This is a genomic window from Burkholderia cenocepacia, from assembly GCF_014211915.1.
GTDB lineage: Bacteria > Pseudomonadota > Gammaproteobacteria > Burkholderiales > Burkholderiaceae > Burkholderia > Burkholderia orbicola.
The window spans coordinates 2,681,808-2,795,847 of the sequence record NZ_CP060039.1 but is presented as its reverse complement, the minus strand read 5'-3'; the positions used below and the strand labels follow the sequence as shown (position 1 = coordinate 2,795,847).

The 114,040-nt window shown below is 67.2% G+C and carries 100 protein-coding genes, 3 tRNA genes and 5 pseudogenes (2 of these 108 only partly in view); 60 read left to right on the top strand and 48 right to left on the bottom strand.

Annotated features, from left to right (window positions below; genetic code table 11):
* The 3 genes and pseudogenes from SY91_RS13270 to map all read right to left on the bottom strand — a co-directional run.
* Positions 1-1,852, bottom strand: a pseudogene (locus SY91_RS13270) (pseudouridine synthase) (it extends 25 nt beyond the left edge of the window).
* 16 nt (positions 1,853-1,868) lie between these two features.
* Positions 1,869-4,445 (bottom strand): [protein-PII] uridylyltransferase, encoded by a 2,577-nt coding sequence (locus SY91_RS13265; protein WP_006478486.1) that lies wholly within the window; start codon positions 4,443-4,445, stop codon positions 1,869-1,871.
* Between the two features lie 45 nt (positions 4,446-4,490).
* Positions 4,491-5,306, bottom strand: a complete 816-nt coding sequence (map, locus tag SY91_RS13260; protein WP_006478487.1) for a type I methionyl aminopeptidase — start codon at positions 5,304-5,306, stop codon at positions 4,491-4,493.
* 379 nt (positions 5,307-5,685) lie between these two features.
* Between map and rpsB the strand changes: the two genes are divergently transcribed.
* The 16 genes and pseudogenes from rpsB to SY91_RS13180 all read left to right on the top strand — a co-directional run bounded on the left by rpsB (position 5,686) and on the right by SY91_RS13180 (position 21,310).
* Positions 5,686-6,426, top strand: a complete 741-nt coding sequence (gene rpsB / locus SY91_RS13255; protein WP_011352461.1) for a 30S ribosomal protein S2 — start codon at positions 5,686-5,688, stop codon at positions 6,424-6,426.
* Between the two features lie 162 nt (positions 6,427-6,588).
* Positions 6,589-7,470 (top strand): translation elongation factor Ts, encoded by an 882-nt coding sequence (tsf, locus tag SY91_RS13250; protein ID WP_011549541.1) that lies wholly within the window; start codon positions 6,589-6,591, stop codon positions 7,468-7,470.
* Between the two features lie 156 nt (positions 7,471-7,626).
* Positions 7,627-8,340 (top strand): UMP kinase, encoded by a 714-nt coding sequence (gene pyrH / locus SY91_RS13245; RefSeq protein WP_006402648.1) that lies wholly within the window; start codon positions 7,627-7,629, stop codon positions 8,338-8,340.
* 91 nt (positions 8,341-8,431) lie between these two features.
* Positions 8,432-8,992, top strand: a complete 561-nt coding sequence (frr, locus tag SY91_RS13240; protein WP_006478492.1) for a ribosome recycling factor — start codon at positions 8,432-8,434, stop codon at positions 8,990-8,992.
* 49 nt (positions 8,993-9,041) lie between these two features.
* Positions 9,042-9,824 (top strand): polyprenyl diphosphate synthase, encoded by a 783-nt coding sequence (gene uppS / locus SY91_RS13235; RefSeq protein ID WP_006478494.1) that lies wholly within the window; start codon positions 9,042-9,044, stop codon positions 9,822-9,824.
* Positions 9,818-10,639 (top strand): phosphatidate cytidylyltransferase, encoded by an 822-nt coding sequence (locus tag SY91_RS13230; RefSeq protein ID WP_043888492.1) that lies wholly within the window; start codon positions 9,818-9,820, stop codon positions 10,637-10,639. Before uppS ends, SY91_RS13230 begins: the two co-directional genes overlap by 7 nt.
* 15 nt (positions 10,640-10,654) lie before the next feature.
* Entirely contained in the window at positions 10,655-11,851 is a 1,197-nt protein-coding gene (locus tag SY91_RS13225) for a 1-deoxy-D-xylulose-5-phosphate reductoisomerase (RefSeq protein ID WP_006478497.1), read from the top strand.
* 11 nt (positions 11,852-11,862) lie between these two features.
* A pseudogene (gene rseP, locus SY91_RS13220) lies at positions 11,863-13,235 on the top strand (RIP metalloprotease RseP).
* Positions 13,236-13,296: 61 nt separating this feature from the next.
* The gene (bamA, locus tag SY91_RS13215; RefSeq protein WP_006478499.1) at positions 13,297-15,606 is read left to right on the top strand and encodes an outer membrane protein assembly factor BamA; all 2,310 of its coding nucleotides are present in this window, start codon (positions 13,297-13,299) and stop codon (positions 15,604-15,606) included.
* A gap of 64 nt (positions 15,607-15,670) precedes the next feature.
* Complete coding sequence (locus SY91_RS13210) at positions 15,671-16,168, top strand: OmpH family outer membrane protein (RefSeq protein ID WP_011549544.1); 498 nt, start codon at positions 15,671-15,673, stop codon at positions 16,166-16,168.
* 16 nt (positions 16,169-16,184) lie between these two features.
* Complete coding sequence (gene lpxD / locus SY91_RS13205; RefSeq protein WP_023477532.1) at positions 16,185-17,264, top strand: UDP-3-O-(3-hydroxymyristoyl)glucosamine N-acyltransferase; 1,080 nt, start codon at positions 16,185-16,187, stop codon at positions 17,262-17,264.
* Between the two features lie 129 nt (positions 17,265-17,393).
* Positions 17,394-17,861 (top strand): 3-hydroxyacyl-ACP dehydratase FabZ, encoded by a 468-nt coding sequence (fabZ, locus tag SY91_RS13200; protein WP_006495559.1) that lies wholly within the window; start codon positions 17,394-17,396, stop codon positions 17,859-17,861.
* Between the two features lie 67 nt (positions 17,862-17,928).
* Positions 17,929-18,717: an acyl-ACP--UDP-N-acetylglucosamine O-acyltransferase gene (gene lpxA, locus SY91_RS13195; RefSeq protein ID WP_023477531.1), complete on the top strand. Its 789-nt coding sequence runs from the start codon at positions 17,929-17,931 to the stop codon at positions 18,715-18,717.
* A gap of 3 nt (positions 18,718-18,720) precedes the next feature.
* Positions 18,721-19,890 carry a lipid-A-disaccharide synthase gene (gene lpxB / locus SY91_RS13190; protein WP_043888491.1) on the top strand — a complete coding sequence of 390 codons (1,170 nt, stop codon included), beginning with the start codon at positions 18,721-18,723 and terminating at the stop codon, positions 19,888-19,890.
* Complete coding sequence (rnhB, locus tag SY91_RS13185; protein WP_006478505.1) at positions 19,887-20,531, top strand: ribonuclease HII; 645 nt, start codon at positions 19,887-19,889, stop codon at positions 20,529-20,531. The genes lpxB and rnhB overlap by 4 nt, the downstream gene beginning before the upstream one ends.
* On the top strand, positions 20,528-21,310 hold the full coding sequence (locus SY91_RS13180; protein WP_006478506.1) for a TrmH family RNA methyltransferase: 783 nt from the start codon (positions 20,528-20,530) through the stop codon (positions 21,308-21,310). Before rnhB ends, SY91_RS13180 begins: the two co-directional genes overlap by 4 nt.
* Positions 21,311-21,410: 100 nt before the next feature.
* Here the strand turns inward: SY91_RS13180 and SY91_RS13175 are convergent, their stop codons facing one another.
* Positions 21,411-22,226 carry a pyruvate, water dikinase regulatory protein gene (locus SY91_RS13175; protein ID WP_011549549.1) on the bottom strand — a complete coding sequence of 272 codons (816 nt, stop codon included), beginning with the start codon at positions 22,224-22,226 and terminating at the stop codon, positions 21,411-21,413.
* A gap of 376 nt (positions 22,227-22,602) precedes the next feature.
* On the opposite strand from SY91_RS13175, the gene ppsA reads away from it, so the two are divergent.
* From ppsA to SY91_RS13160, 3 genes are all read left to right on the top strand, one after another.
* Entirely contained in the window at positions 22,603-25,005 is a 2,403-nt protein-coding gene (gene ppsA / locus SY91_RS13170; protein WP_006478508.1) for a phosphoenolpyruvate synthase, read from the top strand.
* A 289-nt stretch (positions 25,006-25,294) separates the two neighbouring features.
* A complete protein-coding gene (locus tag SY91_RS13165; protein ID WP_043888490.1) occupies positions 25,295-25,729 on the top strand; it encodes an NfeD family protein in 435 nt (144 codons plus the stop codon).
* 36 nt (positions 25,730-25,765) lie between these two features.
* Positions 25,766-26,701: an SPFH domain-containing protein gene (locus SY91_RS13160; RefSeq protein ID WP_023477526.1), complete on the top strand. Its 936-nt coding sequence runs from the start codon at positions 25,766-25,768 to the stop codon at positions 26,699-26,701.
* Positions 26,702-26,850: 149 nt separating this feature from the next.
* On the opposite strand, the gene smpB is transcribed toward SY91_RS13160, so the two are convergent.
* Positions 26,851-27,297, bottom strand: coding sequence for an SsrA-binding protein SmpB (gene smpB / locus SY91_RS13155; protein ID WP_006478511.1), 447 nt, complete (start codon positions 27,295-27,297; stop codon positions 26,851-26,853).
* Between the two features lie 99 nt (positions 27,298-27,396).
* Between smpB and SY91_RS13150 the strand changes: the two genes are divergently transcribed.
* Positions 27,397-27,834 carry a type II toxin-antitoxin system RatA family toxin gene (locus tag SY91_RS13150; protein WP_006478512.1) on the top strand — a complete coding sequence of 146 codons (438 nt, stop codon included), beginning with the start codon at positions 27,397-27,399 and terminating at the stop codon, positions 27,832-27,834.
* A gap of 4 nt (positions 27,835-27,838) precedes the next feature.
* Positions 27,839-28,162: an RnfH family protein gene (locus SY91_RS13145; RefSeq protein ID WP_006478513.1), complete on the top strand. Its 324-nt coding sequence runs from the start codon at positions 27,839-27,841 to the stop codon at positions 28,160-28,162.
* Between the two features lie 42 nt (positions 28,163-28,204).
* Here the strand turns inward: SY91_RS13145 and SY91_RS13140 are convergent, their stop codons facing one another.
* The 3 genes from SY91_RS13140 to SY91_RS13130 form a co-directional block, all read right to left on the bottom strand.
* Positions 28,205-29,170, bottom strand: coding sequence for a DMT family transporter (locus SY91_RS13140; RefSeq protein WP_043888489.1), 966 nt, complete (start codon positions 29,168-29,170; stop codon positions 28,205-28,207).
* 121 nt (positions 29,171-29,291) lie between these two features.
* Complete coding sequence (locus tag SY91_RS13135; protein WP_043888494.1) at positions 29,292-29,978, bottom strand: glutaminyl-peptide cyclotransferase; 687 nt, start codon at positions 29,976-29,978, stop codon at positions 29,292-29,294.
* Between the two features lie 31 nt (positions 29,979-30,009).
* Positions 30,010-31,230, bottom strand: a complete 1,221-nt coding sequence (locus SY91_RS13130) for a helix-turn-helix domain-containing protein (RefSeq protein ID WP_105797727.1) — start codon at positions 31,228-31,230, stop codon at positions 30,010-30,012.
* Positions 31,231-31,344: 114 nt separating this feature from the next.
* Here SY91_RS13130 and SY91_RS13125 point away from each other — a divergent pair, with 114 nt between their 5' ends.
* The 5 genes from SY91_RS13125 (at position 31,345) to guaA (ending at position 37,054) form a co-directional block, all read left to right on the top strand.
* Positions 31,345-32,109: a DUF899 domain-containing protein gene (locus tag SY91_RS13125; RefSeq protein ID WP_023478168.1), complete on the top strand. Its 765-nt coding sequence runs from the start codon at positions 31,345-31,347 to the stop codon at positions 32,107-32,109.
* A gap of 28 nt (positions 32,110-32,137) precedes the next feature.
* Positions 32,138-32,971, top strand: a complete 834-nt coding sequence (locus SY91_RS13120; protein WP_043888745.1) for a DUF2182 domain-containing protein — start codon at positions 32,138-32,140, stop codon at positions 32,969-32,971.
* Between the two features lie 280 nt (positions 32,972-33,251).
* On the top strand, positions 33,252-34,712 hold the full coding sequence (guaB, locus tag SY91_RS13115; protein WP_006478519.1) for an IMP dehydrogenase: 1,461 nt from the start codon (positions 33,252-33,254) through the stop codon (positions 34,710-34,712).
* Between the two features lie 6 nt (positions 34,713-34,718).
* Positions 34,719-35,327 carry a hypothetical protein gene (locus SY91_RS13110; RefSeq protein WP_023478026.1) on the top strand — a complete coding sequence of 203 codons (609 nt, stop codon included), beginning with the start codon at positions 34,719-34,721 and terminating at the stop codon, positions 35,325-35,327.
* 107 nt (positions 35,328-35,434) lie between these two features.
* Positions 35,435-37,054, top strand: coding sequence for a glutamine-hydrolyzing GMP synthase (gene guaA, locus SY91_RS13105; protein ID WP_023478025.1), 1,620 nt, complete (start codon positions 35,435-35,437; stop codon positions 37,052-37,054).
* Positions 37,055-37,261: 207 nt separating this feature from the next.
* On the opposite strand, the gene SY91_RS13100 is transcribed toward guaA, so the two are convergent.
* A complete protein-coding gene (locus tag SY91_RS13100; RefSeq protein ID WP_023478024.1) occupies positions 37,262-37,879 on the bottom strand; it encodes a PolC-type DNA polymerase III in 618 nt (205 codons plus the stop codon).
* 124 nt (positions 37,880-38,003) lie between these two features.
* Here SY91_RS13100 and SY91_RS13095 point away from each other — a divergent pair, with 124 nt between their 5' ends.
* A complete protein-coding gene (locus SY91_RS13095; protein WP_023478023.1) occupies positions 38,004-38,627 on the top strand; it encodes a 2'-5' RNA ligase family protein in 624 nt (207 codons plus the stop codon).
* A gap of 81 nt (positions 38,628-38,708) precedes the next feature.
* Here the strand turns inward: SY91_RS13095 and SY91_RS13090 are convergent, their stop codons facing one another.
* The 11 genes from SY91_RS13090 to SY91_RS13040 form a co-directional block, all read right to left on the bottom strand.
* Positions 38,709-39,158 (bottom strand): acetyltransferase, encoded by a 450-nt coding sequence (locus SY91_RS13090; protein ID WP_006478524.1) that lies wholly within the window; start codon positions 39,156-39,158, stop codon positions 38,709-38,711.
* A 91-nt stretch (positions 39,159-39,249) separates the two neighbouring features.
* The gene (locus SY91_RS13085; protein WP_006478525.1) at positions 39,250-39,738 is read right to left on the bottom strand and encodes an NUDIX hydrolase; all 489 of its coding nucleotides are present in this window, start codon (positions 39,736-39,738) and stop codon (positions 39,250-39,252) included.
* Positions 39,739-39,790: 52 nt separating this feature from the next.
* The gene (locus SY91_RS13080) at positions 39,791-40,702 is read right to left on the bottom strand and encodes an NAD(P)-dependent oxidoreductase (RefSeq protein WP_343206893.1); all 912 of its coding nucleotides are present in this window, start codon (positions 40,700-40,702) and stop codon (positions 39,791-39,793) included.
* Positions 40,703-40,781: 79 nt separating this feature from the next.
* The gene (locus tag SY91_RS13075) at positions 40,782-41,060 is read right to left on the bottom strand and encodes a gamma-butyrobetaine hydroxylase-like domain-containing protein (protein ID WP_023478022.1); all 279 of its coding nucleotides are present in this window, start codon (positions 41,058-41,060) and stop codon (positions 40,782-40,784) included.
* Positions 41,057-42,061, bottom strand: a complete 1,005-nt coding sequence (locus tag SY91_RS13070; RefSeq protein ID WP_034174530.1) for a HEAT repeat domain-containing protein — start codon at positions 42,059-42,061, stop codon at positions 41,057-41,059. Before SY91_RS13070 ends, SY91_RS13075 begins: the two co-directional genes overlap by 4 nt.
* Positions 42,062-42,100: 39 nt before the next feature.
* The gene (locus SY91_RS13065) at positions 42,101-42,889 is read right to left on the bottom strand and encodes an ABC transporter ATP-binding protein (RefSeq protein WP_034174700.1); all 789 of its coding nucleotides are present in this window, start codon (positions 42,887-42,889) and stop codon (positions 42,101-42,103) included.
* Positions 42,886-43,761: an ABC transporter permease gene (locus tag SY91_RS13060; protein ID WP_006478530.1), complete on the bottom strand. Its 876-nt coding sequence runs from the start codon at positions 43,759-43,761 to the stop codon at positions 42,886-42,888. Before SY91_RS13060 ends, SY91_RS13065 begins: the two co-directional genes overlap by 4 nt.
* A 46-nt stretch (positions 43,762-43,807) precedes the next feature.
* Entirely contained in the window at positions 43,808-45,232 is a 1,425-nt protein-coding gene (locus SY91_RS13055) for an ABC transporter substrate-binding protein (RefSeq protein WP_124478263.1), read from the bottom strand.
* 121 nt (positions 45,233-45,353) lie between these two features.
* On the bottom strand, positions 45,354-45,599 hold the full coding sequence (locus tag SY91_RS13050; RefSeq protein WP_006478532.1) for a ferredoxin family protein: 246 nt from the start codon (positions 45,597-45,599) through the stop codon (positions 45,354-45,356).
* Between the two features lie 11 nt (positions 45,600-45,610).
* Positions 45,611-47,350 carry a fumarate reductase/succinate dehydrogenase flavoprotein subunit gene (locus tag SY91_RS13045; protein ID WP_124478262.1) on the bottom strand — a complete coding sequence of 580 codons (1,740 nt, stop codon included), beginning with the start codon at positions 47,348-47,350 and terminating at the stop codon, positions 45,611-45,613.
* A complete protein-coding gene (locus SY91_RS13040; RefSeq protein WP_124478261.1) occupies positions 47,347-48,117 on the bottom strand; it encodes a GntR family transcriptional regulator in 771 nt (256 codons plus the stop codon). Before SY91_RS13040 ends, SY91_RS13045 begins: the two co-directional genes overlap by 4 nt.
* A 306-nt stretch (positions 48,118-48,423) precedes the next feature.
* Between SY91_RS13040 and SY91_RS13035 the strand changes: the two genes are divergently transcribed.
* The 11 genes from SY91_RS13035 (at position 48,424) to SY91_RS12985 (ending at position 58,692) form a co-directional block, all read left to right on the top strand.
* Positions 48,424-49,647: an MFS transporter gene (locus SY91_RS13035; RefSeq protein ID WP_124478272.1), complete on the top strand. Its 1,224-nt coding sequence runs from the start codon at positions 48,424-48,426 to the stop codon at positions 49,645-49,647.
* A gap of 279 nt (positions 49,648-49,926) precedes the next feature.
* On the top strand, positions 49,927-50,328 hold the full coding sequence (locus SY91_RS13030) for a DnaJ family domain-containing protein (RefSeq protein ID WP_006478536.1): 402 nt from the start codon (positions 49,927-49,929) through the stop codon (positions 50,326-50,328).
* A complete protein-coding gene (gene tadA, locus SY91_RS13025) occupies positions 50,325-50,921 on the top strand; it encodes a tRNA adenosine(34) deaminase TadA (RefSeq protein WP_034174531.1) in 597 nt (198 codons plus the stop codon). Before SY91_RS13030 ends, tadA begins: the two co-directional genes overlap by 4 nt.
* 103 nt (positions 50,922-51,024) lie before the next feature.
* Positions 51,025-51,963: a muramoyltetrapeptide carboxypeptidase gene (gene ldcA / locus SY91_RS13020; RefSeq protein ID WP_185920949.1), complete on the top strand. Its 939-nt coding sequence runs from the start codon at positions 51,025-51,027 to the stop codon at positions 51,961-51,963.
* A gap of 320 nt (positions 51,964-52,283) precedes the next feature.
* A complete protein-coding gene (locus SY91_RS13015; protein WP_012328729.1) occupies positions 52,284-52,988 on the top strand; it encodes a GntR family transcriptional regulator in 705 nt (234 codons plus the stop codon).
* Positions 52,989-53,137: 149 nt separating this feature from the next.
* A complete protein-coding gene (locus tag SY91_RS13010) occupies positions 53,138-54,622 on the top strand; it encodes an NCS1 family nucleobase:cation symporter-1 (RefSeq protein WP_006478540.1) in 1,485 nt (494 codons plus the stop codon).
* 10 nt (positions 54,623-54,632) lie between these two features.
* Positions 54,633-55,424: an aspartate/glutamate racemase family protein gene (locus SY91_RS13005; RefSeq protein WP_185920948.1), complete on the top strand. Its 792-nt coding sequence runs from the start codon at positions 54,633-54,635 to the stop codon at positions 55,422-55,424.
* A gap of 185 nt (positions 55,425-55,609) precedes the next feature.
* Positions 55,610-56,563 (top strand): allantoinase PuuE, encoded by a 954-nt coding sequence (puuE, locus tag SY91_RS13000; protein ID WP_006478542.1) that lies wholly within the window; start codon positions 55,610-55,612, stop codon positions 56,561-56,563.
* Complete coding sequence (uraD, locus tag SY91_RS12995) at positions 56,560-57,081, top strand: 2-oxo-4-hydroxy-4-carboxy-5-ureidoimidazoline decarboxylase (protein ID WP_185920947.1); 522 nt, start codon at positions 56,560-56,562, stop codon at positions 57,079-57,081. Before puuE ends, uraD begins: the two co-directional genes overlap by 4 nt.
* Positions 57,082-57,169: 88 nt before the next feature.
* Positions 57,170-58,183, top strand: a complete 1,014-nt coding sequence (alc, locus tag SY91_RS12990) for an allantoicase (protein ID WP_006478544.1) — start codon at positions 57,170-57,172, stop codon at positions 58,181-58,183.
* On the top strand, positions 58,180-58,692 hold the full coding sequence (locus tag SY91_RS12985) for an ureidoglycolate lyase (RefSeq protein ID WP_006490209.1): 513 nt from the start codon (positions 58,180-58,182) through the stop codon (positions 58,690-58,692). The genes alc and SY91_RS12985 overlap by 4 nt, the downstream gene beginning before the upstream one ends.
* An 81-nt stretch (positions 58,693-58,773) precedes the next feature.
* Here the strand turns inward: SY91_RS12985 and SY91_RS12980 are convergent.
* Positions 58,774-58,985 (bottom strand): annotated as a pseudogene (locus SY91_RS12980) (LysR family transcriptional regulator); the annotation flags it as partial.
* Between the two features lie 58 nt (positions 58,986-59,043).
* On the opposite strand from SY91_RS12980, the gene SY91_RS12975 reads away from it, so the two are divergent.
* Complete coding sequence (locus SY91_RS12975) at positions 59,044-59,454, top strand: ACT domain-containing protein (RefSeq protein ID WP_043887129.1); 411 nt, start codon at positions 59,044-59,046, stop codon at positions 59,452-59,454.
* A 103-nt stretch (positions 59,455-59,557) separates the two neighbouring features.
* Here the strand turns inward: SY91_RS12975 and SY91_RS12970 are convergent, their stop codons facing one another.
* Complete coding sequence (locus SY91_RS12970; protein WP_023475579.1) at positions 59,558-60,751, bottom strand: urate hydroxylase PuuD; 1,194 nt, start codon at positions 60,749-60,751, stop codon at positions 59,558-59,560.
* A 53-nt stretch (positions 60,752-60,804) separates the two neighbouring features.
* The gene (gene uraH, locus SY91_RS12965; RefSeq protein ID WP_011549584.1) at positions 60,805-61,158 is read right to left on the bottom strand and encodes a hydroxyisourate hydrolase; all 354 of its coding nucleotides are present in this window, start codon (positions 61,156-61,158) and stop codon (positions 60,805-60,807) included.
* Between the two features lie 506 nt (positions 61,159-61,664).
* On the opposite strand from uraH, the gene SY91_RS12960 reads away from it, so the two are divergent.
* A complete protein-coding gene (locus tag SY91_RS12960; protein ID WP_023475580.1) occupies positions 61,665-63,077 on the top strand; it encodes an 8-oxoguanine deaminase in 1,413 nt (470 codons plus the stop codon).
* A gap of 130 nt (positions 63,078-63,207) precedes the next feature.
* On the opposite strand, the gene SY91_RS12955 is transcribed toward SY91_RS12960, so the two are convergent.
* A complete protein-coding gene (locus tag SY91_RS12955) occupies positions 63,208-64,137 on the bottom strand; it encodes a LysR substrate-binding domain-containing protein (protein WP_006478550.1) in 930 nt (309 codons plus the stop codon).
* A gap of 219 nt (positions 64,138-64,356) precedes the next feature.
* A complete protein-coding gene (locus tag SY91_RS12950; RefSeq protein WP_006478551.1) occupies positions 64,357-64,566 on the bottom strand; it encodes a dodecin in 210 nt (69 codons plus the stop codon).
* Between the two features lie 145 nt (positions 64,567-64,711).
* On the opposite strand from SY91_RS12950, the gene SY91_RS12945 reads away from it, so the two are divergent.
* Positions 64,712-65,605, top strand: a complete 894-nt coding sequence (locus SY91_RS12945) for an NAD(P)-dependent oxidoreductase (RefSeq protein WP_023475581.1) — start codon at positions 64,712-64,714, stop codon at positions 65,603-65,605.
* Between the two features lie 66 nt (positions 65,606-65,671).
* Here SY91_RS12945 and SY91_RS12940 read toward each other — a convergent pair whose 3' ends face one another.
* The 4 genes from SY91_RS12940 to SY91_RS12925 form a co-directional block, all read right to left on the bottom strand.
* Entirely contained in the window at positions 65,672-66,118 is a 447-nt protein-coding gene (locus SY91_RS12940) for a hypothetical protein (RefSeq protein ID WP_006488003.1), read from the bottom strand.
* Between the two features lie 333 nt (positions 66,119-66,451).
* Entirely contained in the window at positions 66,452-66,883 is a 432-nt protein-coding gene (gene mscL, locus SY91_RS12935) for a large conductance mechanosensitive channel protein MscL (protein ID WP_006478553.1), read from the bottom strand.
* 240 nt (positions 66,884-67,123) lie between these two features.
* On the bottom strand, positions 67,124-68,302 hold the full coding sequence (locus SY91_RS12930) for a tetratricopeptide repeat protein (RefSeq protein ID WP_023475582.1): 1,179 nt from the start codon (positions 68,300-68,302) through the stop codon (positions 67,124-67,126).
* 88 nt (positions 68,303-68,390) lie between these two features.
* Positions 68,391-69,071, bottom strand: coding sequence for a PspA/IM30 family protein (locus tag SY91_RS12925; protein ID WP_006478555.1), 681 nt, complete (start codon positions 69,069-69,071; stop codon positions 68,391-68,393).
* 443 nt (positions 69,072-69,514) lie between these two features.
* Here SY91_RS12925 and SY91_RS12920 point away from each other — a divergent pair, with 443 nt between their 5' ends.
* Positions 69,515-72,034: a penicillin-binding protein 1A gene (locus SY91_RS12920; RefSeq protein WP_185920946.1), complete on the top strand. Its 2,520-nt coding sequence runs from the start codon at positions 69,515-69,517 to the stop codon at positions 72,032-72,034.
* A gap of 83 nt (positions 72,035-72,117) precedes the next feature.
* Here the strand turns inward: SY91_RS12920 and SY91_RS12915 are convergent, their stop codons facing one another.
* The 4 genes from SY91_RS12915 to mfd form a co-directional block, all read right to left on the bottom strand.
* Positions 72,118-72,552 (bottom strand): DUF3574 domain-containing protein, encoded by a 435-nt coding sequence (locus SY91_RS12915; RefSeq protein WP_023475585.1) that lies wholly within the window; start codon positions 72,550-72,552, stop codon positions 72,118-72,120.
* A gap of 145 nt (positions 72,553-72,697) precedes the next feature.
* Positions 72,698-73,717, bottom strand: coding sequence for a pyridoxal-phosphate dependent enzyme (locus SY91_RS12910; RefSeq protein WP_023475586.1), 1,020 nt, complete (start codon positions 73,715-73,717; stop codon positions 72,698-72,700).
* Positions 73,718-73,777: 60 nt separating this feature from the next.
* Complete coding sequence (gene argE / locus SY91_RS12905; RefSeq protein WP_006478558.1) at positions 73,778-74,998, bottom strand: acetylornithine deacetylase; 1,221 nt, start codon at positions 74,996-74,998, stop codon at positions 73,778-73,780.
* A 104-nt stretch (positions 74,999-75,102) separates the two neighbouring features.
* Positions 75,103-78,573, bottom strand: a complete 3,471-nt coding sequence (gene mfd / locus SY91_RS12900; RefSeq protein WP_023475587.1) for a transcription-repair coupling factor — start codon at positions 78,571-78,573, stop codon at positions 75,103-75,105.
* A 107-nt stretch (positions 78,574-78,680) separates the two neighbouring features.
* Between mfd and ispD the strand changes: the two genes are divergently transcribed.
* The gene (ispD, locus tag SY91_RS12895) at positions 78,681-79,391 is read left to right on the top strand and encodes a 2-C-methyl-D-erythritol 4-phosphate cytidylyltransferase (protein ID WP_034201609.1); all 711 of its coding nucleotides are present in this window, start codon (positions 78,681-78,683) and stop codon (positions 79,389-79,391) included.
* 29 nt (positions 79,392-79,420) lie between these two features.
* Entirely contained in the window at positions 79,421-79,906 is a 486-nt protein-coding gene (ispF, locus tag SY91_RS12890) for a 2-C-methyl-D-erythritol 2,4-cyclodiphosphate synthase (protein ID WP_006478561.1), read from the top strand.
* Positions 79,907-80,036: 130 nt separating this feature from the next.
* On the opposite strand, the gene SY91_RS12885 is transcribed toward ispF, so the two are convergent.
* The 4 genes from SY91_RS12885 to ompR form a co-directional block, all read right to left on the bottom strand.
* The gene (locus SY91_RS12885; RefSeq protein ID WP_006478562.1) at positions 80,037-80,564 is read right to left on the bottom strand and encodes a carboxymuconolactone decarboxylase family protein; all 528 of its coding nucleotides are present in this window, start codon (positions 80,562-80,564) and stop codon (positions 80,037-80,039) included.
* A gap of 76 nt (positions 80,565-80,640) precedes the next feature.
* Positions 80,641-81,189, bottom strand: a complete 549-nt coding sequence (locus SY91_RS12880) for a peroxiredoxin (protein ID WP_006478563.1) — start codon at positions 81,187-81,189, stop codon at positions 80,641-80,643.
* Between the two features lie 189 nt (positions 81,190-81,378).
* The gene (locus tag SY91_RS12875) at positions 81,379-82,740 is read right to left on the bottom strand and encodes an ATP-binding protein (protein ID WP_011549598.1); all 1,362 of its coding nucleotides are present in this window, start codon (positions 82,738-82,740) and stop codon (positions 81,379-81,381) included.
* Between the two features lie 41 nt (positions 82,741-82,781).
* Positions 82,782-83,516: a two-component system response regulator OmpR gene (gene ompR, locus SY91_RS12870; protein WP_006478565.1), complete on the bottom strand. Its 735-nt coding sequence runs from the start codon at positions 83,514-83,516 to the stop codon at positions 82,782-82,784.
* Positions 83,517-83,774: 258 nt separating this feature from the next.
* Between ompR and SY91_RS12865 the strand changes: the two genes are divergently transcribed.
* The 3 genes from SY91_RS12865 to SY91_RS12855 all read left to right on the top strand — a co-directional run bounded on the left by SY91_RS12865 (position 83,775) and on the right by SY91_RS12855 (position 86,978).
* A complete protein-coding gene (locus SY91_RS12865) occupies positions 83,775-84,053 on the top strand; it encodes a hypothetical protein (RefSeq protein ID WP_006478566.1) in 279 nt (92 codons plus the stop codon).
* Positions 84,054-84,187: 134 nt separating this feature from the next.
* Entirely contained in the window at positions 84,188-85,690 is a 1,503-nt protein-coding gene (locus SY91_RS12860; RefSeq protein WP_043887175.1) for a DUF1800 family protein, read from the top strand.
* Between the two features lie 67 nt (positions 85,691-85,757).
* The gene (locus tag SY91_RS12855) at positions 85,758-86,978 is read left to right on the top strand and encodes a DUF1501 domain-containing protein (RefSeq protein ID WP_006478567.1); all 1,221 of its coding nucleotides are present in this window, start codon (positions 85,758-85,760) and stop codon (positions 86,976-86,978) included.
* Between the two features lie 10 nt (positions 86,979-86,988).
* Here the strand turns inward: SY91_RS12855 and hpnD are convergent, their stop codons facing one another.
* Positions 86,989-87,822, bottom strand: coding sequence for a presqualene diphosphate synthase HpnD (hpnD, locus tag SY91_RS12850; RefSeq protein ID WP_023475590.1), 834 nt, complete (start codon positions 87,820-87,822; stop codon positions 86,989-86,991).
* 234 nt (positions 87,823-88,056) lie between these two features.
* On the opposite strand from hpnD, the gene SY91_RS12845 reads away from it, so the two are divergent.
* Positions 88,057-88,143 (top strand) — tRNA-Leu (locus SY91_RS12845).
* 184 nt (positions 88,144-88,327) lie between these two features.
* Positions 88,328-88,624 (top strand): hypothetical protein, encoded by a 297-nt coding sequence (locus SY91_RS12840; RefSeq protein ID WP_023475591.1) that lies wholly within the window; start codon positions 88,328-88,330, stop codon positions 88,622-88,624.
* A gap of 104 nt (positions 88,625-88,728) precedes the next feature.
* Here SY91_RS12840 and SY91_RS12835 read toward each other — a convergent pair whose 3' ends face one another.
* The 4 genes from SY91_RS12835 to SY91_RS12820 all read right to left on the bottom strand — a co-directional run bounded on the left by SY91_RS12835 (position 88,729) and on the right by SY91_RS12820 (position 92,468).
* Positions 88,729-88,956, bottom strand: a complete 228-nt coding sequence (locus tag SY91_RS12835; protein WP_006478569.1) for a hypothetical protein — start codon at positions 88,954-88,956, stop codon at positions 88,729-88,731.
* Between the two features lie 111 nt (positions 88,957-89,067).
* Positions 89,068-90,177 (bottom strand): class II histone deacetylase, encoded by a 1,110-nt coding sequence (locus SY91_RS12830; protein ID WP_023475592.1) that lies wholly within the window; start codon positions 90,175-90,177, stop codon positions 89,068-89,070.
* A 14-nt stretch (positions 90,178-90,191) separates the two neighbouring features.
* Positions 90,192-91,400: an MFS transporter gene (locus SY91_RS12825; RefSeq protein ID WP_006478570.1), complete on the bottom strand. Its 1,209-nt coding sequence runs from the start codon at positions 91,398-91,400 to the stop codon at positions 90,192-90,194.
* Between the two features lie 21 nt (positions 91,401-91,421).
* Complete coding sequence (locus tag SY91_RS12820; protein ID WP_023475593.1) at positions 91,422-92,468, bottom strand: porin; 1,047 nt, start codon at positions 92,466-92,468, stop codon at positions 91,422-91,424.
* Positions 92,469-92,770: 302 nt separating this feature from the next.
* Here SY91_RS12820 and SY91_RS12815 point away from each other — a divergent pair, with 302 nt between their 5' ends.
* Together SY91_RS12815 and SY91_RS12810 are read left to right on the top strand one after the other, a co-directional pair.
* Positions 92,771-93,916, top strand: a complete 1,146-nt coding sequence (locus SY91_RS12815; protein WP_023475595.1) for a helix-turn-helix transcriptional regulator — start codon at positions 92,771-92,773, stop codon at positions 93,914-93,916.
* Positions 93,917-94,029: 113 nt separating this feature from the next.
* A complete protein-coding gene (locus SY91_RS12810; RefSeq protein ID WP_006478573.1) occupies positions 94,030-95,028 on the top strand; it encodes a 2-dehydropantoate 2-reductase in 999 nt (332 codons plus the stop codon).
* A 188-nt stretch (positions 95,029-95,216) separates the two neighbouring features.
* Here SY91_RS12810 and SY91_RS12805 read toward each other — a convergent pair whose 3' ends face one another.
* Positions 95,217-95,666: a MarR family winged helix-turn-helix transcriptional regulator gene (locus SY91_RS12805; protein ID WP_006478574.1), complete on the bottom strand. Its 450-nt coding sequence runs from the start codon at positions 95,664-95,666 to the stop codon at positions 95,217-95,219.
* 62 nt (positions 95,667-95,728) lie between these two features.
* Positions 95,729-96,874 carry a glycerate kinase gene (locus SY91_RS12800; protein WP_023475596.1) on the bottom strand — a complete coding sequence of 382 codons (1,146 nt, stop codon included), beginning with the start codon at positions 96,872-96,874 and terminating at the stop codon, positions 95,729-95,731.
* Between the two features lie 391 nt (positions 96,875-97,265).
* On the opposite strand from SY91_RS12800, the gene tig reads away from it, so the two are divergent.
* The 7 genes and pseudogenes from tig (at position 97,266) to SY91_RS12765 (ending at position 105,945) form a co-directional block, all read left to right on the top strand.
* Positions 97,266-98,612 (top strand): trigger factor, encoded by a 1,347-nt coding sequence (gene tig, locus SY91_RS12795; RefSeq protein WP_027809630.1) that lies wholly within the window; start codon positions 97,266-97,268, stop codon positions 98,610-98,612.
* 140 nt (positions 98,613-98,752) lie between these two features.
* The gene (gene clpP, locus SY91_RS12790) at positions 98,753-99,406 is read left to right on the top strand and encodes an ATP-dependent Clp endopeptidase proteolytic subunit ClpP (RefSeq protein ID WP_006496351.1); all 654 of its coding nucleotides are present in this window, start codon (positions 98,753-98,755) and stop codon (positions 99,404-99,406) included.
* A gap of 164 nt (positions 99,407-99,570) precedes the next feature.
* A pseudogene (gene clpX, locus SY91_RS12785) lies at positions 99,571-100,841 on the top strand (ATP-dependent Clp protease ATP-binding subunit ClpX).
* Positions 100,842-101,038: 197 nt separating this feature from the next.
* Positions 101,039-103,461, top strand: a pseudogene (gene lon / locus SY91_RS12780) (endopeptidase La).
* A 207-nt stretch (positions 103,462-103,668) separates the two neighbouring features.
* A tRNA-Val gene (locus tag SY91_RS12775) sits at positions 103,669-103,744 on the top strand.
* Positions 103,745-103,767: 23 nt separating this feature from the next.
* Positions 103,768-103,844: transfer RNA gene (locus SY91_RS12770), tRNA-Asp, on the top strand.
* 163 nt (positions 103,845-104,007) lie between these two features.
* Complete coding sequence (locus SY91_RS12765) at positions 104,008-105,945, top strand: SurA N-terminal domain-containing protein (protein WP_006478579.1); 1,938 nt, start codon at positions 104,008-104,010, stop codon at positions 105,943-105,945.
* 74 nt (positions 105,946-106,019) lie between these two features.
* Here the strand turns inward: SY91_RS12765 and SY91_RS12760 are convergent, their stop codons facing one another.
* Entirely contained in the window at positions 106,020-106,688 is a 669-nt protein-coding gene (locus SY91_RS12760) for an arylesterase (RefSeq protein WP_023475600.1), read from the bottom strand.
* Here SY91_RS12760 and SY91_RS12755 point away from each other — a divergent pair.
* Positions 106,687-107,400 (top strand): ABC transporter ATP-binding protein, encoded by a 714-nt coding sequence (locus SY91_RS12755; protein ID WP_023475601.1) that lies wholly within the window; start codon positions 106,687-106,689, stop codon positions 107,398-107,400. The two genes, SY91_RS12760 and SY91_RS12755, sit on opposite strands and share 2 nt — an antisense overlap.
* A gap of 68 nt (positions 107,401-107,468) precedes the next feature.
* Here the strand turns inward: SY91_RS12755 and pgi are convergent, their stop codons facing one another.
* From pgi to SY91_RS12740, 3 genes are all read right to left on the bottom strand, one after another.
* The gene (gene pgi, locus SY91_RS12750) at positions 107,469-109,091 is read right to left on the bottom strand and encodes a glucose-6-phosphate isomerase (RefSeq protein ID WP_012328695.1); all 1,623 of its coding nucleotides are present in this window, start codon (positions 109,089-109,091) and stop codon (positions 107,469-107,471) included.
* 111 nt (positions 109,092-109,202) lie between these two features.
* A complete protein-coding gene (locus SY91_RS12745; RefSeq protein ID WP_023475602.1) occupies positions 109,203-110,747 on the bottom strand; it encodes an NAD(P)H-hydrate dehydratase in 1,545 nt (514 codons plus the stop codon).
* Between the two features lie 52 nt (positions 110,748-110,799).
* The gene (locus SY91_RS12740; protein ID WP_023475603.1) at positions 110,800-112,101 is read right to left on the bottom strand and encodes an FAD-dependent oxidoreductase; all 1,302 of its coding nucleotides are present in this window, start codon (positions 112,099-112,101) and stop codon (positions 110,800-110,802) included.
* Positions 112,102-112,428: 327 nt separating this feature from the next.
* On the opposite strand from SY91_RS12740, the gene purL reads away from it, so the two are divergent.
* Positions 112,429-114,040, top strand: partial view of a phosphoribosylformylglycinamidine synthase gene (gene purL, locus SY91_RS12735; RefSeq protein ID WP_023475604.1) — the beginning only. It continues 2,453 nt past the right edge of the window; the window shows 1,612 of its 4,065 coding nt (coding positions 1-1,612); it begins with the start codon at positions 112,429-112,431; its stop codon lies off the right edge, out of view.

Sequence of the window (114,040 nt, the reverse complement as noted above, 5' to 3'; positions counted from 1 at the left end):
TAGCGCCATTGGCCTTGCGGCAGCGCGCCGAGCATCACGCGACCCATGCGCACGCGTTTCAGGCCGATCACGTCGAGGCCGACCAGTTCGCACATGCGGCGGATCTGGCGCTTCTTGCCTTCGCGCAACACGAAGCGCAACTGCTCGCCGTTCTGCCAGCTCACCAGCGCGGGCTTCAGCGCGACGCCGTCGAGCTCAAGGCCGTGGCGCAGCTTCGCGAGCGATTCCGCCGGGAAGTGCTGGTCGATGTCGATCAGTCGCTCGCCGAAGCGCACGCGCACCAGGTATTCCTTGTCGATGTCTGACTGTTCGCCGATCAACTGCTTCGCGATCACGCCGTTTTGCGTCAGCACGAGCAGGCCGGTGGAGTCGATGTCGAGACGGCCGGCCGGTGCGAGTGCATGCAGGTGTTGCGGGGAGAAGCGCACCGGCGAATGGTCGCCGCTCCAGCGGTTCGCGCGCGTGATCAGCACGGCCGCCGGCTCGTAGCCGTCTTCCGCTTGGCCCGATACGTAGCCGACCGGCTTGTGCAGGAGGATCGTCACTTGCGCGGCCTGCGCGGCGCTCGCACGCTCGTCGATCTCGATCTTCTGGTCGGCGCGCACCTTGGTGCCGAGCGTGTCGATGCGTTCGCCGTCGACGAGCACCCAGCCCTTTTCGATCCATTCGTCGGCTTCGCGGCGCGAGCACATGCCGAGTTCGGACATCCGCTTCGACAGGCGCAGCAGGCCCGTTTCGTCGCCGTAGTCGACGTCGGCCGCCGCGCGCTTGACGGGTTGCGCGGTCTTCACCGCGCCGAACGAACGGCGCTCGCCATCGCGCGCGGGGCGGGCCGGACGGTCGCCGAAGCTGCGCTTCGCGCCATCGCCGGCGGGCTTGTCGCGGTAGGACGGGCGCTTGCCTTCGTCGGCACCGGCACGACGCGGCCGCGCATCGTCATCATTGCGGCGCGGGGGCGATCAGACGACGTGCGGCGGTCGCCGAAGCTGCGCTTCGCCCCTTCGCCAGCGGGCTTGTCGCGGTAGGACGGGCGCTTGCTGTCGTCGCCACCTGCTGCACGGCGCGGACGCGTGTCGTCATCACGGCGGGGCGGGCGATCGGACGACGGACGGCGGTCGCCATAGCTGCGTTTCGCGCCTTCGCCAGCCGCGTTGTCGCGATAGGACGGGCGCTTGCCTTCGTCGGCGCCTGCGCGGCGCGGACGTGCATCGTCATCACGGCGCGGCGGACGATCGGACGACGTGCGGCGGTCGCCGAAGCTGCGTTTTGCGCCTTCGCCGGATGCGTTGTCGCGATAGGACGGGCGCTTGCCTTCGTCGGCGCCTGCGCGGCGCGGACGTGCATCGTCATCACGGCGCGGCGGACGATCGGACGACGTGCGGCGGTCGCCGAAGCTGCGCTTCGCGCCTTCGCCGGATGCGTTATCGCGATAGGGCGCGCGTGTGCTGCCTTCGCCACCCGCGCGACGCGGCCGCGCATCGTCATCGCCACGGCGAGGCGGCCGATCGGACGACGTGCGGCGATCGCCGAAACTGCGCTTCGCACCTTCACCGGCCGCATTGTCGCGATACGGCGCGCGCGCGCCACGCTCGGCGCCGCCGTCACGCGGGGCGCGCTTGGCCGGTGCGCGATCCGCGCCCGGACGCTCGGCGCCGGCCGCACCACGCGGCTTGAACGAGCGCTCGCCGGTGGCGGCGGCCGCAGCGGGCGCCTTCTTCGGGCGGGCCGGCTTATCCCCTGCGGGCGGCGCGGCGGGGCGCACCGGCTTGCGGGCGACGAGGCTGCCGGAGCGGACAGGGGCGCGAGTCGGCGACGCCGGCTTCGGATTCTTGACGGTTAATTTGGTGCGCATAAACGCTGGGATTCATTCAGACTGCGATCGCACGCAGCAATTCGGTTTCGAGCTGGATCTGCAGGCGGTTGTCGGACAGGCCGGCGCCCGCGAGCAGGAAGATGTCTTCGACGCGCTCGCCGAGCGTATTGATCCGCGCCGCATGGACGCCGATCCGATGTTCGGCGAGTACGCGCGCGATCGAATAGAGAAGGCCCGGCCGGTCGTTGGCGGACACGGACAGGATGTAGTACTGACCACGCTCGTCGGCCCGCAGGTCGACGCGCGGCGTGATCGGAAACGTCCGGGACAGCCTCGACAGGCGGCCCTTTGACGGTTCCGGCAGCGATGCGGTTTCGGCGAGCCGCGTCGCGAGCTGCTGCTCGACGAGATTCGCGATGTCGCGGTAACGCACGTCGCGTTCGGTCTGCGTGACGATGAAGTTGTCGAGCGCGTAGCCGTGCCGCGTCGTGCTGACGCGCGCATCGAGCACCGACAGCCCGTTGCGGTCGAAATACGCGCAGATGCCCGCGAACAGGTCGGGGCGATCCTTCACGTACACGAGCACCTGCAGCGCGTCGCCGATCGGCGACGGCCGCGCGCGGACGATCGCGGTTTCGGCGTTCACGTGCCGGTACAGCACGCGCGTCTGCCACGCGATGTCGGCCGCGTCGTGACGCAGGAAGAAGCCGACGTCGAGCTGATCCCACAGCGCGCGGTGCGCGTCGTCGGGCACGGTTTCCAGGCGCAGCAGCGCGAGCGCCTGCTCCTGTCGCGACTTCAGCTCCGAATGCGCGTCGGGGTTCGCGCCGCCGAGCACCGCGAGCGTGATGCGGTACAGATCCTCGAGCAGCTTGCCCTTCCAGGTGTTCCACACCTTCGGGCTCGTGCCGCGGATATCGGCGACGGTCAGCAGGTAGAGCGCGGTGAGATACCGCTCGTTGCCGACGACTTCGGCGAAGCGCTTGATGACCTCGGGGTCGCTCGTGTCCTGTTTCTGCGCGACCTGGCTCATCGTCAGGTGATGCTGGACGAGCCACACGATCAGCGCCGCGTCGTCGCCGGCGATGCCGTGCTCACGGCAGAAGCGTCGCGCGTCGGCCATCCCGAGCGTCGAGTGATCGCCGCCGCGGCCCTTCGCGATGTCGTGGAACAGCGCCGCGACGTACAGCACCCACGGGCGCTCGAAGTTGCCGATCAGCTGGCTGCAGAACGGGTATTCGTGCGCATGCTCGGCCACCGCGAAGCGGCGGATGTTGCGCAGCACCATCAGGATGTGCTGATCGACCGTGTACACGTGGTACAGGTCGTGCTGCATCTGGCCGACGATACGGCGGAAATTCAGCAGATAGCGGCCGAGCACGCTCGTCTGGTTCATCAGCCGGAACGCGTGCGTGATGCCTTCGGGCTGCTGCAGGATCCGCATGAACGTGGCGCGGTTCTGCGGATCGCGGCGCCACGCGTTGTTCATGATCTCGCGCGAGTTGTACAGCGCGCGCAGCGTGCGGGCGGACAGGCCTTTCACGCCGCGGGTCGTTTCGTACAGCAGGAACGCTTCGAGGATCGCGTCGGGATGGCGCTCGAACACGCCGTCGTCGACGATCTCGAGCATCCCCTGTTTCTCGACGAAGCGATCGGCCGACAGCACGCGCGTGATGCCGCTCGTCGCGGGGAACAGCTGCGCCTCGATATTCTGGATCAGGATCGTCGCGAGCTGCGTGACGGCTTTCGCGGCCCAGTAGTAGCGGCGCATCAACTGCTCGCTCGCGCGCTTGGCCTGCGTCGGCTGATAGCCGAAGCTCTCGGCGGCCTGCGTCTGCAGGTCGAACACGAGCATGTCCTGGCGGCGCCCGGCGATCACGTGCAGCCGCGCGCGCAGCGTCTTCAGGAAGCCTTCGTTGCGGCGCAGCTCGCGCGCTTCGCGGTCGGTGATGAGGCCGCGCGTGTCGAGTTCGCGCCAGCTGCTGCCGAAGCCGGCCGCGCGTGCGATCCACAGGATCGTCTGCAGGTCGCGCAGCCCGCCGGGGCTTTCCTTCACGTTCGGTTCGAGGCTGTACGGCGTGTCCTGGAACTTCGCGTGGCGCTGGCGCATCTCGAGCACCTTCGCGGTGAAGAACGCGCGGGCGTCGAGCGCTTCGTGGTAGCGCACGGTGAAGCGCTCGAACAGCGCGGTGCTGCCGACGATGCGGCGCGCTTCCAGCAGTGAGGTCTGCACCGTGACGTCCTGCGACGCCTCCTCGATGCACTGCGCGACCGTGCGCACGCTGCTGCCGATCTCGAGGCCGAGATCCCACGCCATCCCGATGAACCGCTCGATGCGCGCGTCGAGCGCCGCGTCGTGCGCATCCGGCAGCAGCACGAGAATGTCGACGTCGGAATAGGGCGCGAGCTCGCCGCGCCCGTAGCCGCCGACGGCGACGAGCGCGAGCGTCGCGGGCAGCCCGCATTCGTCCCACACGCGCTTCAATGCATCGTCGGTGAGTTTCGACAGCGCGTGCATCAGCGACGCGACGTTCGCCGCGTGACGAAAGCGCTCCAGCATCTCCGTCTTGGCGGCCTTGAATTCGGCGCGCCGCGACAGCGCTTCGGGCGAGGGGGCAGCGTGAGCGCTCATGGGCGGCCGTTCAGGTGCGGGTGGGGAGGGCTGGCGCGACGGCGCTCAGACGGCGGCGGCCGGTTGCGCGAATACGGGGCGCGCCGGCGAGCCGGCCGACACGGTCAGCACTTCGTAACCGGTTTCGGTGACGAGCACCGTGTGCTCCCACTGCGCGGACAGGCTGCGGTCGCGCGTCTTGACCGTCCACTGGTCGGGCATCGTGCGGATGTCGCGTTTGCCGGCGTTGATCATCGGCTCGATCGTGAAGATCATCCCGGCCTTCAGTTCGATGCCGGTGCCCGGGCGACCGTAGTGGACGACCTGCGGGTCCTCGTGGAACACCGTGCCGATGCCGTGGCCGCAGTATTCGCGCACGACGCTGTAGCCCTGTGCCTCCGCGTGCTTCTGGATCGCGTAGCCGATGTCGCCGAGGTGCGCGCCGGGCTTGACCTGGTCGATGCCGAGCCACATGCATTCGTAGGTGGTCTGCACGAGGCGCTTCGCGAGGATCGAACCCTCGCCGACGATGAACATCCGGCTGGTGTCGCCGAAGTAGCCGTTCTTGATCACGGTGATGTCGATGTTCAGCGCGTCGCCGTTCTTGATCACCTTCTCGCCGGGAATGCCGTGGCAGATCACGTCGTTGACCGAAATGCAGGTGGCCTTCGGGTACGGCGGATAGCCGGGCGGCTGGTAGTTCAGCGGCGCGGGGATCGTGCCTTGCTCGTTGAGCATGAACTCGTGGCAGAGGCGGTCGAGTTCGGCGGTCGTGACGCCCGCGACGACGTGCGGCGTGATGAAGTCGAGCACTTCGCTCGCGAGACGGCAGGCGACGCGCATCTCCGCGATATCGTGTTCGTTTTTGAGCGTAATAGCCATCGAGGTATGCCTGGAATGCGGTGAATTGACGGATTATCGCACCTTATGGCGGGCCTCGCAGCCCCTGCCGGCCGCGCGGATGCGGGTTTTCGCGGATTGTCCGGCCAGCTGCCGCGCGGCAAGCGGAAGTGCCGCGCGACTTGAGAGCGGACAAATCCGCGTGCTATACTCTTTGGCTAAGTCGATATCCAAATTTGCCGTTGTGCCCCATCTTGGGGCGGCATCGCGGTGAAAGGCTTACGGCACGGGCGTTTCGCACGTGCCGAATCGCAAGCCGGCGCAACCAGGGTGCCGTCCGTGCGGAATCCACGTCCTTCGAGGCGGGGTCGCGCGGCGGTACGGCAGCCGGCTTAAGACCCAACCCTCGTGGAGAATTTACATGGCAGTTACGATGCGCCAAATGCTGGAAGCGGGTGTCCACTTCGGTCACCAGACGCGCTTCTGGAACCCGAAGATGGCTCCGTTCATTTTCGGTCACCGCAACAAGATTCACATCATCAACCTCGAAAAGACGCTGCCGATGTTCACGGACGCACAGAAGTACGTGCGCCAGCTGGCAGCGAACCGCGGCACGATCCTGTTCGTCGGCACGAAGCGCCAGTCGCGTGACACGATCGCCCAGGAAGCGCAACGTGCGGGCATGCCGTACGTCAACGCACGCTGGCTCGGCGGCATGATGACCAACTTCAAGACGCTGAAGGTATCGATCAAGCGCCTGAAGGACATGGAAGCGGCCGTCGAATCGGGCGAAACCGAGAAGATGAGCAAGAAGGAAGCGCTGCTGTTCGAACGCGAAATCGCCAAGCTGCAGAAGTCGATCGGCGGCGTGAAGGACATGGGCGGCATTCCGGACGCAATTTTCGTCGTCGACGTCGGCTACCACAAGATCGCCGTCACGGAAGCGAACAAGCTGGGCGTGCCGGTCATCGCCGTGGTCGATACGAACCACTCGCCGGAAGGTGTGGATTACGTGATCCCGGGTAACGACGACTCGAGCAAGGCAGTCGCGCTGTACGCCGAAGGCGTGGCCGACGCGATCCTCGAAGGCCGCGCGAACGCGGTCAACGAAGTGGTCCAGGCCGCACGCGGCGACGACGAGTACGTCGAGGAAAACGCGTAACTGGCCCCGAGCCGGCGCAAAAAGGGGGCTCTCAACAGGCCCCCTTTTTTTAAGCTTGTGCGCCGGACCTGATCGCGCCGAATCGGCGCGGGTCCGGAAACGAATCTCGGCCGTTCGCGTCCAAGCGGGCGGCGTTGTGAATACAGACTCAAGGAGCGAATGATGGCGGCAATTACCGCAAGCATGGTGGCAGAACTGCGCGCGAAGACCGACGCACCGATGATGGAGTGCAAGAAGGCGCTGACGGAAGCCGACGGCGATCTGGCCAAGGCTGAAGAACTGCTGCGCGTCAAGCTCGGCAACAAGGCGAGCAAGGCCGCATCGCGCGTGACGGCAGAAGGCGTCGTCGCATCGTTCGTCGGCGGCAACGCAGGCGCGCTGGTCGAACTGAACTGCGAAACCGACTTCGTCGCGAAGAACGACGACTTCCTCGCGTTCTCGAAGACGGTCGCGGAACTCGTCGCGACGCAGAACCCGGCCGACGTGGCCGCGCTGTCGGCGCTGCCGCTCGAAGGCTCGACCGTCGACGCAGTGCGTCTGGCGCTGATCGGCAAGATCGGCGAGAACGTGTCGATCCGCCGTTTCGTCCGTTTCGAAACCGCGAACAAGATCGCCACGTACCTGCACGGCGCGCGTATCGGCGTGATCGTCGAGTACACGGGTGCGGAAGAGCAGGTCGGCAAGGACGTCGCGATGCACATCGCCGCGATGAAGCCGGTCGCGCTGTCGTCGGCCGACGTGCCGGCTGAACTGATCGACACGGAACGCCGCGTCGCCGAGCAGAAGGCCGCGGAATCGGGCAAGCCGGCCGAAATCGTCGCCAAGATGGTCGACGGCAGCGTCCAGAAGTACCTGAAGGAAGTGTCGCTGCTGAACCAGACGTTCGTGAAGAACGACAAGCAGACGATCGAGCAGATGCTGAAGGCAGCGAATGCGACGGTGCAGAAGTTCGCGCTGTTCGTCGTCGGCGAAGGCATCGAGAAGCGCCAGGACGACTTCGCCGCCGAAGTGGCCGCGCAAGTCGCAGCAGCAAAGCAGCAGTAAGCAGTCAGGCAGCATCCGCGGCGGGCGTCCGCTCCGCCGCGGCCGGCGGCGCCGCCGGCCGGCCGGGAACCCCGGTCCGGTCGTCGGCGCTTGCCCGAATCAGTATTTCGCCCCTACAGTTCGTGGTTGTCATCCTCTCGTCGCTCGGAAGCCCCTATGTCCAATGCCTATAAACGCGTCCTCCTCAAACTCTCCGGCGAAGCGCTGATGGGCGACGATGCCTTCGGCATCAATCGCGCGACGATCGAACGGATGGTGGCCGATATCGCCGAAGTCGTGCGTCTCGGGACGCAGCTCGCGGTCGTGATCGGTGGCGGTAATATTTTCCGTGGTGTCGCGGGCGGCGCGGCCGGCATGGACCGCGCGACGGCCGACTACATGGGGATGCTGGCGACGATGATGAACGCGCTGGCGCTGCAGGACGCGATGCGCCACGCCGGCATCGAGGCGCGCGTGCAGTCCGCGCTGCGCATGGACCAGGTCGTCGAGCCGTACATCCGGCCCCGCGCGATCCGCCAGCTCGAGGAAGGCCGCGTCGTGATCTTCGCGGCCGGCACCGGCAACCCGTTCTTCACGACGGATACCGCCGCCGCGCTGCGCGGTTCGGAAGTGGGCGCCGAAGTCGTGCTGAAGGCGACCAAGGTCGATGGCGTATATTCTGCCGATCCGAAGAAGGATCCGTCGGCCACGCGTTACACGACGATCAGCTTCGACGAGGCGATCAGCCGCAACCTGCAGGTGATGGACGCGACGGCGTTTGCGCTGTGCCGCGACCAGAAGCTGCCGATTCGCGTGTTTTCGATCAACAAGCCGGGCGCGCTCAAGCGCATCGTGCTGGGCGAGGACGAAGGTACGCTCGTCCACGTGTAAACTCCCGCGGATGCGGGCGACCGGCCGCGGCGCGCGACATGCGCCGGGCGGGGCCCGCGTTCTTTGAAGGTTTGAAGGTTCGGAGGTTGAAATGAGTGTCGCTGATGTCAAGAAGGGCGTCGAGCAAAAGATGCAGCGCTCGATCGAAGCGTTCAAGAACGATCTGGCCAAGATCCGTACGGGCCGTGCACACACCGGTCTGCTCGATCACGTGCAGGTCGACTACTACGGCTCGATGGTGCCGATCTCGCAGGTCGCGAACCTGACGCTCGTCGACGCGCGCACGATCGGCGTGCAGCCGTGGGAAAAGAACATGGTCGCGAAGGTCGAGAAGGCCATCCGCGAAGCCGATCTGGGCCTGAATCCGGCAACGACCGGCGACCTGATCCGCGTGCCGATGCCCGCGCTGACGGAAGAGCGCCGCCGCGAGCTGACCAAGGTCGTGAAGAGCGAAGGCGAAACGGCCAAGGTCGCGATCCGCAACCTGCGCCGCGACGCGAACGAAGCGCTGAAGAAGCTCGTGAAGGACAAGGAAATCTCGGAAGACGACGAGCGCCGCGCGAGCGACGACGTGCAGAAGCTGACCGACAAGCACGTTGCCGAAATCGACAAGCTCGTGCAGACCAAGGAAGCCGAGATCATGACGGTCTGACGACCGTCCTCGCGCGCCGCCTTCTTCCCGCATTACTGTCTCAACGGCCATGACCTATACCAGCTCTACCGTTCGCGTGCCTGACGTCGGTGTCGTGCCGCGTCACATCGCGATCATCATGGACGGCAATGGCCGTTGGGCGACCGAACGCCGCTTGCCGCGCGTCGCGGGGCACACCCGCGGCGTCGATGCCGTGCGGGCGGTGGTCGAGGGCTGCGCGCGCGCCGGCGTCGAATACCTGACGCTGTTCGCGTTCAGTTCGGAAAACTGGCGCCGGCCGAACGACGAAGTGTCGTTCCTGATGCGGCTGTTCATCACCGCGCTCGAGCGCGAAGTGGGCAAGCTGCATGCGAACGGGATCCGCCTGCGCGTCGTCGGCGATCTCGACCGTTTCGAGCCGCGCATCCGCGAGCTGATTCGCCGTGCCGAAACCAAGACGGCGCGCAATACCCGTCTGACGCTCACCATCGCGGCCAACTACGGTGGCCGTTGGGACATCCTGCAGGCGACGAAGAAGCTCGTCGAGCAGGCCGTGCGCGAAGGCCGCGAGGTCGAGGTGACCGAGGACGCATTCGCGCCGCACCTGGCGATGGCCTACGCGCCGGAGCCCGATCTCTTCATCCGCACCGGCGGCGAGCAACGCGTCAGCAACTTCCTGCTGTGGCAGCTCGCGTACGCCGAATTCTATTTCACCGACAAGTACTGGCCGGATTTCGACGGCGCGGCACTGGCCGACGCGATGGCGTCGTATACCGAGCGCGAGCGCCGTTTCGGGCGCACGAGTGCGCAGCTCGAACCGCAATCGCAGAACGCCGACTCCCTTTCATGCTGAAAACCCGTGTGATCACGGCGATCGTGATGCTGGCAGTGCTGCTGCCGGTGACGCTGTTCGCGCCGCTCGCCGGGTTCGGCGCGCTGATCGGCGTCGTGCTGGTGTTCGCCGCGTGGGAATGGGCGCGCCTGCTGAAGCTCGGCGGCGCCGGTCCGATCGTCTATGCGCTCGTCGCGGCGCTCGCGCTCGCAGCCACCGCGCCGCTCGGCGTCGATGCGGCTGCGTCCCGTCCCCTTTTCATGGCGGCCGGCGTGTTCTGGCTGCTGGTCGGCCCGTTCGCGCTGCGGCGCAAGCCCGCACTCGCGGGCGGCGTCTGGCGGCCGTTCCTGCTGGCTGCGGGCCTCGTCGTGTTTGCCGCCTGCTGGCACGCGCTCGTGGCAGCCCGCGCGCTGGGCGTGCCGTTCGTGCTGTCGCTACTTCTCGTCGTCTGGCTGGCCGATATCGGCGCATACTTCGCGGGCAAGGCCTTCGGAAAGCGTAAACTGGCCATCACGATCAGCCCCGGCAAGAGCTGGGAAGGCGCGATCGGCGGCTGGTTCGCGGTGATGGTCGTCGCCGGTGTCGCGATGGCCGTGCACGCATTCGAACCGACCCTGTTTTCTGCATTTGCCGCGCGCTACGGGATGCCCGGTGCGTGGGCCGCGCTGACGCTGCTGGTTGCCTACAGCGTGATCGGCGACCTGTTCGAGTCGCTGCTGAAGCGGCAGGCGGGCGTGAAGGATTCGAGCGGACTGCTGCCGGGCCACGGCGGCGTGCTCGATCGTGTCGACGCGCTGCTGCCGGTGCTGCCGCTCGCGATGCTGCTGCTTGGTTAAACCATTATTCCTGTTATGCAAAAACGTCTGACATTGCTCGGTTCCACGGGCTCGATCGGAGACAGCACGCTCGACGTGGTCGCGCGCCATCCCGAGCGCTTCTCGGTCTACGCGCTGACCGCGCACCGCAACGGCGACAAGCTCGTCGAGCAGTGTCTGCGCTTCGCGCCTGAGGTGGCGGTGGTCGGCGATGCCGCAACCGCCGCGCACGTCGACGCGAAACTGCGCGCGGCGGGCAGCAAGACGGTCGTGCTGCACGGGCCGCAGGCGCTCGTCGACGTGTCGAAGAGCGACGGCTGCGACACGGTGGTCGCGGCGATCGTCGGCGCGGCCGGCCTCGCGCCGAGCCTGGCGGCCGCACGCGCCGGCAAGCGGATCCTGCTCGCGAACAAGGAAGCGCTCGTGATGTCGGGCGCGATCTTCATGGACGCCGTGCGCGACCATGGCGCGATCCTGCTGCCGGTCGACAGCGAACACAACGCGATCTTCCAGTGCATGCCGCGCGACGCGGCCGAGCACGGCGGGATCTCGAAGATCATCCTGACCGCGTCGGGCGGGCCGTTCCGCACGCGCGAGCCGGCCACGCTCGTCGACGTGACGCCGGACGAGGCATGCAAGCACCCGAACTGGGTGATGGGCCGCAAGATCTCGGTCGATTCCGCGACGATGATGAACAAGGGCCTCGAGGTGATCGAGGCCCACTGGATCTTCGGGTTGCCGGGTGACCGGATCGACGTGCTGATCCATCCGCAGAGCGTGATCCATTCGCTCGTGTCGTACCGCGACGGCTCGGTGCTTGCGCAGCTCGGCAACCCCGACATGCGCACGCCGATCGCCCACGCGCTCGCATTCCCCGAGCGCGTCGACGCGGGCGTCGACCAGCTCGACCTCGCGCAGATCGCCCAGCTGTCGTTCGAGAGGCCCGATTACGCGCGCTTCCCGTGCCTCGCGCTCGCGCTGAAGGCACTCGAGGAAGGCGGTATCGCGAGCGCCGCATTGAACGCGGCGAACGAAGTGGCGGTCGAAGCATTTCTCGAGCGCCGGATCGGCTTCATGGCGATCGCGGCGACGGTCGACGCCGTGCTCAACACGCTGCCGAACCGCGCGCCCGACGGGCTCGACGACGTCCTCGCGGCGGATGCCGAGGCTCGCCGCCTCGCCGCCGCGATCATTGCGAAAGCGCCTGCGCCACGCGTGGAGCGTACTGTCTGAATGGGGTGCTCATGAACGTGCTGGTCGAACTGGTCGCGTTTGCGGTGGCGATCGGGGTACTGGTCGTCGTGCATGAGTGCGGACATTATCGCGTCGCGCGCTGGTGCGGCGTGAAGGTGCTGCGTTTCTCGATCGGCTTCGGCCAGCCCATCGCGCGCTGGGTCAGCCGCAGGACGGGCACCGAGTGGACGCTGTCCGTGCTGCCGCTCGGCGGCTACGTGAAGATGCTCGACGAGCGCGATCCGGGCCCGGGAGGCATTCCGCCCGAAGAGCTTGGTCAGGCATTCAATCGCCAGTCGGTCTACAAGCGCATCGCGATCGTCGCGGCCGGGCCGATTGCAAACTTCCTGCTGGCAATCGCACTGTTTTCCCTCGTATTCGCCACCGGCGTGACCGAGCCGACCGCGATCGTCGCGCCGCCGGCCGCCGGCACCGCAGCGGCCCGCGCGGGCTTCGACGGCAGCGAGACGGTCGTGTCGATCCGCAACGCGCAGGGCGGCGAGTCCGAGCCGGTGCGATCGTGGTCGGACCTGCGCTGGAAGCTGCTGTCGGCCGCGTTCGACCATCGCGAGGTCGTGCTCGGCGCGCGTGACGGCAACGCGACGTTCGACTTCCGTGTCGACCTCCGCAACGTGCCCGACAGCCAGCTCGACGACGACTTCATGGCCCATCTGGGCTTCGAGGCCGGCGGCGGCACGTTGTCGGTCGCGTCGGTGCAGCCGGGCAGCGCGGCGGAGCAGGCCGGCCTGAAGGTCGGCGACAAGCTGGTCGCGCTCGACGGCAAGCCGATCGGCGGCGCGGCGCGTTTCATCGATACGGTGAAGCACCATGCGGGCCAGCCGCTCGAGCTGCGGATCGAGCGCAATGGCGCCGCACAGACGGTGTCGATCGTGCCGCAGATGCAGCGTGACGACGAATCGGGGCAGCAGATCGGCCGTATCGGCGCGGCGCTGTCGATGCACGCGCCATCGGTGGACGTGCGCTACGGGCCGATCGAGAGCCTGCGGCTCGGCGCGCACCGCACGTGGGACATTTCCGTGTATTCGCTGAAGATGTTCGGGCGAATGATCACGGGCAACGCGTCGCTGAAGAACCTGTCCGGCCCGGTGACGATCGCCGACTACGCAGGCAAGAGCGCGCGGCTCGGTCCGTCGGCGTTCCTGTCGTTCCTCGCCCTTGTCAGCATTAGCCTTGGCGTCCTGAACTTGTTGCCGATTCCCGTTTTGGACGGGGGCATCTGTTATATTATGCGGTTGAAGCCGCGACCGGGAAAGCCGTCTCGGAGCGCTGGCAGCTGATTCTGCAAAGAGCCGGGTTGATCTGCATCGTCGCGTTGTCGGCGATCGCGCTGTTCAACGATCTGGCTCGGTTAATCCATTTCTGAAGCGTCAGGCGGCGGCCGCTGGCCAGCCGCCCGATTTGATGCAGCTAAATATTGGGGATGCATGTTGTTCAAACCTCATCGCTTTGTACCTAAGACAGTTGCAGCGGCCGCGCTCGCCGCGCACGGCCTCGCGGCGCATGCAGCGGCACCGTTCGTGGTGCAAGACATCAAGATCGAGGGGCTGCAGCGCGTCGAAGCGGGTTCGGTGTTCGCCTATCTGCCGATCAAGCAGGGCGATACCTTCACGGACGACAAGGCATCCGAAGCAATCCGCGCGTTGTACGCGACGGGCTTTTTCAACGACGTGCGTATCGCCACGCAGGGCAACGTCGTGATCGTGCAGGTGCAGGAGCGTCCGGCCATCGCGTCGATCGACTTCACCGGCACGAAGGAATTCGACAAGGACAACCTGACGAAGGCGCTGCGCGCGGTCGGCCTCGCCGATGGCCGCTACTACGACAAGGCGCTCGTCGACAAGGCGGAGCAGGAGCTCAAGCGCCAGTACCTGACGCGCGGCTTCTATGCGGCCGAGGTCAAGACGACGATCACGCCGGTCGACGCGAACCGCGTGTCGATCCTGTTCGCGGTGGCCGAAGGCCCGAGCGCGAAGATCCGTCAGATCAACTTCATCGGCAACAAGGCGTTCAGCACCAGCACGCTGCGCGACGAGATGCAGCTGTCGACGCCGAACTGGTTCTCCTGGTACACGAAGAACGACCTGTACTCGAAGGAAAAGCTCACGGGCGACCTCGAGGCCGTGCGCTCGTACTACCTGAACCGCGGCTACCTCGAGTTCAACATCGAGTCGACCCAGGTGTCGATCTCGCCGGACAAGAAGGACATGTACCTGACGGTCACGCTGCACGAAGGCGAGCCGTACACGGTGTCGGGCATCAAGCTGTCGGGCAACCTGCTCGATCGCGAGGCCGAACTCAACAAGCTGATCAAGATCAAGCCGGGCGACCGCTTCTCGGCCGAAAAGCTGCAGCAGACCACCAAGTCGATCGTCGACAAGCTCGGTGAATACGGCTACGCATTCGCGACCGTCAACGCGCAGCCGGACATCGACCAGGCGAACCACAAGGTGAACCTGAACCTCGTCGTCGATCCGAGCCGCCGCGTGTACGTGCGCCGCATCAACGTGGTCGGCAACACGCGCACGCGCGACGAAGTGGTGCGCCGCGAAATGCGTCAGCTCGAAAGCTCGTGGTTCGACTCGAACCGCCTCGCGCTGTCGAAGGACCGCGTGAACCGCCTCGGCTACTTCACCAACGTCGACGTGACGACGGTGCCGGTCGAAGGCACGAACGACCAGGTCGACGTGAACGTGAAGGTCGACGAAAAGCCGACCGGCGCGATCACGCTGGGTGCCGGCTTCTCGTCGACGGACAAGGTCGTGCTGTCGGCCGGCGTGTCGCAGGACAACGTGTTCGGTTCGGGCACGAGCCTGTCGGTGAACGTCAACACCGCGAAGAGCTACCGCACGCTGACCGTCACGCAGGTCGACCCGTACTTCACGGTCGACGGCATCAAGCGGATCACCGACGTCTTCTACCGCACGTACCAGCCGCTCTACTATTCGACGAGCTCGAGCTTCCGGATCATCAGCGCGGGCGGCAACCTGAAGTTCGGCATTCCGTTCTCGGAAGTCGACACCGTCTACTTCGGCGCGGGCTTCGAGCAGAACCGCCTGGACGTCGATTCGAACACGCCGCAGAGCTACCAGGATTACGTGAACGAGTTCGGCCGCGTGTCGAACACGGTGCCGCTGACGGTCGCATGGTCGCGCGACGCGCGTGACAGCGCGCTGATCCCGAGCCGCGGCTACTTCACGCAGGCGAACATGGAGTACGGCGTGCCGGTCGGCAAGATCCAGTACTACAAGGCCGACCTGCAGGCGCAGTACTACTATTCGTTCTCGCGCGGCTTCATCCTGGGCCTGAACCTGCAAGGCGGCTACGGTAACGGTATCGGCAACCCGTACCCGATCTTCAAGAACTACTACGCGGGCGGTATCGGCTCCGTGCGTGGCTACGAGCCGAGCTCGCTGGGCCCGCGCGACACGAAGACGAACGATCCGATCGGCGGTTCGAAGATGCTGGTCGGCAACATCGAGCTGACGTTCCCGCTGCCGGGCACGGGTTACGACCGCACGCTGCGCGTGTTCACGTTCCTCGACGGCGGTAACGTGTGGGGCAATGCGCCGGGCGGCACGAGTACGGGCGCCAACGGCCTGCGTTACGGCTACGGTGTGGGTCTCGCGTGGATCTCGCCGATCGGCCCGCTGAAGCTGAGCCTCGGCTTCCCGCTGCAGAAGCACGAAGGCGACCAGTACCAGAAATTCCAGTTCCAGATCGGGACGGCGTTCTGACCGAACGCATGACAACAGCAACGAGAGGGTAATTTTGCTAACCGGTAAGTTTTCGAAACGAGTGATGTGCGCGCTGACCGTTGCGCTGGCCCTGGGCGCGGCAACGGTGCACGCACAGGACGTCGCCCGCATCGCGGCGGTCAATTCGGATCGGATCCTGCGCGAGTCGGCGCCCGCCAAGGCGGCGCAGACGAAGCTCGAAGCCGAGTTCGCGAAGCGTGACAAGGATCTGCAGGACCTGGCGGCGCGTCTGAAGTCGATGTCCGATTCGCTGGACAAGAACGGCGCGTCGCTGTCGGCGGCTGATCGCGCGCAGAAGCAGCGCGACCTGGCGCAGCTCGACACCGACTTCCAGCGCAAGCAGCGCGAGTTCCGCGAAGACCTGAACCAGCGTCGCAACGAAGAGCTGGCGGCCGTGCTGGAAAAGGCGAACAAGGTCATCAAGCAGATCGCGGAGCAGCAGAATTACGACCTGATCGTGCAGGAAGCCGTGTACGTCAGCCCGCGCATCGACATCACCGACAAGGTGCTCAAGGCGCTCGCGTCCGGCTCGACGAACTGAACGGAGCAGACGACGAATGGCATTGACGCTTGAGGAACTCGTAAAACGGTTCGGCGGCGAGATCGCCGGCGACGCACAGTGCAAGGTGGGCGGGCTCGCACCGCTCGACCAGGCGGGCCCTCAGCAGCTCGCGTTCCTCGCGAACCCGAAGTACCTGTCGCAGGTCGAGTCGACCCGCGCCGGTGCGGTCCTGATCGCACCGAAGGATCTGGAAAAGCTGGGTGCGGCCGCTCAAGGCCGCAACTTCATCGTGACGCCGAATCCGTACGCGTACTTCGCGCGCGTCGCGCAGATGTTCATCGACCTCGCCACGCCGCCGCGCGCGGCCGGCGTGCATCCGAGCGCGACGATCGATCCGGCCGCGAAGGTCGCCGCGACCGCGGTGATCGGCCCGCACGTGACGATCGAGGCCGGCGCGGTGATCGAAGACGGCGTGCAGCTCGACGCGAACGTGTTCGTCGGCCGCGGCACGACGATCGGCGCCGGCTCGCACTTTTATCCGAACGCATCGGTGTACCACGGCTGCAAGGTCGGCCCGCGCGCGATCGTCCATGCGGGCGCCGTGATCGGCTCCGACGGCTTCGGCTTCGCACCGGATTTCGTCGGCGACGGCGACGCGCGTACCGGCAGCTGGGTCAAGATCCCGCAGGTCGGCGGCGTGACGATCGGCCCGGACGTCGAAATCGGCGCGAACACGACGATCGATCGCGGCGCGATGGCGGATACCGTCATCGAGGAATGCGTGAAGATCGACAACCAGGTCCAGATCGGCCACAACTGCCGGATCGGTGCGTACACGGTGATCGCCGGCAGCGCCGGCATCGCGGGCAGCACGACGATCGGCCGCCACTGCATGATCGGCGGCGCGGCCGGGATCGCCGGCCACGTGACGCTCGGCGACTATGTGATCATCACCGCGAAGTCGGGCGTATCGAAGTCGCTGCCGAAGGCCGGCATCTATACCAGCGCGTTTCCGGCCGTCGACCACGGCGAATGGAACAAGAGCGCCGCGCTCGTGCGCAACCTCGACAAGCTGCGCGAGCGCATCAAGGCGCTCGAAGCCGCGCTCGCCGCCCAGGGCGGCACCGACGCCTGAGCGCATCATGCGAGACCACGAACCGGGCACGGCCAGCGCAACCGGCCCGGTTTGCCAGACGGGGCCGCGCGGCGGCCCGCTTCAGCCTTTGCATCACCACCGCGCAGCCTCTGCGTGAGACGAACCATCATGAGCACTGAAAAAATCAATCTCGACATCCACAAGATCCTCACGCTGCTGCCGCATCGCTACCCGATTCTGCTCGTCGATCGCGTGCTCGAACTCGAGCCGCACAAAGGGATCAAAGCGCTGAAGAACGTGTCGATCAACGAGCCGTTCTTCCAGGGGCATTTCCCGAAGCGGCCGGTGATGCCGGGTGTGCTGATCCTCGAGGCGCTCGCCCAGGCCGCGGCGCTGCTGACGTTCGCGGAAGAGCAGCCGAAGGATCCGGAGAACACGCTGTATTACTTCGTCGGGATCGACGGCGCGCGCTTCAAGCGCGTGGTCGAACCGGGCGACCAGCTGATCCTGAACGTGACGTTCGAGCGCTACATCCGCGGCATCTGGAAGTTCAAGGCGGTGGCGGAAGTGGACGGCAAGGTGGCGGCGGAAGCCGAACTGATGTGCACGGTCAAGACGGCCGACGCGGCGCCCTGAGCGACGCGGCACGCATGGGTAACATCACGCGAACAACGCGACACATCATATCGAGAGGCAACGGCGCATGACCAGGATTCATCCTACCGCGATCGTCGAGCCGGGCGCGCAGATCGACGAATCGGTCGAGATCGGCCCGTACGCGATCGTCGGCCCGCACGTCACGATCGGCGCGCGCACGACGATCGGCTCGCACAGCGTGATCGAAGGCCATACGACGCTCGGCGAGGACAACCGCATCGGCCATTACGCGTCGGTCGGCGGCCGTCCGCAGGACATGAAGTACAAGGACGAGCCGACGAAGCTCGTGATCGGCAACCGCAACACGATCCGCGAATTCACGACGATTCACACGGGCACCGTGCAGGACGTCGGCGTGACGACGCTCGGCGACGACAACTGGATCATGGCCTACGTGCACATCGGCCACGACTGCCGCGTCGGCAACAACGTGATCCTGTCGAGCAACGCGCAGATGGCCGGTCATGTCGAGATCGGCGACTTCGCGATCATCGGCGGGATGTCGGGCGTGCACCAGTTCGTGCGCATCGGCGCGCACTCGATGCTGGGCGGCGCGTCGGCGCTCGTGCAGGACATCCCCCCGTTCGTGATCGCAGCCGGCAACAAGGCCGAGCCGCACGGGATCAACGTCGAAGGGCTGCGCCGGCGCGGCTTTTCGGCCGATGCGATCTCGGCGCTGCGCAGCGCGTACCGCGTGCTGTACAAGAACGGCCTGTCGCTGGAAGAAGCGAAGGTGCAACTGCGCGAACTCGCGGAAGCGGCCGGCGACGGCGATGCACCGGTGACGGCGCTCGTCGAGTTCATCGACGCGTCGCAACGCGGCATCATCCGCTAAGCGATGCCGCTCCCGACCAATCAGCTGCGACTCGCGATGGTGGCCGGCGAGCCGTCGGGCGACCTGCTCGCGGCGTCGCTGCTCGGCGGGCTGCGCGAGCGGCTGCCCGAATCGGCCCAGTATTACGGGATCGGCGGGCAGCGCATGATCGCGCAGGGCTTCGACTCGCACTGGCAGATGGACAAGCTGACCGTGCGCGGCTATGTCGAGGCGCTGGGCCAGATTCCCGAGATCCTGCGGATTCGCGGCGAACTGAAGCGCCAACTGCTCGCCGAGCGGCCGGACGCGTTCATCGGCGTCGACGCACCCGATTTCAACTTCAACGTCGAGCAGGCCGCGCGCGACGCGGGCATTCCGTCGATCCACTTCGTGTGCCCGTCGATCTGGGCGTGGCGCGGCGGCCGCATCAAGAAGATCGCGAAGTCCGTCGACCACATGCTGTGCCTGTTCCCGTTCGAGCCGGCGATCCTCGACAAGGCCGGCGTCGCATCGACCTACGTCGGTCATCCGCTCGCCGACGAAATCCCGCTCGAACCCGACACGCACGGTGCGCGCATCGCGCTGGGTCTGCCGGCCGACGGCCCCGTGATCGCGGTGCTGCCGGGCAGCCGGCGCTCGGAGATCGCGCTGATCGGCCCGACGTTCTTCGCGGCGATGGCGTTGATGCAGCAGCGCGAACCCGGCGTGCGATTCGTGATGCCGGCCGCGACGCCCGCACTGCGCGAACTGCTGCAGCCGCTCGTCGACGCGCACCCGCAGCTCGCATTGACGATCACCGATGGCCGCTCGCAGGTCGCGATGACGGCCGCCGACGCGATCCTCGTGAAGAGCGGCACCGTCACGCTGGAAGCCGCGCTGCTGAAAAAGCCGATGGTGATCTCCTACAAGGTGCCCTGGCTGACCGGGCAGATCATGCGCCGGCAGGGCTACCTGCCGTATGTCGGCTTGCCGAACATCCTCGCGGGTCGCTTCGTCGTGCCCGAGCTGCTGCAGCATTTCGCGACGCCCGAGGCGCTCGCCGATGCGACGCTCACGCAGCTGCGCGACGACGCGAACCGCCGCACGCTCACCGAAGTGTTTACCGAAATGCATCTGTCGCTGCGGCAGAACACGGCCGCGAAGGCGGCCGAGGCCGTCGTGCGTGTGCTCGAACAACGCAAGGGGCGCGCATGACCGCGGTCCGTGCGCCACGCCGCCGCGCGTCGAGCGACGTGCAGGGCGGTTTCGACTTCAGCCGTCCGGACGAGATCGTCTGCGGCGTCGACGAAGCCGGCCGCGGCCCGCTCGCGGGGCCGGTAGTCGCCGCCGCGGTGATCCTCGATCCGGCGCAGCCGATCGACGGGCTCGACGATTCGAAAGTGCTGTCCGCGAAGAAGCGCGACGCGCTGTACGACCTGATCGTCACGCGTTCGCACGCGTATTGCGTCGCGTCGGCGAGTGTCGACGAGATCGATACGCTGAATATCCTGCACGCGACGATGCTCGCGATGAAGCGCGCCGTCGAAGGCTTGTCGGTACTGCCGACGCTCGCGCAGATCGACGGCAACCGCTGCCCGACGCTGAGCGTGCGTGCCGAGGCGATCGTCAGTGGCGACGCGCTCGTGCCGAGCATCTCGGCCGCGTCGATCCTCGCGAAGGTCACGCGCGACCGGATGCTGGTCGACCTGCACGAACGCTTCCCGGTGTACGGCTTCAACGTGCATGCGGGCTACGGCACCGCGAAACACCTTGCCGCACTCCGCGAGCACGGCCCGTGCGAAGCGCATCGGCGCTCGTTCGCGCCGGTTCGTGCGGCGCTTGACCTGATTCGATGAAAAGCATCACATCCCGCGACAATCCGCTGTACAAGCGCCTGAAGGCGCTCGCGGGTTCGACGCCCCATCAGCGCCGCAGCGGCCAGGCGCTGCTCGAAGGTTTCCACCTGGCAAGCGCGTACCTCGATACGGGCGCGACGCCCGAACTGTGCGTCACGACCGAAGGTGCGCTCGGCCTCGCCGAGGCGCAGGCGATCGTCGCACGCATCGACGCGCAGCGGATCGTCACGCTGCCCAACGCGCTGTTCGGGCAGTTGTCGAACGTCGTCAACGGCGTCGGTTTCCTGCTGCTGGTCGACCGGCCGGCGCACCCGCTGCCCGAACGCGTGACGCACACGTCGGTCGTGCTCGACGGCGTGCAGGATGCCGGCAACGTCGGCTCGATCCTGCGCAGCGCGGCGGCGGCCGGCGTGCGTCACGTGTTCTGCGCGCCGGGGACGGCCTATGCGTGGTCGTCGAAGGTGCTGCGCTCGGGCATGGGCGCGCATTTCCTGTTGTCGATCCATGAGGACGTCGAAGCTGAGGCGCTTGCCGAACGCCTCGACGTGCCGGTCGCGCTGACCGACTCGCACGGCGCGCAGGCGGTCTACGACTGCGACCTGTCGGGGCCCGTCGCCTGGGTGTTCGGCAACGAAGGTGCCGGCGTGTCGGCATTCTGGCGCGACGCGGCCACGCATCGCGTGACGATTCCGCAGCCGGGCGGGATGGAGTCGCTGAACGTCGCGGCGGCGGCGGCAGTGTGCCTGTTCGAGCAGGTGCGGCAGCAGCGACCGGCGTGACGCCGCGCGCGGTGCATGTGTCGTGAAACGAAACAAGGCCGCGTTTGACGCGGCCTTGCTGCTTTCGGCGACGGCCTGACGGCCGCCAGCGCTTCCGCGCTCAGTACGACTGCCGGTCGAGCCGGATTTCCTGCAGGATCGTCGTCGCGATTTCCTCGATCGACTTGTGCGTCGACGACAGCCACTTGATCCCTTCGCGGCGCATCATCGCTTCGGCCTCGTTGATCTCGTAGCGGCAGTTCTCGGGGGCCGCGTACTTGCTGCCCGGCCGGCGCTCGTTGCGGATCTCCGACAGGCGCTGCGGGTCGATCGACAGCCCGAACAGCTTCTCGCTGTACGGCGCCAGCGCCGACGGCAGCTTGCCGCGTTCGAAGTCTTCCGGAATCAGCGGATAGTTGGCCGCCTTCACGCCGTACTGCATCGCGAGATACAGGCTCGTCGGCGTCTTGCCGCTGCGCGACACGCCGACGAGGATCACGTCGGCCTCCGACAGGTTGCGATTTGACTGGCCGTCGTCGTGCGCGAGCGAGAAGTTGATCGCCTCGATCCGCGTCTTGTATTCCTCGGTGTCCGCGTTCTGATGGCCGCGGCCCATCGCGTGGCTCGACTTGAGCTCGAGTTCCTGCTCGAGCGGTTCGACGAAGCGCTGGAACATGTCGAGCACGAGCGCGTTCGAGCGTTTGACGATGTCGTTCGACTCGCTGTCGACGAGCGTCGTGAACACGATCGCGCGACGGCCGTCGTGCACGGCGGCTTCGTTGATCTTTTCGACGGTCGCATAGGCCTTGTCGAGCGAGTCGACGAACGGCACGCGCACGAGGCGGAATTTCTGGTCGAACTGGGAGAGGATCGAGTGCGCGAAGGTTTCGGCAGTGATCCCGGTGCCGTCGGAGACGATGAATACGGTAGGCAGCATGAATCTGGACGTCGAGCGTGAAGGGCAGTTGCGCGGGCGGCTGGAGGCGAGCCTCCAGACCCAGTGACAAGGTCGCGCCACATCCGGCAGCCGGCACGGTAGAATAGCGGCAACCTGTTGGATAAGCAATTGCGGGGGCAGGGCGCGAACGGCGCCCCGTGGCTGGGCCGCGCGATTCCGGAACTCCCGGCAAGTCTGGCGATTTGTCTGAAAATATCGCCCTTCTGCCGGGATTTTTGTAAATCGGGTCGGAAGATTTCCGCCGCTGCGAGTGTTTATCTAACAGGTTGCGCAAGACGCGCCGCGCCTTTTTGCAAGCGCCCGCGTTCGAGCCCACTTGCGCGATCGAGCATTTTTTTCACACTTAGGGGCTTGTATGACTAACGCAGCAAACGTCGCAAAGGACCAGGCGTATGTAATTCCGTTCGAGCAGTTGCGGATGACCGATGTGGAAATCGTGGGCGGCAAGAATGCGTCGCTCGGCGAGATGATCAGCCAGCTTTCCGAAGCAGGCGTTCGCGTACCCACCGGTTTCGCCACGACCGCGCTCGCATTCCGCGATTTCCTCAAGCACAACGACCTCACCGATCGCATCGCCAAGCGTCTCGAGTCGCTCGACATCGACGACGTGAAGGCGCTCGCCGAAGCCGGTGCCGAAATCCGTAAATGGATCGTCGACGCACCGCTGCAGCCGCGCCTCGAGCAGGAAATCCGCGCGCAGTTCGAAGTGCTGAAGAACGGCTCGCCGAGCGAGCTGTCGTTCGCGGTGCGCTCGTCCGCGACCGCGGAAGATCTGCCCGACGCCTCGTTCGCCGGCCAACAGGAGTCGTATCTGAACGTCGTCGGCATCGACGACGTGCTCGACCGCATGAAGCACGTGTTCGCGTCGCTGTACAATGACCGCGCGATCTCGTACCGCGTGCACAAGGGCTTCACGCACGCCGAAGTCGCGCTGTCGGCCGGTGTGCAGCGCATGGTCCGCTCGGACGTCGGCGCCGCCGGCGTGATGTTCACGATCGATACCGAATCGGGTTTCAAGGACGCCGTGTTCATCACGTCGAGCTACGGCCTGGGCGAAACCGTCGTGCAGGGCGCAGTGAACCCGGACGAGTTCTACGTGTTCAAGACGACGCTCGCGCAGGACAAGTACCCGATCATCCGCCGCTCGATCGGCTCGAAGCTGATCAAGATGGAATTCACGCAGCCGGGCGAGCCGGGCCGCGTGAAGACGGTCGATGTGCCGCACGAGCAGCGCAACCGCTACTCGATTACGGATGAAGACGTGATCGAGCTGGCGAAGTACGCGGTCATCATCGAGAAGCACTATCAGCGTCCGATGGACATCGAGTGGGGCAAGGACGGCCGCGACGGCAAGATCTTCATCCTGCAGGCACGTCCGGAAACGGTGAAGAGCCAGGCATCCGGCAAGGCAGAGCAGCGCTTCAAGCTGAAGGGTCAGTCGCAGGTGCTCGCGACGGGTCGTGCGATCGGCCAGAAGATCGGCGCGGGCCCCGTGCGCGTGATCCAGGATCCGTCGGAAATGGAACGCGTGCAGCCGGGCGACGTGCTGGTGGCCGACATGACCGACCCGAACTGGGAGCCGGTGATGAAGCGCGCGGCGGCGATCGTCACGAACCGTGGCGGCCGTACCTGCCACGCGGCGATCATCGCGCGTGAACTCGGCGTGCCGGCCGTCGTCGGCTGCGGCGATGCGACCGACATCCTGAAGGACGGCGCGCTCGTCACCGTGTCGTGCGCGGAAGGCGACGAAGGCAAGATCTACGACGGGCTGCTCGAGACGGAAGTCACGGAAGTGCAGCGCGGCGAACTGCCGGAAATCCCGGTCAAGATCATGATGAACGTCGGCAACCCGCAGCTCGCGTTCGACTTCTCGCAACTGCCGAACGGTGGTGTTGGCCTCGCGCGTCTCGAGTTCATCATCAACAACAACATCGGCGTGCACCCGAAGGCGATCCTCGAGTACCCGAACATCGACCAGGACCTGAAGAAGGCGGTCGAGAGCGTTGCGCGCGGTCACGCGTCGCCGCGTCAGTTCTACGTCGACAAGCTGACGGAGGGCGTCGCGACGATCGCGGCGGCGTTCTATCCGAAGCCGGTGATCGTGCGTCTGTCCGACTTCAAGTCGAACGAGTACAAGAAGCTGATCGGCGGTTCGCGTTACGAGCCGGACGAGGAAAACCCGATGCTGGGCTTCCGCGGCGCGTCGCGCTACATCGCCGAGGACTTCGCGCAGGCGTTCGAGATGGAATGCCGTGCACTGAAGCGCGTGCGTGACGAGATGGGCCTGACCAACGTCGAGATCATGGTGCCGTTCGTGCGGACCGTGAAGCAGGCGGAGCGCGTCGTCGGCCTGCTCGAGAAGTTCGGCCTGAAGCGTGGCGAAAACGGCCTGCGCCTTGTGATGATGTGCGAAGTCCCGACCAACGCGATCCTCGCCGAAGAGTTCCTGGAGCACTTCGACGGTTTCTCGATCGGCTCGAACGACCTCACGCAGCTCACGCTCGGCCTCGACCGTGATTCGGGCATGGAACTGCTGGCAGTCGACTTCGACGAGCGCGACCCGGCCGTCAAGTTCCTGCTGAAGCGTGCGATCGATACCTGCCGCAAGATGGGCAAGTACGTCGGGATCTGCGGCCAGGGCCCGTCCGATCACCCGGACTTCGCGCAATGGCTGACGGACGAAGGCATCGTGTCGATCTCGCTGAACCCCGACACGATCATCGATACGTGGCAGGCGCTCGCCGCCAACCGCAAGTAACGAGTCGTGATGCAACTTCGGCGAAAGGGCGGTCCGCCGCGCTTTCGTTGAAGGCAAAATGCAAGGTTCGTGCTATAAACACCCCGGTAAGCACCGGGGTGTTTTTTTCGTCGGTACTCGCCGGGCCGCCCCAAGAGTGCCGACCGCCCCGCGGGGGGCAGCGAACGCAGTGAGCGTGGGGTGGTTTTCCTTCGGTACTCGCCGGGCTGTCCAAGAGTACCGACCGCTTCGCACAGCCGCGAGCGCAGCGAATATAGTGAGCATCGGGGACGTTTTTCTGGAGACCACAATGATGTCGGGGCATCTGTTCTGGTGGGTCGGAGTCGGCGTGCTGGTCGTGGCCGAATTGCTGACCGGCACGTTCTATCTGTTGATGATCGCGCTCGGTTTTCTCGCCGGCGGGTTGTTGCAACTGGCTGGTTTCGCGCCGCACGTGCAGTTCGGCGCGGCGGCCGCGATCGCGATCGTCGCGATGATCGTGCTGCGCCGTTCGGGGCTCGGCCGCAAGCAGAAGCGCGACACGTCGACGAATCCCGACGTCAATCTCGATATCGGCTCGACCGTCACGGTCGACGCGTGGCGTGACGGCCGCGCGCGCGTGCAGTATCGCGGGGCCGATTGGGACGTCGAGCTCGCGCACGGCGAGCGCGACGATGCACGCGTGTACCAGGTGAGCGCCGTGCGCGGCAATTGCCTCGTGGTCGTGGCGAAACCCGCGGGCTGATCGTCCGCTGATACAACAACAAGGAGGAAATACTTCATGGATTCGCTGATCATCTGGGTTGTCCTGCTCGTCATCGCGATCGTGATCGTGTCGAAGACGGTGAAGATCGTGCCGCAGCAGCATGCATGGGTGCTCGAGCGCTTCGGGCGCTACCACGCGACGCTGTCGCCCGGTCTCAATATCGTGCTGCCGTTCGTCGATCGCATCGCGTACCGGCACGTGCTGAAGGAAATTCCGCTCGACGTGCCGAGCCAGGTCTGTATCACGCGCGACAACACGCAGTTGCAGGTCGACGGCGTGCTGTATTTCCAGGTGATGGACCCGATGAAGGCGTCGTACGGGTCGAGCAACTTCGTGCTCGCGATCACGCAGCTGTCGCAGACGATGCTGCGCTCGGTGATCGGCAAGCTCGAGCTCGACAAGACCTTCGAGGAGCGCGATTTCATCAACCACAGCATCGTGTCGGCGCTCGACGACGCTGCGGCGAACTGGGGCGTGAAAGTGCTGCGCTACGAGATCAAGGACCTGACGCCGCCGAAGGAGATCCTGCATGCGATGCAGGCGCAGATCACCGCGGAGCGCGAAAAGCGTGCGCTGATCGCCGCATCCGAAGGCCGCAAGCAGGAGCAGATCAACCTCGCGTCGGGGGCGCGCGAAGCCGCGATCCAGAAGTCGGAAGGCGAGCGGCAGGCCGCGATCAACCAGGCGCAGGGCGAAGCCGCCGCGATTCTGGCGGTGGCCGAGGCGAACGCGCAGGCGATCCAGAAAATCGCGAGCGCGATCCAGTCGCAAGGCGGGATGGACGCGGTGAACCTGAAGGTCGCCGAGCAGTATGTCGGTGCGTTCGCGAATCTCGCGAAGCAGGGCAATACGCTGATCGTGCCGTCGAACCTGTCAGATCTCGGCACCGCGATCTCGTCGGCGCTGACGATCGTCAAGAGCGCGGGCGTGGGGGCCGGCACGAAGGGCTGAGCCCAACATCGATGCGCACGCAGCTGCCGCGTGCGTATCGTCCTGCGGCGAATCGTCGCGCAGCCGCGACCGGCCGGCGCGATTCAGGCAGTCCAAAGCAACACGGCCCGCTTCGAGCGGGCCGTGTCGTTTGCGATGAACGCCGTGTGTCAGGTGCCGGCGCGCATGATGCGTGCCTTCTCGCGTTCCCAGTCGCGCTTCTTCTCGGTTTCGCGCTTGTCGTGCAGCTTCTTGCCCTTCGCGAGCGCGATGTCGCATTTCACGCGACCGCCCTTGTAGTGGAAGTTAAGCGGCACGAGCGTGTAGCCGCGCTGCTCGACCTTGCCGATCAGCTTCTTGATTTCCTCGCGGTGCAGCAGCAGCTTGCGCGTGCGAACCGGGTCGGGCTTGATGTGCGTCGAGGCTTCGGGCAGCGGGCTGATATGGGTCCCGATCAGGAAGATCTCGGCGTTCTTCACCACGACGTAGCCTTCCTTGATCTGGCCGCGTCCGGCGCGCAGCGCCTTGACTTCCCAGCCCTCCAGCACGAGCCCCGCCTCGTAGCGTTCCTCGATGTGATAATCGAAGTGCGCTTTCCTGTTGTCGATGATGCTCATGAAAGGATCGGGCCAACTCGTTTAAAATCACGATTTTAGCAAAGCGGGGCGCGTATCGCCCGGCTTGGCGTTCCCACTTTAAGCGATGCCGCGCGATTTATGGCAGATGTCCAGAAAACCGTATTGATCCGTCATTCGGCGGAACAGATGTTCGACCTCGTCACCGACGTGGCCGACTACCCCAATTTCCTGCCCTGGTGCGGCGGTGTCGAGGTTCGCCGTCAGGACGAGAGCGGGATGGAAGCGCGCATCGACATCAACTTCAAGGGTATCAAGCAGCATTTCGCGACCCGCAACACGCAGCAGCGTCCGACCCGGATCGACATGGAGTTCGCAGACGGGCCGTTCAAGAAGTTCACGGGTTCGTGGCGCTTCATCCCGCTGCGCGCCGATGCGTGCAAGATCGAATTCGCGCTGCACTACGAGTTTTCGAGCATCCTGCTCGAAAAGATCATCGGGCCGGTGTTCAGCCACATCGCGAACACGTTCGTCGATTCGTTCGTAAAGCGCGCCGATCAACGCTACGGGAAGGGGTGACGCGATGCTGTCGATCGAAGTCTGCTACGCGCTGCCGGACCGCCAGACGCTGATTCCGCTGTCGCTGCCCGAAGGGGCGACCGTGCGCTCGGCCATCGACGCGAGCGGCGTGCTCGCGCTGCATCCGGAGATCGATCTCGCACACGCGAAGACAGGCGTGTACGGCAAGCTCGCACCGCTCGACGCGCCGCTCGTCGATCACGACCGCGTCGAGATCTACCGTCCACTGATCGTCGATCCGAAGCTCGCGCGCCAGCGGCGCGTCGACAAGTCCCGCCGCGCCGGCTCGATCGAGGGCCGCAAGTGGATGCACAAGGACGCGCGCTGACGCGTCGTTCGCTCGGTTTGATCTGATCAAACGCCGCGGCGCTCAATGGGCCGCGGCGTTTGCGTTTGTCGATGCGCTGCCCGGTGTGTCGCCGTGCCGCCGCACCGAGCCGTATACGCCGGCGAGCAGCAGCACGAGCGCGGCGATTTCGAGCGCGTGCGGCATCCGCTGGTCGTACACGAACGCATACAGCATCGCGAACACGGTTTCGAACACGATCAGCTGGCCCGACAGCGTGAGCGGCAGCCGCTTCGACGCGGCATTCCACAGCCCGTTGCCGAGCCACGACGCGCCGATCGCGAGCACGAGGTTCAGCAGCCAGAACAACTGCCACCGCGATGCGGGGACGGCCGCCTGCACCGTGCCGGCCGGCAGCGCGAGGATCGCCATCCAGCAGAGCCCGCCGATCAACCCCGTCACGACACCCCACAGCACCGACCATTCGTTGCCGCCGAAGTGGTGATGGCGCTGCAGGTAGCGTGTGTTCGCCACCGCATACCAGGTCCAGCTCGCGAGCGCGCCCGCCGCGCACGCGATGCCCGCGAGCTTCTGGGCGAGCGTCGTGGCGTGCGCGGCTTCGGATGTAAACAGGTCGACGTTGATGCAGACGATACCCGCGATCACCAGCGCGAGCGGAGCGGCGAGCCGCCGCAGCGGCATCGCGCCATGGTCGCCGAGGCCCGCGAGCGTGACGGTCACGGGCAGCACGCCGACGATCAGCGAACTGGGCGCGATGCCGATCAGGTGCACGGCGCCGGACAGCAGCATGTAGTACGCGACGTTGCCGATGACGGCGAGCCTCACCAGCGCGACCAGATCCTTGCGGGTCAAGCGCACGAGCAGCGAGCGGGCGACCGGCAGTGCGGCCGCGAGCGACACGAGGCCGTACATCGTATAGCGGCCGGCGCTCAGCAGCAGCGGCGAGAAATCGGTCAGCAGCCGCGGAACGAGAAACACCATGCCCCACAGGGCGCCTGCCAGGACACCGTACACCACGCCGCGCTGCATCGACCGCTCCGAACGAATGACTGAAGTGCGCGCATCTTAGCGATGTCGTCGCGGCGGCGTCTTGTTCATTCCTGCACTCGGGGCACGGCAGCGCGTTCGGGCAGCGTGGGCACGCGGTGGATCAGCCGTCTGCCGGATCGGGTATCACGTCCGTGCCGTCGGTGGCGGTACGCGTGCGCGCCGGGCGGCGCACGGCACGCAGCTTGCCGCTGTTGCCACCGCCGCAGTAGAAGCGGTCGTGGCCGTCGGATTCGAGCCCCGACACGCCGACGCCGGCCGGCATGTCGATCTGCTCGAGCACCTCGCCCGTGTGCGGATCGATGCGTCGCAGGTCGCTCTGGTCGGCTTCCCACGTGCCGTGCCACAGCTCGCCGTCGACCCACGTCACGCCGGTGACGAAGCGGTTCGATTCGATCGTGCGCAGCACGGCGCCCGACTGCGGGTCCACCTGATGAATCTTGCGTTCGCTGTACTGGCCGACCCACAGCGTGCCTTCCGCCCACGCGAGCCCCGAATCGGCGCCGCCGCCGGGCGCCGGGATCGTCGCGAGCACGCGACCCGATTCGGGGTCGATCTTCTCGATGCGGTCCTCGACGATCTGGAACAGGTGGCGGCCGTCGAACGCGGTGCCCGCGTGCGCGGCGACGTCGAGCGAGCGGACGGTTGTGCCGCGCTCGGGGTCGAGCGCATTCAGCTTGTCGCCGGATGCGTACCACACGTGCTGCCCGTCGAACGTGACGCCGTGCACGCCGTCGACGCCCGGGAACGGGCCGTACTCGTGAAGGATCTCTGCGGTGGAGCGTTTCATGTTCGTCACCTCGTCGTTCGATGGGGCCATCCTAATCGCCCGGTAGCGCAACCGGGAGTAACAAGGTCGTCGCGAATCCGGGCAGCGGCGGCGTCATCCAGCGGCGCGCGCGTCCGCGGCCGAGCGCCTGCACCTTGCCGGTTTCCGCGAGCGCGTCGAGCGCACGCTGCACGGTGCGTTGGCTGGCGCCGAGCGCGAGCGCCAGCGCGGAGCTCGACCACGCTTCGCCGTCGGCGAGGAGTGCGAGCACGGCCGCATGGCGATCGTCGACCGGGCGCGCGAGGACGACGGTTTCGCGCACGCCGAGCGGTTCGAGCGCGAAGCCGCGCGGCGTCGCGACGACGTTCGCGAGCGGACGCAGCACCGCACGCAGTCGGCCGATCTCGACACGCAGCCGCGCACGATGCGATTCGTCGGCCTGTTTCGCACGGAACGCGGCGGCGACGAGCGCGTTTCTCGATACGTCGGCCGGCCACGCTTCGCCCAGCGCACGGGCGAGCACGAAGAGCACCGGACGCCGCGCGAGCGACACGGTCGTGCGCGCATCGCGCACCGTGTGGCGGCACGCGTCGACGACGAGCGCATTCGACTCGAACAGCGTCTCCACTTCGTCGAGCGGTACGAGCCGCGACGTGCCGCGCGCGATGAGCCGGGCGGCCGGTGCGTCGAGCACGCGCGCCGCGGTATCGACCTCGGCCGTCAGCGCGGCGATGCCGGCGGCGTGGGCGGCTGTCCGCGCACGGTCGAGCGCCGCGCGGGCCGCGTGCGTGCGGAGGCGGCGCATCGCGATGCCGGCCGCGATCAATTCATGGGTGGCGCGTGACGCGGGCGGCAGCGGCACGGGATCGAGATGCGCAAGCAGCCGTTCTGCCTCGTCGAGCTGACCGATCAGCAGCAACCGGCGTACACCGAGATAGCGGGCATGCGCGGCGTTCGCGCGGTCGCCGTGCGCGTCGAGCGTCGCGCAGGCCGCATCGAGCGCACGCGTCGGCCAGCGCAGGTCGCGCGACGCGAGCGCGATCTCGGCTTCCGCGACGACGCAGCGCGCCCGCGCGACCGCTTCCTTCGCACCGAATGCGCGTGCGGCGGCGCGCACGAGCGCGCGCGCCCGGTCGAAATCGCCGAGCTGCGCCAGCGCGATGCCGCGCAGCGCGAGCGCCGGCGCATCGTCGCGCAGCGCGACGCGGTTCAGCGCGCCGAGCGCGTCACCGGTCGCGAGCGCGCGCGCGGCCGCCGTGATCAGCGAATCCATCCGAATCCCGACACACTTGTCACTCCCTCCGGTCCGATGCACGCCACTAATCTAGCACCACGCACACGGCCTCGGACGCCGTGCCCGGATACCCATCGAAAGGAGGAACCCGCAATGACGACCCATCTCACCGGAACCCGCGACGAATGGCTGGCCGAACGTCGCGTGCTGCTCGACGCGGAAAAGGCGCTGACGCGGCAAAGCGACGAACTCGCGCGGCGGCGCCAGGCGCTGCCGTGGGTGCGCGTCGACAAGACCTACCGGTTCGATACCGAGGAAGGGCAGGCGACGCTCGACGACCTGTTTCGCGGCCGTTCGCAATTGCTCGTCTATCACTTCATGTTCGGCCCCGACTACAAGGCGGGCTGCCCGTCGTGCTCGGCGCTCGCCGACGGCTTCGACGGTTTTGCCGTGCATCTGGCCCATCACGACGTGACGCTCGCGGCCGTGTCACGCGCGCCGCTCGCGAAACTGCTCGCGTACCGGCAGCGAATGGGGTGGACGTTCCCGTGGGCGTCGTCGGTCGGCAGCGATTTCAACTTCGACTTCAACGTGTCGTTCACCGAAACGCAGCAGCGCGCGGGCGACGTCGAATACAACTATGCGCGGGCCGGCCATGCGATGGACATGGATCCGCCGCCGGCGCCCGTCGTGCAGTTCGCGGCCACCTGCGGCACCGACGCGCGCACGTATTCGCTCGACCGGCCGGGGATGAGCGCGTTCGTGCGCGAGGACGGCGCCGTCTATCACACGTATTCGACCTACGCGCGCGGCCTCGACGGGCTGTGGGGGATGTACCAGTGGCTCGATCGCGCGCCGCGCGGACGCAACGAGGCCGGCCCGTGGTGGCGCCGTCACGACGAGTACGCGCGCGGCTGAGCGCGGTGGCCACGGGTGGGAGCACGCGATGACACGAACGACGACCGGGCCGAAAGCCGGGCCGATAACCGGCGAGACGGCCCTCGATCCGCGGGCATTCGGCGTGGCGGTCGCGGCCGTGTTTGCGGTCGCCGTGGTGGCGACGCTGGCGCAGCATGCGTCGATGGCCGCGATGGGTGGCGAACCGATGCCCGGCGGCTGGATGGCCTCGGCCGCCTGGCTGCGGCCGTGCGGGCGAGGCGGCGGGCGCGCATTCGCGACGTTCGCCGGAATGTGGGGCGCGATGACGGTGACGATGATGCTGCCCGTGCTCGCGCCGCAGCTCTGGCATTACCGGCGGCGCATCGGCCCGCAGGCGGCAGCGCGGTCGGCCTGGCTCGTCGTCGTCGCGGGGGCGGGATATTTCTCGGTCTGGATGGCGCTCGGCGCGCTCGTGTTTCCGGCCGGCGCCGTAATGACGACGGCCGCCGGCCGTCTGCCGGCGCTCGCCCGGGCGATGCCGTTCGTGTCCGGCGCCGTCGTGCTGGCCGCGGGCGCATTGCAATTCTCCGGGTGGAAGGCGCGCCGGCTCGCGTGCTGCCGGCATGCGGAGGCGCACGATGTGCATCGGCCACGGGCGGCGGCCGTCACGGCATGGCGGTACGGCATGCGCGCCGCGATCCGGTGCTGCGCGTGTTGCGGGAACCTGATGGTGGTCGCATTGGCGGCCGGCATGATGGATCTGCGTGTGATGGCCGCCGTGACGGTCGCGATCGCCGCCGAACGCGTTGTGCCGGCCGGCGGGCGCGTCGCGCGGACCGTCGGTTGCGGGGTGGTGGCGGGCGGCATGGCGATGATCGCCCGTGCGGCCGGGCTGGCGTGAGGCAGGGCTGGCAAGCCGCTTCGGCGGGTCGCCGGGCCGTGCGCGCGGCCGCCGCCGTCGCGGCCGTGTGGCCCCGCCGCGACACGGGCACATGCCGCCCGGCCGCCGGTTGCGCGAATGGCTCGATGCGGCGGTGAAACGAAAGACGATCGAAAACGAACCGAACGGCGATCCGAACGATTCGGCCCCCGAACGGCCGAAACCGGCTAAGCCGTTGTTCGTGTTGTGAAAATTCACGGCGCTTCGCGTATAATTCGCTTTTGCGCCCATAGGATTTGCCATGCGTCTGATCCAAAAAGCACTCACTTTCGATGACGTGCTCCTCGTTCCCGCCTTCTCCGACGTTCTCCCGCGCGACACCAGCCTCAAGACCAAGCTGACCCGCAACATCTCCTTGAACATGCCGCTCGTGTCCGCCGCGATGGACACGGTCACCGAAGGTCGCCTCGCGATCGCGATGGCCCAGCAGGGTGGCGTCGGTATCGTCCACAAGAACCTCACGCCGGCCGAACAGGCCCGCGAAGTCGCGAAGGTCAAGCGTTTCGAGTCGGGCGTCGTCCGCGACCCGATCACGGTGCCCCCGCAAATGAAGGTGCGCGACGTGATCGCGCTGTCGCGCCAGCATGGCATCTCGGGTTTCCCGGTCGTCGAAGGCCCGCAGCTCGTCGGCATCGTCACGAACCGCGACCTGCGTTTCGAAACGCGCCTCGACGAGCCGGTCAAGTCGATCATGACGCCGCGCGAGCGCCTCGTCACGGTCAAGGAAGGCACGCCGCTCGCCGAAGCGAAGGCGCTGATGCACAGCCACCGCCTCGAGCGCGTGCTGGTCGTCAACGACGCGTTCGAACTGCGCGGCCTGATGACCGTCAAGGACATCACGAAGCAGACCGAGCACCCGGACGCGTGCAAGGACGAACACGGCAAGCTGCGCGCAGGCGCGGCGGTCGGCGTCGGTCCGGACAACGAAGAGCGTGTCGAGCTGCTGGTGCAGGCCGGCGTCGACGTGATCGTCGTCGATACCGCGCACGGTCACAGCAAGGGCGTGCTCGAGCGCGTGCGCTGGGTCAAGCAGAACTTCCCGCACGTCGAGGTGATCGGCGGCAACATCGCGACGGCCGCCGCCGCGAAGGCGCTGATCGAATACGGCGCGGACGCGGTCAAGGTCGGTATCGGCCCGGGTTCGATCTGCACGACGCGGATCGTCGCGGGTGTCGGCGTGCCGCAGATCAGCGCGATCGCGAACGTGTCGGAAGCGCTGAAGGGCACCGGCGTGCCGTGCATCGCGGACGGCGGCGTGCGCTTCTCGGGCGACGTGTCGAAGGCCCTCGCGGCCGGCGCGAACGCGGTGATGATGGGGAGCATGTTCGCGGGCACCGAAGAGGCGCCGGGCGACGTGTTCCTGTACCAGGGCCGCCAGTACAAGTCGTACCGCGGCATGGGCTCGGTCGGCGCGATGAAGGACGGCGCGGCTGACCGCTACTTCCAGGACAACTCGGCGAACATCGACAAGCTCGTGCCGGAAGGTATCGAAGGCCGTGTCGCTTACAAGGGTTCGGTCAACGCGATCCTGTTCCAGCTGGTCGGCGGCGTGCGCGCGAGCATGGGCTACTGCGGTTGCAAGACGATCGACGAGCTGCACGAGAAGGCCGAATTCGTCCAGATCACCGCGGCGGGCATGCGCGAGTCGCACGTGCACGACGTGCAGATCACGAAGGAAGCGCCGAACTACCACGTGGACTGATCGCCGATGAAACCGCTGCTGCGAGCCGTGCTGATCGTCGATGCCGTGCTGCTGCTGGCGTTCGGCGTGCTGTTCGTGCTGACGCCCTGGCAGGCGCTGTTCGACGCGCTGCAACTGGCGAACATCCAGCCGGCGATGCTCGGTCAGGCGTTCGGCATCGCGCTGCTCGGGCTCGCGTGGCTCGCGTTTCATGCGGCGTTCAACGGCGACCTCACGGCGCCCGTCGCACGGGCGGTCGGCCATGTGAACTGGCTGACCGGCGTGCTGACGGTCGTGTGGTCGATCGGCACCGGCAGCGGTCCCGCGCTGGCGGCCGCCGGCCGGGTGCTGTCGGCGGTGGCCGGGGTCGCGCTGATCGTGCTCGGTCTCGGCGGCGTGCGGCTCGCATCGGCCGTGCGTCGGCGCGAAAGGGCCGACAGGGCGCAGGCGCTCGAGGGCCGGGACGCGAGGCGTCCGGTCGAACCGGCGCCGGCCTCCACGCAGCCGCCGCGGGTCGAGCCGGTCGTCAGCCGCCCGGTGGCGCCTTTGGCGCCGGGCGCCGCTAGTCCATCGGCCGCATCCGATCGCGCGTCAGGCAGCGTCGCATTCGACGCGCGCCCGCCGTCGCAGGATTGACCGGCGATGCGTCGCGCGAGCCGCCTGCCGCCCGACGCCGCTGTCCATGCTTTTGACGCAGCGCTTCGTGCGCTGCTTTTCTTATTCTCTTCATCCCGTCCGCAGCCATGCACGACAAAATCCTGATTCTCGACTTCGGTTCGCAAGTCACCCAACTGATTGCACGGCGCGTGCGTGAAGCGCACGTCTACTGCGAAATCCATCCGAACGATGTGTCCGACGACTTCGTCCGCGAGTTCGCGCCGAAGGCGGTGATCCTGTCGGGCAGCCACGCGAGCACGTACGAAGACCACCAACTGCGCGCGCCGCAGGCCGTGTGGGATATCGGCGTGCCGGTGCTCGGCATCTGCTACGGCATGCAGACGATGGCCGTGCAACTCGGCGGCAAGGTCGAGTGGAGCGACCATCGCGAATTCGGCTACGCGGAAATGCGTGCGCACGGCCATACGCGCCTGCTCGACGGCATCGAGGATTTCACGACGGCCGAAGGCCACGGGATGCTGAAGGTCTGGATGAGCCACGGCGACAAGGTGGCCGAGTTGCCGCCGGGCTTCGCGTTGATGGCGTCGACGCCGAGCTGCCCGATCGCCGGCATGGCCGACGAGGCGCGCGGCTACTACGCGGTGCAGTTCCACCCGGAAGTCACGCACACGGTGAAGGGCCGCCAGATCATCGAGCGCTTCGTGCTGCAGATCGCCGGTGCGAAGCCCGACTGGATCATGAAGAACCACATCGAGGAAGCCGTCGCGAAGATCCGCGAGCAGGTCGGTGACGAGGAAGTGATTCTCGGCCTGTCGGGCGGCGTCGATTCGAGCGTTGCGGCCGCGCTGATCCATCGCGCGATCGGCGATCAGCTGACCTGCGTGTTCGTCGACCACGGCTTGCTGCGCCTGAACGAAGGCAAGATGGTGCTCGACATGTTCGAGGGCCGCCTGCATGCGAAGGTCGTGCACGTGGATGCGTCCGACCAGTTCCTCGGCCATCTGGCCGGCGTGACCGATCCGGAAGCGAAGCGCAAGATCATCGGCCGCGAGTTCGTCGAGGTGTTCCAGGCCGAGGCGAAGAAGCTGTCGAAGGCGAAGTGGCTCGCGCAGGGCACGATCTACCCGGACGTGGTCGAATCGGGCGGCACGAAGACGAAGAAGGCGACGACGATCAAGAGCCACCACAACGTCGGTGGCCTGCCGGAAACGCTCGGCCTGAAGCTGCTCGAGCCGCTGCGCGACCTGTTCAAGGACGAAGTGCGCGAGCTGGGTGTCGCGCTCGGTCTGCCGCCGGAGATGGTGTACCGCCATCCGTTCCCGGGCCCGGGCCTCGGCGTGCGGATTCTCGGCGAAGTGAAGCGCGAATACGCGGAGCTGCTGCGCCGCGCGGACGCGATCTTCATCGAGGAACTGCGCAACACGACCGCGACCGCGCAGGATGCGGCTGCCGGCCTGTGCGGCGAGGCCGATGTCGGCAAGAGCTGGTACGACCTGACGAGCCAGGCGTTCGCGGTGTTTCTGCCGGTCAAGTCGGTCGGCGTGATGGGCGATGGGCGGACATACGACTACGTGACGTCGCTGCGCGCGGTGCAGACGACCGACTTCATGACCGCGCATTGGGCGCATCTGCCGTATGCGCTGCTCGGTCGCGCGTCGAATCGCATCATCAACGAAGTGCGCGGGATCAATCGGGTCGTGTACGACATCTCGGGGAAGCCGCCGGCGACGATCGAGTGGGAGTGAGTATGCCGGCTGAATCGGCGTTCGATTCCGCTCGTGTCGTCGCGCATCGGTCGATGTCGCGATAGTTCGCAAGCGGATTGCCGGTTCGGTGGCGTGCTGCCCCGGCTCACGCGGGACAAGAAGCGGCCTGGCAATTGCCAGGCCGTTTTGCGTTAACGCGTGCGGTTGGTCAGGCAGCGCCGTATTGTCGTCCCTGGACGGGATGCGTCACGCATGCCCCCGCCCGAGCGACCGCAAATACATCGGCACTTTCGCCTTGGTCGTCACCTGAACCCGCGACATCAACGCGTGATCGATCCGGTCCAGCCCGTAAGTCCGCGAAATATCCTGCTGCAACCGGCACCACAGATGGCCGGCCATCTCCGCATCGACCATCGCGCGGTGCGCACGGCCCGTTTGCGGCAGCCGCAGCATCTCGGCCAGGCTCGACAGGCGGTGACTCCGGGCGTCCGGGTAGATCCGTCTCGCCACCAGCATCGTGCACGCAAACGCATGGTCGGCCGACATGCCGAGCATCCCGAGTTCCGACTGCCAGAAGCGTTTGTCGAAACCGGCGTTGTGGGCGACGACCGCATGTTTGCCGACGAACGCCGCCGCTTCCTTCATGACTTCGGACGCCGGCGGCGCCGTCGCGATCATGTCGTTCGTGATGCCGGTGAGCGCAACGACATCGGACGGGATGCGTCGGCCGGCATTCATCAAGCTCTGGAAACGGTCGACGACCTGCCCGTCGCGCAGCAGGATGACGGCAATTTCGGTTGCACGGTCGCCCAGATTCGGCGACAGGCCGGTTGTTTCGAAGTCCAGTACCGCGACGGTTTGCATGGTTGAATTCGGGGGCGTCATCAGAGGGTGTCGAGTTTGGCCGAGAGGGTAGCATCTTCAGGCGTGTGAACGGCGGATTCGTCTAGCGGTGAGCGGCGAGCGAGCAGGCTACCGATTGACGATAATGAAATTTCGCTCCACGCCAGTCGGACATGCTGCCGTGACTCAACTGACGCTACCCGGATTCGATGCGCCGCCGCCGGTTCCCGTGCACCGCTTCTTTTTCGCCGTGATGCCGGATACGGCCACGGCCGCGCGCATTGCCGGAATCGCCAAAAGCTTGCAGCAGCAGAAGGACAGTCCGGTGGGCACCGAGCGTCTGCACATCACGCTGGGCTCGCTAGGCGACTTCGCTTACGTGCCGGGCGCTACGCTTGCACGGGCCCGCGCGGTCGCGGATCGCATGGAAGTGCCGTCTTTCTCCGTGAGGTTCGACAAGATCATCAGCTTCAACAGGCGGTCCGGTCGTCAGCCGCTGGTGCTGACGGGGAAGGCCGGTCTGGAAGACTTGATCGATTTTCGGCGGCAGTTGCGAGACGCGTTGAAAAGGGTAAGCGTGCCTGTTTTCCCCTCGAGTTTCACCCCGCACGTGACGCTGCTGTATGGCGCACAGAGGCCCGATGGGTATCGGATCGAGCCGATTACCTGGACCGTGTTCGACTTCGTCCTGATCGATAGCTGGCTCGGCAAGTCGCACTACGACGTGTTGGGGCGCTGGCCGTTGACGACCGGCAACTCGTCGGGATGATCGCGATGCCGTGAGGGCGGTGCCGTTTCAGCGCATCCGGACCGGGCCGGTACAGCGTCCCGTTCTCGTCGGGGCGCCGGCTCAGTCCCGATCGCCACCGCGATAACGAAGGTGAATCAGCGGATAAGGCCGACCTTGTCCATCCAGTGCCGATCTCCCGCAGCGCTCGAATCCGAGCCGTTCATAAAATCCCGCAGCCGCCTCGTTCTGTTCGTTGACGTCGGTCGACAAGTTGGGATGGCGCTTGAGCGCTTCCTCGACCAGCCGCCGCCCGACACCCGCACCATGGTGGGCGGGATCGACGAACAGCGCTTCCATGTGGCCGCCGTCGAGCAGCATGAAGCCGATCGGACGATCGGTCTCGTCGACGGCTAGATCGAGCGGCGCGCCCGGCAGAAATGCGACGACTTCGGATTCGATCGCGCGACGGTCGTCGTCGCTCAGGAAGTGATGCGTGGCATCGACGGCGTTGCGCCAGATGTCCAGCACGTATGTGCCGTCGGCCTCGGTGGATTGTCGGATTCTGATCATGGTTTGACGGGTGGTGATCCCGCGCTCGGCGGGTAGCGGGCGTCGTGACGGAGCGAACGCGTCGCGGTGATGCGCAAGCGACAGCGGTGTGTCAGCCGGATGGCGATCGCGCGTTGCCTGGCACCGCCGCTCGCTCGATCGCTCGCCGCGCGACGTCGCGCACGCCGGCGCTCATCGGCAAATCGTCGCGGTCGAGTTCGTCGATGTCGAACCAGCGCGCGTCGAGCGCATCGTCGCCGGCGGCCGGCGTGCCGCGCAGCCATCTGCACAGCACGGCGACCATGACGAAATGCTGGCGCACGGCGCCGTGCGCATCGTAATCGAACGCGTCCAGCGCGGTAAAGGCGTCGAGCGCTTCCACGTCGACCGTCGTTTCTTCCGCGATTTCGCGCACGACCGCATCCGCGAGCGGCTCGCCCGGCTCGATCTTGCCGCCGGGGAAGCCCCAGCAGCCTGCATCGGGTGGATTCGCGCGGCGCACGAGCAGCACGTCGCGTTCGCGCAGCACGATGCCGATCACGGCGGGAACGGGGCGCAAGGGTGTAGCGTTGCCGGTTGCGGACATGCCGGTTGCGGACATGGTCGCGCCTACCTGTCGGTTCGAACGAACGCGGGTACTACGTGCACGCGGCTCATCGCGCGTCCCCGGTACGCCGTTCGATCGCGCGGATCACAGCGACCATGTCGTCCTCGCCATGTCCGGCCTGCTCGGTTTCGCCGTAAAGCGCATGGCAGATGTCGAGCAGCGGCGACGCGATGCCGATGCTGCGTGCCGATTCGGCGACGAGGCGCGCATTCTTCAGCACGTCGGTGATCGCGGCCTGCACCGAGAAATCTTCCGCGACGAGCTTGCCGAGCTTCACGCGCGACACGTCGCTGGCCATCGGGCCGGCATTCAGCACGTCGGCGAAGCGTGCAAGGTCGATACCGTGGCGTTGCGCGAAGTGCGTGGCTTCGGTGAGACCGGTGACCATCGTGATCAGGAACAGGTTGACGGCGAGCTTCATCGTCAGCGCCGACGGCACGTCGCCGCATACGAAGCTGTCGCGGCACAGCGGCTTCACCAGCGCGCGTACGGCGTCGACGTCCTCCGGCGCGCCGGCCAGCATCACGACGAGTTGACCGGCTTCGGCCGGCTTGCGCGAGCCCGACACGGGCGCCTCGACGTAGCGGCCCGATGCGGCGGCGATTTCGTCGGCGAGTGCGCGAGAGTATTCGGGCGCATTCGTGCCCATGTTGACGATCGTGTGTCCGCCGACCCGGGCGGCAAAACCGGGCGTGCCGCGCGCGAGGACGGCATCGATTGCCGCGTCGTTCGCGAGCATCAGGATCACGGTGCGGCAGGACGCGAACACGTCGTCGACGTTTTCGGCCACGCGTGCGCCGGCGTCGCGCAGCGCGTCGTCGCTGCCGTGCGAACGGCTCCACGCGACGAGCGGCGTGCCGGCCCGCGCGAGATTGAGCGCCATCGGCGTGCCCATCACGCCGAGACCGATGAATCCGACTGCGGTTTGCATGGTGCGGCTCCCACGGTAGGTGGCGATGATCGTGGGCGTCAGTATCGCAGCGTTTTCGCACGTCTGCCATCCGGCCCGCGCGAGCGCGAAAGCCGCGTCATCATCGCTACGCGAGGTCCGCCAGGTACGGCCACGGATAAATGCCGCGTGCGTGGCCGTCGCCGAACAGAAGGCGCACGCCGTAGCCGAGCGCCTCGACGCCGTCGAGCGTCAGGCCGGGCCGCGCGTCGACCTGGCCGCCGTCGAGCCGGATCTTTCGGCATTCCGCGCACGGACAACTGCCGCGCAATTGCACATAGTCGATACGTTGCGTCGCGCCATCGGGCCAGCGCAGCGTCAGTGCACGTGCCGGGTGATCGAGTGCGATTTCGGTCGGCGCGATCATCGCGACGCCTCGTCGATCTGTCCGATCGCGATCCGCACGGCCTTGCGGACTTCGGGGTCGCGATCGTCGAGTGCGTCGTGCAGCGCGGGCAGCGTCGCCCGGTCGCGCAATTCGCCGAGCGCGAGCGCGGCTTCCTTGCGCAGATTGCTGATCGCATGCGAGAGCAGCGCGACGACGGCCGACGCCGCGGCCGCATCGCGCAATTGGCCCAGCGCGCGGACGGCACGCACGCGCACTTGCCAGTAATCGTCGTCGAGCGCGGCGACGAGCGGGTCGCGCGCAACGGTGATGCGCAGCTTGCCGAGCGTGCTGGCGGCTTCCTCGCGCACCTGCCACTCGGCGTCACGCAGCGCCGCGAGCAACGCGGTGACGACGGCGGTGTCGCCCGCCGCCGCAAACCCGATCGCGCCGACCGCGGCGCGCCGCACGTCCGCGTCGGCGTCCGCGGTCGCGACGCGGGCGAGCGGCGGCAGCGCGCGGCCGTCCTTGAGCCAGCCGAGCACGACGACCGCCTCGGCGCGGACGGCAGCGGCGCTCGCGTCGAGCGCGCGCAGCGCGGGCGCGAACGCGTCGGGGTCGCGCAACTCGCGCAAGCCGCGCAGCACGGCGCCGCGCACGAACGGCTCCGGCCGATCGGCCCAGCGGCACAGCACGGCGCCCGATGCCGTGTCCTTCAGTTCGGACAGGCTTTGCGCGGCGGTGGCGCGCACGCCGTCGTCCGGATCGAGCAGCGCGTGGCACAGCGCGTCGACGACCTCGGGCTGCTCCCATGCGTCGAGCACGCGCGCGGCCTCGCTGCGCACGTCGGCCGACGGGTCGTCGCGCAGCGCCGCGATGAACGACGGCACGAGTTCGGGCGCTTCGAGATCGGCGAGTTCGAGCAGCGCGATGCGGCGCACCGATGCGTCGGCCGCGGCGAGGCGCGCGACGAGCGCGGCATGATCGGCGTGATCGGCGGCCGGCACGCCGGGCAGCGGGAAAGCGGAGGAAGAAGCGGTCATGGGAAAGAGTCGGTGCGGTGAATGGGCGGGCACGTGCGTTCAGGCGGCGTCGCGCAACAGCGCGAGGCAGCGGCGTTTGATGTCGACGAACGCGGGCTCGGTCGTGCTGTCGTCGGTGCGCGGCCGCGCGAGCGGCACGCGGATATCGGCGACGATGCGCGCGGGCCGCGGCGACAGCATCAGGATGCGGTCGCCGAGAAACAGCGCTTCCTCGATGTCGTGCGTGACGAACAGCACGGTCGTGCCGATGCGCGACCAGATGTCGAGCAGCAGCGTCTGCATCATCCGGCGCGTCTGCGCGTCGAGCGCGCCGAACGGCTCGTCCATCAGCAGCACGCGCGGCCGGTTGATCAGCACGCGGGCGATCTCGACGCGCTGCTGCATGCCGCCGGAAAGCTGCGCGGGATAGTGCGCGCCGAAGCCGCCGAGCCCGACGAGTTCGAGCAGTTCGGCCGCTTCGCGGCGGCGCTCCCGCGCGGGCACGCCTTTCATCTTCAGGCCGAACGCGACGTTGTCGATCACGCGCTTCCACGGAAACAGCGTGTGCTGCTGGAACACGAGCCCGCGATCGGGATGCGGGCGGTCGACGCGTTCGCCGTCGACCATGATCTCGCCATGCGTGGCCGCGACGTGGCCGGCGAGCGCGCCGAGCAGCGTCGATTTCCCGCAGCCGGACGGCCCGAGCACGCAGACGAATTCGCCGGGTGAGATGTCGACGTCGAGCGTATCGAGCGCCGCGAAGCGCGCATGCGGCGGGCCGAGTTCGATCGTCAGCGCGCGCACGCCGATACGGCCGGGCGCGGGCGACGCAATGTCCGGCGTACTCATGATCGGCCTCCACGCGGTGCGTACCACGGCGTGAGCGCCGCGCCGATACGCTTGACGAGCAGGCTGCTGCCCATCCCGAGCAGGCCGATTAGCGCCATGCCGACCACGATGTCCGGGTAGTTCTGCAACGTATAGGATTCCCACGTGAAATAGCCGATCCCGTACTGGCCCGCGATCATCTCGGCCGTGACGAGGCAGAACCACGCGGTGCCCATTCCGATCGACAGGCCCGTGAAGATCGATGGCGCGGCGCCGGGCAGGATCACTTCCGCATAGAGCGCGAGGCCGCGCGTGCCGAGGCTGCGCGCGGTCGCGACGAGTCGCGGGTCGACGGCTTCGGCGCCATGCACGGTATTGAGCAGGATCGGGAACAGCGCGCCGACGAACGTGATGAACATCATGCTCAGCTCGGACGACGGGAACATCAGGATCGCGAGCGGAATCCACGCGACGGCCGGAATCGGCCGCAGCATCTCGAGCGGCGGCAGCAGCGTGTCCTCGAGCGCGCGATAGCGGCCGATCGCGAGCCCGAGGCCGATGCCGGCGACCGCCGCCGCGACGAAGCCGGCCAGCACGCGCGTGATGCTCGCGAACAGGTGCATCGGCAGCTTCGGCGATTGCAGGAACGCTGCCAGCGCGGGGCCGACGTCGGCCGGCGCGGGCACGTTCGCGAACGTGACGATGCCGAGCGACAGCCGCCAGTGAACAGCGGCCTGCCACAGCGCGATGCAGGCGGCGAGCGACGCGATGCGCCATGCGCGGCGGCGCATCGGGGTCGAGCGGCGGCGCGCGGCGGAATGCGGCGAGCGGGTGTCACCGCTGCGCGGTGCGTCGGCGAGACGGCGTTTGACGAGGTCGAGGGTGGCAGCCATGCGGAAGTCCGGTGTCGACGAATGGAAGGGGAAAGGCGCGCGACGTTCAGCGGGCGGCGAGCGCCTGCGCGGTGACGGTCTTCGCGGCCGCGTAGTCGACCACCGCGCCCGATACCTGCTGCGCGTACGCGTCGGCGCCCGACTTCAACAGGAACGCGGTGAGCACGCCGTGTGCGTCCTTCACGTACCACGCCTGGTCGGCGAACAGCTTCAGGCCGCTCGCATGGTCGTGCACGAACACCGCCCGCACCTTCGCGGACGGGCCGAGTTTGCCGAGCGCCACGAACGCGGCGGTGGGGCTCGCGTAGTTGCGTACCGGTTCGTCGCTGGTGAGCCACACTTGCGCGACGTCGTTGAAATCGCGGATCGGCTTGCCGGTCGTCGCATCGTTCGCGACGAGCGGCTGCTTGCCGTAGTGTTTCAACGCCGCGTCGTAATCGAGCCCGGACGCCTTGAACGCCGCGCGGATATAGCGGTCGTCGACGAACGTCGCGGGATCGGGCGCGGAGTCGGTCTTCTTCAGCAGCTTCAGCGTATCGATCGCCGTCGCGACCGCTTGCCGGTATTCGGGCTTCCACGTCAGGTCGCGGGTCTGGATGCCGAGCGGCCCGTGATACAGGTAGTCGACCGGCGCCTCGATGCCGGTGACCTTCTCGATCAGCAGGCTGTACTTTTCCGGGTTCTGCGCGAGCAGGCGGTTCGCTTCGATCGCGGCACGCAGATAGGCCACGACGATTTCCGGATAGCGCTGCGCGTAGTCCGCATCGACGAGCGCGCCGTGGAAGGTCGGCGCGTGGGTCTGCGCGCCGTCGTAGATCTTGCGCGCGATGCCGCGGTACGGGAACAGGTCGGCGAACGGCACGAAATCCGCATGCGCGTCGATCTTGTTCGCCTTCAGCGCGCTGCCGGCCACTTCGGGCGCCTGCGTGACGATGTTCACGTCGGTGTCGGGGTTCCAGCCCTGGGCCTTGATCGCGCGCAGCAGCATGCCGTGCGCGGTCGATGCGAACGGCACCGAGATCGTCTTGCCCTTGAGGTCGGCCAGCCCGCGCACCGTCGAATTCGACGGGACGACGATCCCGTTGCCGCTGCCGTCGATGCTGCCGTCGAGCACGGTGATGAACACGCTCTTGCGGCCGGCCTTGCGGAACGCCGCGCCGTTCAAGGCACCGGGGAAATCGGCCATCGCGCCGAAGTCGAGCTTGCCGGCGACCATCTCGTTGGTGAGCGGCGCGCCGGACGTGAAATCCTTCCACTGCACGTCGTATTTCACGTCCTGGTACTTGCCGGTGCGCGGCAGGTACTTGTCGAGCAGATGCAGTTCACGGATCAGCAGGCCGCCGGTCGCGCAGTTGATCGTCGTGTCCTGTGTGCCGATCGCGACGCGGATCGTCTCCGCATGCGCGAAACCGGTGGCCGCGACCGCGAGCGACGCGGTGAGCAGGCGAAACATCCGTAGCGTTGTTTTCATCAGTTGCTCCGAGAAACCCGGCCCTTCAGGACGGGGAGGAAAGGAGCGCCGCTGTTTGACAGCGGCATTCCACCGTTAAAATGGCCGGCACGATCCTTGGTGGGCGCCGCGCCGCGCCGCGTCAGCGCAGCAGGTAAGGAATGTCGACCTTGACCGCGCCGGTCGGGCAGTCGCGTTCGCACGGCATGCAGTACCAGCATTCGTCGAACTGCATGTAGGCCTTGCCCTTGGTGACGTCGATCGCGAGCAGGTCGAGCGGGCACACGTCGACGCACACGGTGCAGCCCTTGTCGGCGATGCACAGCGACTCGTCGATCGTCACGGGCGCGCTGCTGCGCTGGAAGATGTCGTGCGGGGTATGGGACATGGCAAGGTTCCTCAAAGGGCGGCCGCGAGCGCGGCCGGTTCGCGGATGCGCAACTGCGCGTAGGCGCCGCGTTCGTCGTCGGCGAGCGGCACGACGTACGGTTCGACCGGCCGCTTCTCGCTGCGCATCGCGCCTGCGGTATCCTTGCGCAACCACGTGTGGCAGAACCATTCCGCGTCGTTGCGGTGCGGAAAATCGACGCGATGGTGGTACAGCCCCCAGCGGCTTTCGGTGCGGAACAGCGACGCGCGCGCGGCCATTTCGGCGCAATCGCGGATCGCGCGCACTTCGGCCGCACGCATCAGTTCGTGCGGATTGTCGGCCTTGATTTCTTCGATATCCTCAATAATTCCGTCAAAACGTTGCAGCCCGATCTCCATCTTGCGCGTCACCTTCGGCGGTTGCAGGTAGTCGTTCACCATCCGGCGCAGCTTGTACTCGACCTGCGCCGGCGCCAGCCCGCGTTCGCGCAGCAGCGGTGCGAGCACGCGGGTGCGCTCGGCGTCGATCTGTTGGTCGTCCACCGGCGCGTGGTCGCGGCCGGCCACGTAGTCGGCTGCGTTTTGCCCGGCGAACCAGCCGTACGTGAATGCCCCGAGCATGTAGTTGTGCGGGACGGCCGCCATGTCGCCGGCCGCGTAAAGCCCCGGCACGGTCGTCTCGGCACGTGCGTTCACGTACACGCCCGACGCGCTGTGGCCGCTGCAGAAGCCGATCTCGGAGATGTGCATCTCGACCATCTGGCTGCGGTAGTCGGTGCCGCGCCCCGCATGGAAGCGGCCGCGGCTGGGCCGTTCGTTGGTATGCAGGATCTGCTCGATGGTCCGGATCGTTTCTTCCGCGAGATGGTCGAGCTTCAGGAACACGGGGCCGTTGCCGCTCTGCAGTTCCTGGTAGAACTCCCACATCATCTGGCCGCTCCAGTAGTCGCATTCGATGAAGCGTTCACCCTTGCCGTTCGCGGTGAAGCCGCCGAGCGGCCCCGTCACGTACGCGCACGCCGGGCCGTTGTAATCCTTGATCAGCGGATTGATCTGGAAGCATTCGAGGTTCGCGAGCGCGGCACCCGCGTGATAGGCCATCGCGTAGCCGTCACCCGCGTTGGTCGGGTTCTCGTACGTGCCCATCAGGTAGCCCGATGCCGGCAGCCCGAGACGGCCGGCCGCGCCGCAGCAGAGGATCACGGCCTTCGCGCGGATCACGTGGAAGTCGGCGGTGCGGCAATCGAAACCGAGCACGCCGCTCGCGCGCCCCTGCGCGTCGGTCAGCACGCGCGTCGCGACGATCCGGTTCGTGATCGCGATGCGTGCGCGCTTCAGTTGCCGGTACAGCACTTTCTTGATGTCGTGGCCCTCCGGCATCGGCAGCACGTACGAGCCCATGTGATGGACCTTCTTCACCGCGTAGTCGCCGGTGCCGTCCTTCTCGAACTTCACGCCCCAGCGGTCGAGCTGCTCGATCGTCGTGAAGCTGTGCGTCGCATACGCGTACACGGCTTCCTGGTCGACGATCCCGTCGTTGGCGATCGTGATCTCGCGCGTGTATTGCTCGGGCGTCGCATGACCGGGGATCACCGCGTTGTTCAGGCCGTCCATCCCCATCGAGATCGCGCCGCTGCGTTTCACGTTGGCCTTCTCGAGCAGCAGCACGCGCAGCGACGGATCGCGCTCCTTCGCCTTGATGGCGGCCATCGGGCCGGCCGTGCCGCCGCCGACCACGACGACGTCGTATTCGTGCACATGGGTATTCATCGCGGGCTCCTTGCAGGTTTGCGCGCCTTTTGCCGGTCGACGCGCAACCGGTACTGGAAGGCGTCGCCGCGGAAGTAGAGGTATTCGTAGTCGATCGGCGCACCCGACGCGTCGTGCGTGAGGCGCTCGATGCGCAGCACGGGGCTGCTTTCCTCGACGTGCAGCGCGTCGACGATTTCGTCGTCCGCGAGGATCGCGTCGATCGACACGTCGGCATGGCCGAGCGGGATGCCGCAGTCGTTCTCGAGGATCAGGAAGATGTCGCGGGTCGCGAGATCGGCGCCCGCGAGGCGCTTGCCGAGCGCTTCGGGCACCCAGGTCTGTTCGAGCGACACGGGTTCGCGGTTCAGCAGCCGCACGCGATGGATCTCGACGAGCGGCGCGCCTTCCTGCACGTTCAGCTTCGTCGCGAGATGGCGATCGGCCTTCACGGTGCGCAGGCTGCGCAACTGGTTGACGATCTCGTAGCCCATCGACGACATCGCCTCGGCAAAACCCTGCAGCGACGTCACGTTCTGGAACGCCTTCGGCTTCGACACGAACGTGCCCTTGCCGTGCAGCTTGAACAGCAGGCCTTCCTTCTGCAGGTCGCCGAGCGCCTGGCGCACCGTGATGCGGCTGACGTCGAACATCGCGCAGAGCTCGTGCTCGGACGGCATCCGGCTGTGCGGCGCGTAGGTGCCGTCGAGAATGCGCGCGCGCAGCGTGTCCTTGATCTGCACGTAGAGCGGGGCCGCGGACAGCGGCACGACGTTGGGTGGGGTCATCGGTCAACTTGTTATGACAAGATGGGGCGAGTGTAGCCAGCGTCATTGCGCGCCCCAACCAACTATTTGTGATTTCGAATTTCCCGTTGCGGAAAAGCGGGAGCGGGGTGAGCGGATGATCCGACCCTTGCGAGCCGCGTGGAATCGCCGACAATAAAAATCCGCGGCCCATACGCCGCGCATGTCGATTTCCCGCTGCGTCGCCCGTCGTATCGATATCGACCGGGCGGGGCGCCGCGCCATGCGCTCATCACCCGGTTTTCCGCGAATGGTGCAACCAACGAGGAGGGCCACATGACACGCCACATGCCGGATTCCCGATACCGCTGGGTGATCGTCGCCGCGGGCGGCCTGATGGGCTGCGTCGCGATCGGCGCGATGTTCTCGTTGCCGGTGTTCCTGCGGTCCATCGCGCGCGATACGGGCTGGTCGATGACCGGCATTTCCGCGGCGATGACGCTCGGCTTCATCGCGATGGCGTTCGCCAGCATGGCGTGGGGCAGCCTGTCGGACCGCGTCGGCACGCGCCCGGTCGTCATCGCGGGCGCCGTGCTGTTGTCGGCGAGCCTGGCGCTGGCGAGCCGCGCGCCGTCGCTGCTCGTGTTCCAGTTGACCTTCGGCCTGGCCGTGGGCAGTGCGACGGCCGCGATATTCGCGCCGATGATGGCGTGCGTGACCGGCTGGTTCGACACGCACCGCAGCCTCGCGGTATCGCTCGTGTCGGCCGGCATGGGGATGGCGCCGATGACAATGGCGCCGCTGGCCGCCTGGCTCGTGTCGGTGCGCGACTGGCGCGCGTCGATGCTGCTGATCGCCGCGCTGGCGGCCGTCGTGATGATCCCGGTGTCGCTGCTGGTGCGCCGGGCGCCCGCGCTCGATCCTGCATCCGCCCACGCGGCGCCTGCGCCTGCGTCGGCCGGCGCGCCTGCCGCGATGTCGGTGGCGGATGCGCTGCGTTCGCCGCAGTTCATGGTGTTGGTGCTGACCAATTTCTTCTGCTGCGCGACCCATTCGGGCCCGATCTTCCATACGGTCAGCTACGCGGTGACCTGCGGGATTCCGCTGATCGTCGCGGTGTCGATCTACAGCGTCGAAGGGCTGGCGGGCATGGGCGGCCGGATCGCGTTCGGGGTCCTCGGCGATCGCCTCGGCGCGAAGCGCATGCTGGTGGCGGGGCTGCTCGCACAGGCGCTCGGCGCGCTCGGCTACTACTTCGTGCGCACGCTCGACGGCTTCTACGCGGTCGCGACGCTGTTCGGCTTCATCTATGCGGGCGTGATGCCGCTGTATTCGGTGCTCGCGCGCGAGAACTTTCCGCTGCGGATGATGGGCACCGTGATCGGCGGCTGCGCGATGGCCGGCAGCCTCGGGATGGCCGCGGGCCCGGTCGCCGGCGGGCTGATCGTCGATGCGTTCGGCAGCTACGGCTGGCTGTACCTCGGCTCGTTCGCGATCGGGCTCGGCGCGTTCCTGATCGCGACGATGTTCCGTCCGTTCGCGAAGGCGCGGCCGGAAACGGCGACAGCGTAAGCGGGCAACGGAAGCAGGGCGGCTGGCGTTTTCGCCGGGTCGGCAGGCGCCTGCTGGATCGTCGTGGATAAATAAATGGCCCGGACCTCGCCTCCGTCTGGAGGCGTCCAACCGGCGCTCAGCCTGCTGCGGCGCAGCAGAGCGGCAACTGACGGCGATCGGCGCGCATGCGCCGCGATTCGGCCCCTAAAAATACAATATCGAGCATGTATTCGAAGGGCCTGTCATACCGGCGTCACCCTGCTAGAATTCGGCCTGCCGCATTGTTCCGATTGACTGATGAGATTGCTTGACGCCCTGGTCGAACAACGTATTGCCGCCGCCGCCGCGCGGGGCGAGTTCGACGATTTGCCGGGTACCGGCGCGCCGCAGGCGCTGGATGACGACCTGCTCGTGCCCGAGGAGGTGCGGGTGGCCAACCGTATCCTGAAGAACGCGGGCTTCGTGCCGCCGGCCGTCGAGCAACTGCGCGCGCTGCGCAACCTGCACGACGAAGTGCAGGCGGTCAGCGACCGTGCCGCGCGCTGCCGGCTGCAGGCGAAGATCCTCGCGCTCGACATGGCGCTCGAATCGCTGCGCGGCGGCCCGATGGTGATGCCGCGCGACTACTGCCGGCGCATCGCGGAACGCCTGTGCGAGCGAGGGCTCGACGAAGCGTCCGCCGAAGCGGGGCCGATGTGACGTCCGACGCGCTGCACGACGCAGCCCGCTCGGCAGCCGCCGCGGCCACTGATCCCGCCGCCGATTCTCCCGTTCAAGAAACCGCGCCCGCATCGGCGCGCGACGTGCATTTCATGCGTCTTGCGCAAGCCGCCGCCGAAGAGGCGCGCGCGGCCGGCGAAGTGCCGGTCGGCGCGGTGCTCGTGCGTGGCGACGAAGTGATCGCCCGCGGCTTCAATCATCCGATCGGCGGGCACGACCCGTCCGCGCATGCCGAAATGGCCGCGCTGCGGATGGCCGCGCAGCATCTGCAGAATTACCGGATGCCGGGCTGCGAGCTGTACGTGACGCTCGAGCCGTGCCTGATGTGCGCTGGCGCGATCATGCACGCCCGCATCGCGCGGGTCGTCTATGGCGCGGCCGACCCGAAGACGGGCGCGTGCGGCAGCGTGATCGACGCATTCGCGAATCCGCAGCTGAACCACCACACCGAAGTGACCGGCGGCGTGCTCGCCGACGAGTGCGGCGCCGCGCTGAAGTCGTTCTTCGCCGAGCGCCGGCGCGCGCTGCGCGAGGCGCGGCTTGCCCGCGACGCCGAATCCGGCGCGTCATAGGCCACCTCTTGCCGCGCCCGGCGTCCCGGGCGTGCACGCTTTTCGTGAACCGGACCCGGTTCGGACCCTCTAAGCAGGTTTGACGACCCCGATACCTTTCGCCATGTCCTTCCAGCCCGCCGCGTCCTACACCATCCGCCTGCTGGCTCCGTCCGGCTATCCGCACGACCCCGACGCGATCAACCGCGCGCTCGAGCGCCTCAGCACCGCGCAGCAGCGCATCGAGAACATCGAGGCGACGCAGCGGCGCTTCCAGCGTTTCGGCGGCACCGACGGCGAACGGGCAGGCGACCTGAACCGCCTCGCCGATCCCGGGCGGCCGCTGCCGGACATCGCGCTCGCGGTGCGCGGCGGCTACGGCGCCGCGCGCATCCTGCACGGGCTCGACTATCGCGGGCTCGAACGCCGGCTGCGCGACCAGCCGATCGCGCTCGTCGGTCACAGCGATTTCACGGCGATCCAGCTGGCGCTGTACGCGAAGGCGCGCATCAAGACGTTCGGCGGTCCGATGCTGTCGGCGGATTTCGGCGCGGAAACGCCCAGCGACTTCACGATGCAGCATTTCTGGCAGACGCTGACGCAGCCCGGCACGACGATCGTCGCCGATGCACCGCAGGTGCAGACGGCGAACGTGACGGGCACGCTGTGGGGCGGCAACCTCGCGATCCTCACGTCGCTGGTCGGCACGCCGTACATGCCCGACATCGAGGGCGGCATCCTGTTCATCGAAGACGTCAACGAGCAGCCATTCCGGATCGAGCGGATGATCTATCAACTGCACCTGTCGGGGCTGCTTGCGCGGCAGCAGGCGCTCGTGCTCGGCCAGTTCACCGGCGCGCGGCCGTTCGAGTACGACAACGGCTACGACATGCAGGCGATGATCGAACAGGTGCGCGCGGTGGTCGGGATTCCGGTCGTCACCGGGCTCCAGTTCGGCCATGTGCCCGACCTGCTGACGCTGCCGTTCGGCGCACAGGCGCAGTTGGTCGCGAACGCGCACGGGTTCCGGCTCACGCTGTCGGACTATCCGCATCTCGGCTGATGCCGGCGCCGGCGCCGGCGCGATCGATCGAAAGGCGGGGCTCCCCGCCTTTTTCTTTATGTAAGTGCGCAACTAACGGTCCATATTTTTCGTCGATGTCGACACGATTTTCGCCCGGATGTGCACCATTTTTGTCAACAAAATGACCGGGAGGGTATACGTCCAGAAGTGCCTCCCTCTTGCCCGTCTGGCTTGCCGTGCATGGATTTCGTGCGCATTGCACCGAATGAGAACAGGCTGGTGCACGCCGATTGTGCGAGATGCCGCAAAAGAATTGTTGACAATCTTTATGTCCGCCCTAGGATGAGGACCATCACACGATGCAGATCATGAACGAGCCCGATTCCACTCCGTCCGGTGCAGCCGGCCCCGAAGCGATCGCCGAGCGGATTCGCACCGCGATCCTCGAGCATCGGCTCGCGCCGGGCGCGAAGCTGACGGAGGCGCAGCTCTGCGACGTGTTCGGCGTGAAGCGCGGGACGATCCGCCAGGCGCTCGCGCAGCTCGCGACCGACAAGCTGGTCGACCTCGAGCCGAACCGCGGCGCGTTCGTCGCGAGCCCGACGCTGCAGGACGTGCACGAGGTGTTCGAGATGCGCCGGATCATCGAGCTCGCTGTGGTCGAACGGCTCGCGACCGGCCCCGGCGCCAAGCGGCTGAAGGGCGTCGCCGCGCTGATCGACAAGGAGCGCAAGGCGTTCGAGCGGCACGACTTCGCGGCATGGATCCGGCTGTCGGGCGAATTCCACACGGCGCTCGCGACGCTGATGGGCAATGCGACGCTCAGCGAGTGCCTCGAAGGGCTCGTCGCACGCTCGACGCTGATGTCGGCGCTGTACGAATCGCACGGGCGCAGCCCGTGCTCGTGCGACGACCACGACGAGATCCTCGCCGCGCTGGAGGCGGGCGATCCGAAGCAGGCGGTGACGCTGATGGCGCGCCACCTGCAGCATGTCGAACTGAAGATGCTGGACCGGCCCGCGCAAGGGCAGGTCGATTTGCGCGAAGTGTTCGGCGGCGCCTGAGCGGCGACGCGAACCCGGCCGCGCGCCACACGACGAGCGCAATGCAGGCCTGCGGTGTTTGCCGCGGGCCGCTGGTCCGACTCCGGGCGATGATCCGGAGCGATATCGATGACGGTGGAGCGGCCTGGCGGCCGCGTCAAGGAGAAGTCATGGCTCAGTTCAGTGTGGCGCACGACAGCGCCTATCCGGCGGAAGAAGGCGGCGAGGGCGGCGGTCCGGCACTGCCGGATGGTTACAGCGAACGTCTGTACAACGAAGATTTGGCACCCCTTAAAAATCAGACATGGGGTTCGTACAACATCTTCGCGTTCTGGATGTCGGACGTGCACAGCGTCGGCGGCTACGTGTTCGCGGGCAGTCTGTTCGCGCTCGGGCTGACGAGCTGGCAAGTGCTGATCGCGCTGATCGTCGGTATCGGCCTCGTGAACGCGCTGTGCAACCTGATCGCGCGGCCGAGCCAGCAGATCGGCGTGCCGTACCCGGTCGCGTGCCGCGCGACCTTCGGCGTGCTCGGCGCGAACGTGCCGGCCGTGATCCGCGGGCTGATCGCGATCGCGTGGTACGGCATCCAGACTTATCTCGCGTCGAGCGCGCTCGTGATCGTCGTGCTGAAATTCTTCCCGCAATGGCTGCCGTATGCGGACGTCCATCGCTACGGCTTCCTCGGGCTGTCGGCGGTCGGCTGGGCCGGCTTCATGCTGCTGTGGGTGCTCCAGGCGTTCGTGTTCTGGAACGGCATGGAGACGATCAAGAAGTTCATCGACTTCGCGGGCCCGGCCGTCTATGTCGTGATGTTCATTCTGGCCGGTTACATGGTGTGGCGGGCGGGCTGGCGCAACATCGGCATCAACCTCGGCGGCGTCAAGTATCACGGCGCGGAAGTGATCCCGGTGATGATCACCGCGGTGTCGCTCGTCGTGTCGTACTTCTCCGGGCCGATGCTGAACTTCGGCGATTTCTCACGCTACTGCCGCTCGTTCGGCGACGTGAAGCGCGGCAATTTCTGGGGGCTGCCGGTCAACTTTCTCGCGTTCTCGCTCGTCACGGTGATCACCACCGCCGCGACGCTGCCGGTGTTCGGCGAACTGATCACCGACCCGGTCGCGACGGTCGGCCGCATCGACCATCCGACCGCGGTGATCCTCGGCGCGCTGACGTTCACGATCGCGACGATCGGCATCAACATCGTCGCGAACTTCGTGTCGCCCGCGTTCGATTTCTCGAACGTCGCGCCGCGCCTGATCAGCTGGCGCGCAGGCGGGATGCTCGCCGCCGTCGCGTCGATCTTCATCACGCCGTGGAACCTGTTCAACAACCCGGCCGTGATCCACTACACGCTCGACGTGCTCGGCGCGTTCATCGGCCCGCTGTACGGCGTGCTGATCGCCGACTTCTACCTCGTCAAGCGTGGCCGCCTCGTGCGCGACGACCTGTACACGATGTCGGAAAGCGGCGCCTATTGGTACACGGGCGGCGTGAACCGCCGCGCGCTCGCCGCGCTGCTGCCGGCCGCGGTGATCGCGGTGATCTGCGTGATGGTGCCGGGCTGGCAGGCCCTCGCGAATTTCTCGTGGTTCATCGGCGCGGGGCTCGGCTTCGTGTTCTACCGGCTGCTCGCGAGCGCGAAGGCGTAAGGAGCATGCGATGAAGATCCGACTGATCAATCCGAATACGACGCAGCGGATGACCGACGCGATGGGCCGCTGCGCGCGCGAGGTCGCGGCCGCCGGCACGGAGATCGTGGCCGTGAGCCCGCCGATGGGGCCGCCGTCGATCGAAGGGTATTACGACGAGGCGCTCGCGACGCCGGGGCTGCTCGCCGAGATCGCGCAGGGCGAGCGCGACGGCTGCGACGCGTACGTGATCGCGTGTTTCGGCGATCCGGGCCTGTATGCGGCGCGCGAGCTCGCGCGCGGGCCGGTGATCGGCATCGCCGAGGCCGCGATGCATGCGGCGAGCGTGCTCGCGCCGGGCTTCTCGGTCGTCACGACGCTCGCGCGTACCTGCGGGATGGCGTGGCACCTCGCGGAACGCTACGGGATGAAACGGTTCTGCCGCAACGTGCGCGCGACCGACGTCGCGGTGCTCGAACTCGACCGGCCCGGCTCGGCCGCGCGCCGGATCATCGTCGACGAATGCCGGCGCGCGCTCGATGAGGACGGCGCCGACGCGATCGTGCTCGGCTGCGCGGGGATGGCCGAATTCGCGCACGAGATCGAGCAGCAGATCGGCGCGCCGGTGGTCGAGGGCGTCACGGCGGCCGTCAAATGGGCCGAGGCGCTCGTCGCGCTGCGCCTCGCGACCGCGAAGCGCGGCGACTACGCGCGGCCGCTGCCGAAGCGCTACGGCGGCGCGTTCGCCCGCTTCAGCCCGCCGGACGGGGAGGCGGCGGAACCTCCGACGAATTTGCCGCAACCGCACATACACACCGTCTGACATGCACTATCTGCGCCGCTGTATGGGCGCGTATGAACGTTTTCGCTACACTGGGCCGTCATCGCATCGGCTGGTGCGGCCGCCTCCGGCACCGCGCGGTCGATGCGAACCCATTATTCGCGCCCGCTCGTTCAGCGCGCTTATTCAGCCCGCTTATTTAGCCTGCTTTCGCCGCACTTCGAACCATGCCACTCGATCCCAACTATCCCCGCGACCTGATCGGCTACGGCCGCCATCCCGTGCAGGCGAACTGGCCGGGGCGCGCCCGCGTCGCCGTGCAATTCGTGCTGAATTACGAGGAGGGCGGCGAGAACTGCGTGCTGCACGGCGATCCGGGCTCCGAACAGTTCCTGTCCGAAATCGTCGGCGCGGCCGCGTATCCGGACCGCCACATGAGCATGGAGTCGATCTACGAATACGGGTCGCGGGCCGGGGTGTGGCGCATCCTGCGCGAATTCGAGAAGCGCGGGCTGCCGCTGACGGTGTTCGGCGTCGGCATGGCGATCGAGCGGCATCCGGAGCTCGCGCGGGCGTTCGTCGAACTCGGCCACGAGATCGCGTGCCACGGCTGGCGCTGGATTCACTACCAGAGCATGACGCCGGAACTCGAAGCCGAGCACATGCGCCTCGGGATGGAAGCGATCGAGCGCGTGACGGGCGAGCGCCCGCTCGGCTGGTATACCGGCCGCGACAGCCCCAACACGCACCGCCTGGTCGCCGAATACGGCGGCTTCCTGTACGACTCCGACAACTACGGCGACGACCTGCCGTTCTGGATGGACGTCGAAGTGTCGGGCGGCCGCACGTCGCCGCAACTGATCGTGCCGTACACGCTCGACACGAACGACATGCGTTTCGCGACGCCGCAGGGCTTCAATACCGGCGATCACTTCTTCCAGTATCTGCGCGATGCGTTCGACGTGCTGTACGCGGAGGGCGACGAAGCGCCGAAGATGCTGTCGATCGGCATGCACTGCCGGCTGCTCGGCCGGCCGGGCCGGTTCCGCGGGCTGCAGCGGTTCCTCGATCACATCGAGAAGCACGATCGCGTATGGGTGACGCGCCGTGTCGATATCGCGCGTCACTGGCGTGAACATCATCCGTATCAGCCCAATCATCGAAACGAAGGGAAAGCATGAAGGCGATGCGCTACACGTTGGAACAACTGAACACGATGGCGCCGAGCGCATTTGTCGCGGCGCTGTCGGGGATCTTCGAACATTCGCCGTGGGTGGCCGAGGTCGCCGCGGGCCAACGGCCGTTCGCGAGCATCGACGCGCTGCACCAGACGATGTCGAATGCGGTGGAAACCGGCGGCGAAGCGCGCCAGCTCGCACTGATCAACGCTCACCCGGAACTGGCCGGCAAGGCCGCCGTGCGCGGCGAGCTGACCGCCGAGTCGACCCGCGAGCAAAGCGGCGCGGGCCTCGACCAGTGCACGCACGAAGAGTTCGACAAGCTGCTGACGCTGAACCGCACGTATCGCGAGAAATTCGGCTTCCCGTTCATCCTCGCGGTGCGCGGCTATGACCGCCACGGCATCATCGCGAACTTCGAGTCGCGCGTGAATCATTCGCGCGCCGAGGAGCTGCGCGCGAGCCTCGACCAGATCTACCGGATCGCGCGCTTTCGCCTCGACGACCTGATCGACGCCTGACACCGCCGCCCGACACCGCCGCCTGACACCACAATACGGCCCGCTGCGTCGCGGCGGCCCGATCGTCTCACTGAAACAAGGAAACATCATGGCTGTTCCGCTTCTCGATCCGAACGCACCCGATTTCACGCGGCGCTACGTGAATCTTGCCGACCCGCGTCTCGGTGCGCAGGCGCTCGAGGCCAGCGACGATTTCTTCGCACCGAAGGACCGGATGCTGAACCCCGAGCCGGCCGTCTTCATCCCCGGCAAGTACGACGACCACGGCAAGTGGATGGACGGGTGGGAAACGCGCCGCAAGCGCACGACCGGCTACGACTGGTGCATCGTCAAGCTCGCGCGCCCGGGCGTGATCAAGGGCTTCGACATCGACACGAGCCACTTCACCGGCAACTTCCCGCCGGCCGCGTCGATCGAGGCCGCGTTCGTGGCTGACGGCGCGCCGACGCAGGCGACCGAGTGGGTCGAGATCGTGCCGTCGACGACGCTGCAGGGCAACAGCCATCACTACGTCGAAGCGAACGATGCACGCTCGTTCACGCATCTGCGCGTGAACATCTACCCGGACGGCGGCATCGCGCGCCTGCGTGTGTACGGCCAGCCGCAGCTCGACTGGGCCGGCGCGAGCGCGACCGAGCAGTTCGACCTCGCGGCGATGGAAAACGGCGGTTACGTGGTGGCCGCAAACAACCAGCACTTCGGCGTCGCATCGAACCTGCTGCTGCCGGGCCGCGGCGTGAACATGGGCGATGGCTGGGAAACGCGCCGCCGCCGCGAACCGGGCAACGACTGGGCGATCATCGCGCTCGCGCAGCCGGGCGTGATCCGCAAGATCGAAGTCGATACCGCGTTCTTCAAGGGCAATTACCCGGATCGGTGCTCGATCCAGGCCGCCTATGTGTCGGGCGGCACCGACAGCTCGCTGATCACGCAATCGATGTTCTGGCCGGTGCTGCTCGGCGAACAGAAGCTGCAGATGGACAAGCAGCACTACTTCGAACACGACATCGCGTCGCTCGGCCCCGTCACGCACGTGCGACTGAACATCATTCCGGACGGCGGCGTGTCGCGCCTGCGCCTGTGGGGGACGCTCGACAAATGAAGACGCTTGCCATCGAACCGCTGACCAAGGAAGCCTTCGCGCCGTTCGGCGACGTGATCGAAACGGAAGGGGCGAAGCAGATCCCGATCAACCTCGGCACGACGATCCGCTTTCACGATCTCGCGAAGGTCGACGTGACCGATGAAGGCGGCCGCACGCTCGTCAACCTGTTCCGCGGCCAGCCGCGCACGCTGCCGTTCGAAGTGAAGATGCTGGAACGGCACCCGCTCGGCAGCCAGGCGTTCGTGCCGCTCAACGACCAGCCGTATCTCGTCGTCGTCGCGCCCGCGGGCGATCTCGATCCGGCGAAGATTCGTGCATTTGTCACGAGCGGCTGGCAGGGCGTCAATTACGCGAAGGGCGTGTGGCATCACCCTCTGATCGCGTTGGGCGGCGTCAGCGATTTCATCGTCGTCGATCGCGGCGGCGACGGCCTGAACCTGAACGAGCAGGATCTGCAGGAGTCGCTGTGGCTCACCGAGGATGCACTGGATGCGGTGACGGCCTGAGTCGGGATGATCTGGTCGTCCGCCTGTCGAAACCCGCGCAACCTGCGCGGGTTTTTTTATGTGCGCTCGTTTTCTCGCCGTTCAGGTCGCCGCGCCCTTGCGCGTATCGCGCCAACTCTGGCCGCCGCGCTGCCGATTCACAACCGGCGCATGCTGCGCCATCAGCCCGGCGCCCCGGTCGACGAGCACACGCAGCGTCGCGCTGACATGCCGGTTCGGCGGGAACGTGACATACATCGGCATCGGTTCGAGTTGCACGGCTCGAACAGCGGCACCGGTTCGCCGCTGTCGCGCGTGCTATCGTGCCCGCATCGCCACCACACGACGTCCGGTTCCGGGCGCGATCCTCCGATGAGCCAGCCTGAAAACGACCTCCCGGTCCTGCTGCGCACGATGCGGCCCGAACTGCATCCGGGCGCGTTCGCGTTCATCTCGCTGCCGCACGACGCCGACGTATCGGTATCCGAAGTGATCGCGACGTTCCGCGAAGCGGAAGGGCTGACGGTCGTGGTCGACGAGGAGACGGCCGCGCGTCGCGGCTGGCCGGTGCTGTTTCGCGCCGCCTGGATCACGCTGACCGTGCATTCCGACCTCGCGGCCGTCGGCCTCACGGCCGCATTCGCGCGGGCGCTCGGCGCGGCCGGTATCAGTTGCAACGTGATGGCCGCCGCGTACCACGATCACATTTTCGTGCCGTTCGACGACGGCCCGCGCGCACGCGATGCACTCGTCGCACTGCAGCGCGACGCGATGCGCAGGTAGCGCGCGAAGGGCATGCCGCGCAGGAAAAAAAACGGGCCCGTGACCGGGCCCGCGAACGGAGAGGATGACGCCGGCGAATGACTTCCGGCGCGCGGCGGGCGGCCTACTTGACCGCGCCGCCCTCGAACCAGGCGGCGAGCTTGGTCCGCTCGTCGTCGGTCATGTGCGTGACGTTGCCGATCGGCATCGCCTTCAGGCGCACGGCCTGGTCGTAGATGCGCTGCGCGTTCTTCGACACTTCGTCCGGCGTGTCGAACATCACACCCGCGGGCGCGCTGCCCATCAGCGTCGGCTTCGCCGAGTGGCACTCGACGCAGCGCTGCTGCATGATCGGCATGATGTCGTTGATCGCGATCTTCGGTGCGTTGGCCGCTTGCGCTTCCGGGGCGACCGGCTTCGGCATCGTCCACACCAGCGCGCCCGACAGCAGCGCGACGCCGCCGATCGGCAGGTACCACAGCTGCTTGCCGCGGTGACGCATCACGAAGAACTGGCGAATCAGCGCGCCGGCCAGCATGATCAGCACGAGCACAACCCAGTTGAACTTGTTCGTGTACGTCATCGCATAGTGGTTCGACAGCATCGCGAACACGACCGGCAGCGTGAAGTACGTGTTGTGCACCGAGCGCTGCTTGCCGCGCTTGCCGTAGATCGGGTTCGGTTCTTCGCCCTTGAGCATCTTGTCGACCATCTTGCGCTGGCCCGGGATGATCACGAAGAACACGTTCGCCGACATGATCGTCGCGAGCATCGCGCCGACGATCAGGTAGGCGGCACGGCCCGAGAAGATGTGGCACGCGAGGTATGCCGCAACGACGACGTAGAGGCCGACGCAGATGCCGAGCACGCGATCGTTGGTGCCGAGGATGCGGCACAGCGAGTCGTAGACGATCCAGCCGGCCGCGAGGAAGCCGAGCGCGGACGCGACGGCGACGACCGGGCCCATGTCGAGCACGTTCTTGTCGATCAGGTACGTGTTCGGGGCGAGCAGGTACAGCACGAAGAACAGCGTGAAGCCCGACAGCCACGTCGTGTACGACGGCCACTTCGACCAGTGCAGGTCATCGGGCATTTCCGGCGGGGCGACCGTGTACTTCTGCATGTTGTAGAAACCGCCGCCGTGGACGTGCCACAGCTCGCCGAACACACCGCGCTTGCGCTGGTTCGGGTCGGTCGGCGGTTTCAGGCTGTTGTCGAGCGCGACGAAATAGAACGACTCGCCGATCCACGCAATGGCGACGATGACGTGCAGCCATCGCAGCGCGAGGTTCAGCCAGTCGGTGATGAAGCCTTCCATGAAACTCCTCCAGACTCAGATCGTTTGTCTTGATGCAGGCGCTGCTTCGATTGTCAGCTGCCGCGATAGGTGCTGTACGACCACGGCGACACGAGCAGCGGCACGTGGTAGTGCGAGCCGGTGTCGGCGATGCCGAAGCGGAGCACGACGCGATCGACGAAGCGGGGTTCGGGCACCTTCACGCCGAGCGCCGCGAAGTAGTCGCCGGCATGGAATACGAGTTCGTATTCGCCGGCGGCGAGCGCCGCGCCTTCGAGCAGGGGTTCGTCGCAGCGGCCGTCGCTATTGGTCAGCACGGTCTTGATCGCGCGGCGCGATTCGCCGTCCAGCGCGTAGAGGTCCACCTTGATGGCGGCGCCGGGGCGACCGTGTGCCGTATCGAGTACGTGGGTAGTGAGCTTTCCCATTCGTTGTTCCTTGTGTGAATGCGAGGTTCGGCGGCGACTCGATCCATGACTGTGCGGCGGATCGAGGCTCCACGTCACGTGGCTACATACCCGTCGGCGAGAGTGAAGCGAGCGCCGTGCAGGCATTGTAAAAAGGTTCCCCACGCAAATACGGGCGCGATATCGAAGATAATGCGCCGCGCATGAGCGGCTGTCGACGGCCGGCCGGAAGGGCTTCACGCGCCGGTTGCGAGCGCCCGGTGGGGCGGCGGGCGGCGTACCATACCGAATCCCTGAAGGGCGGTATTCCGGATCGCGTATTGTGCGCGGCACGCGCTTGGGCGATCCTGCCGCCGTGCGCGTCGGCCGGTGGCCGGCGCGTACCCCGAAGACGGCGAGCACGCCGGGTAACCGGGCCAGGGCGTTCGAACGGACGCAGGCACCGGGGCGTGCCGCGATTCAGCGTTCGAACGGCAGTGTGACCGCTTCCAGGGCAGCCCCTGGAGGCAGACCGACGCGGAGAACGCATGAATCTCGAGCAGCACGCTGGCGCACGCGCGCCGAACCCTTCCTCATCCCGCCCGAAAACCCTGCTGGTCAAGCACGCCGACGTGCTCGTGACCATGGACGACACGCGCCGCGAGCTGCGCGACGCGGGGCTCTACATCGAAGACAACCGGATCGTCGCGGTCGGCCCGAGCGCCGAGCTGCCCGACACGGCCGACGAAGTGCTCGACCTGCGCGGCCACCTCGTGATCCCGGGGCTCGTGAACACGCATCACCACATGTACCAGAGCCTCACGCGCGCGGTGCCGGCCGCGCAGAACGCCGAGCTGTTCGGCTGGCTCACGAACCTGTACCGGATCTGGGCGCACCTGAGCCCCGAGATGATCGAGGTGTCGACGCTTACCGCGATGGCCGAGCTGCTGCAATCGGGCTGCACGACGTCGAGCGATCATCTGTACATCTACCCGAACGGCAGCCGGCTCGACGACAGCATCGGCGCCGCGCAGCGGATCGGCATGCGCTTTCACGCGAGTCGCGGCGCGATGAGCGTCGGCCAGCGCGACGGCGGGCTGCCGCCCGACTCGGTCGTCGAGCGCGAACCCGACATCCTGCGCGACGCGCAGCGCCTGATCGAGACCTATCACGACAAAGGCCGTTACGCGATGCTGCGCGTGGTGGTCGCGCCGTGCTCGCCGTTCTCGGTGAGCCGCGAGCTGATGCGCGACGCGGCCGTGCTCGCGCGCGAATACGGCGTGTCGCTGCACACCCACCTCGCGGAGAACGTCAACGACATCGCGTACAGCCGCGAGAAGTTCGGGATGACGCCCGCCGAATATGCGGAAGATCTCGGCTGGGTCGGCCACGACGTGTGGCACGCGCACTGCGTGCAGCTCGACGATGCGGGCATCGGCCTGTTTGCACGCACCGGCACGGGCGTCGCGCATTGCCCGTGCTCGAACATGCGCTTGGCGTCCGGTATCGCGCCGGTGAAGAAGATGCGGCTCGCGGGCGTGCCGGTCGGCTTGGGCGTCGACGGTTCGGCGTCGAACGACGGCGCGCAGATGGTGGCCGAGGTACGCCAGGCGCTGCTGCTGCAACGGGTCGGCTTCGGGCCCGACGCGATGACCGCGCGCGAAGCGCTCGAGATCGCGACGCTCGGCGGTGCGAAGGTGCTGAACCGCGACGACATCGGCGCGCTGAAGCCCGGCATGGCCGCGGATTTCGCCGCGTTCGACCTGCGTCAGCCGCTGTTCGCGGGCGCGCTGCACGATCCGGTCGCGGCGCTCGTGTTCTGCGCGCCGTCGCAGACGGCGTACACGGTGGTGAACGGGAAGGTGGTGGTGCGGGCAGGGCGGCTCGCGACGCTCGATCTGCCGCCGGTGATCGAGCGTCACAACGCGCTGGCGCAGGCGCTCGTGGAAGCGTCGCGCTGACGCGTCGGCGGGGAGGTCGCGCAGCACGTTGCGCAGCGGGGCGCGGCCATTGTGGCCACCACCCGTCGTGCAACGAGTCGTGGTCACGCGTAACTGAGCGAACGGCGCACGCGTGGTGCGCCGCATGCGACTACGCCTCGATCAGCGTGCGGGTGGCTTCGGCGACGAGGCTGCGCAGCCAGCGCACTTCGTCGGAGTAATGGCAGCGTTCGTGCCACAGCTGGTAGTACTGCATCGGCGGGAAGTCGAGCGGCGCCGGCACGACGGACAGCGGCAGGAATTTCGCATAGTGATCGGCGAACAGCCGCGTGGTCGTGAAGATCAGGTCCGACTTCACGAGCACGTACGGTGCGAGGTTGAAGTACGGCAGCGTGACGACCACGTGACGCTTGAGCCGTTCGCGCGCGAGATGCACGTCGATCGCGCCGCGCTGGCCGACCGAGTACGGCGTCGGCGCGAGATGCGGCGCGTTCAGGTACTGGTCGAGCGTGAGCCCGCCGCGTTTCGCGAACGGGTGCGTGTTGCTCATCAGGCAGACGATTTCATCGACGAACAGGTTCGACAGGTGCAGTTGCTCCGGCGGCTCGGGCCAGTTGCCGACGACGATGTCGAGCTTGCCGTCTTCCAGCGCGAGCTCGTAGTCGAACGCGGGGCCGAGCGAATGGAACTCGAGCGTTGCGTTCGGCGCGGCCAGGCGGAAGCGTTCGACGACGGTCGGCACGAACAGCACGTTCAGGTAGTCGGGGCAGCCGATCCGGTAGCAGCGGATCGACGTGGCCGGGTCGAAGTTGTGCTGCTGGAACTTGATGCGCTCGATTTCACGCAGCGCGTTCTGCACGGGCTCGAGCAGGCGCAGCCCGTATTCGGTCGGCACCATGCCGGATTTGCCGCGCACCAGCAGCGGATCGCCGGTGATGTCGCGCAGGCGCCGCAGCGCGGCGCTGATCGCCGGTTGCGACTGGTTCAGTTTGACGGCCGCGCGCGTCACGCTGCGCTCCATCAACAAGGTGTGCAAGACGCGCAAGAGGTACGTGTCGATCGCCTCGCGTTGCTGACTCATGTTATCTCCGGTTTATATGGCTGGGCTGATCGAGGGGTGGGGTGGGTATATCGTTTTTAATATGAACGAAAATCAGCGTCAAGAGATGGATACCCGCAGGCACGCGCCGGCCTGGCTGCGACAAGGGGCCTGAACGGGGGGATGCGGGGCGCGCGGCGCCGCGCGGACACGCAGGGCGCGCATCCGGATCGCGGCGCGGCGGGTGAAGCGGCGGGCGCGTCAGTCGTCGATGCGCATGCCGACCTTCAGCGTGACCTGCCAGTGCACGACCTGATCGCCTTCGATGTGGCCGCGCGTTTCGGTCACCTGGAACCAGTGCAGGTTGTGCAGCGTCTTGCCGGCTTTCGAGATCGCGTTGCGAATCGCGTCGTCGCTCGATTGCCGCGACGAACCGGTCAGTTCGATCAACTTGTACACGTGGTCGCTCATGATGCCTCCCTGGGATATCGGTCTGTATTGCCGGTGCAAGCCGCGGTCCCACTACGATTCCGCTACGGCGCCGTGCGTGCCCGGCTTCTTGAGTGATAGGTATGATGGGCGGCAAGTGCAACCCATATCGGAGACGAGGAACATCGTGGAAGTCGGATTTTGCGGACCGGGATTGATGGGCGCGCCGATGATTCGGCATTTGCTGGCGGCCGGGCATCGCGTCAGCGTATGGAATCGCTCACGCGACAAGGCCGAGGCGCTGGTGAAGGACGGCGCGCAGGTGGTCGGCACGCCGCGCGAGCTGGCCGAGCGCGTCGATACGGTGTTCGTGTGCGTGCTCGACGGTCGTGCGGTCGGCGACGTCGTGTTCGGTGAGCACGGGCTGCTTTCCGGGGGCGTGAGCACACTCCGCGTGCAGCGCATCGTCGATCATTCGAGCATTCCGCCCGCCGCCACGCGCGACTACGCGGCGCGTGCGGCTGCGCTTGGAGTCGGCTGGGTCGACGCGCCGGTGTCCGGCGGCGTGCCGGGCGCGCAGGCCGGCACGCTCGCGGTGATGGCCGGCGGCCGCGCGGCCGATCTCGACGCGGTGCGCCCGCTGATCGACACGTATGCGTCGCGCATCACGCACATGGGCGACGCGGGCGCGGGCCAGACGGCGAAGCTGTGCAACCAGGCGATCGTCACCGCGACGGTCACCGCGATTGCCGAGGCGGTCGGTCTCGCGCAGGCGAGCGGCATCGACGCCGCGCGCCTGGCCGAGGCGCTGGCCGGCGGCTGGGCCGATTCGGTGCTGCTGCAGACGTTCGTGCCGCGCATGACGTCGGGCGGCCATCCACCGATCGGCGCGCTGAGTACATTTCAGAAGGATGTCGATGCCATTGCCGACGCCGCGCGCGACACGGGCGCGGTGATGCCCGTGTCGGCCACCGTGCAGCAGGTGCTGAGGCTGGGCGCCGCGCAGGGACTCGCCGGCGCCGATTTCGCCGCGTTCATCGACATCGTGCGGCCGAACAACGGCCGTCAGCAGGTGTCGTGACGGGCAAGCGGGGCATGTGAATGGCAGATGGGCCGCGCGGAGGCGGCCCATCGAATGACTGGCGGATCAGCCGAGCGAGCGGGGTGTCGTGTCGCCCGCGTTCTGGCGGCCGAGGCCGCCGCGCAGGCTCGCCTTCGTGCCTGCACCAAACTCGGGCAGGATGCGCGCACGCGCACGGCTGGCGAAGACGAGGAAGCCGAAGCCGTTCGCTTCGTACCAGTATCCGCCGTTCTCGAGGCCGTCGAGCGGCTGCTCGAGCGCGTTGGCGATCGATTCGATGCAGCGCTTGCGCAGCTCGGCGATGGCCGGATACGGCGGCTGCGCGCCGCGCACGCTGCACAGGAGCACGTCGAGGCCGGGCAGCACGTGCGCATAGAGGACGGGTTCGTCCTGCGCGCGGGCGCGGGCAATCTTGGTGTCGAGCTGGGCAAACGGCTTCGAGTGGCGCAAGACCGCGAGGAACGATTCCTGGCCATCCTGCGGCGCACGCCGACGTTTTTTCGGGAAGGACATAAACACTCGCCTCAAAAACAATTGCAAGAAATGCGGCACTTTCATGCGACCCACTCCCGGCTATGTACGCCGCATGTCGATCCTTTATAGCACACGAAAATGCTGCATTCGTGCAGTACGACGATCAATGTCTCCCGTCGACCTGCTCGCCATGATCGACACAGCCAGCGTCTTGGCGCCCGTACTGTCGTTTAGTCTCCATCATAGACCTGCTTTTCCCGCGCGTGCATTCGCTCGTCACAAAAAAGTGAGATGGGCCGCATGCGGCGGCGCATCGCGCGCGCAATAAAAAGGCCCGCACGGGGCGGGCCTGGCGGGCGGCGCGTGAGGCGCTCAGCGCTGCTTGAGCGAATCGCGGATCTCGCGCAGCAGCACGACGTCTTCCGGCGTCGCGGCCGGCGCGGCTTCTTCCGGCTTGCGCAGCTTGTTGATGAATTTCACCATCAGGAAAATGATGAACGCAAGGATCACGAAATTGATCGCCACCGTGATGAACGAGCCGTAGCCGAATGCGGCGACGCCCGCGGCTTGCAGGTCCTTGAACGAATCGGGATTACCCTTGAACGACGGGGGGATGGTGCCGAGCAGAACGAACTTGTTCGAGAAATCCAGACCGCCGGTCAGCACACCGATGACCGGCATGATGAGGTCCTTCACGACCGAGTCGACGATCTTCGAGAACGCGCCGCCGATGATCACGCCGACGGCGAGATCCATCACGTTGCCCTTGACGGCGAACTCCTTGAATTCCTTGATGATGCTCATGAGCGGCTTTCTCCTGGTTGGGGCGAGGGAGGCGTGCCGCGACGCGCAGGATTGCTTTGCGTCGAATGAGGTCGGTGGCACGCCGATGGCCGCATGATAGCGAACGTGCCCCATTGCCGGTAGTCCATCTTGAAATGATTGACAAATCCGCGCGTCGGGCGCGGCCGGTCGTGCAGGCGGGCGTGGCGGGGGAGGCCGGGCGTCGACAGGCAGGTCGGCGCCCGGTGCGCGGGTACTCGCTCAGGTGTTGTCGTCGGTCCAGCCGTCGTCGTTGCTGCCGAGGTCCATCCCGCCGCCGCCGCTGCCGTCGCTCCAGTTCGAATCGTCGCCGCGGCCGAGGTCGAAGCCCGGGTCGGCTTCCTGCCTGCGGTGCTCGCCGTCGACGATCACGTCGCGTTCGACCACGCGTTCGCGGCCGCCCGACATCGCTTCGCCGAGCAGCACGCCGGTCAGGAGCCCGCCCATGCCGCCGCCGAAACCGCCGCCTTGCTGGATCACGACGGGCGGCTGCTGTTGCGGATAGGGCTGTTGCGGCGGGTAGGGCTGTTGCTGATACGGCTGGCCTTGCGCGCCGGTCATGCGATCGGCTTCCTGCGCGTACACGGAGCCGCTGCCGTTCACCGGCGCCGCGGGCTGCGCGGCCGGGTCGGGGCGGCCTTCGACGCGCGCTTTCACGCTGGCGTGACGCTGTTCGAGCTCGTCGACGCGATACGGCGGCACCGGATTCTTGCCGTTCGACAGCGTCTCGACGAGCGTGCGCGCGTCGCTCTCGATCGCTTCGAGTTCGCCGGTCAGCGCCGCGGCGCCGGGCGCCGTCGACAGCTTCGCATCGAGCTTGAGCGGCCGGATGTCGTTCAGCACGTCGGTCGCACGCTTGAGCTGCGTGCGGCGCTCGTCGTCGGCGCGGCCGTTGTCGGCCGTGCGCGCGCGCCGCAGTGTCCAGCGCAGCACCAGCGCGATCACGGCGACGATCAGCCCGAGGCCGATCCACATGCCGGTCGACGGGCCGTGTTTTTCGGCCGGCGCGACGGCGGGGGCGAGCCCCGGCTGCAGCGTGCCGGCCTGCGTGGCCGACGGCGGATTGCCGCTCACGCGCGCGGCGTCGGCGCGAATGCGCGACTCCGTTTGCGCGAAGCGCGACGCGTCGGTGAACTTCAGTTGCGGATCGAGCGATTTGGCGCGCTGCAGTTGCGCGAGCGCGTCGGACGCGCGGCCTTCGCGGTCCAGCACCTGCGCATACAGGTAGCGCGCGTGCGCGTTGTTCGGATGGGCGTCGATGACTTGCGACAGCTGCGTGTCGGCTTGCTGCCAGTTGCGCTGCGCGATCGATTGCTCGACCTGCTGCAGCGACGGGACCGCAAACGCGGCGGACGACAGCAACATCAGCGAGAGGCCGAGTGCGGCGAGAGATTTCTTCATGGTCGAACCGGGCGCACGCGCCCGTCTCCTGACGATCGGTTCGCGCCGCGCGCCCGGGCCGGGGCGCGGCGCGGTGGCCCGCGGCGGGTTACTGCGCGGGCGTATCGAGCTGTTTCTTCAGTGCGGCGAGGCGATCTTCCACCGACGGGCCCTTGTTCAGCGCGGCGAGCTTGTCGTCGAGCGCCTTGCCGCTCGACGTGTCGGCCGAATTGAGGCGTGCGTCCGAGCGCGCGTTCTGCAGCGCGACCTTGTCCTCGAGCTTCTGAAAATCCTCGGACAGGTTCTTGCCGCCGATGCCGCCCAGCGCGCTGGCTGCGACGTCCTTCGCCTGCGCGATTTCCTGCTTCGCCTGCAGGATGTTCGAGCGTGCGTTCAGATCGTTGCGGCGCTGGCGCATGTCGGCGATCTGCCCCTTCAGCTTCTCGACCGACGGCTCGAGCGTCGTCAGCTCGGCCGCGAGCGCGTCGCGCTCGGCTTCCGCGTTCGACTGGGCCGCGAGCGCTTCGCGGGCGAGCGCTTCGTCGCCGCCCTGCAGCGCGCGCTTCGCGCCGTCCTCGTACTTCCTGACCTTGTCGTCGGCCGCATCGCGCTTGCTGCGCTGGGTCGCGACCTGTGCCTCGATTTCGATCAGCGAATTCTCGGCACGGCCGATGCTGTCGTCGAGCTCCCGCACGATCTGCCGTGCGTCGCGCGACGGATCCTGTACCGAATCGGCCGCATCGTTCAGCAGGCCTTTGATCGTGCGCGAAATAGAGTCGAAAAGCGACATGAAATCCTCCGTGGTTGAAAGGCGCCGCGTGACCGCGGCAATGCCCGTCGCGAGCCGGTTCCGGCCCGCGTGAGCCGGCGGATATTACACCACCGGTTCACTTAAATACGGCTTAAACGCGCGAGTTCAAGCGGCTCGCGCATCAGGACGGCAAACCTTTCGCGACTGAAAGAAATTCGCCCGTGCGTGCCGTATCGCGTGTCCATCATAGGCCGAGGATGCCGACAATACGTTCCGCAAATCACGGCATTGGGGGAATTTTTACAAAAAATCGCGAAGGCGCCCGGTCGATTTCATTAAAATGCGCTGTCACGTCGCGGGAACGGATCGCCGCGCGGCGGGGTCTGTCGACGTGACAGCCGCATCTCGATGCACCCACTCAGATTCATCCGCTTGCATTTCCGCATGCGTCCGAGGGCGCCACGTACGCCCGCCATTCCGACATGCCAATTATCAAACGACCGCCTTCTTCTTCCGACAGGAACGAGCCCCACTACACGCTGCGCCGTTCGCCGTCCGGAGCCTATTACCCCGATGACGACGATCGCGACGACGGCCGCCGCGCGCAGCAGCGCAGCGGCGGCGGAGGGCGCCGGCGCACGTTCGGTTCGCGCGTCGCGCTGTGGTTCGTCGGCCTGTTCGCGACGCTCGCGGTCGTCGGCGCGCTGATCGTCGGCTACGCGCTGGTCGTGATGGCGCCGCAACTGCCGTCGCTCGATGCGCTGACCAACTATCAGCCGAAGGTGCCGCTGCGTGTGTTTACCGCCGATCACGTGCTGATCGGCGAGTTCGGCGAGGAGCGCCGCAGCCTCGTGCGCTTCCAGGACATTCCCGACGTGATGAAGAAGGCCGTGCTCGCGATCGAGGACTACCGCTTCTACGAACACGGCGGCGTCGATTTCCTCGGCATCCTGCGCGCGGGCGTGGCCGACCTGATGCACGGCGGCGCGCGCCAGGGCGCGAGCACGATCACGATGCAGGTGGCGCGCAACTTCTTCCTGTCGAGCGAGAAGACCTACACGCGCAAGATCTACGAAATGCTGCTCGCGTACAAGATCGAGAAGGCCCTGACGAAGGACCAGATCCTCGAGCTGTACATGAACCAGATCTATCTCGGCCAGCGTTCGTACGGCTTCGCGGCCGCGGCGCGCGTGTATTTCGGCAAGGACCTGAAGGACATCACGCTCGCGGAAGCGGCGATGCTCGCGGGGCTGCCGAAGGCGCCGTCCGCGTACAACCCGGTCGTGAATCCGAAGCGTGCGAAGGTGCGTCAGGAATACATCCTGAAGCGCATGCTCGACATCGGCTACATCACGCAGCCGCAGTACGACGAGGCGATCAAGGAAGAGATCCACGTGCGCACGCCGGGCAACCAGTACGCGGTGCACGGCGAGTACGTCGCCGAGATGGTGCGGCAGATGATGTACCAGCAGTACAAGGACGAAACCTACACGCGCGGGCTGACCGTCACGACGACGATCAACTCGGCCGACCAGGAAGCCGCGTATCAGGCCGTGCGTCGCGGCATTCTCGACTACGAGCGCCGTCACGGCTACCGCGGCCCCGAAGCGTCGATCAACCTGCCCGCGGCCGGCGACGAACGCGACGAGGCGATCGACGATGCGCTCGCCGATCACCCGGACAACGGCGACCTGCAATCGGCGGTCGTGCTGTCGGCATCGCCGAACGCGGTCGAGGTGCAGTTCGTCGGCGGCGCGACCACGACGATCGGCCCGGCCGGGCTGCGTTTCGTGTCGGCCGCGCTGGGCGCCCGTGCGAACAACGCGCTGCGTATCAAGCCGGGCTCGGTCGTGCGCGTGCTGAAGGACGGCAAGACCGGCTGGCAGGTGGTGCAGCTGCCGCAGGTCGAAGGCGCGCTCGTCGCGATCGCGCCGCAGGACGGTGCGATCCGCTCGCTCGTCGGCGGCTTCGACTTCAACAAGAGCAAGTTCAACCACGTGACGCAGGCGTGGCGGCAGCCGGGCTCGTCGTTCAAGCCGTTCATCTACTCGGCGTCGCTCGACAAGGGGCTCGGGCCGGCGACGATGATCAACGACGCGCCGCTGTACTTCCCGCCGAGCGTGCCGGGCGGCACCGCGTGGGAGCCGAAGGACGACGACCAGCCGGACGGCCCGATGACGATGCGCACCGGCCTGCAGCGTTCGAAGAACCTGGTGTCGATCCGGATCCTCGCGTCGATCGGCACGCAGTACGCGCAGCAGTACGTGACGCAGCGCTTCGGTTTCGATCCGGCGAAGACGCCGCCGTACCTGCCGATGGCGCTCGGCGCGGGCCTCGTGACGCCGCTGCAGCTCGCGACCGGCTACGCGGTGTTCGCGAACGGCGGCTACAAGGTCGATCCGTACCTGATCGCCGAAGTCGACGACGCACGCGGCCAGCCGCTGCAGAAGTCGCAGCCGGTGGTCGCGGGCGGTACGGCGCCGCGCACGATCGAAGGCCGCAACGCGTACGTGATGAACAGCCTGCTGCATTCGGTCGCGACGGCCGGCACGGGCGCGGGCACCAACGCGCTGGGCCGCAACGACCTGCAGGGCAAGACGGGTACGACGAACGATGCGAAGGACGGCTGGTTCGCCGGCTACCAGCAGTCGCTCGTCGCGGTCGCGTGGATGGGCTTCGACCAGCCGAAGAGCCTGGGCAGCCGTGAATTCGGCGCGCAGCTCGCGCTGCCGATCTGGGTGAACTACATGCGCACCGCGCTGAACGGCGTGCCCGAGCAGCAGATGCCGATGCCGGACGGCCTGACGACGATCGACGGCGAGCTGTACTACGCCGATCGCACGCCGGGCAACGGCTTCATCGCGAACGTCGACATCAACCCGGCGGAGAACGCGATCAGCGCGAACGACGCCCTCGGTTCGGCCGGCGCGGCCGGGCTGGCGCCGCCGCCCGTCACGCCGCAGGAGAAGCAGCAGATCATGGACATGTTCGAGAGCAAGTAAGCGATACGCTGTGCTTCAGCCATGCGACGGGCGCCTTCGGGCGCCCGTTCTTTTGTGCGCGACCGGCAGCGAAAGACGTCGAATCAGAACGACGCGCAGGCCGGCATCACGGTCATGCCGACCGATTGCTGGTGAAATCGCTGGACGTACGCTTGGCGGATCGCGGCGAGCCGTGTGCGCGTGTCCGGCGTATCGTCGGCGATGATACGGATCACGAAGCTGTCTTCGCGCGTGACGCCACCGGTCGAGCGGTCGCGCCACTGGCCGTGCGTGTCCCAGTAGGTGAGGCCGTCGGGAAAGCGCGGCGTGACCGTGTCGGCGAGGAATGCCGCGCGCTCGGCATCGGTGACGGGGCCGCGCCCGGCGATGTCGCGCCCGAACAGCAGGTCGGCCTGCAGCATGCGGCTTTCGCCAGGTTGCGTGCAGGATGCCGGTTGCGCGCCCGAGATGGACGAGGGCGCTGCCGCGCAACCGGCGAGCAGCGCGAGCGCCGCCGCGCATGCGGCCAGCCGCCGCATCTGCCCATTTCGTGACGATCGACCTTCGCGCGTGCAAAACGCTGCGCGCTCAACCACTTGCGTGCGGGTCCAGCGGGTTATCAACAGGGCTGTCAACATAATCTGGGGATAACCCTAGGATGGTCTGCGCACGCGCGGTGCGGAGTCAGTGCTGCAGTTGCGCGTGCGCGAGATGCATGCCGAGCGTGGCGGGATCGGTATTCGTGCCCGACAGCAGCACGCCGACGCGCTTGCCCTGCAGCGTTTCGCGCAGCGGGCCGAGCAGCGCGGCGAGCGCGGCCGCACAGGCCGGCTCGACCGACAGTTTCAGGTGCGAGAACAGGAACAGCATCGCGGCGCGCAGCGCGTCGTCGGAGACGGTGACGATGCGGTCGAGGTGGCGCCGGCACAGCTGGTAGCTATATTCCTCGGTATGCGGCGCCATCAGCGAATCGGCGATCGTCTGCATCGCGCTCATCTTGATCGTGTGATTGGCCGCGAAGCTGCGGCTCATCGCGTCGGCGCCTTCCGGCTCGACGCCGTACACGTGCACGCGCGGATTCGCGAGCCGCAGCGCGGTCGCCATGCCGGCCGCGAGCCCGCCGCCGCCGATCGGCGCGATCACCGCGTCGAGGTCCGGCGTCTGCGTCGCCCATTCGTAGCCGAGCGTCGCGGTGCCGAGGATCGTGTGATAGCCGTTGAACGGATGAATGAAGAAGCGGCCTTCCTCGGCCTCGATGCGCCGCACGAGATCGAACGCCTGCGACGCGCTGCCTGCCAGCACGACTTCCGCGCGGTACTGCTTGCACTGCGCGATGCGCGTCGGGCTCGCGGTATGGAACATCACGACCTTCGCGCTGCTGCCGAGCCGCATCGCCGCATACGCGACGGCTGCCGCATGATTGCCGGCCGATACGCAGGTGACGCCCGCGTTCTTGCGGTCTTCGTCGAGCGCGAGCAGGTGCGTGAACGCGCCGCGCGCCTTGAAGCTGCCGCTCGCCTGCAACAGCTCGAACTTGAAGTTGACGTGCGTGCCTTCGAGGGAGGGCAGATCGGCGCGCTCGAACACGGGCGTGCGCGCGACCCAGGGTGACAACGCGAAATGCTGCGCGGCGATTTCGTCGAGCGTCGGAATCGGCTCGCCGTCGATCGTCGTATGGGCAGTGCCCTGTTGTTCAGTCGACATGACGTGGCGGGTGGCGGAGTGGGCCGACCCGCACACGCGGGCCGGCGTGGCGGGAGGCAGTCAGTGCGCGTCGACCGACATGCTGCGAATGAACTTGCGCAGGAACTGCTCGCAGCCGGCGAGCTGCGCGAGCTCGACATATTCGTTCGGCTTGTGCGCCTGCTCGATGTTGCCGGGCCCGCACACGACGCTCGGAATGCCCGCGCGGGCGAACAGGCCGGCTTCGGTGCCGTACGCGACCTTGCGCTTGTCCTGGTCGGCCGTCAGCGCGCGCACGAGCTGCGTGATCGCGGCTTGCTCGGTCGCGTCGAGGCCGGGCGCCGCGGCGATCTTCGAGAATTCGATCGCGGCGTTCGGATGTTCGCGCAGCATCTGCGGCAGCAGCGTTTCCTGCGCATACGCTTCGATGCGCGTGAAGATCTGCTCGGGATCGAGCGTCGGCAGGTTGCGGAATTCGAAGTCGAAGCGGCACTCGGCCGGCACCGTGTTGATCGCGTTGCCGCCCTGGATCGTGCTCGTCTGCGCGGTGGTGAACGGCACGTCGTACAGTTCGTCGAACGGGCCTTCGGCACGGAAACGGTCGGCGATGTCGCGGATGTGGCAGATCAGGCGGGCCGCATACTCGATCGCGTTGAGCCCCTTCGGCGTCAGCGACGAATGCGCGGCGTGGCCGCGCACGCAGCAGCGGTACGCGTTGATGCCCTTGTGCGCGATGATCGGCCGCATGCTGGTCGGCTCGCCGACGATGCAGCCGGACGGCTGCACGCCGCGCTTCACGAGATCGGCGATCATCAGCGGCGCGCCCGCGCAGCCGATTTCCTCGTCGTAGGACAGCGCGAAATGGATCGGCTTCGCGAGCTTCGTCGCCTGCATCTCGGGCAGCAGCGCGAGCGCCGCGCCGATGAAGCCCTTCATGTCGCAGGTGCCGCGGCCGTACAGGCGGCCGTCGCGGATTTCCGGCGCGAACGGGTTGCTGTCCCATTGCTGGCCGTCGACCGGCACGACGTCGGTGTGGCCCGACAGCACGATGCCGCCGTTCGTCGAACCGTCGTGCGCGGGCACGGTGGCAAACAGGTTCGCCCAGCCTTCACGCGGATCGTGCGTGATCGTCGACGCGATGCCCTTCGCGGCGAGCGCGTCGCGTACCGTTTCGATCAGGCCGAGGTTCGGCACGCGGCTCGTCGTGTCCATCGACACGAGTTGCTTGACCCAGGGCAGGCTGACGAGCGATGCATCGCCTTCGGTTGCGGCGGACGGCGCCGTCGCGTCGAGAGTGGACATGGCAAAACTCCGTCTGATGAATGGGAAATCATACTCAAAAACGCGCCTGCCCGCCTTCGTCGGGCGCGATGCGGTGCAGCAACGTCGCGCCCGTCGGGATTGCGTCAGCGCGCCGCGACGGCCGCCCCCTGTTTCGGGCCGAGCGCGCGCAGCGTTTCCTTGATCGTCGATACGCGGATCGCGAGGTCGGGCGAGCGTGTCTCGATGCGCAGCTTGTCCTGGCCCGCGAGCTTGATGTGGCGATGCTTCTGCACCATCTCGATGATCCGCATCGGATCGATCGGCGGATTCGGCTCGAACTGCAGCCCGATCGCGACCTCGCTCGCGTCGATCTTCACGATGCCGAGCGGCTTCGCGGCGATCCGCAGCCGGTGCGTCTCGACGAGCGCGTGCGCCTGCGGCGGCAGCTTGCCGAAACGGTCGATCAGCTCTTCCTGGATGCCGTCGATCGCGTCGCCGTGCTCGCAGTTCGCGAGCCGCTTGTACAGCGACAGCCGCTCCTGCACGTCCGCGCAGTAATCGGCCGGCAGGATCGCGGGCGCATGCAGGTTGATTTCGGTCGTCGCGGCGAGCGGGGCAGTGAGGTCGGGCTCCTTGCCGTTCTTCAGCGCCTTCACCGCGTCGTTCAGCATGTCCGTATAGAGCTGGAAGCCGATCTCGTGGATTTCGCCCGACTGCTTGTCGCCGAGCACTTCGCCGGTGCCGCGGATCTCCAGGTCGTGCATCGCGAGATAGAAGCCCGAGCCGAGTTCCTCCATCTGCTGGATCGCTTCCAGCCGGCGCTGCGCCTGCTTGGTCAGCGACTGCGGATCGTGCACCAGCAGGTACGCGTAGGCCTGGTGGTGCGAGCGGCCGACGCGGCCGCGCAACTGGTGAAGCTGCGCGAGGCCGAATTTGTCCGCGCGGTGCATGATGATCGTGTTCGCGCTCGGCACGTCGATGCCGGTCTCGATGATGGTCGTGCACAGCAGCACGTTCGCGCGCTGCGCGACGAAATCGCGCATCACGCGTTCGAGTTCGCGCTCGTGCATCTGGCCGTGCGCGATCACGATGCGCGCCTCGGGCACGAGCGCCTCGAGCATTGCCTTGCGGTTCTCGATCGTCTCGACTTCGTTGTGCAGGAAGTACACCTGGCCGCCGCGCTTGAGCTCGCGCAGCATCGCCTCGCGGATCACGCTTTCTTCCTCGCGGCGCACGAAGGTCTTGATCGCGAGCCGCTTCTGCGGCGCGGTCGCGATCACCGAGAAATCGCGTAGCCCCTCGAGCGCCATCCCGAGCGTACGCGGGATCGGCGTCGCGGTGAGCGTCAGCACGTCGACTTCCGCGCGCAGCGCCTTCAGCGCTTCCTTCTGGCGCACGCCGAAGCGGTGTTCCTCGTCGATGATCACGAGGCCGAGACGCTTGAACTGCACGTCAGACGACAGCAGCTTGTGCGTGCCGATCACGATGTCGACGCTGCCTTCGTTGATCTGCGCGATCGCCGCATTCACTTCCTTCGCGGTCTTGAAGCGTGACAGCTCGACGATGCGCACCGGCCAGTCCGCGAAGCGGTCCGCGAAGGTCTGCGTGTGCTGCTCGGCGAGCAGCGTGGTCGGCGACAGCAGCGCGACCTGCTTGCCGCCCAGCACCGCGATGAACGCCGCACGCAGCGCGACCTCGGTCTTGCCGAAGCCGACGTCGCCGCACACGAGGCGGTCCATCGGCTTGCCGCTCGTCATGTCGCCGATCACGGCCGCGATCGCCGCGGCCTGGTCGGGCGTTTCCTCGAAGCCGAAGCTTTCGGCGAATTTCACGTAGTCGCGCGGGTCGAGCGAGAACGCGTGGCCTTCACGGGCCGCGCGGCGCGCGTACAGGTTCAGCAGCTCGGCGGCCGTATCGCGGATCTGCTGCGCGGCCTTGCGCTTCGCGCGCTCCCACTGGCCGGAGCCGAGCGCGTGCAGCGGCGCGCTGTCGGGATCGGCGCCGCTGTAGCGCGAGATCACGTGCAGTTGCGCGACGGGCACGTAGAGCTTGCTGTCTCCCGAGTATTCGAGATGCAGGAATTCGGTCTCGCCTTCGCCGAGATCCATCGACACGAGGCCCATGTAGCGGCCGATGCCGTGCTGCGCGTGGACGACCGGGTCGCCGACCTTCAGCTCGGACAGGTCGCGCACCATCGCGTCGACGTTGCTCGCCTGTTCCTGCCGGCGGCGGCCCGCGCGGCGGCCGAGCGCGCCGTACAGCTCGGTTTCGGTGACGATCGCATAGCCTTCGCCCGGTACCGCGAAGCCGTTCGCGAGCGGCGCGACGCCGAGCGCGAAGCGCGCATCGCTCGCCAGCCAGCTCGCGAAATCGTCGTTCGACGACGGCCGCAGGTGATGTTCGGCGAGCAGTTGCAGGATCGTTTCCCGACGGCCGGCCGATTCGACCGTCAGCAGCACGCGCTTGCCCGACGATTCGACGAACGTGCGCAGCGACGCGAGCGGATCGTCCGCATGGCGGTCGACGGTGAGCTCGGGCAGGGCGGTCGCCCAGCCGCCGGCCGGCTGCGCGGGCAGCACGACGCGCGCGAACGGCTTCGCGAACGCGAAGAAATCCTCGTCGGACAGGAACAGTCGCTGCGGTTCGAGGATCGGCCGCTCGCGATCGTGCGCGAGGAACGCGTGACGCTGCTTCGTATCGGCCGTGAAGCGGCGGATCGACGCTTCGAGGTCGCCGGTGAACACGAGGTGCGCGTCCTGCGGCAGGTAGTGGAACAGCGTGGCCGTCTCGTCGAAGAACAGCGGCAGGTAATACTCGATGCCGGCCGACGGCACGCCGTTGCCGATGTCCTTGTAGATCGGCGCGCGGCTCGGGTCGCCTTCGAAGGTTTCGCGCCAGCGGCTGCGGAAGGCCGTGCGCGCGGCTTCGTCGAACGGGAACTCGCGGCCGGGCAACAGGCGCACGTCGCGCACCGGGTAGAGGCTGCGCTGCGTGTCGGGATCGAACGCGCGGATCGAATCGACCTGGTCGTCGAACAGGTCGATCCGGTACGGCAGCGGCGAGCCCATCGGGTACAGGTCGATCAGCGAGCCGCGCACGCAGTATTCGCCGGGGCGCACGACCTGGCTCACGTGCTCGTAGCCGGCCAGCGTGAGCTGCGCCTTCAGCTTCGCCTCGTCGAGCCGCTCGCCCTGCGCGAACGCGAACGTGTACGCGGCCATGAACGACGCGGGCGGCATCCGGTACAGCGCGGTGGTGGCGGGCACGAGCAGGATGTCGCAGCGGCCCTCGCCGAGGTCGTGCAACGTGGCCAGCCGCTCGGACACGAGGTCCTGGTGCGGCGAGAACGTGTCGTACGGCAGCGTTTCCCAGTCGGGCAGCAGGCGCACGCGCGCGTCGGGCGAGAAGTAGCGGATTTCCTGCGACAGCCGCTGCGCGTCGACCGCGTTCGCGCAGATCACCGCGAGGAGCGGCACGTCCTGGCGGTTGTCGGCGAGATACCGGGCGATGGCGAGCGCGTCGGCGGAGCCGTGCGCGCCGTCGAAGGCGAAACGCTGACCGGGCTTGACGCGGGCAACGGGTGAAGCGGACGGGGTGGAAGCGTTATCTGGCATAGGGACGACAGGGGTGGCGTGCACGGGCGCAGCGCGGTGCGCCGGTCGAGACGAAAGACCTATTATAAAATCCGCTTCTCGATTTCACCTTTCCGGCGTTTCCTTTCGTGACTCCCCGACTTTTCGCCCTGATTCCCTGCGCCGGCACGGGCAGCCGTTCCGGTTCGGCCGTGCCGAAGCAATACCGCACGCTGGCCGGCCGCGCGCTGCTGCACTACACGCTTGCCGCGTTCGACGCGTGCAGCGAATTCGCGCAGACGCTCGTCGTGCTCGCGCCCGACGATTCCCATTTCGATGCACGCCGCTTCGCGGGCCTGCGCTTCGCGGTGCGCCGCTGCGGCGGCGGCTCGCGGCAGGCGTCGGTGCTCAACGGGCTGCTGGAACTGGCCGAATTCGGCGCGACCGACCACGACTGGGTGCTGGTGCACGACGCCGCGCGCCCCGGCATCACGCCCGAGCTGATCCGCACGCTCGTCGCGACGCTGAAGGACGACCCGGTCGGCGGGATCGTCGCGCTGCCGGTGGCCGATACGCTCAAGCGGGTGCCGGCCGGCGGTGACGCGATCGCGCGCACCGAGTCGCGCGACGCGCTGTGGCAGGCGCAGACCCCGCAGATGTTCCGCATCGGCATGCTGCGCGAAGCGATCCTGCGGGCGCAGCGCGAAGGGCACGACCTGACCGACGAAGCGAGCGCGATCGAGTGGGCCGGCCATACGCCGCGCGTCGTGCAGGGCAGCCTGCGCAACTTCAAGGTCACGTACCCGGAAGATTTCGCGCTCGCGGAGGCGATTCTCGCGCGCCCCGCGAACGCTTCCTGACTTTTCCCCCATCTCAAACCGGATTACGCATGGATTTCAGAATCGGACAAGGCTATGACGTGCACCAGCTCGTCGAAGGGCGCCCCCTCATCATCGGCGGCGTGACGATTCCGTACGAGCGCGGCCTGCTCGGCCACTCGGACGCGGACGTGCTGCTGCATGCGATCACCGACGCGCTGTTCGGCGCGGCGGCGCTCGGCGACATCGGCCGCCATTTCTCCGATACCGACGCGGCGTTCAAGGGTGCGGACAGCCGCGTGCTGCTGCGCGCGTGCGCCGAGCGCGTGAAGGCGGCCGGCTTCGCGATCCAGAACGTCGACAGCACCGTGATCGCGCAGGCGCCGAAGCTCGCGCCGCATATCGACGGGATGCGCGCGAACATCGCGGCGGATCTCGGGCTGCCGCTCGAGCGCGTGAACGTGAAGGCGAAGACCAACGAGAAGCTCGGCTATCTCGGCCGCGGCGAGGGGATCGAGGCGCAGGCTGCCGCGCTGCTGGTCAAGCAGGGCGCCTGACGTCCGGCCGTGGCGGCGTGCGGTTCACGCCGCGCGCCGGGCGCCGTGCCGCCGAAATGAAAAATGCCACGCGAATGCGTGGCATTTTCGTTGGCAGCAGGCGCGGCTCACGGCCACGCGCGGCGCACGCTTATTCGCCTTCGGCGGCGATCACCTGCGCGGCGGCGTTGATCACCGACGCGATGCGGCCGACGTCGCGCAGTTGCGTGACGGTCATCCCTTGCTCGTTCTTCAGCAGCGCATAGTGCGACTTCACGCAGAAGTGGCACTTGCCGACGATCGACGCGGCGAGCGCGTACATCTCGAACTTGCGCTTGTCGACGCCGCCGTGCGTCGCATACGCGCCCATCCGCAGTTCGGCGCGCTGCGTCTTCAGGTCGGCGTCGTCGGCCATCTCGACATACGGATACCAGGTGTTGTTCATCCCCATCAGCGCGGCCGCCGTCAGCACGGCGTTCGTCTCTTCGGGCGACAGCACGCCGGCTTCGCGGATCGTCTTCACGAGCACCGTGCTCTTCGCCGCGATGGCCGCCGCCAGTGCCACGCCGACCGCGTCGGTGCCTTCGAGCGACGAGCGCGAGATCGTGCCGTCGAGGTTCAGGCGAATGTCCTTCGCGTAGTCGGGGATACGTGCCTTAATCGAGTCGATGAATTCCATTGATATCTCCTATGGGTTGGCCGTTAAAAAAGCCCGCAGGCAGGACGTGCGCCGCGGGCTTCGTGCATTGCTACGCTTACAGCGTGGCGCCGCCGACTGCGCGGTTGCACGGGCAGAGTTCGTCCGTTTGCAGGCCGTCCAGAATGCGCAGGACTTCTTCCGGGCTGCGGCCGACGTTCAGGTTGTTCACCGAAACGTGCTGGATCGTGTTGTCCGGGTCGACGATGAACGTTGCACGCAGGGCCACGCCGGCTTCCTTGTCGCGCACGCCGAGCTGGTCGATCAGTTCGCCCTTGACGTCGCCGAACGAGTAGTGGTTCAGCTTGTCGAGATCCTTGTGTTCACGGCGCCATGCGAGCTTCACGAATTCGTTGTCCGAGCTGCCGCCGAGCAGGACGGCGTCGCGCTCTTCGAACTGCTTCGTGAGCTTCGCGAATTCGACGATTTCCGTCGGGCACACGAACGTGAAATCCTTCGGATAGAAGTAGATGATCTTCCACTTGCCCGGGAACGACGCTTCGGTGACGGTCTCGAACGCCGACTGGCCGTTTTCCTCGTGATTATTGAAGCCCGGCTTCGCGGCTACGACGGTGAAAGCTTCGAGTTTATCGCCCACGGTTTTCATGCGGATACTCCTGTGTGAGTTGGGAAGAAGACTGAGTCAAGCTACCTCGGTGCTGCAACGATGATGTGACAGCATGGAGAAAACTATAACACTATTAGTAAGTCGCTTCAATAGATTTTGACTAACGACCCTCATAGCTTTTGTCAACCGCGTCGATAGTGTGACGCGCAAGATGCGTGCGCGAACGCGTCACGCGGTCGCACGCGCCTTGCCGGCGCCGGGGAATTCGAGCGTGACTTCGAGGCCGGCGTCCGGGTGGCGGTTGCGCAGCCGCAGCGCGCCGCGGTAGCGGCCGACGAGCCGCAGCACGATCGCCATCCCGAGGCCCGTGCCGTCCGCCTTGGTGCGCGCGGTGTCGACGCGATAGAACGGCCGCATCACGAGCGGCAGTTGATCCTCGGGGATGCCGGGCCCTTCGTCGCTCACCGACAGCTCGACGCGCGCATGCGACACGCGCGTCTCGAGCGTGATGCGCGAGATGCCGTCCTGCTTGCTCTGGCCGTATTTGCGCGCATTCTCGACGAGGTTGCCGATCACGCGGCGCATGTCGGTTTCGTCGGCTTCGATGATCGCGCTCGGCGCGAGCCGCGTGCGGATCTCGACGCCGTCCTCGCCCGACACGCGCGCGGCGACTTCGTGCGCGATCGACGACAGGTCGACCGGCTCGGGCTTGCGCTGCGACGGGCGCGCGTAGTCGATGAAGGCCGCGATGATGCGGTCCATCTGTTCGATGTCGTCGACCATCGCGTCCTTGGTCGCCTGGTCGGACGGGCTCATCTCGGTTTCGAGCCGCAGCCGCGCGAGCGGCGTGCGCAGGTCGTGCGAGATGCCCGCGAGCATCAGCGCGCGATCGGCCTCGAGTTGTTCGAGGTCGCGCACCATCTGGTTGAAGCTGCGGTTGGTTTCGGCCGCGACGCCCATCCCGCGCTCGGGCAGGGGCTCGGGCGCCTGGCCGGAACCGACCTGGCGCGCGGCAAGCGCGAGCCGCGAGAACGGCCGGTTCACGAGGCTCGTGATGAACGCGGAGCCGAACAGCGACAGCGCGAGCGCGAACAGCCCCCAGCCGGCCCACTGCAGGCCCGTGACGTTGTCGAGCTGGTCGCGGTCGAGCGCGACCCAGTAGTCGTCGTCGTCGATCTTGAAGCTGATCCACACGCCGGGAATGTCGTTGACCGACTGCGCGATCACGGTATCGTCGCCGAGACGGCTGCGGATGTCGTGTTCGATCAGGCGATTCAGCGATTCGTCGGGCTGCAGCTTGAACTTGTCGGTTTTCTCGCGCGGGTACACGCGCACGCCCTCGTTGCTCTCGAGATCCTGCAGCAGCGCGCGCCGCAAGTCGGGATCGGAATAGAGCAGGGCGGTGCGCGTGAGCTTCACGACCGCGACGAGCTGGAGCGCGACGCGCTGCGCACGCGGCTCGCGCTCGATCACGCGAAAGCTCTGGAACCACGCGGCGAGACTGACCGAGATCAGCAGCGCGATCAGCAGGAAGGTGCGCCAGAACAGCCCGCCGAACGCGAGCTGCAAAAGGCGCCGGTCGATACGCATGGGACGGGCCGTGGACGGGGCGAAGCCGGGAAGGAAAAAGCTCAGGCGGCGCCGTCCGGGATGAACACGTAGCCGAGGCCCCAGACGGTCTGGATGAAGCGCGGGCTGCCCGGATCGGGTTCGATCAGCTTGCGCAGGCGCGAGATCTGCACGTCGAGGCTGCGGTCGAACACTTCGTATTCGCGGCCGCGGGCGAGCTCCATCAGCTTTTCACGCGACAGCGGCTGGCGCGGATGACGCGCGAACACTTTCAGCACCGAGAATTCGCCGGTGGTCAGCGGAATTTCCTGGCCGGATTTCGTCAGCGTGCGCGTGGCGAGATTCAGCGAGAATTCGCCGAACTCGAACACCTCGGTGGTTTCCGACGGGGCGCCCGGCAGTTCGGCCGGCGCCTGGCGGCGCAGCACCGCGTGAATGCGCGCGACCAGTTCGCGCGGGTTGAACGGCTTCGGCAGGTAATCGTCGGCGCCCATCTCGAGGCCGACGATGCGATCGACGTCCTCGCCCTTCGCGGTGAGCATGATGATCGGCGTGCGGTCGTTGCTGCCGCGCAGCCGGCGGCAGATCGACAGGCCGTCTTCGCCGGGCAGCATCAGGTCGAGCACGAGCAGGTCGAAACGCTCGCGTACCCAGAGCTTGTTCATCGCGGTCGCGTTTTCCGCGACATAGACGTTGAAACCCTGTTCGCCGAGGTAGCGGCGCAGCAGATCGCGCAGGCGAGGGTCGTCGTCGACGACGAGAATCTTGGAGGGGTTTTTCGTTTCCATGATCGGCATCTTATCGCGAATGGGAATTGACGCACGGCCGGGGATTTTCGTGCGTTACAGTCGGTTACAAAATTTACCCGTAGTGTCGCGCCGAGTAAAGGCAGGCTATAGAGATTCCTTTACTCGAAGCCGAAATTCGGTAGATACTCCCCTGCACTCCATCTTTCATCTTTGTACACCCGAATTCCGCAGGGTTTTTCAAGTACCAGAGGTAACCGGTTGCCGCGTGACGAAGGGAACAAATCGACCAAAGAAGCGAGGACGGTCATGCGATCTGCCCGGATTGCACTGATGCTGACGATCGCGCTTGCCGGTCCGTATGCGTCGAACTTCGCGTATGCGCAGCGCCCCGAGCAGGGCGCATCGTCGCGCAAGCTGCCGCGCGGCAAAGCGCCGCAGCCCGATCGCGCCGCCGATATGACGGTCCGTTCCGCCGTGCCCCCCGATCTCGAACAGCGCCGCCGCGACGGGCACATGACGCCCGAAGAGCGGCACCTGTTACGCCAGCACATCGAAGACGCCGTTCGCGAGTTGTACAAGCGCTGATGCGTGCCGTCGTTCGCCTTGCGCGGAAATCTCCGCGCGGAAAGAATTCGTAGCACTTTTTCCGTCAACTTTCGGCTGCCGAATGCCGTTGTACGGGCATCCGCACCGCCGGTGCGTTCCGGGAGTCCATGACGATGAAAGCGAACGCTGCCGCACCGGCGCCGTCGCCTGCCATGCAGTCGCCGCTCGATGCCGACGACGCGCTGTTTTTCCTGAGTCGCACCGGTTTCTCTCCCGCGCCCGCCGAGGTCGCGCGCATCGTCGGCATGACGCGCGCGCAGGTCGTGGCCGACACGCTCGGCAGCGCGCGACACGAACCCGTCACGACTTGGCCCGACTGGCTCGCCGAGCCGCCGCCCACGCGCGCGCAGCGCCAGGCGCTGACGCCCGACATGCGGCGCGACGAGCAGCGCGAGCGCAATCGCCGCTACGATGCGTTGCGGGCGGCCTGGGTCAACGAGATGGTCGCGACGCCGTCGCCGCTCACCGAACGCATGACGCTGTTCTGGCATGGGCATTTCACGTCGGGGCAGGACAAGGTGCCGTACCCGCAAACGATGGCCGCGCAGAACGCGCTGTTTCGCCGCGAGGCGCTCGGCAACTTCGGCACGCTGCTGCATGCGGTCGCGAAGGACCCGGCGATGCTCCAGTATCTCGACGGCGCGAGCAATCGCAAGGGGCGGCCGAACGAGAATTTCGCGCGCGAGGTGATGGAGCTGTTCACGCTCGGCGAAGGGCACTACACGCAATACGACGTGACCGAAGCCGCGCGCGCGATGACGGGCTGGACCGTCGATCCCGATACGCTGCGGTTCATGGTGCGGCCCGACTGGCACGATGCCGGCGACAAGACCATCCTCGGCGAAACCGGGCCGTTCGACGGCGACGACTTTCTCGACATCCTGCTGAAGCGGCCGGGCACCGCGCGCTTCATCGCCGGCAAGCTGTGGCGCGAGTTCGTGTCCGATACGCCGGAGCCCGGCGCGCTCGATGCGGTGGCCGAACGGTTTCGCGCGAGCGGCTACGACATTCGCGCGGCGCTCGCCGCGCTGTGGTCGACCGACGCGTTCTGGGATCCGCGCAACCGCGGCGTGCTGATCAAGTCGCCGGCGGAATTCGTCGTCGGGTCGGTGCGGCTGTTCGACGTGGCGTACGGCGATCCGCAGATGCTCGCGAACACCGTGCGCACGCTCGGGCAGAACCTGTTCTATCCGCCGAACGTGAAGGGCTGGCCGGGCGGCGCGCTATGGATCAACAGCACCACGCTGCTGTCGCGCAAGCAGTTCGTCGAGCAGCTGTTCCGCGCGACCGAGACGGCCGGCATGCGGCCGCCGGCCCGCGCGATCGCGCCGCCGCCGAATGCGCGTGCGCATGCGATGCCGGTGGCCGACGCGGCGTCCGGCGCCGGCCTGCGCGGCACGCCCGCGAAGCCCGCGCGCGGCGGCCTGCGTTTCGATCTCGAACGTTGGCTGGCCCAGTATCGTGCGCGGCCGCAGGCGATCGCGGGATTGTCGACCGAGCTGCAGTTGCAGCACGCGGTGCTGCAACTCTCGCCGGTCGCGGCGATCGACACGGATTCGACCGGCAGCGCGTATCTCGAGGCGCTGCTGATGGATCCGGCCTATCAACTGAAATGATGCGAACGACGACGAAGCGGACAGTCGCCGCGGCCAGGGCGCCGGGCGGCGAACCAGAGGATGTGCGATGAACCGACGTGATTTTCTGACGCTGACGGGCGCCGCGGCGGCGGCCGGCGTGTCGATGTGGCAAGCGCCCGCGATGGCGGCCGCCGCGACGCAGGCGGGGCGCAAGGCCGCGGTCGGGTATGCGAACGTGCTGATCCTCGTCGAGCTGAAGGGCGGCAACGACGGCCTCAACACGGTGGTGCCGTATGCCGACCCGCTGTACTACCAATTCCGGCGCAGCATCGGCATCAAGCGCGAGCAGGTGCTGCAGCTCGACGCGCAGACGGGGCTGCACCCGTCGCTCGCGCCGCTGATGCCGCTGTGGCGCGACGGACAGGTCGCGATCGTGCAGGGTGTCGGCTATCCGCAGCCGAACCTGTCGCATTTCCGTTCGATCGAGATCTGGGACACCGCGTCGCGCTCGGATCAGTACCTGCACGAAGGCTGGCTCACGCGCACGTTCGCGCAGGCGCCCGTGCCGCCCGGTTTCGCCGCGGACGGCGTCGTGCTCGGCAGCGCCGAGATGGGGCCGCTGTCGAACGGCGCGCGCGCGATCGCACTCGTCAATCCCGCGCAGTTCATCCGCGCGGCCCGGCTCGCCGAGCCGTCGTCGCTGCGCGAGCAGAACCCGGCGCTCGCGCACATCGTCGACGTCGAGAACGACATCGTGAAGGCAGCCGACCGGCTGCGCCCGCGCGGCGGGATGCGGGAATTCAGGACGGCCTTTCCGGCCGGCGCGTTCGGCACGTCGGTCAAGACCGCGATGCAGGTGCTGGCCGCGTGCGAAGCGTCCGGGCCCGGCGCGCAGGATGGGGTCGCGGTGCTGCGCCTGACGCTCAACGGTTTCGACACGCACCAGAACCAGCCGGGGCAGCAGGCCGCGCTGCTCAAGCAGTTCGCGGAAGGGATGAGCGCGATGCGCGCGGCGTTGATCGAACTCGGGCGCTGGAACGAGACGCTCGTGATGACGTATGCGGAATTCGGGCGGCGCGTGCGCGAGAACCAGAGCAACGGCACCGATCACGGCACGGCCGCGCCGCATTTCGTGATGGGCGGCCGCGTGGCAGGCGGACTGTACGGCGCGCCGCCGGCGCTCGGGCGGCTCGACGGCAACGGCAACCTGCCGGTCGCGGTCGATTTCCGCCAGCTTTACGCGACCGTGCTCGGGTCCTGGTGGGGGCTCGATGCGACGCGTGTGCTGCAGCAGCGTTTCGACACGCTGCCGCTGCTGAAGGCGTGATGCGCGCGGCTCAGCGGCGGCGCGCGGCGCGCCACGCGATCCACAGCTTGCGGATCGGTGTCAGCGCGATGCGCTGGTGCAGCACCTGGTAGCCGTCGCGCGCGATTTCGTCGAGCAGCGCGCCGGCCAGCGCGATTTGCGCCCGCAGTGTGCGCTGCGCGCGGCGTTCAGTGGCCGGAATCGCCGCATCGGCGGCCACGAGCGCTTCGCGTGCGCGGGTCGTCTGGAATTGCAGCAATTCGGTGAAGGCCGGACTGTAGCGGCGGTTCAGCAGGTCGGCCGCGGTCACGTTGTAGCGCTGCAGTTCGTCGATCGGCAGATAGATGCGGCCGTGGCGCGCGTCGTTGCCGAGCTCCTGCACGAATTGCGCGAGCATCAGCGCGCGGCCGACGTCCGCGGCCCACGGCTGCGGGTCGGCCGGGTTCGCCGAACTGGCGCGCGCAACCAGCGACGCGAAGGTGCCGCCGACCTGCGCGATATAGCGCTGCAGGTTCGCGAAGTCGAGGTAGCGCGCCTGTTCGAGGTCCATTCCGTAACCGTTGACGAGCGTGCGCAGTGCGTCGGCTTCGGCGGCGATCGCCGGATGATGCTGTGCGAGCGCCTTCGTGACCGGGTGCGACGGCTGCCCGTCGGCCAGTGCGGCGAGTTCCTTGTGCCACCACGCGAGCTTCGTGTGTCCGACGGTCGGATCGCTGGTTTCCTTGACGGTTTCCTCGAGTTCGCGGCGCAGCGCGAACAGCGCGGTCAGGCGCGGCTGCGTGGCGAGCGGCGCCTGGCGCAGCGCGTAGTAGACGCTGGAGCCGGCGGGGGCGGCCTTTTGCTGACAGTAGTTGTCGAAGTTCACGGGCGAAATCGTGTGGGGCGGGTTCGGGGACGCGCGGCGGCGCGCTGCCGAAACGTCGAGCGCGGCATTCTAGCACCGCGGCACGACGGGCGCCGGCGGGGCGAGACAACGCCGCACGGATCGGGTAGAATCTCGCGCTCGCCTGATCGGGCGTGCCGGTTTTCGGGCCGGCGTGAAGTCCCGGGCGCGTGGAGCACGCATCTTGCATCCCGCGCGATCAGGCGACGGAAATGCGCGTGAGTGGCGAAATTGGTAGACGCACCAGGTTTAGGTCCTGACGCCCGCAAGGGTGTGCCGGTTCGAGTCCGGCCTCACGCACCAGAAGTCGAACGCGCCCCTGTTAGGGGCCGTTCGTGAAAAAGCGCTGCCGGTCGGCTGACCGCAGCGCTTTTTTGTTGATGCCGGCTTCCTCGCCACGCATCCGGACCTCGTCCGAGCAACCGGCCGCGTGTAATATCGTGCTCGCTTTTCATACAAGCAGCACGACGACACCGAGGGGCCACCGATGCAACACACCTTCCGTATCCCGATTTCCCTTCTGGCGCTGATGCTGGCCGCGCCGGCCTTCGCCAATACGCCTGCCGACAATATCGCCTGGAGCGCCAAACCCGAGAAGACGGTCGCGTCGTCGTCGGCATGCACCGCGTACTCGGGGCGCACGATGTCGGGCAACGGCCAGCCGCTGTCGACCGAGGGCGTGCTGAAAACGCTCGGCACGTTGGCGGCCGGTGCCGCGCTGGGTGCCGTCGCCGGCGGATATCAGGGCGCAGCCCCGAATCCGTGTCCGCTGCCTGGCCTGTGATTCGCTGGCAAGCGGATCGCGGAGCGCGCCGCTTCAACTGAAGCAAACACGATACGAAGCGCCGCGCGTCGCCTGACCGCGGCGCTTCGTCGTTTCCGGCGCGCCTATTCCCAGAAGCTGCGGATCGCGACGGCCACGATCACCGGTACCGAAAACACCAGCGGAATCGCGAAATACTGCGCTTCGCGATCGACGACCCAGCTATAGATCACCCACGCCGCACCGATCGCGAACGTGATGAGCCCGACCGTCACGGCGGCGATGTTCAGGGCCAGCTTCGACGGCTGGCGGCGCGTTTTGGTGTTGTCGTTGTCGCGCGGGGACGATTTCATCGGAAGAGTGCGGCCTCGTGCCGGAACAGGGGTAAAGACACAGGAAACCCCATCCGCACGGATCGCGCAAGGGCCGGCGCGGGCCGGCCCCGTCACGTCCGTTCCCGCGCGTTACAACCCGAACGACACGGCCAGTTCGTCGAGCAGTTCGCGCTGGAACGCGACGAACCGCGGGCCCGGCTGCTGCGCGATCGCCAGGTCGAGCATCGGATCGGCGACCGCGGTGCGGATGCCGGCCAGTTCCTCGACGATCGCGAGCCCGCAGAACGGTACGTACGCCTCCGAATAGCCGCCTTCGTGAACGATCACGAGCCGCCCGCCGCAATGGCGCTGCGCGGCCTCCTTCACCGCGCGCGTCATGAACCGGTAGCTGTCGGTATGCAGCTGCATGCGCGCGAGCGGATCGACCGCGCTCGCATCGAGGCCGCTCGCGATGACGATCAGTTCGGGGCGGAAACGCGCGAGCGCCGGCAGCACGATCCGCTCGAACGCATACCGGTACGCGTCGTCGCCGCTACCCGCGAGCAGCGGCACGTTCAGGTTCGCGCCGAGGCCCGCGCCTTCGCCGCGATCATCCGCGCCGCTATAGCCGGGCGGGAAGCAGCGATCCTGGTGCAGCGAGATCGTCAGCGTATCGGGATCGTCGTAGTAGATCGACTGCGTGCCGTTGCCGTGATGCACGTCCCAGTCGATCACCGCGACGCGCTCGATGCCGTGCTTCGCGCGCGCGGCCTCGATCGCGATCGGAATGTTCGCGAGCATGCAGAAGCCCATCGGGCGGTCGCGCAGGCAGTGATGGCCGGGCGGCCGCGACAGCGAGAACGCATTCGCCGCGCGCTCGCTCACCACCGCATCGACCGCCGCGATCGCGAGACCGGACGACAGCGCGGCGATTTCGTAGCTGCCCTTGCCGAATGGCGCGAGATCGCCGAGGTCGCCGCCGTTGGCGTCGCTCAGCGCGCGAAATGCATCGAGATAGTGCGCCGGATGAATGCGCAGCAGGTCGGCCGTCGTCGCGGGCTCGGCGCCACGCAGGTCGAGCTGCGCGGCCAGGCCCGACGCCTGCACGAGCGATAGGAAGCGGCGCTTCGAATCGGGCGATTCCGCGTAGCCCGCGCTCGACGGCGGCTGGACCCAGCCTCCGACTGGGAAGAACAGCGCGTGCGTGCCGCCGGTATGCCAGAAAGTGCGTTCGTCGGTGAAGAAGGCAGTGCGATTCATGGATGCGTGACCTGTCACGGTTGGGAGGAAACGGAAGAGCGTGCGCGGCGATCGATGTGGCGCAGCGCGGCGAACGACACGATCGCGACGGCCGTCGCGGCCACAAACAGCGTGCGCATCGTGCCGCCGGCGTCGAGCATCAGGCCGGCCAGCAGCGGGCCGGCGGCGAGCCCCGCGCCGATCACGAAATTGAGCGTCGCGACGAGGCGGCCCGACGTGTCGATCTGCGCGACCGTCGCGAGGATGAACGGCAGCACGAAGGTCCACGCGAACTTGAACGCGAAGATCGCCGCGCCGTAGCCGCCGGTGTCACGCATCGCGGCGAGCGCGACGAGCGACGCCGCGAGCAGCGCGTAACCGGTCGCCAGCATCGCGCGCCGGGCGAGCCGGCCGCCCGCGCACGACGCGAGCGCCGCGCCGGCGATGCCCATCACGCTCGCGATCGCGAGCACGTTGCCGGTCGTCTGCGGGTCGAGCCCGGCCTCGGCCGCCGCGCGGCTCGCGAACGTCCACACGCTGCCGATCGCGAGATAGAACGTCAGCACCGCGCCGATGGCGAGCACGACGAAGTGTCGCGGCGTGGGCGACGCATCGCCGCGCGCGGTGTGCGGGGATGCCGTCCGCGTGCCGAGCGACGACGGAAAGCCGCGCGACAGCGGCGCCGCGAGCAGCGCGAGCCCGGCGAGCGCGACGTACAGCGCGCGCAGTCCGAACGCGGCGAACACGTGCGGCAACACGAACAGGCCGATCGCGCCCGCGATCAACTGGCCGACGACCCACAGGCCGTATACGCGGTCGCTGTTCTGGCTCGTCGCCGCGCTCGTCATGCAGAGCACCATCAGCGAGCCGCCGCCGAGCGCGGTGACGGCGCGCAGCGCGAGCAGCGCGGCGAAGCCCGGCATCCACAGCGCGGTCAGCAGGTTGCCCGCGCCGAACAGCGCGACGGCGAACGCGGCGACGCGGCGCGCGTCGATGCGGCCGAGCCACAGGTACGACGGCACGGTCGCGAGGCTGAACGCGCCGAGTTCCACGAAGAAGTAGGTGCCGATCTGCGATGCGGACAAGCCGAGCTGCGTCGCGAGCTGACCGGCGACGGCGGGCGCCACGAGCAGCAACAGCGGCGTGATGGCTGCGAACACGACGAGCGCGACCAGCGTCGAGCGCGCGAAAGTCGACGCGCGGCCGTCAGGCGAGAGTGAGGCATCCGGGGACAGGGTCTTCATGGCGGGGTCTCGTTGAAGGAATCAGAACAGGTGGTACATGCCGACCATCGCGCCGAACTGCGACGCGCCGGCGAGCGGCGTGGGGTCGTATTCGTAGACGGTCTGCGAACTCTGGCCGCTGTTGCGCGCATAGCCGAGGTTCACGTAGGCGACGGTGCGTTTCGACAGTGCATACGTGGTGCTCGCGATGAACAGCGTCGGATGGCCGATCGCCGACGTGTGCGAATCGGTGTGGTAGACGCCCGCGTTCAGGCCGATTCCGTTCGACGTCAGGTAGCGCGCGCCGCCCCAGACGATCGTGCGCGCCGCGTCGAGGTCGCCGGTGAGGCGCTCGACGCCTGCGTAGACGGTGAGCGGCAGCGTGGCGAACGCATAGCGCGCGGCGAGCGTGCCGAGTTCGCGACGCCGCGCGGACGCGTCGTCGGCCGCCGATACGTCGCCGTGCGCCTGGTGCAGCACCACGCCGACCGACAGGCCGTTGCTCGTGTACTGGCCGCCGAGCTCGAGCACGCGTCCGGCGCGCGTATTGCCGGCGACGCCGGCACTCGCGGCGAGCGCCTCGACGTCGAAGCCGGCGAACGTTGGCGACTGGTATTTGACCGAACGGTCGATGAAGTTCGCGTTCATCGGCACGAGCACGCCCTGGCCGCTGTACGACCCGTACCAGAGCGGGTCGTAGAACAGCGTCTTGTCGAACAGCACGCTGAACTGGCGGCCGAGCGTGACGGTGCCGACCGGCCCCGCGATGCCGACGTATGCGCCGCGAAAGAACGCGTAGCCGGGCACGGTCGAGGTGCCGTCGTTGAGGTTGAGGCCCTGTTCGAGCTTGAACAGCGCGCGCCAGCCGCCGCCGAGATCCTCGTGACCCTTGATCCCGACCTGTGAAGGCAGGATGCCGTAGTTCTGCAATCGCACGGCCGAACGATGCCCGTCGGCGTGCGTCAGGTATTGCACGCCGGCGTCGAGCGCGCCATACAGCGTGAGGGCGGACTGCGCGTGCGCGGCGGCGCCGCATGCGGCCAGCGTCGCGGCGGCCGCGGCCGTGCGGATGAAGCGGGGTGTCGTCACGAGGGGTTCTCCATACCGTGCTGCGTCGGTTTGTCGTTGGTGTTGTCGCGACGCAGTGTCCGCAGCGGGAAAACCGTCGAACAGTCGTCCAGATGAACGGTGCGGAAAACCCGCGGTGCCCGGCATGAACGCCGCGCGATGGCGCCGTGCACCGTGCTGCGCAGCAGCAACGTGCGGCGCACCGTTCAAATGGATGGGGCTGGCGAGCGTTCCGGCGCCGTCGCCCGCCAAAAAAGCCGCTGGCTATAATCGGCCGGTGTCGTTGCGCACATCAGCAGCCCGACCGGGCAGGGGAGCGGAAAGTGAGGATCACGACGGATATCGGGCAGGATCTCGACGTGCTGCGCGACGTGCCGGCCGCCATCGTGCTCGACGAATTCGCGTGGCCGCCGCGGCCGTCCCGGCGTGCCGATTTCGACGGCGTCGCGCGCGGCGACGCGCCGCGGCGCGAACTCGGGCTGATGCTGCTCGACCTGTACGCGGTGGCCGCGCAGTCCGCCATCGGCGAATTCGAATGCCGGTTCTTTTCGCTGCTGCAGGCGCTCATTCCGTTCGATGCCGCGTGGACCGGCGTCGCAACCCATGTGCCGACCGGCCCGGTGATGCACAACAGCTTTTTGTACCGGTTGCCGCATGCATTCTTCACCGACTGGAAGCGCGTGCGCGATTGCGATCCGCTCGCGCACCGCACGTTGCACGGCGCGCACGGCCGCGCGGTGCGGCTGACGGTCGTCGAGCCGGGGCTCGATGCGCGGTTTCGCGACTGGTGCGTGAAGTACGGGCTCGCGCAGCTGATGTGCGTGTGTACGCTCGATCGCCGCTTCGGCCTGACGACGTTCATGTCGATCTATCGCCAGGGCCTGAACCGGCCGTTCAGCGACGACGACGCGCGGTGTTTCGAGGACGTGATCCCGCATCTGGCCGCCGCGCTGACGATCAATCGCGCCGCGCAGCTCACGCGCGAACGCGCCGACACGGCTGCACCGGCGGCGCGTGCGCTGTGCGACAACTTCGGGGTGCTGCACCATGCCGATCACGGTTTCGACGACGTGCTGCGCACCGAATGGCCGTCGTGGACCGGTGCGCGTGTGCCGGAGCCGCTCGTCGCGCACCTGCGACGCCAGTCGGGTCAGCCGTTCGTCGGCGACGCGCTGCGTATCCAGTGCGTGCCGGTTGCGGGGCTGTTCCAGATCGAGGCGCGGCCGCGCTCGCTGCTCGACCGGCTGAGCCCGCGCGAACTCGCGGCGATCCGCTATTACGGCGCCGGGCGTTCGCACAAGGAGGTCGCGCAGCAGATGGCGATCTCGCCGACGACCGTGCGTCACTACCTGCGCTGCGCGTACCGCAAGCTCGGCATGCACGACAAGAGCCAGATCGCCGGCGTGCTGGGCGCGACGGGCGGCGCGACCGACGACGAGGCGATGGAAGCCGGCGGGATGCCGCGCTGAGGCCCACGAACGCGCGAACGGATGCGGTGCGATGCGCACTGCGTTGCCGGATTGGTTGTGTCCGCAACCATTGAGCGTTATGCTCGTCAGCTTCCAGGAGACGGAATGCCATCATGAACGACACGAATTCAGGGTCGGTGCGCGCGGCGGTGGTCGGCGTCGGCGCGATCGGCGGATTGCTCGCGGCCGCGCTGTCGAGAGCCGGCATGACCGTGAGCGCGTACGCACGCGGCACGACGCTCGACGCGCTGAATACGCACGGCGTGCGCGTGATCGACGAGGCGGGTGCAACCTCGTCGGTGCCGGTGCGGGCAAGCGACGATGCGGCCGCGCTCGGCGTGCAGGACTACGTGGTGATCGCGCTGAAGGCGCAGGCGCTGCCGGCGCTGGCCGCCCGTATTGCGCCGCTGGTCGGCCCCGATACGGTGATCGTCGCGGCGATGAACGGGCTGCCGTGGTGGTTTACGCACGGGCTGGAAGGGGCGATCGACGGCGTGCCGCTCGATGCGGTCGATCCGGCCGGCGCGGTGTCGGCCGCATTGCCGCCCGCGCAGGCGATCGGCTGCGTCGTGCACCTGTCGTCGAGCACCGACGCGCCGGGCGTCGTGCGTCGCGGGCGCGGCAACCGGCTGATCGTCGGCACGCCCGATCCGCGGCTCGACGTGGCCACCGCGCGGTTCGCCGCGGCGCTCGCGGCTGGCGGTTTCGACGTCGAGTCGACGCCCGCGATCCGGGCCGAGATCTGGACGAAGCTGTGGGGCAACATGAACATGAACCCGCTGAGCGCGCTGACCGGTTCGACGGCCGAACAGTTGCTGGACGATCCGTTCACACAGGATCTCGCACTGCGGATGATGGAGGAGGCGGCTGCGATCGGCGCGAAGCTCGGTCTGTCTACGGGGATGAGCGGCCCCGAGCGGATCGCGGTCACGCGCAAGCTCGGCGCATTCAAGACATCGATGCTGCAGGATTTCGAAGCGGGGCGCTCGCTCGAGATCGGACCGATACTCGGCGTGTTTCCGGAGCTCGGTCGCAAGCTTGGCGTGCCGACCCCGTACTGCGACGCGGTGCTTGGATTGTTGCGTCAGCGCGCGGCGAACAGCGGGTTGTAGCGCGTGCGAGGCTGCTGAATACCAGCCATCGGCACGGCGACAATGGGTGCGTCACGCGATGCCGCCGCATGATGCAAAACGGGCCGCCCGGACCGCGCGTGGCGCGACTCGGGCGACCCGTCTGATTCGTCGGATCAATGCTGCCCGCGGCACTCGGCCGTCCGGCGATGCCGGGGCCGACGCGCGGCTCAGTCGTCGCGCTCGGTCGCGTGCGCGACGACCTTGTCGAGCAGCCGCTCGAACGTCTGGCGTTCGCTGTCGGACAGGCATGCGAGCAAGCCGTCGTTCCACTTGCGCACGATCGGCATGATCTTGCGATGCAGCGCGCGGCCGTCGGTGGTCAGCGCGATCAGCACGATCCGGCCGTCTTCGTCGCTCGCGCTGCGCTCGAGCAGCCCCTGGCGCAGCAGCGCTTCGGCTGCGCGGCTGGCCTGGCTTTTGTCGAGATTGGTATGGCGCGCGAGATCCATGATCGAGAACGGGCCGAATGCGCCGACGGCGGCGATCACGCGCGCCTCGGGCAGCGAGATGTCGAGCTTGTGCCGGTACACCTCGCCGATCCCGCGGTCGGAGCGCTTCGTGAGCGCATGGAGGCGATAGGTCAGAAACTGATCGAGCCCGGCTTGACGGCCTTTCATGTCGAATCCTGAAGAAAAAGGGCGGGCCCGATTGTTCCTGTATCGCGCGCTCGGGTCAACGGTCAGTGTGCACCGTACTTCAGGCGTGTCAACTGTTCCGCTTCGTTCGCGAGCAGGTTGGCCGCGTCGCGGATCGCGACGTCGAGCGTGATCGGCCCGGGAGCCGGCGAAAAGCAGCCGGAGAAATGCTCGGACAGGCGCGGCAACGCGGCCGGGTCGATCGCGCCGGACAGCAGCGACGCGGGTACGCCGGCGGCCCGCGCGTGCCGGCAGGCGATGAACGGCGCCTTGCCGTGCAGCGTCTGCACGTCCGAGCGGCCTTCGCCGGTGATCAGCCAGTCGGCGCCGGCCAGTGCGGCGTCGAGCCCGACCTGGCGTGCCACCACTTCGGCACCGGCCTCGAAGCGTGCGCCGAGCATGTGCAGCGCGAAACCGAGGCCGCCCGCGGCGCCTGCGCCCGGCAGCTCGCGGCTGCGGCGGTCGAGTGCGGCTTCGAGCAGGTCGGCGAAGCGGGCGAGGGCCGCATCGAGGGGCGCGACCTGTGCGGCCGTCACGCCCTTTTGCGGGCCGAACACGGCGGTCGCGCCATGCGCGCCCGTCAGCGGATTGTCGACGTCGGACATGCCGACGAATTCCGTTTCCTTCAGGCGCGGGTCGAGCCCCGACGCGTCGATGCGCGCGATGTCGGCGAGCCGTGACGGCACCGGCTCGACCGGCTGGCCGTCGGCGTCGAAGCACCGCAGGCCGAGGCCCGCGAGCAGCCCGGCACCGGCGTCGTTGGTGCTGCTGCCGCCGAGCGCGACGAAGAAGCGGCGCACGCCGTCGTCGAGCAGCGCGCGGATCGCCTCGCCCATCCCGCGCGTGCTGCGCGCGTCGACCGGCACGCTCATGCCGACCGGGTCGGTAATCCCGACGATCTCGGCCGTCTCGACGATCGCGGTGCGCGCATCGATCACGCCGACCGCCGCATCGCGTGCCGCCAGCGACGCGCCGGCCACCCGCAACGTGCGCCGCGTGCCGCCGCCCGCCAGCATCGCGTCGAGCGTGCCTTCGCCGCCGTCCGCCATCGGGCAGCAGCGCACGACCGCGTCGGGCCGGGCGCGGCGAATGCCGGTGGCGATCGCGTCCGCGACCTGCTCGGCGGAAAGCGAGCCTTTGAACGAATCGGGCGCGATGACGACGACAGGCGCGGACGGGTGGTGCGGCATGGTGTCTCCGGAAGGTGTGATTGGTGTGAAGAATAGGTGATCGAGCCACAAGGGTGGCTCATACGCTATCGGAGCTTACAGGATGGCGGGCCCGGGGTGGATACGCCGTTCGGCATAGCCGCGATCCGCGTGCATGGCCGTGCATCGGGCCGTCGGCAGGGCGGGGACACATGCGTGTCGTGCCGATCGGGCGGTACGAGGAAAATTGTTTGCTAGAATAGTCGATTCTTCCGGCCAAAGCCGTGCTCCGAGCCGCTTGCGCTAGCCACCCGGCGCGTGCAGGGATGGCGTGGCGCTCCGGCGCGGCGTGTGAGTGTGCGCACCTCACGCTGCAGGCAGGCACGGCAAGGAAAACCCGATTCGCTCGAATAATTTTAGGACGATTGAAGCCATGGCTAACGTTGTTGAGAACCTCGGCAAGCTTGAACGCCGTGTGACGATTTCTTTGCCGAAAGACACCGTGCAGAAGGAAATCGATGCCCGCATCCAGAAACTCGCGAAGACCGTGCGCATGCCGGGTTTCCGCCCGGGCAAGGTGCCGCTGAAGATGGTCGCCCAGCAATACGCGGGTCAGGTCGAAGCCGAAGTGCTGAGCGACAAGATCGGCCAGGAATTCTTCACGGTCAGCCGCGCGGAAAACCTGCGCGTCGCCGGCCAGCCGAGCTTCGAGCCGAAGCAGGAGCAAGCCGAGGACGCATACGCGTTCGACGCGACGTTCGAGGTCTACCCGGAAGTGAAGATCGGCGATCTGGCGACGGCTGAAGTCGAGCGCTCGACCACGTCGATCGGCGACGCCGAAATCGACCGCACGCTGGACATCCTGCGCAAGCAGCGCGTGCACTACCACGCCCGCGGCGAAGCCGGCGAGCACGGCGACGGCGGCGAGGACACCGCAGCGAAGAACGGCGACCGCGTGACGGTCGACTTCGTCGGCAAGATCGACGACGTCGCGTTCCAGGGCGGCACGGCCGAAGATTTCCCGTTCGTGCTCGGCGAAGGCCGCATGCTGCCGGAATTCGAAACGGCGGCGCTGGGCCTGAAGGTCGGCGAACAGCGTACGTTCGACCTCAAGTTCCCGGATGACTACCACGGCAAGGACGTCGCCGGCAAAACGGCGCAGTTCACGGTCACGATGAAGAAGATCGAGTGGCCGCACCTGCCGGAAATCGACGCGGAATTCGCGAAGTCGCTCGGCATCGAAGACGGCGACCTCACGAAGATGCGCGCCGAGATCAAGGAAAACCTCGAGCGCGAAGCGAAGCGTCGCACGCAGTCGATCGTCAAGAACCAGGTGATGGACGCGCTGCTGAAGATTTCCGAACTCGACGTGCCGAAGGCGCTGATCGAGCAGGACCAGCAACGTCTCGTCGAAATGGCTCGCCAGGATCTGGCGCAGCGCGGCGTGCCGAACGCGAAGGACGCACCGATCCCGGCCGAAATGTTCGCCGAGCAGGCAGAGCGCCGCGTGAAGCTGGGCCTCGTGCTGGCTGAACTCGTGAAGGCGAACGGCCTCGAAGCGAAGCCGGAACAGATCCGCGCGGAAGTCGACGAGTTCGCGAAGAGCTACGAAGACCCGAAGGAAGTGGTCCGCTGGTATTATTCCAACCAGCAGCGCCTCGCCGAGATGGAAGCGTTCGTCGTTGAAAGCAACGTCGTCGATTTCGTGCTGGGCAAGGCCAAGGTGACGGACAAGGAAGTGAGCTTCGAGGCACTCGCGAGCGCATCGGCGCAAGCGTAAGTGTCGCTCTAGCGGCGTGCCGGCTGTCGGAGCGACGGCCCGCACGCCGTTTTTACGTCAAGCGCACGGTTGCCATTAATATGGCGATTGAGCGGGCGGCTTCCTTCCGTTCAATTTTCCATTCGAACAAGGTTCATTGAATGATCACTCGCGCTGAATTGCTGGACATGCTTGCTTCGAACGCGCCGCAGGGTTTCGAGGCGCAAGCGCTGGGGCTGGTGCCGATCGTCGTCGAAACGAGCGGCCGCGGCGAGCGTTCGTACGATATCTATTCGCGTCTCCTGAAGGAGCGCCTGGTGTTCATGGTCGGCGAAGTGAACGACCAGACCGCCAACCTCGTGGTCGCGCAATTGCTGTTCCTCGAGAGCGAGAATCCCGACAAGGACATCAGCCTCTACATCAACAGCCCGGGCGGCTCGGTGTCGGCCGGGATGGCGATCTACGACACGATGCAGTTCATCAAGCCGGACGTGTCGACCCTGTGCATGGGCCTCGCGGCCAGCATGGGCGCGTTCCTGCTCGCGTCGGGCGCGAAGGGCAAGCGCTTCGCGCTGCCGAATTCGCGCGTGATGATTCACCAGCCGCTCGGCGGCGCGCGCGGCCAGGCATCCGACATCGAGATTCAGGCACGCGAGATCCTCTACCTGAAGGAACGGCTGAACAACCTGCTCGCGCAACACACGGGCCAGGACGTCGAACGCATCGCGCGCGACACCGACCGTGATAACTTCATGTCGAGCGAGGACGCGAAGGCGTACGGGCTGATCGACCAGGTGTTGTTGAAGCGCCCGTGAGTTTAAACGGGGTGCCGCCCCGATTCGGGCCGGCGCCCTCAAACGTCCCGAGTGCCCTGAGCATCTGCGGCAAGCGCATCCAGCCGGCTCCGGTCGCGCCCTAGGCGCGGCGTTCGGAGCAATCGGCGTATCATGTCATTTACCTGTCCGGAGGCTCTACATTCATGGCGGACAAAAAAGGTTCGAACAGCGAGAAGCTGTTGTATTGCTCGTTTTGCGGGAAAAGCCAGCATGAGGTGAAAAAACTCATCGCGGGCCCGTCGGTGTTCATCTGCGATGAATGTATCGACCTCTGCAACGAAATCATTCGCGACGAGGCGGCTGCCGCCGGCGTCGAGGCCAGCCTGTCCCGGTCGGATCTGCCGAGCCCGCAGGAAATTCGCGACATCCTCGATCAATACGTGATCGGCCAGGAGCGCGCGAAGAAAATCCTCGCGGTGGCCGTGTACAACCACTACAAGCGCCTGAAGCATCTCGACAAGAAGGACGACGTCGAGCTGTCGAAGAGCAACATCCTGCTGATCGGCCCGACGGGCTCCGGCAAGACGCTGCTCGCGCAGACGCTCGCGCGGTTGCTCAACGTGCCGTTCGTGATCGCCGACGCGACGACGCTGACCGAAGCCGGCTACGTCGGCGAGGACGTCGAGAACATCATCCAGAAGCTGTTGCAGAACTGCAACTACGAGGTCGACAAGGCCCAGCGCGGGATCGTCTACATCGACGAAATCGACAAGATCAGCCGCAAGTCGGACAACCCGTCGATCACGCGCGACGTGTCGGGCGAGGGCGTCCAGCAGGCGCTGCTGAAGCTCGTCGAGGGCACGATGGCGTCGGTGCCGCCGCAGGGCGGCCGCAAGCACCCGAACCAGGATTTCATCCAGGTCGACACGACCAACATCCTGTTCATCTGCGGCGGCGCGTTCGACGGTCTCGAAAAGGTGATCACCGATCGTACCGAGAAGACCGGCATCGGCTTCGGCGCGACGGTCAAGAGCAAGCAGGAACGCGACGCGGGCGAGGTGCTGCGCGAAACGGAACCGGAAGACCTGATCAAATTCGGTCTGATCCCCGAATTGATCGGCCGTCTGCCGGTGGTCGCAACGCTCGGCAAGCTCGACGAAGCTGCGCTGATGAAGATCCTGGTCGAGCCGAAGAATGCGCTCGTCAAGCAGTATCACAAGCTGTTCGCGATGGAGCGCGTCGAGCTGGAGATCCGGCCGGGCGCGTTGCAGGCAGTCGCCCGCAAGGCGATCCGCCGCAAGACTGGCGCGCGCGGTTTGCGTTCGATCATCGAACAGGCATTGCTCGACGTGATGTACGAGCTGCCGACGATGAAAGGGGTCAGCAAGGTCATCATCGATGAGAACGTCATCGATGGGACGGCAAGCCCTTGCTGATCTACGAGGACACGCCGAAGGTGGCGGGTTCGAACTGACCGGCTTGCCGACGATGTTCAGCGAAAAAGGCCGTTCATGAGTCCGTGGGCGGCTTTTTTTCGTTTATCTTGTGGGTAACTCTGACTCGACACGCGGTGGTTACTTTCTTACCGAATATTTCCCGCACTTGAAGGCTTGCAATTCGTTGTGGCGGCCTCAATTACCGAACAATTGATTCCACTCATGGGGAAATGAAATGTCAGGCACCCAACTTCTCCCGCCGGAACGCATCACGCTCCCGCTGCTGCCGCTGCGGGACGTCGTCGTTTTCCCGCACATGGTCATTCCGCTCTTCGTGGGCCGGCCGAAATCGATCAAGGCCCTCGAAGCAGCGATGGAAGGCGGCAAGCACATCATGCTCGTCGCCCAGAAAACCGCGGCCAAGGACGAACCGACCGAAAAGGACATGTACGAGGTCGGTTGTATTGCCAACATCCTGCAGATGCTGAAGCTGCCGGACGGCACCGTGAAGGTGCTCGTCGAGGGCCTGCAGCGCGCGAAGGCGTTGTCGATCGAAGAACAGGAGACGCAGTTCTCCTGCGAAGTGATGCCGCTCGAGCCCGATCACGCGGACAGCGCCGAAACGGAAGCGCTGCGCCGTGCGATCGTGTCGCAGTTCGACCAGTACGTGAAGCTGAACAAGAAGATCCCGCCGGAAATTCTTACGTCGCTGTCGGGCATCGATGAAGCAGGCCGCCTCGCCGACATGATCGCCGAGCGCCTGCCGCTGAAGCTCGACCAGAAGCAGCACATCCTCGAGATGTTCCCGGTCATCGAGCGCCTCGAGCATCTGCTCGCGCAACTCGAAGCCGAGATCGACATCCTCCAGGTCGAAAAGCGCATCCGCGGGCGCGTGAAGCGCCAGATGGAAAAGAGCCAGCGCGAGTACTACCTGAACGAACAGGTCAAGGCGATCCAGAAGGAACTGGGCGAAGGCGAGGAGGGTGCGGATCTCGAGGAACTCGAGAAGCGCATCAACGCCGCGCGCATGCCGAAGGAAGCCAAGAAGAAGGCCGACGCCGAGCTGAAGAAGCTGAAGCTGATGTCGCCGATGTCGGCGGAAGCGACCGTCGTGCGCAACTACATCGACACGCTGATCGGCCTGCCGTGGCGCAAGAAGAGCAAGGTCAACAACGACCTGTCGAACGCGGAGCAGGTGCTCGACGAGGATCACTTCGGCCTCGAGAAGGTCAAGGAACGGATCCTCGAGTATCTCGCGGTGCAACAGCGCGTGGACAAGGTCAAGGCGCCGATCCTGTGCCTCGTCGGGCCCCGGGCGTCGGCAAGACCTCGCTTGGCCAGTCGATCGCCCGTGCGACGAACCGCAAGTTCGTCCGCATGGCGCTCGGCGGCGTGCGTGACGAAGCCGAGATCCGCGGTCACCGCCGCACGTACATCGGTTCGATGCCGGGCAAGATCCTGCAAAGCCTCGCGAAGGTCGGCGTGCGCAATCCGCTCTTCCTGCTCGACGAAGTCGACAAGATGGGCATGGATTTCCGCGGCGATCCGTCGTCGGCGCTGCTCGAAGTGCTCGATCCGGAACAGAACCACACGTTCGCCGACCACTACATCGAAGTCGACTTCGACCTGTCGGACGTGATGTTCGTCGCGACGTCGAACTCGCTGAACATCCCGCCGCCGCTGCTCGACCGGATGGAAGTGATCCGTCTGTCGGGCTACACGGAAGACGAGAAGGTCAGCATTGCCCAGCGTTACCTGCTGCCGAAGCAGAAGAAGAACAACGGGCTGAAGGACGGCGAGATCGAGGTCACCGAGCAGGCGATCCGCGACATCATCCGCTATTACACGCGCGAAGCCGGTGTGCGTTCGCTCGAGCGGGAAGTGTCGAAGATCTGCCGCAAGGTCGTGAAGATGCTGCTGTTGAAGAAGGCATCGGGCGCGATCAAGGTCGATGGCGAGAACCTCGACACGTTCCTCGGCGTGCGCAAGTACGACTTCGGCCTCGCGGCGAAGGAAAACCAGGTCGGTCAGGTGACCGGCCTCGCGTGGACGGAAGTCGGCGGCGACCTGCTGACGATCGAAGCCGCGGTGATGCCGGGCAAGGGCAACGTGATCCGTACGGGTTCGCTCGGCGACGTGATGAAGGAGTCGGTCGAGGCTGCGCGTTCGGTCGTGCGCTCGCGTTCGCGTCGTCTCGGCATCAAGGACGAAGCGTTCGAGAAGCAGGACATCCACATCCACGTGCCGGAAGGCGCGACGCCGAAGGACGGCCCGTCCGCCGGCGGTGCGATGACGACCGCGCTGGTGTCGGTGCTGACGGGTATTCCCGTGCGGGCCGACGTCGCGATGACGGGCGAAATCACGTTGCGTGGCGAAGTGCTGCCGATCGGCGGGCTGAAGGAAAAGCTGCTGGCTGCGCATCGCGGCGGTATCAAGCTCGTGCTGATTCCGGAAGAGAACGTGAAGGATCTCGCGGACATTCCGGACAACGTGAAGAACGCGATCGAGATCGTGCCGGTCCGCTGGATCGACAAGGTGCTGGAGCTCGCGCTCGAGCGTTCGCCGACGCCGCTGCCGCCGGAAGAAGAAGCGAAGGCTGCGGCGCCGGTCGGTGAGGCCGCGAAGGATGCGGGCTCGACGGAAGTCGTCAAGCACTGAGACCCAGAGCACCGTCGTTGCTGACGGTTGTTCACGAAACCCGCGGCGGTGTCCGCGGGTTTTTTTATGCGCAGCGCAATCGTGCGAGCGCGTGCGTTAAAAAAATTCACGCACAGGCTTGGCAAAATGATCGGGGATGAATTACACTTGCGGGCTCGCTGATTGTTGATGCGCAAACGCAGATCGCAGTCAGAACGAATCGGAAACGGGTGCTTAGCTCAGCTGGTAGAGCGGCGCCCTTACAAGGCGTAGGTCGGGGGTTCGAACCCCTCAGCACCCACCAGTTTCCCGATTCAGCCAGACCAAGGAGCGGTAGTTCAGTCGGTTAGAATACCGGCCTGTCACGCCGGGGGTCGCGGGTTCGAGTCCCGTCCGCTCCGCCAAACAAACAACAATGCCCGCCTTGTGCGGGCATTGTTGTTTGTGCGTTCGGTTTGTGCCCGCTGCCGGGCGCGTGACTGCGGAGTGAAGGAAGCGCCTGCGTTTTATCCCGTCCCACCCCGTATGTTGTAATATCGGACGTTTTGTCCAATTTTCCCGTCACGCATGCTCGATTTCTTCCGTAATCACCAGCGCCTGATGATGGCGCTCCTGCTCCTGATCGTGTTGCCGGGGCTGGGTTTCGTCGGGATCCAAGGTTTCCGCGGCTTCTTCGACGACAGTGCGAACGTCGCGGCAGTCAACGGGCACAAGATCACGCGGGTCGAATTCGACGGCGCGTTCCGCCAGCAGATCGACCAGGCACGCCAGGCGCTCGGCGGGCAGTTCGACATCAAGATGTTCGACACGCCCGAACATCGCAAGCAGGTGCTCGACGGCCTGATCCAGCAACGCGTGCTGGCCGACGAGACGCAGCGTCTGCACCTGACCGCATCCGACAACGCCGTGCGCGACGCGCTGATGAGCGACCCGATGATCGCGTCGCTGAAGAAGCCCGACGGCACGATCGACGTCGAACGCTATGCGCAGCTGCTGTCGTTCCAGGGGATGACGCCCGAGCAGTACCAGGAGCGCGTGCGCTACAGCCTGTCGCTGCAGCAGATTCCGGCCAGCATCGTGTCGAGCGCGTTCACGCCGAAGAGCCTCGCGCAACGCTTGTCCGAACTCGCCGCGCAGCAGCGTGAAGTGCAGGCGCTCGTGCTGAAGACGAGCGACTTCGCAGCGAAGGTCCAGCCGACCGACGCGCAGCTCACCGCGTACTACGACGCGCACAAGCAGAGCTTCGCGACGCCGGAAACCGCGACGATCCAGTACCTCGTCTATTCGCCGGCCGCAGCGGCCGCGAGCGCGCAGCCGACCGAAGCGGACATCAAGAAGTTTTACGACGACAACCCGACGCACTTCCGTACCGAAGCGCAGGTGCGCGTGAGCCACATCTTCATCGCCGCGCCGGGCAGCGCCAGCGCGGCCGACAAGGCAGCAGCAAAGGCGAAGGCCGAGCAACTGCTCGCCGACGTGAAGGCGCATCCGGACCAGTTCGCGCAGATCGCGCAGAAGAGCTCGCAGGACGCGCCGTCGGCGGCGAAGGGCGGCGACCTCGGCTTCATCACGCGTGGCTCGACCGCGGGCGGCAAGGCATTCGACGATGCCGCGTTCTCGCTCAAGCAGGGCGACGTGAGCGGTATCGTGCAGTCGGATCTCGGTTTTCACATCCTGAAGGCGACCGAAGTGAAGCCGGCGGTCGTCAAGCCGTTCGCGGAAGTGAAGGACCAGATCGCGGTCGACCTGAAGCAGCAGTACGCATCGAAGGCGTTCTCGGACAACGCGGAAGGCTTCACGTCGACCGTCTACGAAAAGGCGAAGACGCTGCAGCCGGCCGCGGACAAGTACAAGCTGACGATCCAGACGGCCACCGTCACGCCGACGCCGAATCCGCAACTGGCGCCGACGAGCCCGTTGAACAATCCGAAGTTCCTGGCCGCCGTGTTCGCGAATGACGCGGTGAAGAACCAGAACAACACGCAGGCGATCGACGTCGGCAACAACACGCTGATCTCGGCGCGCGTGACCGAGCACAAGCCGGCCGCGGTACCCGCGCTCGACGCGATCAAGGACGTCGTGCGCCAGAAGGTCATCGCCGAGCAGGCCGCGGAACTCGCGAAGAAGGATGGGGCGGCGAAGTTGGCCGAACTGCAGAAGTCGAAGTCGACCGACGGGTTCGCGGCTGCGCAGAAGGTGTCGCGCACGCAATCGCAGGGCCTGACGCCGGCTGCGCTGAGCGCCGTCTACAAGGTCGATGCGAAGACGCTGCCGGCTTACGTCGGGGTCGACCTCGGCGCGGACGGTTATGCGATCTATCGTGTGAACGCGGTGATCCCGGGTTCGGCGGTCGATCCGCAGCAACTGGCGGCCGCGCAGCAGCAGATGGCGCAGGTCGACGCGCAGAGCGAAGGCGAGGCGTATCTCGCCGCGTTGCGCGATCGCTCGAAGGTCAAGCTGTACGGCAGCACGACGGCCAGCCAGCAGCAGGACGGCGACAACTGAGCCTCGTTTCGCCCGCAACCATCAAAAAGCCCCGCTCGAAGCGGGGCTTTTTGTTTTGCGACGCTCGGCTGCGGTCAGCCGCGCGGCTTGCCGAGCAACGGCTTCAGTGCCGGCCACACATTGTCGAGCAGGACGCCCTGCGCCTGCTGCGCGGGATGCATCTGGTCGGCCTGGAACATCTCGGGCTTGTTCTCGATGCCGGCCAGCAGGAACGGCACGAGCGGCACGCCGAGATCCTTCGACAGCCGCGTATAGACTGCGTGGAACTTCTGCGTGTAGTCGGGGCCGTAATTGGGTGGCACGTACATGCCGACCAGCACGACCTTCGCCCGCGCGCGCTGGGCGCTGGCGATGATGTCGCGCAGGTTCTGCTCGGTCGTCGCGAGCGGCACGCCGCGCAGCGCGTCGTTCGAACCGAGTTCGACGACGACGATCGACGGCTTGAGCCGCTGCAGCACCGCGGGCAATCGCGCACGGCCGCCGCTCGTGGTGTCGCCGCTGACGCTGGCGTTCGCGACGCTATAATCGATTCGCTCGGTCGTGAGCCGTTGCCGCAGCAGTGCCACCCAGCCGGTGTCGCGCGGCAAGCCGTATTCGGCCGAGAGACTGTCGCCGAGCACGACGATCACGGGCGGGCCCGATGCCGGCGCCGTCGCGGCGCGTGCGGGCACGGTGACGGCCAGCAGGGTGCCCAGCAGCGCGGCGGCCGCCGCGCGTCTTTTCCAGCGAAATGTCGTGTCCATGTTCAAGATTACCGATCCGATCATCGAAGTCCATGACGTGTGCAAGCGGGTTGCCGATGCAACGGGCGAGCTGACGATCCTCGACGGCATCACGCTCGCCGTGCAGCCGGGCAGCAGCCTCGCGATCGTCGGCGCGTCGGGGTCGGGCAAATCGACGCTGCTTGGCCTGCTTGCAGGGTTGGACAGCGCGACGAGCGGCACGGTTCGCCTGCTCGGCCGTGCGCTCGACCAGCTCGACGAGGACGAACGCGCGGCGCTGCGCAACGGCGCGGTCGGCTTCGTATTCCAGTCGTTCCAGTTGATGCCGCATCTGACGGCGCTCGAGAACGTGATGCTGCCGCTCGAACTGCAGGGCGGCATCAGCGCGCGCGATGCGGCCGACCGCGCGCGGGCGCTGCTCGTGCAGGTCGGTCTCGGCGAACGCACCGCGCATTATCCGAAACTGCTGTCGGGCGGCGAACAGCAGCGTGTCGCGCTCGCCCGCGCGTTCGTCACGCGCCCGGCGATCCTGTTCGCCGACGAGCCGACTGGCAGCCTCGACGCGGCCACCGGCCACGCGGTCATCGACCTGATGTTCGAACTGAACCGCGCGCACGGCGCGACGCTCGTGCTCGTCACGCACGACGCGGAACTCGCGCGCCGCTGCGCGACGACGGTCACCATCGATGCGGGGCGCATCGTCGCGCCGCACGCGGCTTCGCGCAACGCGTGAATGGTCGTGCCGGCCGCGTAGAGTGGATCGCGCGGCCGGCATGGGCATGACGCCGTCGCGTCAGCGCTTCAACGCTTGAGTGCCGCGCGGGCGCGCTCGATCAGCGCCGTGGTCGACGAGTCGTGCTTCGCCGGATCGACCGATTCGGCCGACAGGTCGGCTTCGACCACCTTGCCGAGAATCTTGCCGAGCTCGACGCCCCACTGGTCGAACGGATTGATGTCCCACACCGTCGCCTGCACGAGCACCTTGTGCTCGTAAAGCGCGATCAGCGCGCCGAGCGTGCGCGGCGTCAGCGCATCGACGAGCAGCGTCGTGGTCGGGCGGTTGCCGGGGAACGTCAGGTGCGGCGCGAGCGCTTCCTTGCCGGGCCCGGCGACCTTGCGCGCTTCCTCGAGCGTGCGGCCGAGCATCAGCGCTTCGCTCTGCGCGAAGCAGTTCGCGAGCAGTTTCGGGTGATGGCTCGCGAGCGGATGTTCGGGCGTCAGCACCGCGATGAAGTCGATCGGCACGATCGTCGGCCCTTGGTGCAGCATCTGGAAGAACGCATGCTGGCCGTTGGTGCCCGGCTCGCCCCACGTGACGGCCGACGTCGGGTAGTCGACGAAAGTGCCGTCCAGGCGCGCGGATTTGCCGTTGCTCTCCATTTCGAGCTGCTGGAGGTACGACGGCAGGTAATGCAGCGCTTCCGAATACGGCGCGACGAGATAGCTCTGCGAGCCGAAGAAATTCCGGTACCAGATGCCGATCAGGCCGAGCAGCACCGGCAGGTTGCGCTCGAGCGGCGCTTCGCGGAAGTGGCGGTCCATGTCGTTCGCGCCGGCCAGCAGCTCGTCGAACTGTTCGGGGCCGATCGCGATCATGATCGACAGGCCGACCGCCGACCACAGCGAATAGCGGCCGCCGACCCAGTCCCACATTTCGAACACGTTGTCCGCGGCGATGCCGAACTTCACGACTTCGGCCGGGTTCGCCGACACGCCGACGAAGTGCTTCGCGAGCGCATCCTCGGGGCAGCCGCGCGCGACGAACCAGTCGCGCAGCGAGCGTGCGTTCGTCATCGTCTCGAGCGTCGTGAAGGTCTTCGACACGATGATCGCGAGCGTTTCCTCGGGATCGACCTGTTCGAGCACGCGCGCGAGATCGGCGCCGTCGACGTTCGACACGAAGTGCGTCGAGATCTCGGGCGTCGCGACGTGGTGCAGCGCATGCACGACCATCTTCGGGCCGAGATCCGAGCCGCCGATGCCGATGTTGATCACGTGGCGAATGCGCTTGCCCGTATAGCCCGTCCACGTGCCGCTGCGCACGGCGCGCGCGAACGTCGCCATCTTCGCGCGCTCGGCGCTCACCTGCGCATGGAACGGCGCTTGTGGGTCGGTCGCGCGCAGCGCGGTGTGCAGCGCGGCGCGGCCTTCGGTCGGGTTGACGATCTCGCCCGCGAACATCGCGTCGCGGCGCGCCTCGACGCCGGCGTCGCGCGCGAGCTGCACGAGCAGGCGCAGCGTTTCGTCGTCGATGCGATTCTTCGAGAAATCGGCCGCGAGACCGCCGCCCGGAATCGTGAAGCGTTCGGCGCGGGTCGGCGCGCGATCGTTTTCCGGCGCGAACCAGTCGCGCAGCCGCGCGTGGCGGATCTGTTCGAAGTGGGATTGAAGGGCAGTCCAGGCGGGGAGCGATTTCAGCGTCATGGCGGTTCGAGTGAAGCGTGAATCGGGAGGAATGCCGCGCCGGCTCATCGGGATCGGAAAGCCGGCGGACGAGAAGGCCCGCCGTGCGGCGGGGCAGTCAGTATAGCGGCGTTACGTGTCGGCGCGCGGCGACGGATAAAAAAGGCGATTGATCAGCGTGCGTACCATCGGCGCGAGCTCGCCCGCGGTGAGCCCGGCCGGCCCGGTGCCGTTCGCGGTCAGCGTGTCGGCCGCGAGACCGTGCAGGTAGACGCCGGCCAGCGCGGCTTCGTACGGCGCGACCCGCTGCGCCAGTAGTGCGCCGATCAGGCCGCCGAGCACGTCGCCGGTGCCGCCCGTGGCGAGCGCCGCGTTGCCGGTCGGGTTGATCGTCACGCGGCCGTCGGGCGCCGCAATCACCGTGCCCGAGCCTTTCAGCACCACGATGGCCGCGTAGCGTGCGGCGAGCGCTTGTGCGGCCGCGACGCGATCGCGCTGTACCGAGGCCGTGTCGCCGCCGAGCAGGCGCGCGGCTTCGAGCGGATGCGGCGTCAGCACGTACGGATTGCCGCGCGCGCCGCGCGTGGCGACGGCGGCCGCGAGGTCCGCGTGCGTCGCGACGAGGTTCAGCGCATCGGCATCGAGCAGCGTCGCGATGTCGTGCGCGAGCGCGTCGCGCACCAGCGTCGCCGCGGCTTCGCGTGTGCCGAGCCCGCAACCGGCCGCGAGCGCGGTCATCGCGCCGAGGTCGAGCGTGTCGGCCGGATGCAGCATCAGTTCGGGGAAGGGCGGATCGTACGGCGGCGCGCCTGCGCCGAGGAAGCCGACGTGCACCTTGCCGGCGCCCGCGAACAGCGCGGCGCGGGCGGCGAGGATCGGCGCGCCGCACATGCCGGTGTCGCCGCCGAGCACCGCGAGGCTGCCGTACGTGCCCTTGTGGGACGCGAAGGCACGCACGGGCAGCGCCGCGGCGAACCGCGCGGGCGCATTCAGCACGATGGCCGGCGCGGCGGGCGGCGTGACGTCGAGCGACGCGACGTGGATCTCGCCGGCGAGATCGCGGCCTTCGCCCGTGTAGAGGCCGGGCTTCGCGCCGATGAAGGTGAGCGTGTGGGTGGCCGCGACGGCGATGCCCGCGCCGACGATCCGGCCCGTGTCGCTGTCGAGCCCGCTCGGCACGTCGAGCGCGAGCACGCGGCCGCCGCCGCGCGCATGGGCGGCGATGCGTGCGGCCTGCTCGGCGAACGCGCCGCCGAGCGCGCGGCCGAGACCGATGCCGAACAGCCCGTCGACGATCCACGCGTAACCATCCAGCGACGCGGGCGGGGTAGCCGACAGCGGCACGCCGGCCGAGCGCGCGAGACCGAGCGCCCATTGCGCGTCGTCCGGCTTGACCGGTACCGGCATCCACGCATGCGTCGCGACGCCGAGTTGCTGGAGCTGCGCGGCGGCGACCAGTGCGTCGCCGCCGTTGTTGCCGGGGCCGACCGCGAACCAGACGGGGCGATCGTCGCCGGCGATGCGCTCGGACAGCCAGCGCGCGGCGGCGGCGCCGGCGCGGCCCATCAGCGTGTGCGGCGGCAGCGCAGCGGTGGCGTCGGCTTCGGCGGCGCGCAGGTCGACGACGCGCAAGAGCGCGATCGGATCGGAATCGGGAAGCGGATGGGTAACGGTCATCGCGGGATCGTGGCGGCTGGCAAGGATGCCGCCACGAGTCGGCCCGCGGCGGTCAGGTCGTGAAGCGGCCGGCGCTCAGCGCGGCGAGCGTGCCGGCGGGCCAGTGCTGGACGTTGCCGCCCAGATAGTCGGTCACCACTTTAGCAGACCCGCACGCGAGGCCCCAGCCGGCCGGGCCATGGCCGAAATTGACGAACACGCGTGGATGCGGGGTCGGACCCACGACGGGCAGGCCGTCCGGCGACAGCAGTTGCATGCCTTGCCACGACAGCGCGGCCGAAATCTTCGCGGCGCCGGGCACCCAGTCGTGGACGGCCTGGCCGAGCAGCGCGAGCGCGGCCTCGGACAACGGCTCGGCGAGCGGCTTCGCGGTATCGGCGAGGCTCTGCAGCACGGCGCCGCCGCCGATACGCAACCGCTGGTGGGTGCGCGTGATCGAGATTCGCTTGATCGCATCGACGACGCTCAGGTGCGGTGCGTGTTCTTCGTACGCGACAGGCGCGGTGAGCGTATGGGTGCGGACCGGATGCAGCGGCAAGCGCCAGCCGAGCCGTTCGAGCAGCGGGAGGCTGCCCGCGCCGGCGGCGACCACGATCGCGTCGGCGGACATCACGTCGACCTCGCGCGCCTTCGCCGTGCTCCCGTTGCCCGGCGGCACGAGCTCGACCGCGGCCCGGCCGTTGTCGATGCGGATCGCGGCGACGTCCGCGCCGAAGCAGAACTGCACGCCGTGCTCGTCGAGCGTCTGCTTGACCAGTTTCGCGAACAGCGGGCAATTGCCGGTGCGCTCGGTTTCGAGCAGCACGCCGCCGGCAAAGCCGGGCTCCGCCGGCACCGACGGTTCGAGCGCCGCGCATTCGTCGGCGCTGAGGAGGCGGTACGGCTGGTCGAGCGTGCGCAGCAGGTCGAGCGCGGGCTGCAGCGCATCCCAGTCGCGTGGATCGCGCACGACGTGCAGGATGCCCGGTTTCTGCTCGAATTCGAGCTCGAGGCGCGCCTCGATATCGGCGAGCGTGTCGCGCGACACGTCGATCAGCGGGCGCAGCCGCGCGTACTGCGCGGCGAACGCGTCGGGCTCGCGCAGCGTGCCGAGCTGCTTGACGAAGCGGCGCACGCCGCCGTTGAAGCCCGGCTTGTAGACGATGCCGCTGTCGCGCGGCTGGCGCTGGCGCATGAACGTCGGGCCGAACCAGACGTCGAGCGGGCTCGGCAGCAGCGCGCCGCCGTCGCCGTAGGTCGCGCCTTGCGCGACGGTCGCGTGGCGTTCGACCACGCACACGCGATGGCCGGCCGCGCGCAGCTGGTAGGCGGTGGCGACGCCGCTGATTCCGCCGCCGATGACGATGACATCCATGGATTGCTTCGATGACGGGCGGCGCGCACGCCGCCCGGTGAGAATTCGCTGAGGGCCCGGGCCCGGTGAACCCGGAATGATAGCGCCAAAAGTGCGCGAGCCGGCGCCGGCCGAGCATGGGTCGTGCGGTTGCGTCGCGGCGGCCGGCGCGCTGGCCCGCGCAGGCCGTCCGGTGGCCGGCCGTGCGCGCCCCGCGCCCGGGCACCGATGCGGTGCACGCGGACTACCGATCGGCCGGTCTTGGGCGGCCGACTTCCGGGTATAATTACGGCCTTCCTTTCGCCCCACGTCGCCACCTCGCGCGACTCATCGACGTCAGTCCAGCCCATGGCTCACTTCTCGTGTTTTCCCGGCGCTTCGGCCCTCTCCGATTTCCGTCAAACCCGTCTGCTCGACACGCTCAGGCAAATCGACGCCAACATCGTCGCGGTGCGCGGCCAGTTCCTGCACTTCGTCAATGCGGCCGAGCCGCTGTCGGCCGACGACAGCGCGCGCATCGATGCGCTGATGCACTACGGCGAGCCGTTCCAGCCGGCGGGCGAGAAGGGCGCGACCGAGACCTTCGTCGTGCTGCCGCGCTTCGGCACGGTCTCGCCGTGGGCGAGCAAGGCGACCGACATCGCGCAGCACTGCGGCCTCACGCAGGTGCGCCGCATCGAGCGCGGCGTCGAATTCACGGTCACGCTGAAGTCGGGCCTGCTCGGCGGCAAGAAGGCGCTGTCGGACGACGCGCGCGCGGCCGTCGCGGCCGCGCTGCATGACCGGATGACCGAAAGCGTGGTCGCGGCGCGCGACGATGCGAAGCACCTGTTCGACGAACTGCCGGCCAAGCCGCTGTCGACCGTCGACGTGCTCGGCGTCGGCCGCGGCGCGCTGGAGCGCGCGAACGTCGAACTGGGCCTCGCGCTCGCCGACGACGAGATCGACTATCTGGTCGACGCGTTCCGCAATCTCGAACGCAACCCGACCGACGTCGAACTGATGATGTTCGCGCAGGCGAACAGCGAACACTGCCGCCACAAGATCTTCAACGCGCAGTGGACGATCGACGGCGAAGCGCAGGACATGTCGCTGTTCGCGATGATCCGCAACACCGAGAAGCTGAGCCCGCAGGGCACGATCGTCGCGTATTCGGACAACTCGTCGATCATGGTCGGCGCCGAAGCCGAGCGCTGGTTCCCGCGCAAGGCCGGTGCGGCTGGCGAGCCGGGTGAGCGCTACGGCCGCCACACCGAGCTCACGCACACGCTGATGAAGGTCGAGACGCACAACCATCCGACGGCGATCTCGCCGTTCCCGGGGGCGGCGACCGGCGCGGGCGGCGAAATCCGCGACGAAGGCGCGACGGGCCGCGGTGCGCGTCCGAAGGCCGGCCTCACGGGCTTCACCGTGTCGAATCTCGACCTGCCCGACGCCCGCCAGCCGTGGGAAAACGCGCGCGACGCCGCGCAGCCGGTGGCCGAGCGCAACCCGAACGAGCAGCACGGCCCGTACGGCCGTCCTGACCGCATCGCGTCGCCGCTGCAGATCATGATCGACGGCCCGCTCGGCGGCGCCGCGTTCAACAACGAATTCGGCCGCCCGAACCTCGGCGGCTATTTCCGCGTGTACGAGCAGAACGTCGGCGGCACGGTGCACGGCTATCACAAGCCGATCATGATCGCGGGCGGCCTCGGCAACATCGCGGATCAGCACACGCACAAGCACGACGTGCCGGCCGGCTCGCTGCTGATCCAGATCGGCGGCCCCGGCATGCGGATCGGCATGGGCGGCGGCGCCGCGAGCTCGATGGCGACCGGCGCGAACACGGCCGAACTCGACTTCGACTCGGTGCAGCGCGGCAACCCGGAAATCGAGCGGCGCGCGCAGGAAGTGATCAACGGCTGCTGGCAGCTCGGTGCGGAAAACCCGATCCTGAGCATCCACGACGTCGGCGCGG

Excerpts from the sequence above, each read along its gene's own strand:
- SY91_RS13130 (WP_105797727.1), bottom strand. The coding sequence starts at position 31,230 with ATGGATTCGCTGATCACGGCGGCCGCGCGCGCGCTCGCGACCGGTGAC.
- SY91_RS12985 (WP_006490209.1), top strand. The coding sequence starts at position 58,180 with ATGAAGACGCTTGCCATCGAACCGCTGACCAAGGAAGCCTTCGCGCCG.
- SY91_RS12880 (WP_006478563.1), bottom strand. The coding sequence starts at position 81,189 with ATGAAAACCGTGGGCGATAAACTCGAAGCTTTCACCGTCGTAGCCGCG.
- SY91_RS13085 (WP_006478525.1), bottom strand. The coding sequence starts at position 39,738 with ATGTCCGCAACCGGCATGTCCGCAACCGGCAACGCTACACCCTTGCGC.
- SY91_RS13120 (WP_043888745.1), top strand. The coding sequence starts at position 32,138 with ATGACACGAACGACGACCGGGCCGAAAGCCGGGCCGATAACCGGCGAG.
- SY91_RS13135 (WP_043888494.1), bottom strand. The coding sequence starts at position 29,978 with ATGAAACGCTCCACCGCAGAGATCCTTCACGAGTACGGCCCGTTCCCG.
- SY91_RS13035 (WP_124478272.1), top strand. The coding sequence starts at position 48,424 with ATGCCGGATTCCCGATACCGCTGGGTGATCGTCGCCGCGGGCGGCCTG.
- SY91_RS12755 (WP_023475601.1), top strand. The coding sequence starts at position 106,687 with ATGTTCAAGATTACCGATCCGATCATCGAAGTCCATGACGTGTGCAAG.
- SY91_RS12885 (WP_006478562.1), bottom strand. The coding sequence starts at position 80,564 with ATGGAATTCATCGACTCGATTAAGGCACGTATCCCCGACTACGCGAAG.
- lpxA (WP_023477531.1), top strand. The coding sequence starts at position 17,929 with ATGACCAGGATTCATCCTACCGCGATCGTCGAGCCGGGCGCGCAGATC.
- uppS (WP_006478494.1), top strand. The coding sequence starts at position 9,042 with ATGACCTATACCAGCTCTACCGTTCGCGTGCCTGACGTCGGTGTCGTG.
- SY91_RS12960 (WP_023475580.1), top strand. The coding sequence starts at position 61,665 with ATGAATCTCGAGCAGCACGCTGGCGCACGCGCGCCGAACCCTTCCTCA.
- SY91_RS13005 (WP_185920948.1), top strand. The coding sequence starts at position 54,633 with ATGAAGATCCGACTGATCAATCCGAATACGACGCAGCGGATGACCGAC.
- SY91_RS12800 (WP_023475596.1), bottom strand. The coding sequence starts at position 96,874 with ATGCCGCACCACCCGTCCGCGCCTGTCGTCGTCATCGCGCCCGATTCG.
- SY91_RS13265 (WP_006478486.1), bottom strand. The coding sequence starts at position 4,445 with ATGAGCGCTCACGCTGCCCCCTCGCCCGAAGCGCTGTCGCGGCGCGCC.
- SY91_RS12810 (WP_006478573.1), top strand. The coding sequence starts at position 94,030 with ATGAACGACACGAATTCAGGGTCGGTGCGCGCGGCGGTGGTCGGCGTC.
- SY91_RS13180 (WP_006478506.1), top strand. The coding sequence starts at position 20,528 with ATGAAAAGCATCACATCCCGCGACAATCCGCTGTACAAGCGCCTGAAG.
- SY91_RS13175 (WP_011549549.1), bottom strand. The coding sequence starts at position 22,226 with ATGCTGCCTACCGTATTCATCGTCTCCGACGGCACCGGGATCACTGCC.
- SY91_RS13030 (WP_006478536.1), top strand. The coding sequence starts at position 49,927 with ATGAGATTGCTTGACGCCCTGGTCGAACAACGTATTGCCGCCGCCGCC.
- puuE (WP_006478542.1), top strand. The coding sequence starts at position 55,610 with ATGCCACTCGATCCCAACTATCCCCGCGACCTGATCGGCTACGGCCGC.
- SY91_RS12825 (WP_006478570.1), bottom strand. The coding sequence starts at position 91,400 with ATGAAGACCCTGTCCCCGGATGCCTCACTCTCGCCTGACGGCCGCGCG.
- SY91_RS12875 (WP_011549598.1), bottom strand. The coding sequence starts at position 82,740 with ATGCGTATCGACCGGCGCCTTTTGCAGCTCGCGTTCGGCGGGCTGTTC.
- pyrH (WP_006402648.1), top strand. The coding sequence starts at position 7,627 with ATGTCCAATGCCTATAAACGCGTCCTCCTCAAACTCTCCGGCGAAGCG.
- SY91_RS12865 (WP_006478566.1), top strand. The coding sequence starts at position 83,775 with ATGCGATCTGCCCGGATTGCACTGATGCTGACGATCGCGCTTGCCGGT.
- uraH (WP_011549584.1), bottom strand. The coding sequence starts at position 61,158 with ATGGGAAAGCTCACTACCCACGTACTCGATACGGCACACGGTCGCCCC.
- argE (WP_006478558.1), bottom strand. The coding sequence starts at position 74,998 with ATGTCCACTCTCGACGCGACGGCGCCGTCCGCCGCAACCGAAGGCGAT.
- SY91_RS12740 (WP_023475603.1), bottom strand. The coding sequence starts at position 112,101 with ATGGATGTCATCGTCATCGGCGGCGGAATCAGCGGCGTCGCCACCGCC.
- tig (WP_027809630.1), top strand. The coding sequence starts at position 97,266 with ATGGCTAACGTTGTTGAGAACCTCGGCAAGCTTGAACGCCGTGTGACG.
- SY91_RS13230 (WP_043888492.1), top strand. The coding sequence starts at position 9,818 with ATGCTGAAAACCCGTGTGATCACGGCGATCGTGATGCTGGCAGTGCTG.
- SY91_RS13095 (WP_023478023.1), top strand. The coding sequence starts at position 38,004 with ATGAAATTTCGCTCCACGCCAGTCGGACATGCTGCCGTGACTCAACTG.
- guaA (WP_023478025.1), top strand. The coding sequence starts at position 35,435 with ATGCACGACAAAATCCTGATTCTCGACTTCGGTTCGCAAGTCACCCAA.
- SY91_RS13070 (WP_034174530.1), bottom strand. The coding sequence starts at position 42,061 with ATGACCGCTTCTTCCTCCGCTTTCCCGCTGCCCGGCGTGCCGGCCGCC.
- SY91_RS12805 (WP_006478574.1), bottom strand. The coding sequence starts at position 95,666 with ATGAAAGGCCGTCAAGCCGGGCTCGATCAGTTTCTGACCTATCGCCTC.
- SY91_RS12760 (WP_023475600.1), bottom strand. The coding sequence starts at position 106,688 with ATGGACACGACATTTCGCTGGAAAAGACGCGCGGCGGCCGCCGCGCTG.
- mfd (WP_023475587.1), bottom strand. The coding sequence starts at position 78,573 with ATGCCAGATAACGCTTCCACCCCGTCCGCTTCACCCGTTGCCCGCGTC.
- ldcA (WP_185920949.1), top strand. The coding sequence starts at position 51,025 with ATGTCCTTCCAGCCCGCCGCGTCCTACACCATCCGCCTGCTGGCTCCG.
- clpP (WP_006496351.1), top strand. The coding sequence starts at position 98,753 with ATGATCACTCGCGCTGAATTGCTGGACATGCTTGCTTCGAACGCGCCG.
- SY91_RS13045 (WP_124478262.1), bottom strand. The coding sequence starts at position 47,350 with ATGAATACCCATGTGCACGAATACGACGTCGTCGTGGTCGGCGGCGGC.
- tsf (WP_011549541.1), top strand. The coding sequence starts at position 6,589 with ATGGCGGCAATTACCGCAAGCATGGTGGCAGAACTGCGCGCGAAGACC.
- SY91_RS13040 (WP_124478261.1), bottom strand. The coding sequence starts at position 48,117 with ATGACCCCACCCAACGTCGTGCCGCTGTCCGCGGCCCCGCTCTACGTG.
- SY91_RS12970 (WP_023475579.1), bottom strand. The coding sequence starts at position 60,751 with ATGGAAGGCTTCATCACCGACTGGCTGAACCTCGCGCTGCGATGGCTG.
- SY91_RS12920 (WP_185920946.1), top strand. The coding sequence starts at position 69,515 with ATGCCAATTATCAAACGACCGCCTTCTTCTTCCGACAGGAACGAGCCC.
- ppsA (WP_006478508.1), top strand. The coding sequence starts at position 22,603 with ATGACTAACGCAGCAAACGTCGCAAAGGACCAGGCGTATGTAATTCCG.
- SY91_RS13140 (WP_043888489.1), bottom strand. The coding sequence starts at position 29,170 with ATGCAGCGCGGCGTGGTGTACGGTGTCCTGGCAGGCGCCCTGTGGGGC.
- fabZ (WP_006495559.1), top strand. The coding sequence starts at position 17,394 with ATGAGCACTGAAAAAATCAATCTCGACATCCACAAGATCCTCACGCTG.
- SY91_RS13210 (WP_011549544.1), top strand. The coding sequence starts at position 15,671 with ATGTGCGCGCTGACCGTTGCGCTGGCCCTGGGCGCGGCAACGGTGCAC.
- SY91_RS13050 (WP_006478532.1), bottom strand. The coding sequence starts at position 45,599 with ATGTCCCATACCCCGCACGACATCTTCCAGCGCAGCAGCGCGCCCGTG.
- lpxB (WP_043888491.1), top strand. The coding sequence starts at position 18,721 with ATGCCGCTCCCGACCAATCAGCTGCGACTCGCGATGGTGGCCGGCGAG.
- ispF (WP_006478561.1), top strand. The coding sequence starts at position 79,421 with ATGGATTTCAGAATCGGACAAGGCTATGACGTGCACCAGCTCGTCGAA.
- SY91_RS13100 (WP_023478024.1), bottom strand. The coding sequence starts at position 37,879 with ATGCAAACCGTCGCGGTACTGGACTTCGAAACAACCGGCCTGTCGCCG.
- SY91_RS13110 (WP_023478026.1), top strand. The coding sequence starts at position 34,719 with ATGAAACCGCTGCTGCGAGCCGTGCTGATCGTCGATGCCGTGCTGCTG.
- ompR (WP_006478565.1), bottom strand. The coding sequence starts at position 83,516 with ATGCCGATCATGGAAACGAAAAACCCCTCCAAGATTCTCGTCGTCGAC.
- mscL (WP_006478553.1), bottom strand. The coding sequence starts at position 66,883 with ATGAGCATCATCAAGGAATTCAAGGAGTTCGCCGTCAAGGGCAACGTG.
- frr (WP_006478492.1), top strand. The coding sequence starts at position 8,432 with ATGAGTGTCGCTGATGTCAAGAAGGGCGTCGAGCAAAAGATGCAGCGC.
- lpxD (WP_023477532.1), top strand. The coding sequence starts at position 16,185 with ATGGCATTGACGCTTGAGGAACTCGTAAAACGGTTCGGCGGCGAGATC.
- pgi (WP_012328695.1), bottom strand. The coding sequence starts at position 109,091 with ATGACGCTGAAATCGCTCCCCGCCTGGACTGCCCTTCAATCCCACTTC.
- SY91_RS13055 (WP_124478263.1), bottom strand. The coding sequence starts at position 45,232 with ATGAAAACAACGCTACGGATGTTTCGCCTGCTCACCGCGTCGCTCGCG.
- rnhB (WP_006478505.1), top strand. The coding sequence starts at position 19,887 with ATGACCGCGGTCCGTGCGCCACGCCGCCGCGCGTCGAGCGACGTGCAG.
- SY91_RS13065 (WP_034174700.1), bottom strand. The coding sequence starts at position 42,889 with ATGAGTACGCCGGACATTGCGTCGCCCGCGCCCGGCCGTATCGGCGTG.
- SY91_RS12860 (WP_043887175.1), top strand. The coding sequence starts at position 84,188 with ATGAAAGCGAACGCTGCCGCACCGGCGCCGTCGCCTGCCATGCAGTCG.
- SY91_RS12765 (WP_006478579.1), top strand. The coding sequence starts at position 104,008 with ATGCTCGATTTCTTCCGTAATCACCAGCGCCTGATGATGGCGCTCCTG.
- SY91_RS13015 (WP_012328729.1), top strand. The coding sequence starts at position 52,284 with ATGCAGATCATGAACGAGCCCGATTCCACTCCGTCCGGTGCAGCCGGC.
- SY91_RS12955 (WP_006478550.1), bottom strand. The coding sequence starts at position 64,137 with ATGAGTCAGCAACGCGAGGCGATCGACACGTACCTCTTGCGCGTCTTG.
- SY91_RS12925 (WP_006478555.1), bottom strand. The coding sequence starts at position 69,071 with ATGTCGCTTTTCGACTCTATTTCGCGCACGATCAAAGGCCTGCTGAAC.
- SY91_RS12855 (WP_006478567.1), top strand. The coding sequence starts at position 85,758 with ATGAACCGACGTGATTTTCTGACGCTGACGGGCGCCGCGGCGGCGGCC.
- smpB (WP_006478511.1), bottom strand. The coding sequence starts at position 27,297 with ATGAGCATCATCGACAACAGGAAAGCGCACTTCGATTATCACATCGAG.
- SY91_RS13010 (WP_006478540.1), top strand. The coding sequence starts at position 53,138 with ATGGCTCAGTTCAGTGTGGCGCACGACAGCGCCTATCCGGCGGAAGAA.
- SY91_RS13060 (WP_006478530.1), bottom strand. The coding sequence starts at position 43,761 with ATGGCTGCCACCCTCGACCTCGTCAAACGCCGTCTCGCCGACGCACCG.
- bamA (WP_006478499.1), top strand. The coding sequence starts at position 13,297 with ATGTTGTTCAAACCTCATCGCTTTGTACCTAAGACAGTTGCAGCGGCC.
- SY91_RS12910 (WP_023475586.1), bottom strand. The coding sequence starts at position 73,717 with ATGTCGACTGAACAACAGGGCACTGCCCATACGACGATCGACGGCGAG.
- SY91_RS12745 (WP_023475602.1), bottom strand. The coding sequence starts at position 110,747 with ATGACCGTTACCCATCCGCTTCCCGATTCCGATCCGATCGCGCTCTTG.
- SY91_RS13090 (WP_006478524.1), bottom strand. The coding sequence starts at position 39,158 with ATGATCAGAATCCGACAATCCACCGAGGCCGACGGCACATACGTGCTG.
- SY91_RS13165 (WP_043888490.1), top strand. The coding sequence starts at position 25,295 with ATGATGTCGGGGCATCTGTTCTGGTGGGTCGGAGTCGGCGTGCTGGTC.
- SY91_RS12915 (WP_023475585.1), bottom strand. The coding sequence starts at position 72,552 with ATGCGGCGGCTGGCCGCATGCGCGGCGGCGCTCGCGCTGCTCGCCGGT.
- alc (WP_006478544.1), top strand. The coding sequence starts at position 57,170 with ATGGCTGTTCCGCTTCTCGATCCGAACGCACCCGATTTCACGCGGCGC.
- SY91_RS12840 (WP_023475591.1), top strand. The coding sequence starts at position 88,328 with ATGCAACACACCTTCCGTATCCCGATTTCCCTTCTGGCGCTGATGCTG.
- map (WP_006478487.1), bottom strand. The coding sequence starts at position 5,306 with ATGGCTATTACGCTCAAAAACGAACACGATATCGCGGAGATGCGCGTC.
- SY91_RS13225 (WP_006478497.1), top strand. The coding sequence starts at position 10,655 with ATGCAAAAACGTCTGACATTGCTCGGTTCCACGGGCTCGATCGGAGAC.
- SY91_RS12835 (WP_006478569.1), bottom strand. The coding sequence starts at position 88,956 with ATGAAATCGTCCCCGCGCGACAACGACAACACCAAAACGCGCCGCCAG.
- SY91_RS13150 (WP_006478512.1), top strand. The coding sequence starts at position 27,397 with ATGGCAGATGTCCAGAAAACCGTATTGATCCGTCATTCGGCGGAACAG.
- SY91_RS12940 (WP_006488003.1), bottom strand. The coding sequence starts at position 66,118 with ATGTCCTTCCCGAAAAAACGTCGGCGTGCGCCGCAGGATGGCCAGGAA.
- SY91_RS12975 (WP_043887129.1), top strand. The coding sequence starts at position 59,044 with ATGAGCCAGCCTGAAAACGACCTCCCGGTCCTGCTGCGCACGATGCGG.
- SY91_RS13160 (WP_023477526.1), top strand. The coding sequence starts at position 25,766 with ATGGATTCGCTGATCATCTGGGTTGTCCTGCTCGTCATCGCGATCGTG.
- guaB (WP_006478519.1), top strand. The coding sequence starts at position 33,252 with ATGCGTCTGATCCAAAAAGCACTCACTTTCGATGACGTGCTCCTCGTT.
- uraD (WP_185920947.1), top strand. The coding sequence starts at position 56,560 with ATGAAGGCGATGCGCTACACGTTGGAACAACTGAACACGATGGCGCCG.
- SY91_RS13125 (WP_023478168.1), top strand. The coding sequence starts at position 31,345 with ATGACGACCCATCTCACCGGAACCCGCGACGAATGGCTGGCCGAACGT.
- SY91_RS13145 (WP_006478513.1), top strand. The coding sequence starts at position 27,839 with ATGCTGTCGATCGAAGTCTGCTACGCGCTGCCGGACCGCCAGACGCTG.
- SY91_RS13075 (WP_023478022.1), bottom strand. The coding sequence starts at position 41,060 with ATGATCGCGCCGACCGAAATCGCACTCGATCACCCGGCACGTGCACTG.
- rpsB (WP_011352461.1), top strand. The coding sequence starts at position 5,686 with ATGGCAGTTACGATGCGCCAAATGCTGGAAGCGGGTGTCCACTTCGGT.
- SY91_RS12930 (WP_023475582.1), bottom strand. The coding sequence starts at position 68,302 with ATGAAGAAATCTCTCGCCGCACTCGGCCTCTCGCTGATGTTGCTGTCG.
- SY91_RS12830 (WP_023475592.1), bottom strand. The coding sequence starts at position 90,177 with ATGAATCGCACTGCCTTCTTCACCGACGAACGCACTTTCTGGCATACC.
- SY91_RS12950 (WP_006478551.1), bottom strand. The coding sequence starts at position 64,566 with ATGAGCGACCACGTGTACAAGTTGATCGAACTGACCGGTTCGTCGCGG.